The organism is Megasphaera coli (genome assembly GCF_900095855.1).
Classification (GTDB): domain Bacteria; phylum Bacillota; class Negativicutes; order Veillonellales; family Megasphaeraceae; genus Megasphaera; species Megasphaera massiliensis_A.
On record NZ_FMIY01000002.1, the window covers coordinates 1,264,789 to 1,380,131 of the forward strand.

Consider the following 115,343-nt stretch of genomic DNA (forward strand, 5'->3'; position numbering starts at 1 on the left):
GTCCGATAAATTCCTGAAGGTCGTCGAAAGGGTAGATTTGACGGCACTCTTAGGGCAAATTCCGTTCTGCCGCCATATTTGCACGACCGGCGGTAAAGCGACGGAAATCATCCTGTCCCTCATAGAAAATGCGCCGAAGGCTCCGAAGACAAATGAAGTCGTAACGTTTACGTGTGCAGGCAGGCAGATTTCCCTGACTCGACTCCCGTCCACATCCCGTGCCTACCCGCTCGGCTTAGAACGCAAGGCGGCGGCATATAAGAACTTTTTCGTATCTGTCGGCTTACTGTAAGTTTAGATACATCAATTGCGAATACAACGAAATTAGTATATGATAACAAACAAAAAGCGACGATGAATTCGTCGCTTTTTTCACACGGAGGTGTATACTATGTTGGCTGTAAAGGAATTGGCACTTCAGGAAAAGGAAACGATTATCGCCTTGCGCCGTCATTTCCATGAATATCCCGAATTATCTCAACAGGAATTTGCCACGATGGACTATATTGAAGAACAACTTCACGCATGGAATATTCCGACTGTTCGCGTGCCCAAAGGCGGCGTTGTCGCCACTGTCGACAGCGGCAAGCCGGGTTGGACGGTTCTAGTCCGCGCCGACATCGACGCCTTGGCAATTGACGAAAAGGAAACCAACTTGACGACAAAGAAGGTCGTCCTCTCCAAAGCAAAGGGCGTCATGCACGCCTGCGGTCATGACGGCCACATGGCCATGGCCCTGACGGAAGCGAAGATTCTCGCCGCCCGTAAAAATGCCTGGGACGGCAAGGTCATCTTCATTTTTGAAGAAGCGGAAGAATTCGGCGAACGAGGCGTTTCGCCGCTGCTTCAATATTTGCACGATGAAAAAATTCATATTGACATGTGCTACGGCACACATGTCATGTGGCGACTGCCTGCAGGCAAGGTCGGCATCGTCTACGGCACGGCCATGGCGGGCGCTTTCTTTTTTAACGTCACCATTCACGGCTGCGGCGGCCACGGTTCCCGTCCGGACATGGCATCAAGCCCGATTGAAGCCTTTGTTTCCATAGCCAATGAAGTTCGTGCCTTTCGCATGCGTGCCGTTGCCCCCGAAGAAAGCCTTACGTACTCCTTCGGCAGCGTAAACGCCGGTTCGAAACCGAACATCATTCCGTCGGAACTTTCCTTCTCCGGAACCATGCGCTGCACGCGCAACGAAGACGGCCTGGCGTTCCGTACCTTCATGAAGACCACGCTCCCCCGTATTGCCGAAGAATACGGCTGCACTGTCGAATTTACGGAGGATCAATATATGCCGGCCGCGGTCAATACGAAAGAATGTGTTGATCTCGCCCGCCGAGCCGTCGTCACAGCCCTCGGAAAAGATGTGCTCGATGAAGATTGCCCCATGTGGATGGCTTCGGAAACGTTCGCTCTCATTGAAAGCACCTACCCCGGTGTCCTCGTTTTCACGGGCATTCAGGACGAACATGTCGGCAGCGGCGCGCCCCATCACACACCGGAATTCGATCTGGCCGAAGACGGTCTTGTCTCCGGCGTAGGCACTGCTCTCGCTTATATTTTGACGGTACTTGAAGAAAAACCGGCCACGCCGTCTTTCAAGGCTGCCGACTTAAAGACCATGATCGACATGCTCGACCCGACAAAATCATAGTTCGTCCTTATTTTTCCATATAAAAAGGCAGTCTCCTTTGCAGAGACCGCCTTTTTTGATGCACGCTCAATTTTGCTTTATTCCGCTTGTTTCAATCCTTTCGGATACATACCTTTTCTGGCACCTTTGCCGTAAACGGCGGCGGCATTCATGACAGCGACGAGGTTTTCCTTCGACGTGCCTACCGGCGTCGTACAGCCCGGGCTGATTACAAAGCCGCGAGGATTGTCGCCGGCATCGCGGAGGCAGCGGACAACTTCATTTTTCATATCTTCCGGCGTACCGTTGCGCAACAAGTCGACAGGGTCGATATTGCCGATAATGCCGATTTTGTCACCGTATCGGTCTTTCAAATCCTTCATGCTTTCAATGTTGTCGACGGAAAAAGCGGAAATACCGAAGTCGACGATTTCTTCCCACCGGTCATGAGTCGTGCCGCAAATATGAATGCCCGGCTTGGAACCGTAAATCTTTTCCAGTCGTTCACAAGTCTGCTTCATGAAAGGAACTGCATATTTTTTAAACATGCGCGGCGAAAGAAGATTGCGTGCAATAATCGGCTCCGCCAGGGATGCTTTAATGCCCGCATGCTTGTACAAGCCTTCCGCACAGGCAACGACGTTGTCCGTTGCGTACTGCAGGAGCTTGTTGACTTCATCGGGCTTTTTCACCATATCCTTCAAGAATTTTTCCGTACCGATGAGGAAGGCCGCCACGGTAAAGGGCGCACCCATACCGGTACCGATGATATGTGTCTTGCCGTATTTTTCCTGCAAGCGGTTAAAGGCTTCCAGCATAATGGGGAAACGGCCGTCCTTAGTAACGTCCATAATCTTTCTGCCGTCCAGCTCGGCATAATCCGTAATGGCCATGCCTTCTACATGAGAAACATTGTTTTCCGGCGTCACAACAGGCACGCCCAAGGCTTCCGCCACGCCGCGCAAACCGACGCCCATACCCATGTTATCGGCACCGAAATCCTCGGCAATATGCGATTCCACCTCGACCATAAGATCGGCGGAAAAGTAGTAATCCCTGTTCTGAATGCCGTAACGTAAAGGACTCGTTTCCGCCGCCGTCAGGACCGTCGGTATACGGTCCACTTCTTCGCCTGCCGCATACGCGGTCAGTCGTTCTCGCGGCGTCATTTCGGTCTTAATCAATTCCATGTCCGTCACTCCTTAGTTATATAGAATAGTAAATTCCCTTTATGCAGTTGAAAAAACATACATGTTCACCGTCCCAATATAAACCGCTTTGCACATATATGCACCCGTTCAATTATACCATCCGCAATTAACAGCCTGCCAATAAAATAATCTTCGCAATAAGGCTGTATTTATTTTCATTCAAAATAAATACAGGGCATACCGTCTCCATAAAAGATATTCCTTGTACAACGTATAATTACTTCACTGTCGTCAATTCGCAATGTTTGAACGCATAGTCGCTCCATTCATTACCGATACCCGGAACTTCGGGTATCGTAAAATATCCATTTTCCGGTTGATAGTCATGCACGCATAATTGCCGGTTGTACTCGTGCAGATAATATACATGGTGCTCATGAATCGTGAAATTCGGCAATACCGCCTCCAGGTGGAGTGCCGCCGGTACCAGCAAGGGACTGCAACATACATGGATTTGCACCCCTATGTCATAGGCATGTGCCATGTCGCAAACTTTCTTCGTTTCCGTAATGCCGCCGCAGGTTCCCAGGTCGGGCTGAATCATTTGAATAGAGCCGTCTTTAAAATACTGCTTATACTGCCAGCGCGTGTAAATGCGTTCGCCTTGAGAAATGGGAATACGCACATGATCATGAACGAATTTATTTACGTCCGGCGACGGCGTGCACGGTTCTTCAAACATAAAGATATTGTATTTTTCCATTATCCGCGCCAGTTGCACCGCCCCTTGCGCATCAATATTGGAATGGTTCTCCATGATAAGATCCGTATCGTGCCCGATAGCATCACGCACGGCGGCAACACGTTCTTCTATCATGTTCGCATACTTTGCCGGCAATAACCGCGTCGTCATTTCATGGCCGAGACGATTACCGTCTTTGTCGAAGTTGAAAAAGTCCACCTTAACGGCCGTATACCCTTCGGCAACGGCTTTTTTCGCCGCGTCAGCGTATTCCTGCGCCGATTTCAGCCCCAATCGAACAGGTCCCCAGCCGAACTGCAACTGACTTGCGTAGGCACGTAATGTATTGCGCATCTTGCCGCCGAGCAGTTTATAGAGCGGCACGTTAAAATACTTGGCCTTTATATCCCACAAAGCGATGTCAATGGCCGAAATGGCGCCGAATATAACGGGGCCGCCGTTTTGTGCCCAAAAGGTGGATTTATACAAATCTTCCCAAATGACTTCCGTATCCAGCGGATCTTTGCCGATAACTTTTTCGGAAAAATCCAAAAGCGCGCCGTACGCACCGTGTGAAGCAGCGCCATATGCCAATGCCGTTTCACCGTCGCCGTAAAGTCCCTCGTCCGTATATACACGAATACCTACCGGCGTCCAAGGTTTATTGTCTTCCGCATGGGGATTAATCAACATGACATCAACCTTTGTTATTTTCATTGGTCTCCTCCCGTCTTATGAAATGAGCAGGACCGATGCGGCCTGCACCGTATGCTATCCTTACTTATCAAGCGTCACATAACTGCCTTGGAACAGTTTGGCAATTAAAACAACAGGCACTTGGCAAAAAGCCGTTCGTAGCCTTCACTGTTGCTGAGCTCAATATAATTTATGTACGCAGCCAGATGTTCCACGTCCTGCTTTGCCCGTTCCGATAACAACGTTGCCATGGCACCGGTTTTTGCGGAGTTACCGGCATACACCAGTTTTTCCGGTGCAACCGGCGGCAATAAGCCGATTTCCAGCAGAGACTCGGCAGGCAAATGGGCACCGAATTGCCCTGCAATCAATATGCGGTTCAAGTCCTCCGCGCAAAGGCCGGCTTGCTTCATGAGCACTTCAATGCCGGAACGAATGGCGCCTTTCGCCAGTTGTACCTGCCGAATATCTCCTTGCGTGACGACAAGCTCTTTGCCGTCTTTTCCTTCACCGAGCACGACTTCCCGTTTGGTTCCGCAGTACCGAAGTATGGTACGCCTGTAATCGCCTGCCGCAAAGTCTTCGGGCTTGGCAAAAACTCCCCGCTTTGTGACCATACCCGTACGCACGAGCTCACGAACTACGGCGAGAATGCCGCTGCCGCACAAACCGGCAGGCTTTCCGCCGCCGATGACGGCCGCAGAAATCCCTTTTTTATCAATATGCACATCCTCTACGGCGCCTGCGGCCGCGCGCATACCGGATGTAATATTCATTCCTTCCAGTGCCGGCCCGGCCGCACAGGAGCAGGAGTACATGCGGTGCTTTGTTGCCAAGACAAGTTCTCCGTTTGTGCCGATATCGATAAAAAGGACGTTGTCCGCCGCATTTTTTAAATCGCAAATATGTACGCCCGCCACAATATCGGCACCGATATAGGCCGAAACGGACGGCAATAAATACACAAGAGCATCATCTTTACAATGAAGCCCCAAGTCACAAGCTTTATATCGCCGCGCTTCCACAAAAACAGGCTTGTACGGAGCCTTGCCGATGGGCCGCGCGTCCACGGCGGCGAGCATATGGAGCATCGTACAGTTGGCAGCTATGTCAATTTCGATAATGTCCGGCGCCGAAATACCGGCCTGCCTGCAAACATCGGCCATAAGCTCATTCAGGCCACCTATAATCGCCCTCTGCAGATTGGCAATACCGGCATCGCCACTTTCCGTCTCGTACGTAATGCGCGTCAGCACATCGAGGCCGTAGCGCTTCTGCGGATTGATCATGGCCGCCGTCGCTGCTTCCGCACCGCTTCGTAAATCGGTCAGAGACATGACTACCGTCGTCGTGCCGATATCTACGGCCAAACCGTATCCGTCCCGCCGTATTTCGGGCACAAGCTTCGGCATGAAGCCGTCCGTTGTAAAGACATGCTCCGTTTCTTCTTCTCCCGTCTCTACAACAAGTTCTTCGCCCTGTCCGTAAGTCATGCAGGCCAGGCGTATGCCCTTTTGCAGCTCTTCCTCCGTCAGCAGATGTCGTTCCGGTGCGGTCATCTCGTTTACAGCACCGTCTACGACCCGAATCTTACATTTACCGCACGTCCCCTTGCCGTTGCAACTGTTCGCAAGCGGTACATTTTCGACAAGGAGCCGCTCCATAACGGAACGGCTCCTGTCTCCTTTCACGGTTATTTTCATGCCTTAACCGATTCCCAACAAACGATCCGCCTGTTTGACCGCATCCACGGCGTTGGGCGAAAATGTATCGGCGCCGATTTTATCGGCAAAAACCTGGGTAATCGGCGCGCCGCCTATCATGACCTTCACGTTATCACGTAAGCCCCGTTCTTTCAGCATGTCAATGACCGTACCCATGCCTTCCATGGTGGTCGTCATGAGCGTGGACATGCACAGTACGTCGGCATGTTCCTTTTCCACCGTATCGACAAAATTTTGCAGCGGCACATCTTTACCGAGGTCAATAACCCGATACCCGCCCGTTTCCATCATCGTCTTGACGAGGTTCTTGCCGATATCGTGCGTATCTCCTTCAATAACGCCGATAACGGCCGTCCGCACTTCCGATTCCGCTTTTTGTTCCAAATGAGGCTTCAGCAAATCAAGCCCGGCATACATGGCATCGGCACACAAAAGGATGTCGGACACAAAGTATTCTTCCTCCTCGTACAGTCTGCCGGCCCGGCTCATGCCGTCGACGAGACCTTCCATAATGCCGTCCAGCGCTTCGTAACCGTCGTTAATATATTCTTCACAGGCGGGAATAATATCTTCGTCATCCATTTCAAATACATCGTCCGACATGCGCTGCAATAACTCTGTTTTTTCACTCATCTTTTATTCCCCTTCCTCTTTTAAACGGATTTCATATATCTTATCTGCCGCAACAACGGATTTTGCATTCTTAATACACATCTGCCCCATAAAGCCGACCTTGCCGACGCCGTACAGCCAGCCGTCTTCGTATGTGAGCCCGGGCCTATCGTCAAGACCCAAGGGAACGTATTTGCCGGTTCCCGTACCGTCCAGAGCGTAAGCCGTCTTCGGACAAAGGAGGATCAGTGCCTTGCGGCCGATCATATCGTCAAGGGAACGAAGAAACGGTGCTACCCGTGAAACCGTGTAGTCCTGCAGCACTTTCGGTCCCATGATATTGAGTCCCGCAACGGAATCGGCGTAACTGATAATCTTAACTCCTGCCGCCACTGCCGCTTCTATGTATGTAAACAAGTTTTTTTCTATCTTGCCGAATACCTGTGCCATCAGCTCCGGCTTACGCCGCAGCCCTTTGAACACGTATTTCAGATCGACGAGTCCGTTTAAAAGCGTAATGGGACCACACACTTCCAGAATAACCGTTTCTCCCTCGTCGGCCAGGCGCTTGCAGGCCTTGAGCACTTCCGCCACACGCCCTTGGGCGACATCCATGTCGGGCAGGCTCAGTACATCTTCCAAGGAAGTGCAAACGTATTCACCCGTCCGCGGTCCGGCCTGGACACTGCCGTAATTGACAACGGCTCCTAAGGCCTCCGCTTCGACAACATGATCAAAGGGAAGATACACGACCTGATCGTGCAGGCCTTCTTTTACGGTACGGGCCAATTTCACCATGGAGTCAGCCCGTTGATACACGTCCGGTACGGCAAGGCCGCATTTTTCTAAAAGGCCTGCGACGGAATCCTCCTTTGAACCGTAGGTGCAAGGGTAATCTTTTATTTCTCCCACATTGCCATCTCCTAAAGCATTTCAATGAACGCCGCCAAGCGCGTGTTAAGCTGTCCCACATCCGTCTTGGAATAATCCGTTTCAATATAAATATAAGGAATGCCTTTCGTTTCCGTTACAAAGCGGTGAATCGATTTGGATTCCACGCTGTACGTATGACAAGCCTGGAGTACCATTTCAACAACACCGTCTACGTGATATTCGTCGATCATTGAGCCGAGGAGCTCGAAGCGGTTGTCGTTCGGCGTCATGACGGAGCAGCCGATACCGAGATACCGTTCGGCAACGGCTTTACAAATATCGTCCGTATCTTCGTCGACGAGCCGTTCAATAGCCTTGGCGCCCGAACAATTTTCATAGGAAACGACAACGCCGCCGTTATCTTCAACGGCCTGAATAACCTTTTCCGTCGCGCCGCCCATGGGACAGCCTGTAATCAAGATGCGCGGCCGCTTGTCCAGGCGCTTGCCTGCAGCATATTCGGCTTCGATCTTTTCCGTCAGCCCGTTCAATTCGGCGGCGAGTACCGTACGGTCCAGTTTAAATGTACTGCCGTAAAGAACCTTAAATAAGTCGTGGCCCGAAATAGGTGCCGGATCGTGCTTCATAATGTGATAGAGTCCTTGCAGGGCACGGCGAACGCCGTTTTCCGTGTGAACTGCCCGGCGTATGTCTTGGTCCGTAATGGTAACCCCGAATTTTTCTTCAAGGCGCTCTTTCAGTCGCCGCACGGAATCGGTCCAAAAGGCGAGTCCCCGTTCGCCCTGCGACTGCGGCAGTTCCATGACATACACATCTTTAAACTGTCCCATCAATTCGTACATCTTCTTTTTTCCGTCACACGTCGTTTCACTGATGATGAGATCGGAAAAGTAAAAATAAGGACACTTGTCCGTTTTTGCAAAGCCGTAGCTGGCCTTGATCAGAGGACAGAGGTTTTTCGGTAAATCCCTTTCGGCCACTTCAATCGTTTCGTCCGACATGGAGCAGAGGCTGACAGTCGCCGCCCCCATGGCCATAGGCAATTCCTTCGGGAAGTACGTACAGTACGAGCCGATAACGGGAATGCCCTTGTCTTTTGCTTCTTTCACGGCGAGAAAGGAGTTTTTCCTCTGTTCCGCAAATTCATCAAATACTTGCGGCAATTTTTTTATAAGTTCCATGTCATGTTCCCCCAATTTCAAGCGGCATTGCTCTAAAGAATACGTCATACCGTCAATATGTCGGCTTTTTTAAGTATAACAATAGTAATAATGCCCCATCAAAAAGAGTATTGATTTGCAATAAAAGTGTCTGCATTTATCAATACTCTTTATGAAAACTCCTTATTCAATTTATCTGTTTTCTCCCGCGTCCACAGCAAGAGCCGCCGCTCCGATGGCACCGGCAAAGCGTGCCAAGTGATGAGAGTGTACGAGCCGGCCGAAAGACTCGCTCAAAAGCTCCAGGAAGTACTCGTCATCGCAGAGGCCGCCGGTCAGGAAAATCGGTTTCTCCCCGTCCGTCAGCTTGGCGTATTCTTGGCGCACCTTTTTTACGACCGACTGCAATACACCCCAGGCGATATTCGGCTTTGACGTTCCCCTGCCGATAAGAGAGACGATCTCCGATTCGGCAAAGACCGTACACATAGCACTGATCTGCAGCTTCTCCGTATGTTCGCGCGCAATATTATCCAGCTCCGTCAGAGATACGTTGAGGCGATTGGCCATAATTTCCAAAAACTTGCCCGTCCCGGCGGAGCACTTATCATTCATGTAAAACTCCATGACCTTGCCGTTGCGACAGGCAATAACCTTCGTATCCTGACCGCCGATATCGACGATGTTAAAGACAGTCTCGTCATAAAGCATGGAAGCTCCCTTGGCGTGACACGTAATTTCAGTTACCTTTTTCCGAGCACCTTCGACGGCTTGCCGGCCGTAACCGGTAGAAATACAATACATATCGTCAAAGTTATAGCCCTTACCGGCCAATTTTTTCTTAATATCCTTTAATGCTTCCAAGCTGCTCCAGCCCGTAGGAATAACAAAGGTGTCCAAAATCTCTTTATCGGCGTTCATGAGAGCCGTCTTGCTGCACGTTGAACCGATGTCAATGCCTATATATTCCATGCTGTTTCTCCTTATAATAAATAACCCCTGTTCTTCTCTTCATAACAATTATACATGATGAGTAAAGTATTCGAATTTTGCAAGTTATATCGGTAAGTTTATTATTATTGATATTTGTTCTATTTGTTTTTCTTATGAATGTATGCTATGATGACTTCGTCTCAATTATCAGAAGGAGTATATTCATGGAATTAAAGCAACTCGAATCATTTGTCGCCGTCATCAAGTACGGCAGTTTTACTAAGGCCGCTCACGTCCTCTATATGTCGCAGCCTTCTATCAGTACGCACATACGGGCCTTGGAAAAACGACTCGATACTCCCCTTATTATTCGCACGACCAAGCAGATTCGCATTACCCCGCGCGGCCGGGAACTTTACGACATGGCAACGGCAATGCTGAAATTGCGGGATGACTTATTCAGCAAGTGGCAGCACGAAGATTCTCACGAAATAATCATCAGTGCTTCAACAATTCCGTCTATTTATTTGTTGCCCCAAATATTGCGCGGCTTCCGAAAAATTTATCCGGACATCCCCTTTACAATTACGCAGGATGTAAGCGGCAATGTCATTACCTCTCTTCTCAAAGGTCAGACACAAGTAGGTTTTACGGGCATGAAAATCGACGAAGACTCATTAGAGTTTTTACCTGTCGCCTTCGACAAAATGGTTGTCATTACGCCGAACACCCCTGCCTTTCGGGCATGGCGGTCCCGAGAAAACGCAGCCGTCCAAATTATTTCCAAGTGCCCCCTTATTTTACGCGATAAAGGCAGCGGCAGTAAGTCTCATATTGACACTATTTTCGAAAAACTCCGCCTGACACCGGAAAATCTGCATATTACGGCACGGCTTAACGAACCGGAAGGCATTAAAAATCTCGTCATCAACCAGGTCGGCGTTTCCGTCATTTCTGAAGCGGCCGTAACGGCCGCCGTCAAAGACGGTACGCTCCTCAAATTCGAATTGCCGAAAGAATTGGCCCTGCGCCGACTTTACATGATATATCTCAAACACGGCACGCAGTCCAGTCATGTTAAACAATTTATTCATTATGTCAAATCACTGGCATGGGAAAAGAAGGACCAATAGAAAAGAGCTTCCGGCCGGAAGCTCTTTTCTATTGCAGGCCTGACGGATTAACGGATGTGACCTGACCCTTGCAAAGGCCGACACGAATAAACGAACCGTCGGCGTTGCTCCATTCATATTCTCTATGTATGTGCCCCATGGTTGTGCTTTCGAGCACCAAAGTCCCGTCATAGGCCATGACGTCTTTCACTTCGTCGTAGGTCATACCTACATGGATGGCGCTGAGCGTATCCTTGGATACTACATGCCGCTCTTTGTCGTAACGATGATAGCCCGTAATTTCCTTCCACACGGCTTTGTCATTTTTAAGCTTCACGGCAATTTGTGCGCCTTCCGGCCCATCCCAGTCATACATCACAACTTTTTCATCGTCGTATACTTTTTCTTCTTTTACTGTACCGTCTCTTCCGAAAGCCGTCTTGAGGGCGGCGTAATCCTCATCCATAGCGATGTCCGTAAATTTTTCATAAAAGGCCGTTACTTCCGGCGAAGCTTCCGCCACGGGCGCATCACTGCAGCCGGCGGCAAAAAGAGCAAAACACAAGAGCATAAGAACGGATAATACAGATTTTCCCAATCGCAACATAGCGGTTCTCCTTACATAACAATATAGACTTTAATGTATTTTCCAGTTTATTTTATACTAAACGGATGACATATAAAAGGAAAATATATTACCGCTTCTCAATCTTCTGCCGAAAAAACCGTTCTCGGCTCATCCTGCGGTTCTTCAATGGTTTTAACGAAATATATATGATCGGCAAATTTGTCCTTGTACCGCCACTTACAATAGGCACCGAATGCCGCACCCAGCACACTCCAGCCCAAAACCATGGTCCATTCCTGCAAAACAAGGTCCGATCCCGAACCAGGAATGATGTACATAAGAAGCATAAATCCCGACAGAAGAATGGCCATTATCCCGACAACCCTGTACGGCCCGACCTTATAAGGCCGTTCCATATCCGGTTCTTTCATGCGCAGGACAAGAAATGAAACGGAGACGATAAAATAAGCCAGAACACAACCGAAATTGCCGGCATTGACAACCCAAAGAAGCATCTTTTTACCGAAGAAAACGGCGAGCATCGTTACAATCCCCATGAGTACCAGAGCATTGACAGGCGTCTTATAGACCGGATGCAGCCTGGCAAAGGCCGGCGGAATCATATGGGCGCAGGCCATGGAGTACATAGCGCGGCTGCCGCCTATAAGGAAAGAATTCCAGCTCGTAACGATACCGCAGATGCCACCTACAATGAGAACCTTTGCCATCATGTCGCTGTTAAATGCAATAGCCATCGCATCGGCCGTAACCAGACCGCCGACACTGTTCATGGACGAAAAGATAGCCCTGCTGTCCATTAAATACCCTACGGCCCCGATGACGAAAGAGTAAAAGGCAACGGCAAGGACGATGGAGAGAACGAGAATTCGGCCGATATTTTTCAGCGAGGCCGCTATCTCCTCGGCCGCTTGGGGGATAACGTTGAAACCGATGAAAAAGAACGGCGTCATGACGGCAACGGCAAGTGTATTTTTTACCGTTTCCGCCGGCGTCGAACCGAGAAAAAGATGCCCTTCCAAGTTAGCTGCGCTGCCGGTAAGAGCCGAAGCGACAATGAGAAGAATACCTATGGCACCGATGATTAAGGTGAGAACGGTCTGCAGGACAGCCGCCGTTTTGGTCCCGACTATATTGATATACGTAATAGCCGCAACGAAAACAAGGGCCAGGATCAGCCATGTCGCATAGATATCGAAACCGCCGACGGAATAGAGATAATACTGCAAAAAGTCGGGATATAAATATGCAAAAATCGTCGGCAGCGCACAAGCTTCAAAACAAACAACGCCCGTATAGCCGAAGATAATAGCCCATGTACAAATAAAGGAACCGAGCTTTCCGAAAGCCCTGTAACTGAAGACGTGCTCGCCGCCGCTTTGGGGCATTGCCGTCGTCAATTCCGCGTAAGTAAGGCCGACAAAGAAAATCGTAATGCCGCCGATAACAAAACCGAGCATGGCGCCGACTACCCCTCCCTGCATGATCCAGTCGCCTGTCGAGACAACCCAGGCCCACCCGATCATGGCGCCGAAAGCCAATACCAATATATCCCATAAATTAAGTACTTTATTAAACTCCGAAGTTTTTCGTGCCATAACAAAATACCTCTCATTCATAGTTCATCAAGCCGTACAAATGTATTCATTCGACATTCTAATGCTTGTGGATGTAAGCACGACAGTAAGGCAGCTTGTTCAGTCCGATCGTATTGCTCACATGTATATTTTACCGTATCGGCATGTATTTTGTATACTTTTAATATTTGCTCCAATAATAAAAGGAACAGCTCCCAAAGGCAGAAACCCCTTGAAGCTGTTCCCTTTATTGTATTTCTTATTTTGCCGTTTCCGTCAGGGAATCCACTATGGCCTGTGCCATAGCATTCAGTTCCGTTTCTTTGTCGGCATGAAGTGCAGATGCCATGGTAACGCGTTCATTTAAAACGAGCATATTCTTCAAACTATTATCGACAAATTGCTGTATCAAGTCTCCGGACTTCACGGCCCATGAGCCGTTTTCCATGATGGCGACCGTACGGTTTTGTACATGCAGCGCTTTCATATGTTCAAGGAAATCCAGCATAACCGGATAGATCCCCAAATTATATGTCACCGATGCCAGGACCAGGTGTGAGTATTTGAAGGTCAGCGAAATCAGCTCGGACACGTGCGTCGTCGATACGTCGCAAACGCGGACGTTCGTCATTCCCGTTTCACAGAGGCGGCTTGCCAACTTCTGCGCAGCCCCTTCCGTATTACCGTACATGGATGCATAGACGATGAGAACGCCCTTTTCTTCCGGCTCGTACGTGCTCCAATGCTGGTATTTGTCAAGAAGATAGGCGAAGTCGGAGCGCCAGACCGGGCCGTGCAAGGGACAAATAAACTTGATCTTGTCCAGGACGGCTGCAGCCTTGCCGAGGAGGAATTGGACATGGGGTCCGTATTTGCCGACAATATTTGTATAGTACCGCCGTGCTTCATCAATCCAGTCGCGGTCAAAGTTTACTTCATCCGCAAAAAGTTTTCCGTCCAAGGCGATGAATGAACCGAAAGCATCGGCTGAAAAGAGAGCCCCGTTCGTGAGATCAAGTGTAACCATCGCTTCGGGCCAGTGTACCATCGGCGCGGCGACAAAGGTCACTTTGTGCTTGCCGAAAGATTGCACGTCCCCTTCCTTAACTTCGATGAGTTCCTGTTTGTCGACAGAGAAGCCGAACTGCCGCATGAACATGAAGGATTTTTCCGTACTGATAATCTTTACCTTCGGATAGCGGAGCAAAATTTCTTCAATGCTCGCACCGTGATCGGGTTCCATATGATTGATGACGAGATAATCAAGATCTCTGCCGTTTAATACGTATTCAATATTTTCAAGCAGTTGCCGGCATGCGCCCCAATCGACCGTGTCAAAAAGAACCGTGCTTTTATCGAGCAATAAGTAGGCGTTATATGAAACACCTAAGGGGATGGGATGAATATTTTCAAACAGATGGGTCCGATGATCGTTGGCCCCGACCCAGTAAAGGTCTTCCGTTATGTTACGTACGCAATACATAGGAAAAGCTCCTTTCTCTATAATATATTTGTATTATTCTCTAATAAAAGCGGCCTTTTCTTCGGCACATTCCGGGCAGACCCAATCTTCCGGCAAGGCACTGAACAAGGTTCCCGGTGCAACATCCGCCTCCTCATCGCCGCGTTCGGGAATATACTCATAACCACAGCCGCTGCAGACATATACGGGACCGATGGGCTCCGCTTTCGGCGGCAGGGGCCGTTTCATCTTGACCATAGGCGGTGCCGCTTTCTTTTCACCTCTGCCGAGAGCGTCCGCCAGAAGCGGCAGTATTTCTCCGACATCGCCGACAATACCGTAGTCGCAGTTCTTAAAAATCGGCGCATTTCTATTCTTGTTGACGGCCACAATTGTAGAGGCATCCTTAATGCCTTTCAAATGCTGCTTGGCGCCGGAAATACCACAGGCAATATAAAGGTTACCCGTAAACTTTTGTCCCGACATGCCCACATACCGTTCCAAAGGAATATACTTGAGCGTTTCCGCAACGGGGCGTGACGAGCCGATGGCGGCGCCGGCGGCGGCTGCGAGGTCTTCAACGAGTTTCATATTTTCTTTATCACCGATGCCCTTGCCGGCGGAGACGACGCGTTCAGCCTGCGCAATAGGCGTATCTGCAGGAATACCGACGGAAAAATCATAGCCGTCTTTGACGAGGGCCGCGACCAGTTCGGCCACCTTGGCTTTACTGTCGCCTTCCGTAATGATTTTGCCCTTGCGGATGCCCGTAACGGGAGCCGCCTTTTTAGCGGCGCCCGGCCGTGCTTCATGACCGGAATTGCCGAGCTTGCCCAGAAGATGAGCCGCAATGACGAGGCGCTGAATTTCGTTGGTTCCTTCGTAAATCGTCGTAATCTTCGCATCTCTGTAAGCCCGTTCCACATCCATTCCTTTGAGGAAGCCGGAACCGCCGAAAATCTGCAGCGCATCGTTCGTGATTTCCATAGCCGAATCGGAAGCGTACATTTTTGCCATAGCGGCCTCCATGCCGTAGGCCGCATGTTGCTCCTTCAGTTCGGCCGCCGAGTAAACGAGATAGCGCGAAGCACGCAGCTTCGTAGCCATGTCGGCGAGCTTAAAAGACACGCCCTGATGTACGCCGATGGGAGCGCCGAACTGGTGCCGTTCTTTAGCGTAATCCAAAGCGCTTTCATAAGCGCCCTGAGCAATGCCCAAGGCTTGAGACGCAATGCCGATGCGGCCGCCGTCCAAGGTCGCCATGGCGATTTTAAAGCCTTGTCCTTCTTTGCCGAGAAGGTTTTCCTTCGGTACTTTCACGTCATTAAAAATGAGTTCCGCCGTCGACGACGAGCGAATGCCCAATTTATCGTAATGGTCACCGAATTCAAAACCCTGCCGCTCTTTTTCCACAATGAAGGCCGATATGCCCTTTGTGCCGATGTCAGGTGTCGTAACGGCAAAGACAACGTAGATATCCGCCTTCGGTGCATTCGTAATAAAGATTTTGCCGCCGTTCAGGAGATAATAGTCGCCCTTATCGACAGCCGTCGTTTCCGTACCGCCCGCATCGGATCCGGCGTTTTCTTCGGTCAAACCGAAGGCACCCAATTTCTCGCCCTTCGCCAAAGGCACCAAGTATTTTTTCTTCTGCTCTTCCGTCCCGAAGGCCGCAATAGGATACGATCCGAGGGATACGTGAGCCGACAGGATGACGCCTATGCCGCCGTCGACGCGGGACAATTCTTCGACGGCAATAGCATAGCTGAGTATGTCCCTGCCGGCGCCGCCATATTTCTCTTCATAAGGCAGGCCGAGCCAGCCGTTGGCGGCCATTTTCTTCACCACGTCATCGGGAAACTCATTGTTTTGATCCAGGCTGAAAGCAATGGGCCGTATTTCCTTTTCCGCAAAAGTCCGAATTTCTTTGCGAAGCGCTTCATGCGCTTCCGTCGTTTGAAATAACATATGTCAAACCTCCTCACACTGATGTATGTAACTGCCGTTTATAATGGTCATCAGGCTCGTAGCACGCAGTTTTTCTTCAATTTCCCGCTGAATGGCGCGCAAGTTTCCGTGAATTCGACACAGACCATGCACTCTCTGCCACTCACAGTCGTAGTCGTTGCGCATACAGCCTGTAACATGTACAGCCTCTTCCATGGTGATGATGAGGTCATAGAGAGAGACCTCTTTTAAATCTACAAGGAGACAACAGCCGCCTTTCGGTCCCCGTTCCAAACCGACAATACCGGCCTTGGACAACTGCTTCAGTATTTTATACACAAAGGCCAGGGGAATTTGTTCATCTGCCGCCAATACGGGTGCAATACGTACCTTCCCGTCCTGCAGCGACCGAAGAATCCGTAAGGCATAATCTGATTTTCTATTCATTAACACGATATCGCTTCCTATTCAATAACAGTTATTGTCTACATTTTATTATTCTGGACAGGCAAGGTCAAGAATATGAGTGTTTCTCATAAAGTTCTTGGCTGTGTTTTTATACATCCCATATTTTTTTCTTCTCCTTTTTCTTTCAATTAAAAGATTTTGCCAATGCCCTTTATACTTATATAATTCTTCTAATCGGTCGCCCGTTTTCTATTCTTTGCAAAAACGACCACTTTCGCATAAATATGGCCGAATGGCCCGAAAAAAAATATTATTTCAATTCTTTTTACAAAAACATAAAATCATCTTATGCAATTACGGCATTGGAGAATTTTTTGCCTGTTGCTTTTACAACCGTCAAAGGCGCCGGACTGCGCTATACTGGTCTCAGAAATGAAGAGCCCCGCATTACGGGAATAGCTAAAGGAGGAACTCACTATGTTAAAAACAGTTTTGAAAAAATTTGAAGATATGAACGATACGGTTACGGAAGATATGCTCGTCGGCGACATTGTCCGCCTTCATCCGGAAGTCATAGACACCTTGCTTTCTCAGGGCATGCACTGTCTCGGCTGCCCGTCATCACAGCAGGAAAGCCTCGCCAATGCCTGCATGGTACACGGCCTTGACCCCGCTAAAATCACGACGGCCGTAAACGTTGCCATTCAGGCAAATAAGCAGTAGGAGGATTTTCTAATGAGCGCATTTTTAGGCCCCGTCCACTTTTGGTTATATAAAAAGATTCAACTGCAAGAAGGGCTGATTGACGCCATCGGCACCTACGCCGTAAAAAACGGCTGGCTCACGGCGGATGAAGTGAAAGCATACGAAACGGCGGAACGGCGCGACCTGGCCGAAGCCGTTGACGGCAGCAACATTCACGGCTGGCTTCAAAACCGTATCCATGACAGTGAAGGCCGCCTGGCCGACTTGGTGACAACGCTTACGGCAACCGACACTGTCCGCTTTGCCGATCTGAAAGAAGTCGCCTGCAACTTCGGCAAAGCGGCCGTTACGGAAGTTCCCGTAACGGCACCGGAAGCCTTTCATCTCTTGGACGACACCTTACTCAACGGTATGCCTTGCGACCAAGTTATGAAAGTCGTCGAAAGTACACCGGACACCGTTATCTGGGAAGAGACGCAGGATTTGCACGGCGAATTTTGGAACGGTAAGGGCGATTGCTACTATAAACTGCGCAGCGCTTTGATTAAAGGTCTTCTCTCGGGCAGTACCTTTAAGCTTAAGAGCCTCGGCGGGCGGCAGTATGAAATCAGCAAGTAAATTTTACGAAAAGAGGTATTGTTATGTACGCTACGGATGTTATGATTGAGGAACATGCCAATATTTCCCGCATGCTTCGGGTCATTAAAAATATGTGCTGTTCCATTCTGGACGGAGCGGCAATCAATCAACGGGATTTCGCGGACATCATTGATTTTATCCGTAATTATGCCGACGCCAACCATCATCAAAAAGAAGAACACGTGCTCTTCCCGGAAATGGTTGAACACATGGGGCCCGTTGCCAACACGATTATTACGCACGGCATGCTCGTCGAACACGATTTGGCACGTAGTTATGTGCGCAGCCTTGACGAAGCGCTGAAATTATACGACAAGGATCCGCGCACGGAATATAAGCTTGATATTTTAACGGAAATCATGGCCTACGCCAACCGCCTGCAAGTCCATGTGGAAAAAGAAAACAACGTCGTCTATCCCTTTGCAAACCGTGAATTATCCGAAGAAATCAAGACAAAAATAAATGACGAAGTTCGCCGTATTGCCGACGAAAACGAAAAAACCGGCTTCGTCGTCAAATACGTGGACATGCTCGCACGACTGGAAGAAAAATACAACCCCCTCGCCTATGTAGCGGCGCCGGAGGCATCTTAATAAAACGCACAGCACACGGCTGCTGCAGACAAAAAAACGAGGCGGTAAGGAAATGAACACGAGGTCCATTTCCTTACCGCCTCTATTGTATGTATATTTTATTTTCTATACTTATTCACGAATCGGCCCATGCGCACCAAGCTTTCTTTTATGTTTTCCATACTGGACGCATAGGAAATCCGCACAAACCCTTCGCCGCAGTCGCCGAAAGCCGAACCGGGGACGACGGCGACCTTTTCTTCCTGTACGAGTTTTTCGCAAAAATCGGAAGACGTCATGCCCGTGCAGCGAATATCGGGGAAGATATAAAAAGCGCCCTTCGGCTCAAATACGGGCAAGCCCATATCCTTCAAGCCCTGATAGATGACCTTACGCCGTTCGTCATAGGATCGACGCATTTCCTCCACCTCTGCGGCACATTCCTTGAGCGCCGTAATACCGCCGTATTGGGCTTGCGTATTCGCGCTCATGATCGCGTACTGATGAAGCTTTAAAACAGGATCAATCGCTTCTTTCGGCGCGCACACATAACCGAGCCGCATCCCCGTCATAGCCCATGCCTTGGAGAATCCGTTGAAGACGACCGTCCGCTCTCTCATGCCCGGCAATTTCGCAAAGGTCGTAAACTGCGTGCCTCCGTAAACCAACTCGCAGTAAATTTCATCGGCCAGAACGACAAGATTATGCTTCCGAGCAAATTCTGCAATGGGCAACAATTCTTCCGCCGTCATAACCGTACCGGTCGGATTATTGGGATAGCCGATAACAAGGGCTTTCGTCTTCGGCGTAACGACCTTTTCCAGTGCTTCCGCCGACAGTTTAAAATCGTCTTCCGGATATGTCGGTACCATAACGGGAACGCCGCCTGCAAGCTGTACGCTGGCAGGGTAAGCGACATATGCCGGATCGGGAATAAGCACTTCGTCTCCCGGTTCCACAAGGGCCAGAAGTGCCATGGCCAAACCTTCCGATACGCCGACTGTAACGATGATTTCACTGACCGGGTCATATTTTACACCGTAATGGGCCTCAAAATATTCCGCAATGGCGGCACGCAATTCGGGCAGGCCCGAATTCCCCGTATAGCCCGTTTTCTTTTCCTTCAGGCTGGTTATCATCGCATCGATGATTTTATCAGGTGCTGCAAAATCCGGTTCCCCGATGCTCAGTGACAATACGCCTTCTATTTGGTTGGCAATATCAAAGAACTTACGAATACCTGACGGTTTGATTGCTTTTACATTATTTGAAATAAATTCATCCCATTTCATTTTGATCACCTCTTTCTAACGAACGTCGGCATTCCTTATTTTTCTTCTTCATATCGGGAGAATTCTACCTTTTCCTGTTTATTAAGACCTGCAATATAGTATACGCATACGAGAAATACCAGCCAGATAACCGTTGCGATGATGCCGATACGGGTATTCGCATTAAAGAGGGCCGACACGAGAACGACGGCAAAAAAGATCAGTGTGAGATAGTTGGAATACGGTGTAAACGGCATTTTATAGCGAATTTTTTCAATTCCCTCACTGCCGACTTTTTTGCGGAAACTCATCTGGCAGAAGAGAATCATTATCCACGTCACCATGCAGGCAAAGGCGCTGACGGATGTGACAATTTCAAAAACATCTTTAGGCAGGTAGTAATTTAAGGCAACGCCGATGAGCATAAATACAACGGAAATCCCTAATGCTTTATAAGGAACTTTGTTGGCGCTGACCGTGGCAAAAGCTTTCGGCGCCTTGCCCTGGAGGGACAGGTTGTACAGCATGCGGCCCGTACTGTAAATACCGGAATTGCACGAAGACAAGGCTGCCGTGATGACGACGAAATTAATAACATGCGCGGCACCGCTGATGCCGAGCTTTTCAAAAACCATGACGAAGGGACTTCCCGCATGTCCCAATTGATCCCAAGGATAAATAGACATAATGACCAGTAACGCTAAGACATAAAATAAGAGGATTCGATAAAGGACCTTATCGATTGCCGCAGACAGTGTCTTTTCCGGGTTAGCCGCTTCACCGGCCGTGACACCGATAACTTCAATGCCTACATAGGCGAAGAGAACCATCAGCAGCGTATCGAATACACCGCCGAAGCCATGGGGAAGAAATCCGCCGTGTGCAGTCAAATTGGAAATCCCGACTGCGACGCCGTCATTGCCGAGGCCGAAGAAGATCATACCTGCACCGGTTATAATGAGGAAGATGATTGTAACGATCTTGATCAGCGCAAACCAAAATTCAAACTCACCGTAGGCCTTAACGGAAATCAAGTTGGCGCATGTCATCAGGGCCAACGCGCAAAGGCACGATATCCATTGCGGCAAATCGGGCAGCCAAAGATGGACATATACGCCGACGGCCGTTATTTCGGCCATGCACGTGACGACCCATACATACCAGTAGTTCCAGCCGGAAACATACCCTGCCAACGGATTCAGGAACTGGTAAGCATGCGCGCTGAACGAGCCGGATACGGGATATTCTATCGTAATTTCACCCATTGCGCGCATAACGAAAAAGATGGCAATTCCGGCAATGATATAGGCAAGAACAACACCGGGACCGGCCTTTTCAATCGCCGACGCGGATCCCAGAAACAGTCCGACACCGATAGCCCCGCCAAGCGCTATCAGCTGAATATGCCGTTCCTGAAGGCCGCGATTCAGGTCTTCATGCACAATTTGCCTTTTTTCTTCACTCACGATACTTCAACTCCTTTACATAAAAATTAAATACACCCCATAACAGCAATCCGGCTATTAAATAAATGCATGTTCGCTATTATGGTTTCAGATATATTGATTATAGTATGTTTTTATAAACTCGTCCACATTGCCACATCAAGCTTATATGTGGTTTTTATACTTTTTCTTTCACATTAAAATTCTTCTCCGTTTTCTCTCTAATATATTTAGATTTACAGCATTTATGCAGTAAATTTGCAAATCCCGCCCGGCCCGAATCAATTCATTTTTATGCAAATAATATGCCGATTTCTCTGTTCATTTTTCTATAAACGCATGAATATCTTTTTTTATTGCATTATTGATAAGCTGCATTTTCCTCTTTTCGACAATATGTATTTTTTTGTGCTAAGATAGAACTATACTTTATAAGTCAGGAGAACCATATGAACACAAGTAAGCGAAGGCTTCGTATCATGGAGCTTCTCTCTCGGGCAAACACGCCCCTCACCGGGTCGTCACTGGCCGATATCTGCCATGTTACGCGGCAGATCATCGTCAGTGATATCGCACGGCTCCGCGCGGAAGGTACACCTGTCATTTCCACGCCGCAGGGCTATCAACTCCTGCGCCGTCACGTGAGCGGCATCAAACGGACGATCGTCTGTAAACACGGTCAGGAAGAAACGGAGCGGGAGCTGCTCACGATTATAAAAAACGGCGGCACCGTCCACAATGTAACAGTTGAACACGGAGTATACGGCAATCTCGAGGGCAGTCTCCATTTGACCTCGGAAAACGATGTCAGTCAATATATGAAGCGTATGAGAAATACGAATGCCGCCGTCCTCAGCAGCATCAGCGGCGGTATCCATACACATCTCATTGAGGCCCCGACGGCGGAAATAATGGAGAGAATACTAAAAGCACTGGAAAAAGAAGGATTTCTCTACTCATAAAAAAGCAACGGAAATATTTCCGTTGCTTTTTTATCTTCTCATGTGTATACTCTATGTATACAAAAAACTTTACACATGTTAATTGCATGAGGGAAGGAGAAATTAACTATGTTGGATCGCTTGAACATGCTGCCGGTCAGCTCTTTTCATTACAAGTTGCTCGTCGTCGCCGGTATCGGCTGGGTTTTTGACTCAATGGATACAGGGCTTATCGCTTTCGTCCTGCCGCTTTTGATCAAAGAATGGGGACTGACCGGAGCACAGGCGGGAATGCTCGGCAGCATCGGCCTCATCGGCATGGCCTTAGGCGCGGTCATTGCAGGCACGATAGCTGATCGCATAGGCCGAAAAAAAGTATTTTCCCTGACGATTTTGCTCTACAGTATCTCCACCGGTATCTGTGCCGTCGTGCCGAATTATGAAAGCTTACTCGTTTTTCGTTTTCTCGTCGGTCTCGGCCTGGGCGGAGAACTTCCCGTAGCGGCAACATTAGTAACGGAATATGTTCCCGGCCGCGTACGTGGCCGCTTCATGGTCATGCTCGAAAGCTTCTGGGCCATCGGTTGGCTCCTGGCAGCACTTATCGCCTACTGCATCATTCCCGTTACGGGATGGCGCGCCGCATTTATTATCGGCGCCGTTCCCGCCTTATATACCGTTATCATCCGTTCGCATTTGCCCGAATCGGTCCGTTACCTTTTGAAAGAAGGGCGAGCACAGGAAGCATGCCGTATCGTTGCGGACCTGGAAGAAAAATCGGGCGTGCCGTTCAAGCCGTTTACGGCGACAGACCTGACAGCACATGAGCGGAATATTTCTCCGTCCTTTATAACCTTGTGGTCGGACCGTTTTATCAAGCGGACCGTTATGCTTTGGGCGGTCTGGTTCGGCATCGTATTCAGCTACTACGGGATCTTTATGTGGCTGCCGTCTCTCGTCTTTAAACAAGGATTTGCCGTCGTCAAGACCTTCGAATACGTGCTTATTATGACACTGTCCCAGCTGCCGGGATATTACTCTGCCGCGTGGCTCGTCGATCGCCTCGGCAGACGGTATACCCTATCATTATTCCTTTTATGCAGCGGTATTTCCAGTTACTTTTTCGGCCATGCCGGCTCGGTCACGGCACTGCTGTTCTGGGGCGGCTCCATGTCCTTTTTCAACCTCGGTGCCTGGGGCGTTGTCTATACGTATACACCGGAGCTCTATCCTACGTCTATCCGCGGTCTCGGCTGCGGCTGGGCAGCCGGTTTCGGGCGAATCGGCGGTATGGCGGCTCCTTTCCTGGTCGGCGCACTTCTCAGCGCATCATGGGATATAAGCGGCATTTTCTATATCTTCGCTTCTGTCTTCGTCATCATCTCAATCATCGTTATTTCTTTGGGAACGGAAAGCAAGAAAAAAGAATTGGAAAGTCTTTCATAGCTGAAGAGCTATAAAAGGCATAGACGCAACGAGTCGCTGCGTCTATGCCTTTTTCGGTTAATTCGGGAATAAAGCGGTCAACAATATTTAGCCACGCCGCTGCGAATAGCCGTCAGTTCACTATAGAGATTGCGGCCCGGGCAGAGTGTATCACAAAGATCGCGGTGACCGACGATCGTCTTGGTCCCCGGCGTAAGGCCGTAAGTCTTGCAGATATATGCCAGAAGGATCTGTCCTGAAGCGATGGCCGCTTCCGTCGGCACGGCCCGTTCATAATCACCGACAAAGCAGACCCCCACCGTATTGTGATTATGGTTATAACAATGGGCACCGACGGCATTCATAGGCCGCCCCCGTTCAACGGTACCGTTTTTATGAATAATGTAATGATAGCCTATGCCTGCCCATTTATTGGCCAAGTGCCATTGATGAATCTTGGCGGCCGACACGTCCTGATCCGTCCCGCCTACGTGGTGAACGATAACGGCCTCGGTTTTAGCCCTTCTCACCAGCGGCTCCTGAAATTTAAAGTGATTTTCTTTGACAGTCAATTTAGCCTGTTTACCGGCAGCCATGGCGGGAACGGCAATACCCGACGACAAAACGGTCACGACGCCGGTAAAAAAGGTTCGCCGTAAAAATTCTCTTCTATTCATATTTTATACGTCTCTCTTCCAAACGATAAATTTTATTAAAATCTCTATGGGATGGTTATTATACACCTATTACAAAGGTCGCGGCAACCCCAAAAGCAAAGTCTTCGCCATCTTTGGAAGATATAGTATGAAAAAAAATTCATTCTACATTATAGAGAAGAATTATTTTCTGTAAAAATACTTTATTCAGATTTTTCGAGCGCCTTCATTTCATAGACAAAATCGTTCCTTAACGCTCCCGTCAACGGAAAAATATCGCCCGCATACATATCGGCCACATAAAGAATATCACTGCATACGACCCCCGGTGCTTCTCCGTAAGATGTTGACAGCATGCCTCTGCTGCCGTTCCATACCAGAGCCGTATCGACAGCGTCGGCAATAACCTGTGCCGGCAAATAGACAATCCCGTCCCTGCCGAGAGCGCGGCGGGAAAGCTTCTTGCCGTCCACGACCAGATCGTAGGCTTTGGCCACATAGGCAGGATTACCGTCGGAAGCTATAATCTTTTCATACACGGCTCCGTCTTCGGCAAACGTGTCGACGCCGTATCCCGCCAACGCCTGTTTGACGGCCGCCACCGTCAAGGGCTGCCGCTCATAGCCGTCAGGGTATATATAATACGATACGGTATGATCCGGTGACGCCTCAATAACGATACGATTATAATATACTTCCACGTCTGTACCGACGCGAACGCGTTCATACAGGTCTTCCACATCGCATTCCCGCATACGCACGCAGCCGTTGGAAGCATAATGTCCCACCGTGTCGGGGCGGTTCGTACCGTGAATACCGTAATTTCCGGAAAAGCCGATCCATCGATAGCCCAAGGGATTGGCGCCACCAGCCGGAATGCTCACATCCGTATCGTCCGGATCAATCCACGTAGGGTTGATTTCTTTATTTTCTACGGTATAATACCCGACCGGTGTCGGTGTAGAATATTTTCCTACGCCGACAGGATAACTCCTCTCCCGCACGTTGCCCCGATACAAAGTAAGAATCCTGCTGGCCAGGTTAATACTTATTTTTTCTTTCGTCGCCGTCGTTACAGGCGCCGGTTCTATGGCTGCTTTTGCCGGCGGATTTTCCTTGGAAACCGTAACCGTACCGGTCTTCACAATACTGACGAGCGGCGTTTCTCCCTTTTCGTCCCTGTTCGCCTTTTCCGCTGCTGCGGCAAAACTGCCGCAGGGCAGGGACAACACAAGCATCGCGGCTAAAACGGCGCATATCGTGCGCATGCTATTATACCCGTTCATACGTTTTCTTTTCCGTCCTTTATGCGTTACCTTGCCGTAATCAATAACTGCTTCTATTATAGCGGAAAAAAGAATTTTTTCTATGAATTTTTCTATTATGTTATAAATACAACGGCTCATTCTCAATTTATGAATTATACTTGAGTCCGTAATGAGAAATAGTCAGTTCTGTTCATCCGTATTTCTTTAGGAGGTGCCCATTATGGCATATATCAAAAATATAGCGCATGAAGAAGTATTGGCCCTTGCCGACCAGGTACAGGTCGCTCCGGGGCAGGTCGTCAGCCGCACATTGGCACAAAACGACGCTGTAAGCATTACGGTTTTCGCCTTCGCCGCAGGGGAAGAAATCGGTACACACGATTCTGCAGGCGACGCTCTGGTCACGGTTCTCGAAGGAACGGGCCGCTTCATCGTTGACGGCAAGGAATATATCGTTAAAAGCGGCGAATCCCTCGTCATGCCGGCAACGAAGCCTCATTCCGTACATGCGCCGGAAGATTTCAAAATGCTCTTAACCGTAGTTTTCCCCAGATAAATCGCAATCAGTCACACGTACAGGAGGTTTTTGACATGGAACGGAAAATGTTTTGCTTTCAATGTGAACAAACGGCAGGCGGTACCGGGTGCACCGGCTGCGCCGGCGTATGCGGCAAGTCTTCGACAGTCGCAAATCTTCAGGATGAATTGACGGGTGCCTTAATCGGTCTGGCCCGTGTCTGTCTTACGGCCGCTCCGACGGCCTACACGCATCGTATCGTCCTGGAAGGCCTGTTCACAACCATAACGAACGTCAACTTTAACGAAGAAACGATGCACGTCATAATCGATAAGGTAAACGCGGAAAAAGCGGCTCTTTTGAGCGGTAAATCCGTGAACGGCAGTCTTCCGTCCTCTACGGAAACGGATCGTGCCGCCGCCAATTATGAAGTACAAAAAATTTGGCACGCCGATGAAGACATTCGTTCTTTGAAATCCCTTATTCTCTTCGGCATGCGCGGCATGGCCGCCTATGCATACCACGCCCTCATGCTCGGCCGGTCCGATCAAAGCGTGGACGACTTCTTCCTCAAGGGCCTGCGCACGCTCGGCGAAGATTTGACCATGGAAGATCTCCTGCCGGTCGTCTTGGAAACGGGCACGGTCAACTTAACCTGCATGGAAATGCTCGACCGCGCCAATACGACGGCCTACGGCACGCCTGTACCGACAACGGTTCCCCTGACCATTGAAAAGGGCCCGTTCATCGTCGTAACGGGGCACGATTTGAAAGACTTGGAGCTTCTTTTAAAGCAGACGGAAGGCAAAGGAGTTAACATATATACGCACGGTGAAATGTTGCCGGCTCACGGTTATCCGGAACTGAAGAAATACAAACACCTGAAGGGCAACTTCGGCACGGCTTGGCAGAATCAGCAGAAAGAATTCGCCAACGTTCCCGGTGCCTTCCTCTTCACGACGAACTGCCTCATGCCCGTTCGTCCCTCTTATGCGGATCGCGTCTTCACTACGGAAGTCGTGTCCTACCCCGAGCTCGTCCATATCGACGACAACAAGGACTTCACGCCGGTTATCGAAAAAGCATTGGAGCTCGGCGGTTATACGGAAGACCATGTTATGACCGGCATCAACGGCGGTAATACGGTCATGACCGGCTTCGCTCACGGCACCGTTCTCGGCGTGGCCGACAAGGTCATTGACGCAGTCAAAGCCGGCGCCATTAAACACTTCTTCTTAGTCGGCGGCTGTGACGGTGCCCGCCCGGGCCGCAACTACTATACGGAATTTGTTAAGCAGTCCCCGGCGGACACGGTTATCTTGACCCTCGCTTGCGGCAAATACCGTTTTAACGACCTTGATATCGGTTCTATCGGCGGTCTGCCCCGCATCATGGATATGGGCCAATGCAACGATGCATACAGCGCCATTAAAGTTGCCGTTGCCCTTTCTGAAGCCTTCGGCTGCGGCGTAAACGATTTGCCCTTGACGCTTGTTCTCTCATGGTACGAACAAAAGGCTGTCTGTATCCTCCTGACGCTGCTTGCACTGGGCCTCAAGAATTTCTATCTCGGACCTACGCTGCCGGCCTTCGTATCACCGAACGTCCTCAACTACCTTGTAGAAAACTTCAATATCCACCCGACAAGCACGCCGGAAGCGGATTTGAAAGCCATCCTGGGCTAAAAATAATTTTAACATCTCAATTACTCCCTAAAGACAGGCGCAAACATATTTCGCCTGTCTTTTTTATACAACCTTTCAGATCAGATTGTCTGCAAAAAACCGAATTCAAACACTGTTCCTATAAGAAAGCCTCTGTTATACTTATAGAAAATTTATTTTTAACTTCCCCTGTCCCGTATTCTTGAAAAGAGGTAATACGCATGCAATTAAACGAAGAGGCGGCAATGCGTAATAAAGGCATCACCGTTGCCAGCCTGAAAGGCATAGGCAGCAATATGCTGCTCGTTATCTTCAAGGTGATCATCGGGCTGTCTTCCCATTCTATCGCTATCATCCTCGATGCCGTAAACAACTTGACGGATATTCTTTCTTCCGTCCTGACCGTCGCAGGTACCAGGCTGGCCGGCAAGAGAGCCGATAAAGAACATCCCTTCGGCCACGGCCGCATCGAATATATAACGACCATGGCCATCGCGTTCATCATTCTCAGTGCAGGTCTTATTTCTTTGAAGGAATCGGTCGAGCATATCCTTCATCCCGTTACATCGACCTTTGCTTTAACGGATCTTCTCATTATTTCCGCAGCTGTTATCGTAAAAATCTTCATGGGATTCTATTTCCGCAAGGAAGGAAAACGCTGGCAGTCCGACGCACTCTCCGCCTCCGCTGTTGACGCACTCTACGACGCTTTTTTAACAGGTGCCACACTCGTCTCGTCCCTTCTCGTATATCTCTTCCGCTTCGATATCCAAGGTTACGTCGGTGCCGTTATCGGTATTTGTATCATCAGAGCGGCCATCGGCATCGTCCACGATATGTATAATCATCTTATCGGTATTCGCGCCGATGATACGCTGGTCCGCAAGCTGAAAGAAACAATTGCTTCTTACCCGCACGTAGGCGGCGTATACGATCTTATTTTAAACAGTTACGGCCCGGGAGAAACGATCGGCTCCGTTCATATCTCCCTTCCGGATACGCTGACCATTGCCGACGTACATCCTTTAAACAAGCGCATTGCTTCCGATATTTACGACAAATTCGGCATCGTCATGACTATCGGCGTGTATGCGGAAAATCAAAATGACCTGAAAGCGCTGCAGATCAAAAAAGAACTGGATGATATTTTAAGTCTGTATCCTCACGTACTCCAAATCCATGCCTTCTATGTACAGGAATGCGAGAAAACGATTTATTACGACCTCATCTTCGACTTTGACGAGCCGGATCCCCGCGGCGCGCTGGAAAGCATCGAAAAAGAACTGCAAAAGCGCATTCCCGAATACAGGCAGTTTGCCATTTTGGATACGGATTTCAGTAATTAAAAAAGGCCTGCCGGGCCTTTTTATATCTAAAAAATACGTGTGCCCCTCTTGCTGCAGGAGAGTTGTACATATAGTTATTCTCCGCCTCTCGTGCTATAATACTGGCAATGAATTAAACGTATAATCTCAGATGCAGGGAGACTCTATGGATAATGTAAATTATTTGGAAATGGTAAAGCGCAACCCGTATACCCTGGAACATATTGAAAATCCGACGGAAGAAATCATGCTCGCCGCCGTTAAACAAAACGGTATGGTTCTGCAATATATTAAAAATCCGTCTCTCGCCGTCCAGGAAGCGGCTATTGAAAACGAAGCAAGAGCCGTTCAGTTCATCCCGGATCCGCCGGAGCACCTGGCGGAAAAAGCCGTAAAAAAGAGCTGGGCCAATCTGGAATATATCAAGCATCCGTCGGGCCGGCTTATACGCCTGGCCCTGTCTTACTCGGGCTGGGCTTTAAAGTATATTAAAGACGCCGACGAAGAACTGCAGCTCACGGCAATCCGCAAAAATTACGACGCCGTAAAATATATTGATTCTCCATCCGTTGCCGTTCAGGAAGCGGCGGCGGCACAAAACTACGCTGCCCTGCGCTACATCGATAAGCCCGCCTTCAGTACGGAATGCATTGCCGTAAAAAATGATGAACAGGCCCTGCGTTTTATAAAAAATCTGACTGCGGAAAAATTTCTCGCTCTCATGAAAGTAAACACGCTTATCGTAAAATACATGCCCACGGGCTTTGCCGTCGCCGTCGACGCCGTGGAAAACGCATTGCAGGAGGCCGTGGCGAATCCGGACGTGGACGAAAAGTACATCCGCGATTTCATCAACTGCCGCAGTATCGGCAGAACCGTTTCGACCATGCCCATTGACAAAATTGCGCTCATCGACGAATACGGCAGCAAAAAGGCGCGCCGCATTGCGGTCGACGAAAAACTGAAATTCTCTTAGAGGTACAGTATGAACTTTACAGACACCTTAAAAAGCGTGGAACTCGTTTTGGCCGCCGGTCAGGTACCGCTCCTCGTCGGCAAGACGGGCATCGGCAAAACCGCCCTGGCTGTCGAAACGGCACGGCAAAACGGCTATAAACTGGTAACGATCGACGGCAACCTGCTGAAAGAAGGGGAAATCGGCGGCTTGCCCCTGATTGAAGACTTTTTCCGACAAACGGACACGTCCGCCGCAACGCGCGAAAAAACGACCGTATATGCAGTGCACCACAAACTGAAAGAAATTGACGATCTGCTGTCGGCCGGTCATCAGGTTCTGCTTTTTATCGACGAAATAAACCGCTGTGAGCATGCAGTGCAGCAGGAACTGATGAACCTTATCTTGAACCGTGAAATCAACGGTTACCGGCTTCGCCGGGACGTACATATCGTCGCCGCCATGAACCCGTCCGACACGTACGAGTATGAAGCCGTCGACATGGATGACGCTCAAAAGAACCGCTTCGTCTGGCTCTACATGGAAGCCGATCCGATTCAATGGCTCAGCTGGGCTGCCGACAATCACATTGAAGAACGGGTATGTCAATTTATCTCCACTTACCCGGAATACCTCAACAGCCTTAACGAAGACGATATCAACGCGACACCGCGCAGCTATGAACGTATTTCCAAACTCTATTCCTTATATAAAGAAAATACGGACACTATTCCCCGTTCCGTTTTTTATAACGTCATTCGCGGTAATATCGGTAAAATGATTGCGGAAGAATTTCTCAATTTTATTGAAAGCACCTACAAGCCTCTCCTCACGTACGAAGACGTATTCTCCGGTGCCGAATTGTCCGGAAATATTGCAGCGGCCGTTGCCGATGAAACCCATACGCGCCTCTACATCAGCGCAAAAAATATTTTAAACGAACTGCGCCGCCATCTGGATGAGGGCTCCGTCGACAGCACAAAAGCCTTAAACAGACTGGTTCTCTTTTTGCAAACCTACCCGGTCGATCTGATGGTCGCCATCATGAAGGATATTCGCAACAACATGCCTCTCATTTATAAATATGCCGCAGAAAATGATGCCTTTATTGACGCCTATTTTGCGGCCTTTCGCAGAAAACGGCAAAGACTATGAAACGGACCGTCTCTCCGGAAAGTGAATCGATTCTCCTTTATCAGGAGCTTTGTACCCTCGTCGACATGAGTGACGGCAAGGCGCAGGCAAGCTTCATCGTGCCGCCGCACTTTCGCCGGCGCTTCTTCGCCCTCATCAACGCCGTAAATCTCCGCCTCATGGAAGACTCGGACAACTTCTTCGGCTACTTTCTCTTTCATATGGGCCGCGATATTCGCTGCGACATGGAAAGTCCGACGGGGACAAACTTCAAACAAGCCAAGTATATCATATACTTTAATCCCTTCCTCTTTCTGCCGCTCGCACCGGAACAGATGGAAAGCACGATTAAGCATGAAATACTGCATATCGTATCTCTCCACCTGCTGCGGGCAAAACAGCTGCGCAACGAATATTCCCCCTTGGCGCTGAACATGGCCATGGACATCGTCGTCAATACCTACCTTTCTCCCCTGCCGGCAGATGCCGTTACGCTGCCCCTCGTCAACCTGCAGTATAACCTTACCATGCCGCTCTTCGAGACCTTCGAGTATTACGCGGAAGAAATTCAGCTCGCCCTGAACCGGCGCAAAAAAGGCCGCAACGCACCTGACGAGGGAAGCATGTCCGAAGACGCCGTGCCCATGCGCTTCAATCCGGAAACAACCCACGACATTTGGGAAGAATCGGATAAAGTCGACGAGGCGACACTCATTCGGTTTACAAAAAAGGCCGCCGACGGAGCACGGAAGGAAAAGCTTTCGTCCTACTTGGACAATCTCCTGACGGAACTTTCCAAGCAGCGGAACGAGCGCCCCTGGTACGAGTACTTAAAAAAAATCGTCCGCTCCGTGGCGGCGGAAAAGAAAAAGACGACGACGCGCCGAAACAGGCGCCAGCCGGAACGCCTCGACCTGCGCGGGGATCTGCGCAGCAGAAAGGCCAGGCTCTTTATTGCCCTCGATATCAGCGGCAGTATCAGCGACAGCGAATTCACACAGGCTATGGAACAGGTCCTGCAAATCATCCGGGCCTATAACCACGACATTACGGTCATTGAATGCGACAATGAAATTCGCCGCATCTATCCGGTCACCGAGCTGCGCGACCTGGAGGAACGCTATCCCAAGCGGGGCGGCACGGCTTTTACACCGGTCATCGCCTATGCCAATAAAGAAAAACCGGACGCCCTCGTCTACTTTACGGACGGCAAGGGAGAAGAAAAAATGACCCTCGCACCGGCAGGATATAAAATCCTCTGGCTCCTCTCCGGCAAGGACCGTACCTTATCCCTGCAAAAGCCCTACGGCATAGTAAAAAAACTGACTCCGCCGGATACCAAAGATACCGTACTTGACTTTGACAGCATCGAAAAGGGCGGTTTCTCCATGGCAAACCAGGAACGTACCCGGGACCTGTCCGAATACATTCGCGGCTGAAAAACGAAAACAGACGGCATGCACCATTGCGTGTCGTCTGTTTTGCATATTTACCACCTCCGGCTGAGCGTAAAACCGAAGGCTCTGCCCGTTCGGTGCCCTTGCGGTTTGTATAGCGGCGTCCCTGCAAAAACGTCATACGAAAAGCCGGGCGAAATATCTCCCCGCATGCCCACGACAGCACCGGCAAGGGTTCTGCCTGTCCCCATCCGTGCCGAAGGTCCGTATACGGCACCTGCATCGATACCGGCGTATGCGGAGCTGTGCAGTGCCGGGATATAGGAAGAAACTTCACTTTGCACGTACCAGCCGCTTTCTCCCATGAGCGTATATTCCCCGTCAAACCCCCGCACCGTGTACCGGTTCCCTATGCTGATCATATCCACGCCGTACAGTCTGTCGCCGCCGGTCGTCCACTGCCCGTGTAAAGAGGAGGAAAAGACAGCCGGCCGGTGTCCCATCGTAAAGGGATGTGTATATTCGGCATCGATGAGCCACATGTGATACCGGCTTTTCGGGGCGTCCGTATCCTTCGATTCCGCCTGCGCTCCGAAAAGACCTATACCCCGCCGATACCCTAAGCGTGTATAGACCGTATCCTTGCCCGTGTAAAGGCGGCGGGATATCCCTACCTCCAAGGCCGTCGTATGCAGAGCCTGTACGGGAATCTCCATGTCGTTAATGTAGTAATGCGAATGCCGTTTCGTAAGGCTTACGTCCATGCTCGTCTTTTGCCGCCGCGTCCGGCTCAGGACATGGTCCCACGTAATGCCGCTCCGCTTCGTCTTGCCCGTACTGATAAAGGAATAAGGCCGTTGCCGCACGTGCTGCCGATAATCATAATAGCTGTAAAAGAAGGAGAATGTATCGTTGCCATGAGGAATGCGGTAGTACAGGTTATGTCCCCGTGTGCCGCGCAGGTAGCCGTCACGCATGCCGTCTCCGTTTATACCGATAGACAGTATATCATTGGCGTATAAAGGCTGATCTATGGAAACAGAGGCGCTCCACTGTACTTTCCCCGTATCGGACAGTCCGGAGTTATCGAGGGATAAGAGTCCGTGAACCGGACGAGTACGCTTGACCGTAAGCTCTATATCCGTAAGCTCCGGGTCTTGTGTAGGCACGAGTTTCACGGCCACATCCTGGGAAGACAGCCGCTTCATCTGTTCCAGCCCCTGCTCTATGAGGCGAAGGTTAAGAATATCCCCTTCCCGTATAGGAAAGGCCGAGCGCCACGGCACACGGGCACTGTCTTCACTGTAACGGACCGTGCGCAGCCGTCCTGCAAGAAGATACAGGCGCAGCACACCGTCCTGCAAATTTTGTTCCCGCAGGAGTACGCGGCAGGTGGCATAGCCTTTTTCGAGGAGCACCGTATTCAGCTCATCTACAAGCTGTTGAATGGCAGTGCTGTCCATTTGCCTCCCGGCCTGCGCCTGTGCCCTATATGCCAAAAAGGAAAACTCCTTGTCCGCATGTTCCACCTCTATGGAGCGGATATAAAAGGAAGTTCCCCCCGGCAAAGCCGTCGAACTCGGATGCTCAACTGCGGCAGTACCGATTACCGCCTGCGGCGCCAGCCTCCGTTCCGAACGAATAAGCGCCTCCTGCCGCGTCTGCTCGAGCTGTTCCTGCCGTACCGGCATGGAAGGTGAAGCGGCTTGTATCCATGTACAGCAGGTTGCAAAGAAAATGGCGATGCAGATTGAGCGATATTGCATTATGACTCGTCCTCCGTCTCTAAAAAATAGTAAATCCTTTCTCTTTCTAATTTGCCAGTAAAATATAAATTCCTAAAATAATCGATATGCCATATACAATATTTAATTCTCTAAGACAGGATTTCGTTGTTACTGCCAAGTGATGCCACGAAGCAGCTTTTTCTGAGTCGTTGTTGTCTCTAGTGTTACCCACTTATCTCGTCCCCTGTTTCTATTAAACGGCTGATTTCAAGATGGCTATTAATTCTTTTTTCTTTTCCATCTAAGAATAATTGCAATCGCGCTTTCATAGCGAATTTCGCTGTGGAATGTACTTTTCTCTTTACTCCCGGCTATAGAGAATCTAATCCTCTCTCCTTCTCCAAATACCCATCTATCTTGTCCGGGAAATGAATACATTTTCTTCTGAAATAAGCCTCTTTACGTGGATTTCCGGTCTGCTTTAATTCCATATAAATAGCTCTGTCTATTTCCGACACATCTTGCAACGAGTCCCTTAAAATCAGTTGCTCCCCGAATTTATCCTTAAACCGCTGTAATGTAGTCTCAAATGGCCCCATAAATTCGTCGGGCACATAGTTATAGTAAGCCGAATTATATACTTTCTCCACGCTTCCGCCGGGAAGTACATCGGTCTTGGTATATCCCGATACGCCATAGGTATATAAGTATGGGGGACTGTAGGTATATCTAAACACCCATGGCTCTACCGCAACGTTTGCCTCATCATGAATGAGCCTAATATCGGAAATAAATTCATACCGCAGCAGGCCAAAATATTTTATGGAATCCAATTCTACAAAGCCGATAGCAAGCCAACCCAGAATAACCAAGAGGATATATATCGTTACCTTTACCGCCTTCACCGGCCTTCGCTCAATATTCATTTAACTTTTCCTCCACATAATAGCCTTGAAATATGGGTCGGGAATTAAGGCGCGCCGTATCGCCTACGTTTACGGCAAAGCCGCCGTCTCCCGCATAGATACCGGCCTGTTCGGTCACTCCTATGTAGTCGCTTTCTATCTTCCTCTTGCTGATAGTGACCGTAATCTCCATGTTTCCTTTTTTAGTTTTGTAAAGGTCGATACATATATAAAACTACTTTCAGTGGCATTGTTCTGATAAGGATACACCCTGAGTTTTTTATAATTCCTCCAAACAAGTCTTCATAGCAGAGATATCCTCTTGTTTTTCTAATCCACGACGAAGGATCTCGTCAAAATACCAGATCTTTTCAGATTCTCCTTTGATTCTTAAGGTTTGGTATATCTGCCGATCGCCTTCTGACACGTCCTGTAAAGAATCCTTCAAAATCAACTGGCCCCCGAATTTATCCTTAAACCGCTGCAATGTAGTTTCGAACGGTCCCGTAAATTCTTCTGACACGGTTTGATAATAGCTCCGGTTATAAACCTTCTCGACTTTTCCAAAGGGGATTACATTGGTCTTGGTGTATCCCGATATTCCATAGGTATATAAGTACGGTGACTCGAAATAGTACGCAAATATCCATGGTTCTATAGCAACATAGACGTTATGCTGAATAAGGTTTCTATCGGATTCCATCTCATACCGCATCATCCCAAAGTATTTTACCTTATCTACCTGTATAACATTCACGGTAGACCAGTACATACCATATAAAATAATAAATGCCATTACCGTCAACAAACTCCATGCTCTCATCCTAATTGTCATCTCTATTTCACCCTATATAATTCTGCCAACGAAAAGGTAACATCATAAGATCAGCAGCTTCCTTTGTCGTTGCAATCGTTTCCGGGGCGATAGACGATTTGACCGAGACGCGTCTATCTTGCTGACACCCCCTCATATAGTAAATATAAAAGAAAGTGCCCTTCGGCAAAGCCGTCAAGCTCGGCTGATCTGCTCTCATTTTTTCAAAACAATAAACTATTATTCTTTACTTCCGGCTATAGAGAATCTAATCCTCTCTCCTTCTCCAAATACTCATCTATCTTGTCCGGGAAATGAATACATTTCCTTCTGAAATAAGACGTTCTACGCTCTTGCCCAGCTTCTTTTAACCCTAAGTAAATATGTCTATCCATCTCCGACACATCTTGCAACGAGTCCCTTAAAATCAGTTGTTTCCCGAATTTATCCTTAAACCGCTGTAATGTAGTTTCAAATGGCCCCATAAATTCATCGGGTACATAGTTATAGTAAACCGAATTATATACTTTCTCTACGCTTCCGCCGGGAAGTACATCGGTCTTGGTATATCCCGATACGCCATAGGTATATAAATACGGGGGACTGTAGGTATATGCAAATACCCATGGCTCTACCGCAACGTTTGCCTCATCATGAATGAGCGTAATATTGGAAATAAATTTATATCGCAGCAGGCCAAAATATTTTATGGAATCCAATTCTACAAAGCCGATAGCAAGCCAACCCAGAATAACCAAGAGGGTATATACCGTTACCTTTACCGCCTTCACCGGCCTTCGCTCAATATTCATTTAACTTTTCCTCCACTTCCTTCAATGAAAGGATAACATCATACGTGGTCTTAAATGCATAGGTCTTCCTCAGTCCGGACTGCTGTACCAGATATGCCGCTCCAAAGAGATCTCTAAGATGCGCATCAATTGGGCTATGATTCCAATTATCTGTTATTGTTATTTTCGCCGCAATTAAATCCGGACTTATTTTATATATTGTTACGATTGAGGTAGCCGACCCTAATCCAAGCGCAAGATCTCTTCCATACGAATAAAAGCTGTTTGACGTCATAAACGTAGGCATTTTCACACCCTTATTTCCTACATTCCTTATAGTCTGACTAACAAGAAAGATGCTTAAAGGTACATTTTCCCGCAATACCCTGTTGACATTAGATTCCTTCCCGAATTCAAATATGGGATAGCCATTTTTTGTATGTTCGACATTCGTAATGCCATACTTTTTGTAATCAAGCTGCATCACACCGTCTTTCTCGTAATGATCCAAAAACACATTAAGCAAATCTCTGGCTAATGGCATATCGTATTTTTTAGAAAGCTCAGCACGCGCTTCTAACAGTTCAAGGGCAGCCTTGTTTCTTTTGGCGGAATCGTATATTTTTACATTCTTTTGTTTATCAAATTCATCATTATATTCGTTTACCATACTTTCATACGCTTCTTTCCGCATCTTTTTAGCATGGTCATCCAAATTCAAGCCGCTAACCGTAGCCTCTATCCCTTCACCACCATAAATGGGATGCAGTTCAATTGGCGCGGAAGGCCGTTCTTCTTCATCCAGGAGTCGGCATTTCTCCAATACGGCATCCCGCTCTTCCTCCGTTTTACATGCATAATATTCTGCATTAAGTGCAAAAAATTCTTCATGCGTTAAATAGTTCCATTTCGTGCCGCTCAATGCCGCGGCACTTCCTATACTGCGGGTTTCCCCGATAAGCACATTTGTCGCGCCGCCGATGAGGAAAGCAGTCCACTGCCGCACGGCCGGGTCTTTTATACTACGCAATTCTTTTTGCACCAATTCATTTACTCCGGCGCCGAAGCTTCCCGCCTTAAAGGAGCCGCCGCCGATTTTGCTCATAACTCCCCCGACAAGGGCATGGAGCATGACTTTATTGGCCCCGCCATCCTGCCATGCCTTCCACTCTTCATAGCTTTTGGCATGGCGCTGCCGATAGGCTGCATAGTCGCCAATGGCTTTAAATGTTATTTCACCGAATTCTTTAGCTAACAACTGCCTCTCTTCGAGCTTCTTCTTGTCGAAGATTTTCCCCAGCTGATTCAGAGCGTTGGCCGTATCCCTGTTTATCCCGGTAAGGTCAACGTCTTCCTTAGTCGTTGTAATCGTTCCCCATGCGATGGCGGATTTCGTCGCGGTATGTACGTCCTTCTGTACACCAGGCAAGACATCCGGCGTAAGGCCCGTCTTGTTGTAGTTTGCATCCCGTTCTTCTTTACCGGCGTACTTGTTATACGCTATGCCCTTGTTGTCCAGCTTGTACGACGCGCTGTTTTGTATATCCTCCATGACAAGATGCCCCGTAGTCAGGCTGTTCTTTTCCGCACTTGCCGTGCTGCCGATAACGGCCCCTTTAAGCTGCGTCGTATCGCCCACGTTTACGGCAAAGCCGCCGTCTCCCGCATAGATGCCGGCCTGTTCGGTCACTCCTATGTAGTCGCTTTCTATCTTCCCCTTGTTAATAGCGGCAGCGGCACCCGCTCTTCCCGGTGTATAGGGTGCCGCATACTTGCTCAGGTGACTGTATTTGAGCCATTCCGGCGCCTTTTGTCCCGCTGCGAAGGCATACGATATTCCGCCCCCTATAGACGAGCTGTTGCCCCGGTAGGTATCTCTATCCTGCAGGCTCTCTACCGTAAGGTTCCGTCCTGCCCGTACCTCCGCCCTATTGCCCCCTATCTGCGAGCCGATGAGGACCGTATCGGTTCCGGATGTTGTTTTCAGCGTACCGGCTGCAAGAACCGTGGTGCCCGTATAGGTCCGTTGTTCAGTTACGCCCGTTTCCTTTGCTTTCGAAAACGACGCGTCCGCGCCCGTCACCGTCCCGCCTGTAAAGGTCACACCGACAGACGCCCCCTTGCTCGTATAGTCCGTCGTTTCACGGCGCACGTTCTCGCCGGCATCCAAGCGGATGTCGCGTGACGCATGCAAGGTGACGTCTTTCCCCCGTAGGCTTTCGCCGGTGGCGTGAATGGTTCCTTTTGCCTCTGCCGCGCTGTCTGCAGCAATATGGATATGTGCACCACTAATAGTCCCGCCGACGTAGGTCTTTCTCTCTTCCCCGTAGGCCTGCTTATATGACGACGAGCCGAGGCCCACATGAATGCCCGGCCTTCCCGTACCGTTCCTGCCGATGTCCTTGACGGTCTTACGCAGGTCCTTGATCCCTTCGCCCAGTTCCAGCAGCTTCAAGGTCCCGTTGTCCCTTGATGTTGCCGTTCTGTACGTACTGCGCGCACCTTCCGCGGCACTCACGACGGGACTGCTCACGCTCACCGTAAGCCCCGACCGCGATTCTTCGTGTGTCCGCTTCTCGTCGGCGATGTCCTGCACGCCGTCGAGGGTAATGTCTTGTGCCGTAAGGGAAACACCCGTCTTGCCGCTGACATCGGTTCCGGTCAACCGAGCCGTATCGCCGGCATGCAAAGAAACGGCGCCGTCTGCAGAAATAATCGCCGTGCCCGCGTGCGTCGTAAATTCGCCGTCATACGTGTCCCTTGTCTTCTTCGTGCCGATGAAAAGTCCCAATCCCGCACCCATGATGCCCGATTCCTTTACATGGTGATACGTATCTTCCCTATCGTACCGGGCCGCTGCACCGGTCGTGAGGCGGCGGCCTGCGTCTATGGCTGCCCCGTCTTTGCCGGCAACTGTCGCCGCCGTCATGGCGATGTCCCGTTCTCCCTGAAGGGTTACGGTCTTTCCCGCCACGACCGTACCCAACACGCGTTCATGGTCGTCATGGGTCCTGGTCGTTGTCGCAGACGAGGACATAAGGCCGTGTTCCTTGTGCGTCAGGCCGTAATCGTCGACGGAGCGTTCTTTTCCTGCCGTAAGGCCTATATCCCGTCCTGCCGACAGGGTAACCGCCCCGTCTTTGCTGTACACCGCCGCCGCACGGGCCTTTATATCCCGGCCCGCTTCCACCGTAACCCCGCCCTTGCCGGCAAGCGTTGTGCCCAGCTCACTTTGCCGCTTCATACGCAGGTAGTTGTCGCCGTCCGCGGTCATGTCCTTCTGCATGGAAAGCGTCTTCGCCGCAAGGGTTACGTCCTGCCCGGCATTCAGGACAACGGCTCCCTTCTCGCCAAGGGCCTGTAAGGCGGCACCTGCCAGCCGTATATCCTTTCCGGCACTTACGATGAGGACGCCGTCCGGTCCCGTAACGGCAATACCTGCCGTACGGGTTGCCGTGTCTTCATTGGCCAGGTGCGCTACGCCGGTGTCCATGGTGACGTTGCGACCCGCCGTTAGGGTTACCTTGCCGTTGCCCGTAATACGCCCGTCCTGCCGAATGTCTTCGCTGCTGTGAAGGGCGATATCACTCCCGGCCAGATTCCCCGTATTGGTTATCTTTCCGGCCCGAACGGACAGGCTGTCTCCCTGTATCAAGCCTGCATTCTTTACAGCCTCTTTCGTGTCGATGACCAGTTTCCCGGCGCTGATAAGGCTCCCGTCGGGCAGAAGCCGGATGACCGTATTCGGCTGCAGGTATACGCGCGGATACAGGACGGTCCGTGTTTTCCCGTCTACAGTAACCGTTTTCGTCTCCAGCCACACCATATCCGCCGTAAGGGCCGCCGCCCGCTCTTTCGACAAGGACACGCCGGGGGATAGGCCCACGTCCTCGGCATAGGCGATTCCTGCCTGCATCAAGGCCCTTGTACATGGCCTCATCATCCGTATAGCCGTCCAGGTATCTTTTTCCCGTCCGGTTTAAGATCTGGTCGCGTATAAGCCCCTGTTCATAAAAGCCGTCACCCAGCCGCTTCGGCAGCTTATCCAGGTCCCAACGCATCTGCCCGTACATATAATCCGACGAGAGAAACCGCTGCCCGTTCGTAAAGGCCGGATCCGTTTCGATGACATATGCGGCCGTACTCTCCGGATGAACGGTATATATGGCGGGAACGGGCACTTCCGCCCCCGCTTCCAGGGGTACATGGTCTTTATAGGCGGCGACACCGAGAGCTTCCGGGGAGGAATAGGAAATATCCGGCGTCAGGAAGACTTCCGCCTTATACCCTCTGCGCCGTGATTTATGCGGCCACCGCCGCTTATACGTATAGCTTGCCTGCGCCGTACCGACCGTAACCGTTTGCCTGTACTTCTCCGCCGCCCTGTTGTCTACGGCTCCCGTTACATGCAGGGTCTTGCCGGAGATCATACGGCTGTTGTCGTTTATAAGGCTTCCCTCAATCGCCATGTCGTCACCGCTGCGAATGAGGCCGCCGTTCGTCGTTTGTACGACCTTTTCCGACGACTGTGATTCGGTGCGCATAACGGTGTAGTCGTGGATCGGGGCATCGGCCGTCTCTCCCAGTGCCGCGTTATGCCGCACGGCTTCCGTATTATGAGCCGTAATCTTTGCCTGCAGTTCTTCCAATATTGCCGCAAACTTCGTATCCCAGGCCGTCTGCGGCGCCCCTTCTTCCGCCGGGCGGGCGCTTTCCATCGGCGTTACGCCCAGGGTGGTAAAGATAGGGTCATTCCATTCGTAGTTGGCTATCTTTTTCCCGACTTCTTCTTCCGGGACAGGCTGTGCGCCGGCCGCTATCTCTTCCGCCGTCGGCTGCGTAATTCTGTCATAGGCCGGCGCGTACTGTTCCATGGCACTGCCGTGATGATGCGCGCCGTAGCCGCTGCCCAAGCTCGAAAACTCGTCTTTGGCGAATATCCGTCCCCGCTCGGGGTGGTCGTATTGGTCGATACGAATTGTATCGGGATTGGTTGTCCACGCCCCGCCTATGCGTTTTGCCGAAAAGGCGCCGTTTGTATTCTCCACGGCCGGTGCCGCAAGTGTCATGGCGCCGAGGCTTTCTATGACGGCTCCCTTGTTGGTAATCGTATTGCCGGCACGAAGATGCATGGCCCTGCCGCTGTACAGCATGGCTCCGGCGGCATTTACCACCTTGTCGGCGGCGTTGACGGTCAGCGTCTTTCGCGCGGCCATGACGGGAGACGGCATTTCGTTCATGCGCGCCGTTACGGCTTTTACGGCCTGCAGCTTTGCATCATAGGCTCGGGACGCCGTTTCGATACGTTCATTATACGCCGCCAGGTCTTCCTTCGCCGTAAATTTCGTAACGTCCGCACCGTACGCCTCGTCCAGTTCCCGTTCCGCCTGTCCCAAGGCGGCAACCGCCCTTTCCAGTTCTTTCTCCAAGGCCTCGTCTTTGCGGTTTGTAACGACTGTTCCCTGCAGCGCAATGTCCCCGCCGTACAGTTTTCCCGTGCCGCGGTTTACGATAGTTGCCGCCTGAATGCTTACCTTCTTGTCCGCCGCAATGAGGCCCTCATTATCCGCCGCACCGGCTTTGATCGTGACGTTCTCCCCGCTTATGCGGCCGTCCTTGCGCGCATGCAGGCTCCCGTCCGCTTCCAGCACGATATCCCCGGCGGCTATAAGTGTTCCGGCCGTACGTACGCCCAGCCCCTTCTCCGTGCCGATGAGATAAATTCGGTTCACATACATGCCGCCGATGGCCGCCACGTCAAGGGCCACCTCCGGCTTACCGTCTTTGCCTCTCGTAACCGTCAAGGCGCCCGTGTCATAGTCTATGTCGTTGGCTCCCGTAACGATGCCTGCCTCCTTTGCCCAGATGCCCGCGTTGATTTCGGCCGCACGTGTCAGGACGGTCAGGCTGTCCGCCCCTCTTGCGTCCAATCCCTTGCCGTCTACGCGCACCGTCCCCTGCGCCACCTGCAGTGTCCTCAGGCTCCCGTCACTGCCGTACTGCGGCCTTCCCGTCGTCAAGACGGCGCGACTCGTATTGATGAATCCGCCGCCGTTTACACGGATGCCGTCGGGATTGGCCACAACGACAGAAGCCGCCCTGCCGGCCACTTCCATAAATCCGTTGAGGGCCGTAGGGCGGCCGGAGGTCACTTCGTTTACGATGACCTTGGCGGTGCCGCGATTCATATGGGGGTTACCTTGCACGTACCCGGCAAGCTGCGTTTGCGTCGGCGTGTACGAGTTGTTGAGGACGGCGCCTCGTTCGGGGACGTTGAAGTCCGCGTACCGGTTGCGCGACACGCCGCCTGCCGTAGGCGCCGTAATCTGCCGTCCCAACCTCTGCCGTCTCATTTGCCTCCGCCTCCTGTATAATTCAAAATATTACAATTTATGTATTCAGTATAACACAAATTTATTTCATTTGGCATATATCCGTTAAATTTAGAATACACCGCATCAGCCGCTACGATCTTGCAAAAAGAGGATGCAACATTTCGGCTAAGCGCTCCAAAGTGCTGCATCCTCTCAAAGTTATCCTTTACCTATACAAAAGCAGTATATCCTCAGATGCCACGCCCAGTCGTTCCGGCAAGGCCGCCGGCCGCCGGTCTTTGGCGAAACGCCACCAAATATGCTGCGTGCCTTCCTGCTGGTCGGCATAGCGGAATTTCAAAACCCACTCAAAGGGCTGCTCTATCTCTTCGACTATGCGCAAATTGAAGGCGTTGCGCTCTTCGTCGATCTTAAACGCGTGAGCGCGCACGCCTACGGCACAAAGGTCGTCACCGACCGCTTCCTCCGTCGTAAAGGTCACGCCCCAGCCGGGAACGTTCACCTCATGCTCGCCCGCTTTCGCGGCGGCAATAATGTTCTTGCAACCCGTCAAGGCGGCTGCCGCCTTTGTCCGCGGCGCTGCAAAAACATCTTTTGTCCTGCCGAACACTTCCAGCCGTCCCGCCGAGAGAATCGCCAGGGAATCACAAAGCTGGTAGGCTTCATCGCGGCTGTGCGTGACGAGGACGACGTCCTTTCGGAAACGTGCCAACGTCTCGCTGAGTTCAATCATCACCTTTTCCTTCAAATAGCTGTCCAGCGCACTGAAAGGCTCATCAAGGAGCAAAACGTCCGGCTCGTTCACGAGAATGCGCGCCAAGGCGACGCGCTGTTGCTGTCCGCCCGAAAGCTGTCCCGGTTTCTGCCGTTCCAACCCGGTCAGACGCAGACGTTTTACCATGGAGTCGACGATTTTCCTCTTTTCCGCCTTATTGCAGTTCTCCCGAATACTGTGGAAAATATTTTCTTCTACGGTCATATTCGGAAAGAGGGCATAATCCTGAAACAAATAGCCTACGCGCCGCTCCTGCACAGGTACGTCTATCTTTTTTTCGCTGTCGAAGAGAACCTTACCGTCCACGCCGACAAGTCCCCTGTCCGGCGTCTCAATACCGGCAATGCATTGCAGTGTCTTGCTCTTCCCGCAGCCCGACGCACCCAAGAGCCCGACGACGCCGCCGGCGGAGGAAAAGGAGAGATCGAGGAAAAAATTTCCCAGCGTTTTTTGCACGTTCACATCTATTGCCATGCGCCGACCCTCCTCTGCCGCGCCCGTTTTTCCATCATGTTGACCGTAAGCAGGACAACGGCACTGATGACGATGTTGATAACAACCCATATAAAGGCGCTGTATTCGTCATTGGTCCGCCACAGCTGATAGACTGTCGTCGAAATGGTCGCCGTATTGCGGGGAATGTAGCCGATGAGCATGCTCGTTGCGCCGTATTCACCGAGAGCTCTCGCAAAGGCGAGGACGACGCCGGCAATAATCCCCTGCTTGCACGCCGGCAGACGAATACGCCAAAAGATGAACCGTTCCGACAGCCCCAAGGTGCGCGCGCTCCAAGCCAGATTTTCATTGAAGCTTTCAAATGCACCCCGTGCAGTGCGGTACATGAGCGGAAAGGCGACGACCGCCGAGGCGATAACGCCGCCGTACCAGGTCATGACGAACTGTATACCCATATCCTTCAGAAATATTCCCACAGGATGGGTAAGCCCGAAAACGAGGAGCAACAGCCAGCCGCAGACCGTCGGCGGTAAAACCATCGGTAACGTAAGAAGGACGTCCAGGACGCCCTTCAACAACGGCGGCAGCTTCGCGATGCGGTGTGCCGCGAATATACCCAGAAAAAATACAATTATGCAGGATATGCCCGCAATACGCAGACTGTTCCATAGAGGGTACCAATCCATAAGCCCGCTCCTATACGCGGCTGAACCCGACGCTTTCAAATACCTTCATAGCCGCGTCGCTCTGTAAGAATGTAAGGAATTCTTTAGCCGCATCCTGATTTTTGGAGTTCTTCAAGATAGCTGCGGGATAAATAATTTGACCGCACATTTCCTTCGTAGCCTGATCAATCGGTTTTAATTTGGCACTGAACGCATCCGTAGCATAGACAACGCCGCAATCCGCACTGCCTTCCAACACTTGTGTCGTTACTTCCTTGACGTTTGAGCCGTACGTAATGTTGCCGGCAGCGGCAATCGCCTTTTCGTCAAGATTATAGAACTTGAGGATTTTTTCCGTATACTGACCGACAGGAACGTCATTGTTGCCCATGACGAGACGAATGGAACCGTCTTTTAACTTGGTTGCCATGTCGTTAAAGCTTTCCACATGCTTCGGATTGCCTTCGGGCGCTACGAGGACAACCTTGTTTTCCAAGAGGTCAATACGCGAATCGGATTTGATGAAATCCAATTTATCGGGATTTGCCTTTTCATCCTTCGCCGCGTCAAGCTGATTCATCTGTTTCTGTGCCGCCGAAATGAAGATATCGCATTCCGCGCCGTTTTGAATCTGTTTCTTCAGCGTTCCCGAAGAATCGAAGTTGAACGTAATTTCCACGTTCGGATGGTCTTTTTGATACTCTGCCGCCAGCTTGTTCAACGTTTCCGTCATGCTTGCAGCCGCAAATACTGTAAGATGCACTTTATCCTTCCCCCCGCTTTGTTCCGCCTGTTTCTCCTGTCCGCAGCCGACAAGACCGACGGCCATCGTCGCTGCCAGTGCCAATCCGACAAACTTTTTCCATGTTTTCATGTTTTCTCCGCCTCCTGTTAAGGGTTTCATTTATTGTTCGGCACAGTCTCTTGCCCCGTAACGAAGCAGTTCCAACGGATGAAAGACTGTATCCATAAAAACATCCATACACTCCCGGCACGCCTTGGGGCTGCCCGGAAGATTGACGATCAGCGTTTTCTTGCGCAGGACGCTGACGGCGCGGGAGTACATGGCGCGCTTCGTCTTTTTCAGCGATTCGGCCCGAATCGCTTCCGCCACACCCGGGACCTGTCTGTCCGCTACGGCAAGAGTAGCTTCCGGCGTAATATCGGACGGAGCGAATCCCGTACCGCCGGTCGTTATTATTATATCTACTTGCCGCTGATCCGACAAGCGACAAAGCTGTACTTTTATCTGTTCTTCATCATCCGGCAGAAGCAGCTTTTCCACTACTTCAAAACCGCGTTTTTCCAACTCCGACGCAATGAGCGGTCCGCTTTCATCCCTGCGCTGTCCCCGGCACCCTTTGTCGGACAAGGTAACCACCGCCGCCCGATAGGGGCGCGGCTCCTTTCGTTCTTCCATCACAAGTTCATCTCCCGTCTGTAAAATACCTCCCTGCAATACGCGCGCAAACACACCTTCCCGCGGCATGATGCAGTCGCCGACGGAGTGGTAAATGGCACAGTGTGTATGGCATTCCTTGCCGATTTGCGTCATCTCCAAAAGAACTTCACCCGAGCGCAGCAACGTACCGACAGGCATTTTCGCGAAGTCAAACCCCGAGACGACCATGTTTTCACCGAAAGCGCCGAAACCAACGTGAGCACCGCACTTGCGAAAATTTGCTATCTTGTCGGCCGACAAAAGACTTACCTGACGGTGCCAGTCGCCGCCATGCGCATCGCCTTCAATGCCCCAGCCGACAATAAACCGTGCTGCCGGAACGGCTTCTTTTTGAATGCCCCGCCTTGTACTGATACACAGAGCCTCTATTTTCCCCATCCTTATCCCCCGATTTGATTCATTGTCTTTCCTTCCGTAATTTCTTCCCTTTCACCGAAGCAGTGGCCCTGCGGTTTCTTGCCGATCGCCGCGGCGATGGCCTCTTCCAAAGTTCCGCCGGCCTTACCGCGAAGGACGGCCTTCAAATCAACGCCCACGTAGCAGAGGCAGGACTTCAAAAAGCCCGTACTCGTCAGGCGCAGGCGATTGCATGCATCACAGAATTTATGTGTGTTGGCCGCAATAAAGCCGATAGAACCGCGCATATCCTCACTTTTCCAATAGGTTGCCGGCCCGTTGCCATGCGTGCCGCCGTCAGGCCGCAGGTCCGTATATTTTTGCTGCAGCACGGCCAAAGCGTCCGCTTCGGTCAAGCCTCTTTCAAAGCGGCCGATACCGATAGGCATGACTTCAATGAAGCGCACGTCGACAGGCATAGCTTTCGCTAAAGCTGCAAGCGGCAAAATCTGACTCCTCGTCTGTCCGAGCATGACGGCATTGACCTTCGTGCGAATACCGCTTTCCGCCGCGGCCGTCAGCGCGGCAACAACCCGTGTCAGGCCGTCGGTCCCGGTAATATCCGCAAATTGCTCTCTGTCCAGCGTGTCCAGACTGATATTGATACCGTCAATGCCGATGCGCACGAGTTCGGGCAAATGCTCTTCCAGATATATGCCGTTTGTCGTGAGCGTCACGGCGCGCACGCCGTCCATGGCCTTGAGCTCCGCCATAAAAGGAATGATGCCGCGCCGAATGAGCGGCTCGCCGCCTGTAATCTTGAAGGCATTAATACCCAAACGAACGGCAGTGCCGCAAACGGCCAGAAACTCTTCATACCGCAGTATTTCTTCATGACACACGTCGGACACGCCCGCGGGCATACAATACTTACAGCGAAGGTTGCATTTGTCCGTGACGGAAATACGCAGATAGTTTATATTTCTTCCCAGCTTATCCTTCACTTTTTTGTCCTGTCTTTCTGTAAACAAAGTGACCGCTTTTGCCGCCGATTTTTTCGGCTAAATGTATATTCGACAAAACCATCTCCCTGTCGACAGCCTTGCACATGTCGTAAATAGTGAGAAGCGCCGCTGAAACGCCTGTAAGCGCTTCCATTTCAACACCCGTCCCGCCTTGGCACTTGACGGTACACGTCACCTCAATGCGGCACGCCTCGTCATGCAAAGTAAAATCGACGGCACACTTCGACAAAAGCAGAAGATGGCAAAGCGGAATAAGCTCGCTCGTCCGCTTGGCGCCCATAATGCCGGCAACACGTGCCGCCCCCAGGACATCACCCTTAGTCATGCCGCCGTTCCTAACGAGGTCATAGCACTCTTCGCTCATCGTAATAAAGCCCCTCGCCACAGCCGTGCGTGACGTAATGTTTTTCTCACTCACGTCGACCATGCGGGCGTTTCCTTTTTCATCTATATGTGTAAGTTCTGCCATAAAGCCTCCTACTTGCCGAAGCCGCAATTGGGAAAAGTACAGACGGGACAGTCCAGGCAGAGGCCGCCTTCACCCATGCGGGCCAGGTCGGCCGCGCTTACGGGCACGCCTGCCATAAGATAGGGCAGGACGAGGTCGAAAATCGTCCGCTTCGCGTACATGACGCAGCCCGGCAGGCCTGCGACGGGGCGGTTGTCATCCGTATAAGACAGGAGAAACATAGCGCCGGGCAGGACGGGCGCGCCGTAGGAGACGATGCGATTACCCGTGTTTTTGATGGCCAAGGGCGTCTTGTCGTCCGGATCGACGCTCATACCGCCCGTACAGAGAACCATATCCATGCCGGCAGCGAGCATATCAGTAATGACCGCCGTAATCCTTGACGGCTCGTCGCCGAGAACGACGCGCATTTCCACAGCTGCGCCGAACTCGCCCACCTTATACCGGATAACGGGCGTAAATGTATCGTCAATACGGCCGTAAAAGACCTCATTTCCCGTAACGACGAGGCCGACCCGTTTTTTTGTAAAAGGCCGGACCTGAAAAACGGGTCCGCCTGCAGCGGCCGCCTTCGCCTCTTCCATCTTCTTCTTCGCGATGACCAGCGGGATAACCCGCATACCGGCCAGCTTATCCCCCTTCTTCACGGCAAAGCCGCCGTGACGGGACGCAATCATCATTTCACCCAAGGAGTTGACGGCGACAAGACGCCTTCTGTCGACGGTAAGCAGGCCGTCGCAGTCGGCAATAAGCTCGATTTTTCCTTCCTTCGGAGCCGTGGCGTGCATACAGGTACCCATGGAGATATCGCGCAATATGGCGGCACCGTCGTCTTCGTGCAGCATCGTTTCATCGTTTTCCCACACGAAGATATTCTCCTTGCCTACGGACAAAAGAACGGGAATGTCTTCCCTGACGATTATATGGCCCTTGCGAAAGACGGGCCCCTTTGTAACGCCGCGAATAATCTGCGTTATATCATGACACAGTACTTGACCGACCGCGTCTTCCGTTTTAATGCATTTCATTGATAAATACCTTCCCGGTTATAATAAATTCGCCTATATATGACAACCGGCTCGCGACAAAATGCCGGAACCGGTATCTGGTGTTCATTATAGAATATTTTCATGTAAATATCCAATCATTTTACTAAAACGCTCCGCCCGTACAGCTGTCGAATTAAAGCTTTTACCGTTCCGTTTTATGATAGCACTTCCAATAGACGGTGCCGACCATGAAACTGCCGCCGATAATATTGCCGATTGTAACGGGAAGGAGGTTGCCGATAAAGAAATTGCCCCATGTAAGCATGGATAAATCCACGCCCTTTGCAGCGGCTGCAGCGGCATAGGCCGGATCCATGGATGCGAATATACCTGCCGGAATATAATACATATTGGCAACACTGTGTTCAAATCCGCAGAGAACGAAAAGGAATATCGGCAAATATACACCGGCCAATTTTTCCGTTATTGTCGTTCCCGCAGTAGCGATCCAAACGGCAACACAGACGAGGGAGTTGCAGAATATACCCAGAATGACGGCGCTGATAGGAGATAAGGACACTTTTGCTATAGCCGTCTTCATGGTAACCATGGCAACACCGTTGCCGAAGAGAGAAAATTGATGGGCCTGAGTCATTAAAAAGGCGACCACCAAAGAACCTATGAGGTTGCCCACATATACGAGAATCCAGCAGCGGAGCATCTTACCGACCGTGATTTTCCTGTCCAGATTGGAAATGAGCATCAAACAGTCACCTGTAAACAGTTCCGATCCCGCCAGGACAACCATGGCCAAACCGGCCGGAAAAATGAGAGAACTGATGATTTTTGCAATACCCGGGTTTTCCATCATACTGCCGCCCGTGTTGGCCCCGACGGCTGCCAAGGCAATGTACATGCCGGCAAGAATTCCCAGCAGAATTGCCTTGGAAACGCATAAATTTGCTTTCCCCAGACCGATACCGTCAAACTTCTCCGCAACTTCTTGTGGTGATAACATAACGATTCCTCCTTGTCTCACGCAATAATCATTTGTTTGCATATATTGCATGACTTTCGGTTATTAGTATACTATTCCCGTTTCATTCGTCAAGTATTTCGTTGTGTATACATTTTTCTTGCAATCTTAAAATTCTGTGGTACGCTTTTCTTAAAAACGATAGGACAATCTTAATATGAGCTCACACAACGCAGCGAACCTCCTTTCTCTCCTCGTTCTTGCAGGCGGCGAAAGCAGTCGTATGGGATACAATAAAGCATACCTGCCTTGGCGCGGTAAAACCTTGTTGACAGATTTACTCTGCCGCAGTCTTGTCGTGCCCTTTTCTTCCATAATCGTTTCGGCAAATGCCCCCATCGACTTGACGAACTTGCCGGGACAACTAGAGGTTATCGCCGATAAATCATCCGAGAAGATAAAAGAATATTTTTGGACGTCGCCCAAAGGAGAATCGCGTACCCTTGCCGTCATTGGCGATACCTTCCCTCACTGCGGCCCCTTGAGCGGCATGGAGGCGGCCATGCGCGCCTATCCTGCACCGAGGCGTCTCGTCCTCTCCGTCGATCTGCCGTTCTACGACTTTTCCGCCCTGTCCCGTTTCCTCACATCGACAGGTGCCGGTAGCTACGAAGCCATTGTCCCTGTCGTTAACGGCAAAGAAAATCCTCTTGCCGCCGTCTACACGGACAGTGTCTATAAAAAAATCCGTGCCGCCCTGCAAAGCGGTGATTACCGGGTCAGGCAGATTTATAAAGACGCGGCCCGCTTTGTCGACGAAAGTGCTTATGCGCACCAGTACGTCAACACGAATACGCCCGTTGCTTACAAAGATGCCTTAGCCTACGAAACGAACCGGCAGCGTACCGTGCCCGTCATCTCCGTTACGGCCGACAAATCCGGTACCGGCAAAACACGGCTTTGCGTCGCCCTTATCCGCCGGCTGACCGCGCAAGGCTATGCCGTCGGCTACGTCAAGAGTACCCATCACAACGTGAGCGGGGAAAAGCCGGGCAGCGATACGTGGCGGGCAAAAGCGGCCGGTGCCGTATCCGCCTATATTGCCGCACGTGCCGACGCAGACGGGCCGGATAAATCCCGTGCCCTTTTGCTGCACGCCGAAGCGATGCCGGCCGATGTCGTCTTTATCGAGACGAGGAGCCGCACCGTTTTTCCGGCCATAAAAGTCCTCGCTCCCGGCGAAGCGCCGCCTCCGGCGGATGACGGCGAAAAGATTACGGCCGTTGTTTCGCCCGAACCGCCGCCGGCAACGAACGACTACCGCTGTTTTACGCCTGCAAATATACGGGAAATAAGCGAGTATATCATTTCCCTTCTCCCTGCTGAATGAAGACGGCGAAAAATCTCATTTATACATTTTTTTGTTTTCATTTGCATATTGAGAATATTAGGTATACAATAGGGTTATCCGTAAGATATATATGTGAAGCCTGTCACAGCCTTACATATTCTTATTCCTTAGTGAAATAATATACAAACACCTGCGTATTTGTTATCAACCATAAAGAGGTGAATTTATAATGGCTTATGAAAAGGTTACCACCGTTTGTCCTTACTGCGGTACAGGCTGTCTTATCGACTGTATTGTAGATAAAGAGAACAATCGCGTCATCGAAGCCAAGGGCTGTCCCGACGGCGTGAACAACGACGGACGCCTTTGTCTTAAAGGGTTGTACGGTTGGGACTTTCTGAACGATCCCAAAATCCTTACGAAGCGTATTCGCACGCCCTTAATGCGCAAAGGCGGTAAAGGAAGTCCCCTTGAACCGGTTTCTTGGGAAGAAGCGATTCAATATACGGCAGACCGACTTAAAGCCATCATCAAGGAATACGGTCCCGATACGGTTATGGGTGCCGGCTCCGCCAGAGGTCCGGGAAACGAAGTCGGTTATTTGACACAGAAGTTTATGCGCGCAGTCGTCGGCACGAATAACGTCGACCACTGCGCACGTATCTGACACGCGCCTTCAGTCGCCGGGCTCGGCGAATCGGTTGGTGAAGGCGCTATGTCTTATAGTGTTCCCGAACTGGAAGATGCGGAAGTCATCTTCAACATGGGGTATAATGCGGCTACGTCCCATCCCCTCGTAGCTCGTCGGATTGTACGGGCTAAGAAAAAAGGCGCAAAGATTATTTGCGTCGATCCCCGCAAGACCGAAACCGCCCGTATTGCGGACATTTTCCTGCAAATCAAGGGCGGCACGAACATGCTTTTCCTCTGCGCAATGGCGCATGTCATCGTAACGGAAGACCTGGTCGATCATGAATTTGTCAATGCCCATACGGCCGGTTTTGAAGAGTACGCCAAAAAAATTGCCGATCCGAAATATGCACCCGAAGCGATTGCGGAACAGACTCACCTCAATCCGGAAGACATTCGCGCGGCGGCACGGCTCTTTGCGTCATCGAAACATACCATGACCACGTGGGGCATGGGCATTACCCAGTTCTCCCAAGGGGTGGAATGCGTTATTGCCTGCTCGAACCTCTGCCTCATGACCGGCAACTACGGACATTACGCTACAGGCGTCGGTCCCGTCCGCGGCCAGAACAACGTACAGGGGACATGCGACATGGGTGTTTTGCCCAACGTCTATCCGGGCTATCAGAAGGTTACGGACCCGCAGATCCGTGAAAAATTCGAACAAGCCTGGGGCGTCAAACTCTCCGAAAAGAACGGCATGCCCTTAACTCACGTTCCGGACAGGGTACTCCGCGAAACGGATCCGAAAAAGCAGATTCACGCCTACTATATCATCGGCGAAGACCCGGCCCAGTCGGATCCCGATTTGCCGGAAATTCGCGCAACCCTGGAAAAAATCGACTTTGTCGTAATCCAGGATATCTTCTTCAACAAGACCAGCGAATACGCCGACGTCATCCTGCCGGCAACGTGCTGGGGCGAACACGAGGCGGTATATTCCTCTTGCGACCGCCGTTTCCAGCGAGTCCACAAGCTGGTCGAACCGGATCCGAATCTCAAAACGGATTGGGAAATCCTCTGTGAAGTTGCGACTGCCATGGGCTATCCCATGCACTATAACAATACGGAAGAAATTTGGAACGAAATGATTTCACTTGCTCCGAAATTTTTCGGCGCGACCTACGAAAAACTGGAAGCCAACCACGGCATCCAGTGGCCTTGCTGGTCGCAGGATCCGGAAGACAAGGGCACCCAATACCTCCATGCCGGTGCCGAATTCGCTACGGCCGACAAAAAAGGGCATTTCTACTTCTTCCCGTTCACGCCGGTCAAGGAAAAGGAAACGGAAGAATTCCCCCTCTCCTTGTCGACGGTACGCGAAGTCGGCCACTACTCCGTCCGCACTATGACGGGCAACTGCCGGCTCCTGCGCTCTCTGGCGGACGAACCGGGCTTCATCACGATGAACCCGGAAGACTGCGAAGCTCTCGGCATCAAGGAAGGCGAACTGGTTCGCGTCATTTCACCGCGCGGCAGGACCGTTACGCGCTGCCTGCCGACGGAACGCGTTTCCAAGGGCGCAACGTACATGACCTATCAGTGGTGGATCGGTGCCTGCAACGAATTGACGAATGCCAAGCTCGATCCGAAGAGCAATACGCCTGAATTTAAGTATTGCGCGTGCCGTGTAGAAAAAATCGAAGATCAGAAAGCGGCGGAACAGTTCATTATTGAGCAATACGGCAAAATCCGTCAACAAATGGGCATTATAAACGAAACGGAGGCGGCTTCCAATGAATAAATTCATAAAGCCGGACCCTATGCTCTGCATCGGCTGCCGTACCTGTATGATTGCGTGTGTCGTAAATCATACGGGAAAAAATATATTCACGATGGATCCGGACAGCTACGACTTCACGCCGCGCGTCCAGATTCAAATTACGAAAGACATGACCCGGCCTGTACAGTGCCGTCAGTGCCCCAAACCGAAATGTTTGGAAGCTTGTCCTTTCAAGGCCATCTCTATGGGCGAGGATATGGTTATCCTTGACCAGGATATTTGCAAAGGCTGCGGCAAATGTGCAAAAGCTTGTCCCTTTGGCGCTATCACCATGGCCCGTATTTACCACGGCGACACGAAAGGCCGTCCTTTCCGTCAACTAGCCTTTAAGTGCGATCTTTGCCGTGACACGGAATCGGGCGTTCCCGCCTGCATTGAAGCATGCCCGACTGAAGTCTTTACGCTCTTTGATCCGGCCGCTTTGGCTGCCAAGGCAAAAGCAGCCAAAGCGGCATTGGAAGCGAAAAAAGCGGCTGAAGCGGCAACAACGCAGTCATAAAGAGGAGCATATGACACCTGTATCAGTAGAAAAAGCCAAACAAATTTGGCAAGACACCCTGCAAAACATAACAATCGGGACGGAATACATCCGTCCCGATGCTGCGTCAGGCCGCATATTGTCAAAAAATATCCATGCCGCCTATGCCTATCCGCCATATAGAAAGTCGCCCTTTGACGGCTATGCACTCCGCTATGCGGACGGTACCGCAAAATACCGTGTTTTGGCGACCATCGGCGCCGGCGAAACGTACGATAATGCTGTCGCCCCGGGCGAAGCGGTACGTCTCATGACGGGCTGCGCCCTGCCCGACGACTGCGATACCATTGTCATGCAGGAGCAGACGACACGTGACGGCGACGTAATTGTCCTGCACGGCACGGTCCGTAAGGGAGACTATGTCATTCCCGTCGGCGAAGAATGTGACAAGGGACCCCGCCTCTTTACGGCAGGCACGCACCTTACGGGCGGAGCGATTTCTGCGGCTGTCGGCATGGGCAACGAAGAACTGTCCGTTTATAAAATGCCGCGGGCAGTCCTCGTCACATCAGGACAGGAATTGGTTATGCCCGGCGCAAAGCGCAGCAAAGGGCAAATTTATAACTCCAACGCTTACCTTTTCACAAGCCTTTTGCGTGAATATGGCTTTACGCAAGTCACGCACATGCATGTAACCGATAAAGCGGAGACACTGAAAACGGAAACAGAACGAATCGGCGCAGCGTTAAAAAACGCAGACATCCTCATCAGCACGGGCGGCGTCTCCGTCGGTCTCTTCGATACGATGCCGCAAATCTACGAAGCTCTCGGCGCGCGTAAGCTTTATGACCGCATCACCATGCGCCCCGGTTCGGCCGCCTTCGGCGGCGTTATTGAACAGGACGGCCGGACAATTCCCGTCTTGGGTTTATCCGGCAATCCGGCCGCCGCCTTCAACGCCTTCCACCTCATCGCCCTGCCGGTCCTGCGCAGACTGCAAGGTGAGACCGTGACGGATCTGCCCGTACTGGCCTGTACCATGGTCGGCGGCGTGAACAAAGACAATCCGGTCGATCGCTTTGTCCAGGGCATGATCTCCTTCTCTGACGGACGGCCCTTTTTTACGCCCAATACGGTAGCTACATCAAGTTCTCTTTTAGGCCTTGCTCATACAAACGGCTTGGCCATAATTCAGAAGGGCACGCCGCCATGCAGAGACGGGGAAACGGCAGACGTACTTCTTTTAAAATTTATATAAAAATTCTATATATGAAAAGACACTCGACATTATTTTAGCCGAGTGTCTTTTTTTACGCTTACTGTTCAAAAGAAATACGTTCTTTATGTGTGTACAGCCTGAACGAATCGGGACGCAGGCCGCAAATAACGGTAATTCCGAGCTTATCCGCCAATTCAAGCCCCAAGGCGGACGACAGGGCCCGTGACGCAATGAGATGAAGGCCCATGCCGTGTACCTTTGTAATGACCGACTGCGGCACGCGTCCGCTAAAGATGAGCATGACATCCGATACGTCTATACCCTTTTCTTCCACAATGCCGCGCAGCCGATCGAGAACATTGTGGCGTCCGATATCTTCGGCATAGGCCAGCATTTCACCGCCCTTACGCACGAGCGCCCCTTCATGAACGCCGTGTGAGCTGTGATGAGCTGCCGAGAGAGAATCCAAGAGGCTGCCGTAGCTGCAAATCTCCTCGGCCGCGACAGGCCCCAGACGGTCGACCGGGCAGGAAGGCTTCTCATGCCCCTCCTTCGTCAGCGTGACAAGGGCCCTGCCGTCTGTAATAACGACAGATTCAATATCCGCATAGGTCCTCACCAAGCCTTCTGCCAAAACATACCCGATTGTAAGATGGTACAAATCCTGCGGTGATGCGATTAAGGCGCCCCGCTCTTCGCCGTCGATAATGACGGGCATGGTCACTTCTTCGGAAATAAGGGCCCGTTCTTCCGTTTTTTCTTTATTACGATAATTTGTATATACAATTTCCCTGCACGGGGAAAAACGCAGGACGTCGCTTTCTTCTACATGTCTCATTTTCACACTAATCACTCCCATACATGGCTCTGCATGTATTATGCCTGCTGCGGCAAAATTAGTCAAACGCCGTACACACCAAGGCATTTTTGCCGCCTCTTCGGAAGAACGAAAGATGTCCCGGCGAACAGGCAAGCAGCCTGTACACAAAGAAACGGGACATGCAAATGCATATCCCGTTTCTTAGTAATCAGCGGCTTCCTATGCTCCCGGGGCGTCTCCGCCCAAGTACTGTCGGCGTATGCAGGCTTAACGGCTGTGTTCGGTATGGGAACAGGTGGATCCCTGCAGCTGTCACCACTGAATCGCCTCCCCCGTACCCTCACAACTACAGAAAACGTAAGCCTCCCCTCTTCGTAAGTTAAGCTCTCGGCCTATTAGTACCGGTCCGCTCCATGCATCGCTGCACTTCCACTCCCGGCCTATCTACCATCTCGTCTCCATGGGGCCTTACTTACTTTCGTACTCAGAAACCTCATCTTTAGGCCGGTTTCACGCTTAGATGCTTTCAGCGTTTATCCCTCCCCGACGTAGCTACCCGGCTGCACGGCTGGCGCCATGACCGGTACACCATCGGTCGGTCCACTCCGGTCCTCTCGTACTGGGAGCAGCCCCTTTCAAGTTTCTTACGCCCGCGATGGATAGGGACCGAACTGTCTCACGACGTTCTGAACCCAGCTCGCGTACCACTTTATTGGGCGAACAGCCCAACCCTTGGGACCTACTTCAGCCCCAGGATGTGATGAGCCGACATCGAGGTGCCAAACCTCCCCGTCGATATGGACTCTTGGGAGAGATAAGCCTGTTATCCCCAGGGTAGCTTTTATCCGTTGTGCGATGGCAATTCCACTCTCTACCACCGGATCACTAAGCCCGACTTTCGTCCCTGCTCGACCTGTCCGTCTCGCAGTCAAGCTCCCTTCTGCCTTTGCACTCTGCGCGCGGTTTCCGTCCGCGCTGAGGGAACCTTTGGGCGCCTCCGTTGCTCTTTCGGAGGCGACCGCCCCAGTCAAACTGCCCGCCTGAGACTGTCCGAAGCCTCGTTACGGCTCTCGTTAGAATTTCAATAAAACAAGGTTGGTATCCCACCGCCGACTCCGCGCAAACTGGCGTTCACGCCTCTACGTCTCCCAACTATCCTGTACGTCTTCTACCGAAACTCCATCTCAGGTTACAGTAAAGCTCCATGGGGTCTTTCTGTCCAGTCGCGGGTAACCTGCATCTTCACAGGTACTTCAATTTCACCGGGTCCCTCGTTGAGACAGTGCCCAAATCGTTACACCTTTCGTGCGGGTCGGAACTTACCCGACAAGGAATTTCGCTACCTTAGGACCGTTATAGTTACGGCCGCCGTTTACCGGGGCTTCAATTCTCTGCTTCGCCTTTCGGCTTACACGTCCTCTTAACCTTCCGGCACCGGGCAGGTGTCAGCATCTATACGTCAGCTTTCGCTTTTGCAGACGCCTGTGTTTGTGCTAAACAGTCGCTTGGGCCTCTCTTGTGCCACCCCTTTCAGCTCCTACCGCTTCCGGTCCTCACCTACTCGGGGTTATCCTTTTCCCGAAGTTACGGATACATTTTGCCGAGTTCCTTAACGAGGGTTTTCCCGCGCACCTTAGAATTCTCTTCCCGCCTACCTGTGTCGGTTTTGGTACGGGCGCCGCAGCCCTCGCTAGAAGCTTTTCTTGACAATCGAGTCCCCGTTCCTTCGCCTGTATCTCTACAGCCTCCCCATCACATCTCGGGCTTTTTGTGTGCCGGATTTGCCTACCACACTCCCTACCTGCTTGGACATGCTCTTCCATTCGCATGCGAACGTTCCTTCTTGTGTCACTCCCTCGCTCTATCGGTCTGCGCCGGTGCAGGAATTTCAACCTGCTCTCCATCTCCTATGCTTCTTCGCCTCGGATTAGGTCCCGACTTACCCCGGGTCGACGATCGTTGCCCGGGAACCCTTCGGCTTTCGGTGGAAAGGATTCTCACCTTTCTTTTCGCTACTCATACCGGCATTCTCACTTCCTATCGGTCCACCTGTCCTTCCGGTCAGGCTTCTCCCCCATAGGAACGCTCCCCTACCCATGTATGTCTCCCATACATGCCATCGCTTCGGTTCCGTGCTTGAGCCCCGGTCATCTTCGGCGCGACGTCTCTCGACCGGTGAGCTATTACGCACTCTTTTAATGATGGCTGCTTCTGAGCCAACATCCCGGTTGTTTTCGAAACGTCACCTCCTTTTCCACTTAGCACGGCATTGGGGACCTTAGCGGTTGGTCCGGGCTGTTTCCCTCTTGACTGCGGGTCTTATCACTCGCAGTCTGACTCCCATGTATAAGTACTGCCATTCGTAGTTTGATTAGGTTCGGTAACCTTCTGGCCCCTTCCCTGTTCAGTGCTCTACCGCCACTACTCTCTCCATGAGGCTAGCCCTAAAGCTATTTCGGGGAGAACCAGCTATCTCCACGTTCGATTGGCATTTCACCCCTATCCACACCTCATCCAAAAGCTTTTCAACGCTCACTGGTTCGGTCCTCCACACATTGTTACCTGTGCTTCAACCTGGGCATGGATAGATCACTGTGGTTTCGGGTCTACTATATCCGACTTATCGCCCTCTTCAGACTCGCTTTCGCTTCGGCTCCGCGTCTTCCGCTTAACCTTGCCGCATATACCAACTCGCCGGTTCATTCTTCAATAGGCACGCCGTCACACCCTTATCGTGCTCCGACTGCTTGTAGGCATACGGTTTCAGGTTCTCTTTCATTCCCCTCCCGGGGTTCTTTTCACCGTTCCCTCTCGGTACTCTTCGCTATCGGTCCATATCAGTATTTCGCCTTGGAGGGTGGTCCCCCCTGCTTCCCACAAGGTTCCTCGTGCCCCGTGGTACTCCGGATTCTACCCCACTCGCTTCGTTGCGCCTACCGGGCTCTCACCGTCTTCGGCTCAGGTTCCCACCTGCTTCGGCTTCCTCCGCTCATGTCTTAGTAGTCCTCTACCCCGTCTCGGTTTCCCGCTTCGGTTTGGGCTCCGCCCTCTTCGCTCGCCGCTACTACGGGCATCTCTGTTGATTCTTCTTCCTCCGGCTACTTAGATGTTTCAGTTCACCGGGTGCCCCCCTCCATTACCGGAGGTGACAGTACTTCTACTGCCGGGTTGCCCCATTCGGATATCTGCGGCTCTCCGGTTACTTGCACCTTACCGCAGCTTTTCGCAGCTTATCGCGTCCTTCTTCGGCTGATATGGCCTAGGCATCCGCCGTACGCCCTTTCTTTCTTAACTTTCCTTCTAAGGTTTTTCTCTTTCTTTCAGAGGTCTTTCTTACGTTTTCATGTAGTTGTCAAGGTACAGGGCTGAAAGGTCCGTGACCTCTCAAAACTAAACAATACAATCCCCTTCGCCAGCATTGCGTCCCTAGAAAGGAGGTGATCCAGCCGCACCTTCCGATACGGCTACCTTGTTACGACTTCACCCCAATCATCGCCCCCACCTTCGACGGCTGGCTCCTTGCGGTTACCTCACCGGCTTCGGGTGTGAATGACTTTCGTGGTGTGACGGGCGGTGTGTACAAGGCCCGGGAACGTATTCACCGCAGTATGCTGACCTGCGATTACTAGCGATTCCTCCTTCATGCAGGCGAGTTGCAGCCTGCAATCCGAACTGGGACTCTGTTTTTGGGGTTTGCTCCGGATCGCTCCCTTGCTTCCCTCTATTTAGAGCCATTGTAGTACGTGTGTAGCCCAAGCCATTAGGGGCATGATGACTTGACGTCATCCCCGCCTTCCTCCGCATTGTCTGCGGCAGTCTCTCCTGAGTCCCCACCTCTACGTGCTGGTAACTGAAGATAAGGGTTGCGCTCGTTGCGGGACTTAACCCAACATCTCACGACACGAGCTGACGACAGCCGTGCACCACCTGTTTTCGTGTCTTCCGAAGAAGAACGGCATATCTCTACGCCCTTCACTCAATGTCAAGGCTTGGTAAGGTTCTTCGCGTTGCGTCGAATTAAACCACATACTCCACCGCTTGTGCGGGCCCCCGTCAATTCCTTTGAGTTTCAACCTTGCGGCCGTACTCCCCAGGCGGGGTACTTATTGCGTTAACTCCGGCACGGAAGGGGTCGATACCTCCCACACCTAGTACCCATCGTTTACGGCCAGGACTACCGGGGTATCTAATCCCGTTTGCTCCCCTGGCTTTCGCGCCTCAGCGTCAGTTGTCGTCCAGAAAGCCGCTTTCGCCACCGGTGTTCCTCCTAATATCTACGCATTTCACCGCTACACTAGGAATTCCGCTTTCCTCTCCGACACTCTCAGCCGGCCAGTTTCTCTCCCCTCACGGGGTTAAGCCCCGCACTTTTTAGACAGACTTGGCCGGCCGCCTGCGCGCCCTTTACGCCCAATCATTCCGGACAACGCTTGCCACCTACGTATTACCGCGGCTGCTGGCACGTAGTTAGCCGTGGCTTTCTTCTACGGTACCGTCACGGTCTTATGCTGTTCGCACAAAACCCGTTCGTCCCGTGTAACAGAGCTTTACAACCCGAAGGCCGTCTTCACTCACGCGGCGTTGCTCCGTCAGGCTTTCGCCCATTGCGGAAGATTCCCCACTGCTGCCTCCCGTAGGAGTCTGGACCGTCTCTCAGTTCCAATGTGGCCGTTCATCCTCTCAGACCGGCTACTGATCGTCGCCTTGGTGAGCCCTTACCTCACCAACCAGCTAATCAGACGCAAACCCCTCCCTCGGCGGTAGCTTGTTCCAGAGGCCACCCTTTCCTCCACCTGCCATGCGGCATGTGGAGCTCATTCGGTATTAGCAGCCGTTTCCAGCTGTTGTCCCCATCCCAGGGGCAGGTTGTTTACGCGTTACTCACCCGTTTGCCACTCGATTCGATTAAAAGCAAGCTTTTCACCGTCTCTCGTTCGACTTGCATGTGTTAAGCACGCCGCCAGCGTTCGTCCTGAGCCAGGATCAAACTCTCCATCATAGAAAGTGTCTCCCACTCATGTATTTCTTTGTTGCCGTTTTTTGCCTTACTTTCGTAAGACCTCGCACTCTGGCGTTTTTTTGGTATTGTATTGTTCAGTTTTCAAAGGTCTTTTCGCCTTGCGGCGACTTGCTTATCTTACCAAATTTCTTCCCCTTATGTCAAGGCCGGGGTTGCGAAAATATGCGAATGGGTCCGTTTTCGCAAAAAGCGGCGGCACACCGGCTCTGTAAGGCCGGTGTGCCGCTGCAAGCCGTTTTACTCTTCTTCCAAATTAACAATCTTTGCGGGATTCATGATGTCATTCGGATCGAGAGCCCGTTTGATGGCCCGAATAATGCGCTGTTCTCCTTCCGGTGTATGGCGCTTAAACTCCTTCATTTTCTTGTAACCGATACCGTGCTCACCGGACATTTTGCCGCCCAGGGCATAGACTTCACGAAACAGATCTTCATGGAATTTTTCCATCTTCAACATCCACGCTTCCGGTGAAAGACCGTCTTTATTTAGGGGAAGCACATGAATGTTGCCGTCACCGATATGGGCTACCGTCACGGCATAAAGGCCATGTTTTTCTTTAAGTGCCGGCAGTTTTCCCGTAATCGCCGCAATCTTGTCGAGAGGAACGACAAAGTCTTCGGCCACGTACATAATGTCAATGTCACGAGCCGCTTCGGCAAACTGACGCCGGCAGCTCCAAACCCGATCATCAGCCTGAATGACATCAACAGCACCGCAAGCTTCACTTATCTCGCTTGCTTTTTCCATCTTTCTGTCCAATTCGTCTTCATCAAAAGTCTCCACTGTGACGATGACATAGCAGACGCCGCTGTCCACGTGTGGCAAGGTAATTTTACAAAAAGCGGAGCAAACACGTAACGCCTCATTATCCATGTATTCAACACTTGTCGGCTCAATGCCCGCCTTTAAAAGCTTATTAGGCAAGGTAAAGGCCTGTTCGTCTTTGTTAAAAATCGCCACGAGATCAAACTTATACGGCGGCAGGGGACGCAGTTTAAGTGTGATTTCCGTAATAACTCCCAAGGTTCCTTCAGAACCGCAGAACAGTTGCTCCAAACAGTAGCCTGTCGAGCACTTCTGCAAACGCGCCCCGACGTCGACAATGTCCCCCGTCGGTGTAACGACCTTCATACCGTAAATCTGATTGCGCGTCGTTCCGTATTTAACAGCTTTGTTTCCTCCCGCATTAGTTGCCACGTTGCCGCCGATCTGACAACTTTCGGCGCTGCACGGATCGCCGGCATAGAGGAGGCCGCGCCGACGGCACTGTTCCTGTACTTCACTGGTACGAACGCCCGTCTGGACAACGGCATACAAATTATCCTCGTCGAGCTCAAGAATTTTATTCATCCGGTCAAGCTCCATAACAATGCCATGGTAAACGGGGATGGCTCCGCAGGCAACACCGGAACCGGCAGCACGCGGCGTAATGGGGACGAGATGCTCGTTTGCCAACTTGACGACTGCCGCTACCTGTTCCGTCGTTTCGGGAAAGACTACAACTTCAGGTGTGCGGAACCAATAGGGATTACCTTCCTCGTCAGTCTGATACGTAAGGAGCTTTTCCGGATCGACGGTAAATCCCTTGTCACCTAAAATACTGCGCAGTTTCTCAATGAATTCGGGCGTTACTTTATTAAATCTAGCCATGTTGTTTTTCCTCCTTTGTTTATATTTATACCGGTTCAATTTTTTCCGGTTTTTCAATTTCATCTTCCGCTGTTTTACTTCCCCAAAGGGACGCAATAAAAGAACAGCAAACAGTCGTCCAAACGACACCGACGGCAGCAGGTAATGCCGCAACGGGGTCAAAATATTTTACGGCAAGCGCAACGGCAAGCGCCGTATTCTGCACACCTACGACGAAGGTCATGGCTTTGCCTTTTTCTTTCGGCATGCGCAGGACCTTTGATACAAGAAAGCCGATAGCAAGGCCCATAAAAGTATACAGGACCATAGCCAGGGCCGCCGAAGGCGCAATGGCCTGCAGCCGTTCCGCATTAAGTGAAACGACGACAAGCACAATGAGAATAATGGCTATAATCGTCGTTAAGGGAACGAGCGCCAAAATAGTCGGTATTTGTTTGGCAAATATTTTGTGCATGACTAAACCCAAGAGTACGGGTATAATAACGATTTTAATAATACTGATAAACAGTGCCGTCCCGTCAACGGCAAGATACGTACCCGCATAAAGAAGGAGCAGCAGCGGCATAATAACCGGCGCCAGCATAGTGCTGATGCTGGAAACCGTAACAGACAACGCTTTATCGCCCTTTGCCAAAAAGGTCATGACATTGGACGTCGTCCCCGTAGGCGAACAACCGAGCAAAATAAGCCCGACAACGAGCATCGGTGCAAGTCCCAAGAGTTTACCGACACCCATGCCGACCAGGGGCATACAGATGTATACCGTAAGAACACCTATAATAACATCCTTAGGCCGCGTAAAAATCAACTTGAAATCATTCGGCGTCATAGACAGGCCCATGCCTAACATGATAAGGCTCAAACACGGCGAAATAATGCTGCCGTACGAGCGGAACGAATCAGGTGTCATGTAGGCGACAATTGCCGAGATGATAACCCAAAGGGGTACATATTTTGCCAAAAAAGCTATTCCCGCTTTCCAGTTTGCCATACTATCCCTCCTTTTCGAAAGATTATAAATTGTAATTCCGTTTATGAGTTAATTTAATTATACTATATGTACATATTAAAGGTAAATATAATATATAAATATATAAAAATTTTTACTCTTGCAAATCGCAATAGCAATTAGGACAGCGGTGCATATGTTTGAAAGCGGGCATCAACACAGTCGTAATCCGGAATTTTGCGAGGTAATTCGTTGACTCACCGTTTAATATGAGTAATAGTATCCGGGGATAGAAGGTTTAATAATGAGTACAAGACATGGGCAGGGCCTCCGGCTCCTGCCGCCGTTATTATATGCTCAATCTTGACAAAGTATAACTATCAAGTTAAGATAACAGTAATTTCAAGAAATAAGCAATAAATGTGATGAGCAAAACAAGTACGCATATGAAAGTCATACAGAGAGCGCCGGTCACCGGCTGAAAGCCGACGCAGCAGCCGTAATATGCCGAATGCCTTTGTGAACAGGAAGGTTGAACTTTAGTAGACTTTCTCGCAAAACCTGCGTTACAGGTGTCATGAGAGATAATCATCCTTTTGATTATAATCAGAGTGGAACCGCGGATCCCCGTCTCTGTAAAGGGGGATCTTTTTTTGTACCCATTTATACCTTAGGAGGTAATGTTTCCGTGTTTAATCGATTAAAACAAGATATTCAAGTAATACGGGATCGGGATCCCGCTGCAAAGAATACATTGGAAATACTTCTTTGCTATGCCGGATTACACGCTATTTGGGCACATCGACTCTCGCATTTTCTCTATCTTCACAAATGGTTCGTTACGGCTCGCCTTATTTCCAGCATTACCCGCTTCTTTACAGGAATTGAAATTCATCCGGGCGCACAAATTGGTGCCGGATTGTTCATCGACCACGGTACGGGTATCGTCATCGGTGAAACGACGATTATCGGCAACAACGTTTCCCTCTACCAGGGCGTGACGCTCGGCGGTACGGGAAAGGAAAAAGGCAAACGCCATCCGACCATAAAAGATTGCGTCGTCATAGCCAGCGGCGCTAAGGTGCTCGGCTCTTTCACTGTCGGCGAAGGCGCCAAAATCGGCGCCGGATCCGTTGTCCTTCATGAAGTACCGCCGTACTCGACGGTTATCGGTATTCCCGGACACGTAGTCATGCAGCACGGTAAACGCGTCGGCAGAACCTATACGGAACAGGACATCGACTTGGAACACAATCAGCTGCCCGATCCGATTGAAGACGAAATCAGAGAATTAAAGCAACAAATTGCATTCTTGCAACAACGCCTTAATGACATGAATACAACCGAACACACGCATATAAAAAAACTGGTACAGCACAAATAATCCCGCACGGATTTATCAGGAGAGGAGACTACGCAGCTATGCCCGACACAAAAACATATATCCCCGAGGGCACGCGATGTTGTCGTCATAGGTAAATTACTCTCATATTACAACGAACTGTTTTCACACCAAAGGAGAAATTACTTATGAAAACGATTTATACATCCGCACTGGAATTCATCGGCAATACGCCCTTACTTGAACCGGTTCACTATAACAAAAAAAGCGGCATAGACGCAAAAATATTGGTAAAATTGGAGGCCTTCAATCTTTCGGGCTCCGTAAAAGATCGTATTGCCAAAGCCATGCTGGAAGCAGCCGAGAAATCGGGCCAATTGCAAAAAAACTCCGTCATTATTGAACCGACAAGCGGTAACACGGGTATCGGCTTAGCTGCAGTTGCCGCGGCAAAAGGCTATCGCGCCATTTTAGTTATGCCTGAAACCATGTCCGTCGAGCGGCGCAACCTTATGTCCGCTTACGGAGCTGAAATCGTTCTCACACCGGGTAAAGAAGGTATGCAAGGTACGGTAGATAAGGCAAACGAGTTGCTCAAGGAAATTCCCGGCGCTTTCATTCCCGGCCAATTTACAAATCCCGTTAACCCGCAAATTCATTTTGAAACGACAGGTCCCGAAATTTATGAAGCTACGGACGGTGCTGTTGATATATTCATCGCCGGCGTAGGCACAGGCGGCACACTCTCCGGCGCAGGTAAGTATCTAAAGAGTCGGAAAAAGAATATTTCCGTTGTCGCCGTCGAACCGACGAACTCACCTCTTCTCTCGGAAGGGCATGCAGGTCCGCATAAAATCCAAGGCATCGGCGCAAACTTTATTCCCGGCACGTTGGACACAAAAATCTATGATGAAGTCTTCCCCGTAACGGACGAGGATGCCTTCAAGGCGGCACGGGTATTCACCAAATCGGAAGGACTGCTTATCGGCATCTCCGGTGGCGCAGCCTTGCATGCAGCTACAGAAATTGCCAAACGTCCGGAAAACAAGGGTAAGACACTTGTAGTCCTGCTCCCGGACAACGGCGATCGCTACTTGACAACACCCGGCTTTATTGCCCAATAAGACAGAATCATAACCACCAGTAGAACTGGTGGTTTGCTCTGACCCTATAAGGGTCTATCTCTTGTGGTAGCACCAAATGGTGCACTGAATAAAATCCGGCAATCACATCGCTGTTACTGGCAGCCCCCTCCTCGGGGGCTCTTTCTTTGCCTACTTAGGTACCCTTCTTACCCGTAAACGGGTCTACATACTCTTTGAAATCCAACCTGTCCTGTGCTATATCTTCCTGCAGTTGTTGTCGGATATATGTTTTTATCGCACCTTCGTATTTTCCTACCGTGTCTACATAGTACCCCCGGCACCAGAAATGTCTATTGCCATACTTATATTTTAAGTTTGCATGTTTATCAAATATCATTAAACTGCTCTTACTTTTTAGATACCCCATGAAACCGGATACACTTAGATGTGGCGGTATCGTCACCAGCATATGGATATGATCCGGGCAACATTCTGCTTCCAGTATTTCTACGTGCTTCCGGTTGCACAACTCCCGCAATATTTTTCCTATATCTGCCTTTATGGTCCTATATATAACTTGCCTTCTATATTTGGGCGCAAATACGATATGGTATTTGCATCTCCATTTACTGTGTGATAAGCTGTGTACGTCATTCATTGACAGTGAACCTCCTATCCGTTATGTGATGTGGTTGCCAGACCATCATCATTCTAACACAGGAGGTTCCTTCTTTTTCTATAAGTATTTTTTATGTTCCCCCAGTAAACTGGGGGTTTAGTCATGCCTATTCGGCGCCAATAAAAATAACCGCTTCCGATTGGAAGCGGTTATTTTTATTTACACTGAATCCACGTCTTTCATACCGCTCCATGCCTCAGGCGGCACTTCCAATATATTCGGCCATGCCCGGTTAATGGCGTCACCTATCATCTTTTTTCCCGGCGGATCGAGGTGCAGTCCGTCCAGAGCCAACTCATTCCGCAAGTTGCCGTCCGAATCGGCCATTCCGTCAGTAATGTCAATATGCACGTGCCCGCGAATATACTCGTTTACCAAGGCCGTCTGATACTGCCAATCGGCAACCGTGTCATACTTAAAAGCCCTGTATATATTACCCGGATTAACGGGCGGTATCGTTAAAAATACGGGCCGTATACCGTACTGCAAGCATTTTAGACGCACTGTTTCCATGTCGCGAATCACATTTTCCGCCGCTACGCCGCCGCGCAAACTGTTGGACCCCATAAGAATGAGTACGTACTGCGGCTTAAACGGCAACACGTCGGCTTCAAAACGCTCCGCCGTCATACGGCTCGTATCACCGCTTCTGGCCGCATTCAGCGAAGGAAAGGCCAAATAATACTGGTAGTCAAATTCCCAATCTGTCGGCGAATAGGAAATGCTGCCTCCACCGTGACTGATGCTGTCGCCCAAGGTCACCACCGTATAATTATCGTCGGGATTTACAGTAAATTGCCGCGCATCCGAATATACGCCTATAGGCCGGTCTTCTTCATCAAGGGCTAATACTCGCCAATAAAAAGGTCTGGCTCCATAGCGAGGTTCAGTATCATACACTTCCGCAGTCTCCGTATGCAGTACGTCAATGCGATGGCATGACGCGGTGACCCCGTTCGGATTTTCCGGGGGCCCGTCGAGAATCTCCACTTCATAACGAGCGGCACCGGGAACGTTAACCCAATCATATACCGGATAGAGGAGAACCGTACCGTTGCCGCAATTATACTGCGATAACAAAATCGGTTTCTCCATATACGACTGACCGAAGTTATACGGCGTTTCTTTCAATTCCGACCAATCGCTTACGGGGCCGTCAAGGCCTACACCGCGAACACGCCAATAAAATATGTCTTCCCAAAAATCTTTCGGCAAAACCGCCTCATATGCCGTCGCATACGAACGAAGGAGCGGCATGATTTCTCTATAATACACGTTCCCTTCACCGTCTGTCTCCTGACGTACAATTTGGACATCATACATAACAGCTCCGTCAACGCGCGACCACTGCAGTATGGCGTGTGATGGCGCCGGATTTTCCTGCGTATACGGAGAAAAAACGACCGGTTTGATACTACCATATAAGGCCCCCTGCCACACAGCTGTCGCCCCGTGCCCTTCGAGAAAAGAAACTACGGGCAAACGCACACCGTCCCGATAAGAAGTCCGCATCAAGCCGACAGCTGCGAGAAATACTATGAGAGTTGCCGTAAATATCACTTTTTTACGCTCCATAACACTGCCCCTATATCGCTCTCTTTCGTATATAACCGCAGGCGCACCTCTCCGGAGGTGCGCCTGCTACACTTCATACATATCCATCTGTCTTTCCATTTCAATCCGCCGCTCGTGAAGCAATCTTTCCTTTTTTCCTCTCGGCCACCGCTTTATTTGCCATTCCCAGTGCATGGCCGAGTGCTTATCGGTAAAGGCCTTGCTCCAAACGAGTTCGACAGGCCGCCTCGTACGCGTATATTTTGCGCCCTTGCCGCTGTTATGCAGACAAAGTCGCTGCTCCAAATCCGTCGTCCACCCCGTATACAAGCTGCCGTCCCGGCAGCGCAGTATATACGTATAGTACAACATTACCGCTCTTCCGTAATCTCGAGCGATTCCAACACGACATCCTGCACGGGTTTATCGGCACCGTTTGTTTTTGCTTTACTGATTTTCTCCACAACATCATAATTTTTAACAACCTTGCCGAAAATAGAATGATGATTTTGCAGCCACGGCGTCGGGACAACAGTAATAAAGAACTGCGAGCTGCCCGTATTGGGACCCGCATTGGCCATAGCCAATACACCCGGTTCCGCAAAGGTGAGCGATGCTTCAAATTCATCGGGAATCATTTCATCGGAACCGCCGAAGCCCGTGCCTTCCGGATCGCCACCTTGAATCATGAAGTCCTTAATAATGCGGTGAAAAATAGTTCCGTCATAAAAATTACTGTCAGCCAGCTTTTTAAAGTTGGCAACTGTAATGGGTGCTTTATCAGAGAAAAGCTCAACTGTAAATTCACCTTCATTAGTTTTAAAATGAGCATACAATGTATTCGCCACTGGAATTCCTCCTTTTTATTATCTCAAGTTTCCGCCCTTACGGCAGAAACATAATCGGGTTGTTGGGAATCCCGTTTAAACGCACTTCATAATGCACATGAGGTCCCGTACTTCTACCCGTACTGCCTGCAAGAGCAATAATATCTCCAGTCTTTACGGACTGCCCTTCTACGACGAGAAGCATTGAATTATGGCCGTAACGCGTAACGATGCCGTTGTCGTGATCAATTTCTACAAGGTTGCCGTATCCGTCTACCCAACCGGCCATAGTCACTTCTCCCGACGCCGTCGCGCGCACGGGCGTACCGTAGTCCACACCGATGTCGACGCCTTCGTGGAAGGTGCTTGCACCCGCCGTCGGACTGGAACGATAACCGAATTGCGATGTAATCGTCCCCTTTACCGGCCAAATGGACGGATAGTTGGAGACATTATATTTTGATGCCGACTGCTGCATACGCACGACCTGCTGTCCGGCCGTGTCGCTGAGGACGGTTTTCAGCGTAATGAAGCTGATAATTCTGGCATTGCTCTTTGTTTCCAACCGTGACGCGGCGTGCAGCAACTCATTATACCCGGCTTGAAATAAATCTTCACTGTATTTTTTTTTGCCCGCCACACTGCCTTCTCCCTTCGGGCTTTCACCCGTACCGGCACCTTTAACCATCTGTCGCAGTTCCTGGTCGAGGGAGTCCATCTTGTCCATTTTTTCCTGAAGCGTCGTCGTCTTGCTCCGCAACAGCTCCAATTGCTGCTCATGCAGCTCTTCCTGTTGCCGCATGGCATTATACGAAACAATACCGTATATGCCGCCTGCAATACCGATTACGCCTATAAGCGCACCGACCAGGAGAATTATTTTATATCGTTTATATTGCTCCGGAGAAACCGTAATAGGCTTATCCGGAACATCCATGTACATTGTGAAGAAAGTTTTTACAAAAGCCAGCTTTGCTTCCGCCGCTTCTCTCCACAAGAGAATCCGATCTCGTACGTTCAAATAATCGCCTTCTTATCCTTTCTGAACGGGACTGATGGTCCCGCCGTACTGCAGTGCGCTTTCCAAGCTTTCTTTTTCTTCTTCGCTCATACTGTAAAGGCACTTTCCGTCCATAATAGGTTTGGCAAAAATGCGTGATTCATTTCTTCCATACACGCTGGATAAACAGAACCCGTTATTCTTGCCGTCCAGAAGCGTAAAGGCAAAACTCAAATTATTGCCTATATTATCAAAAGCATTATACTTTACGAAGCCGATTTTACGAAAACACTGATTTTGCATAGATACGATGTCATTCTGCGTAGTATGCAGTCGTTCCAACGAACCTTGCAGTTCCTGCAGATTTGCCACATCCGCGTGAAGCTTGGCCTCAAAACTCTGCCCGATTTCATCCTGCATAAAAAAAGCATATTTCTTACGCAGTTTGTTTACGCGATAATTAAGCAAAATAATATATATCAGTAAGAGTAACAGCAAAACGCCTGCAGCCCCGGCTGCCCCCAAATAAAAAAGCTGCAGATCCAATTCGCCAATCATAATATCCTCCTGCTTGCTTTATAGAGAAAAAGGAATCCCCTTTTCCGCCCTATTTTCCTCTTCTGTCAACAATGATATAAGCCGTTCAAATTCGTCTGCCGACGAAAAAGCTATTTCAATTTTACCTTTATTCTTATTTTTTACGCGAATGGATACATTCGTTCCCAAACAAATTTTCAAGCGATCCTGCAGCGCCTCAAGATGTGCGTCCCGAACAACCGGGTTCTTTTCCTTAGGCCGTTCCGTCAACTGCTTCACAAGCAGTTCCGCCTGTCTTGCCGAAAGTCCTTGGGCTATGATTTTTTCGGCAGCCTGCACTTGCAGCTCGGCAGTCTTCAATTGCAACAACGGCCTCGCCTGTCCCATAGACAAACTGTTGTTTTCAATAAGCATCCGCACCGGCGGAGCCAGGGCGAGAAGGCGCATCATATTGGCCACGTGCGACCGGCTCTTGCCGACTTTAAATGCCAATTGTTCCTGCGTCAAATCGCTCATGTCGGCAAGAAGCTTATAGGCGGCCCCTTCTTCAATAGCGTTCAGATTTTCACGCTGAATATTTTCAATAAGTGAGACTTCTGCCGCCACCCCCGTTTCATAAGAGCGAACAAGGGCCGGAATTTCCGTAAGTCCCGCCAGCTTCGATGCGCGCCAACGCCGCTCTCCCGCAATGAGCTCATAACGGCCGTTTTCAAAAGGACGCACGACAACGGGCTGTACGACACCGTACTGCCGGATCGAGTCGGCCAAGGCCTGCAATGCATCTTCATCAAAGACCTGTCGTGCCTGACGGGGACTGGCAACAATATCCGCAAGAGGCAAAATAGTAATGCCTTCACTCGCCATGACGCGCTTCGCATTATCAAAGCCGAAAGCACCCAACCCTCTTCCTAATCCAGCTTTTTTAGCCGACACGCTTCATCACCTCTCTCGCCAATTTCTTATATACGGCAGCCCCCTTGGAATGGGGATCATACGTCGTAATCGGCTCACCGTAACTGGGCGCTTCGCCGAGGCGAACATTGCGGGGAATAATCGTCTTAAAAACTTGATTACCGAAATATTTCTTAACCTCTTCCGCGACTTGCAAGGAAAGGTTTGTTCTGCCGTCATACATCGTAAGCAAGAGTCCCAATACGGATAAGTTCGGATTCATGCCGGATGCAACATAACGAACGGTCTCCGTCAACTGAGTCAATCCTTCAAGAGCATAAAACTCGCACTGCACCGGAATCAGTACAGTGTGCGCCGCAACGAGCGCATTTACCGTAAGGAGGCCCAAGGAAGGAGGGCAGTCAATAAGGATATACTCAAAAGGTTTTCCCTTCCCCGTAACGGCATTCGTCAAAACGTCACGCAACACGGCATCCCGATTATCCACACTGACGAGCTCCACCGTCGCACCGGCCAAATCCATCGTCGCCGGTGCGATAAACAGCTTTTTTACGGCCGTTTCTACAATGATCTCGTTTATGTCGCGCCCGTCAATGAGACAGTCATATATGCCGCCGAAAAGTCGAGTTTTATCAATACCGAGGCCGCTTGTCGCATTCCCTTGCGGGTCAAGGTCCACTAAAAGCGTCCGTTTCCCCGTTTCCGCCAGGCAGGCGCTTAAATTAACGGCTGTAGTCGTTTTTCCTACGCCGCCCTTTTGATTGGTCACGGTAATAACATGCGCCATCGGTTTCACTCCATTCGCTAAATAATATCTTATGTTTTTCTGTAGTCTAACGTATAGTATAGCATAAAGACAACCTTTATACGATACAATTTATTCCGTTTTTTCGCTCTGTCATCTGCCTGCCCGCCGGTGTTATAATCTAAATAAAACTCTTCACGCCTTTACGAAAGGAATGAATCCGCATGCCCAAAACAGCCCTGCACATAAGCGAAATTAAAAAAGACAAAATCTCTTTTTACGCAGCACAGCGAAATATGCAAAGCCTGCAGGATGCCGCCGTAGACCAAATAATTGACACCGTTTTAGCTGCCGCTAAACCGCAAGGTATATTTGAGCATATTCCTTACGATATTCCGTCGCGCACCTTTTTCGGCAATGTACCCTTCACGGTGGCGGGAGAGCAAATTCTGCCCTTTTTGGAACAGACCGAAACGGTTGTCGCCATGGCCGCCACCTTGGGCGCCGACGTAGACCGACAAATCGATGCCTTCTTTGTAGATCAACACTTTACCGAAGGCATGCTCTTCGACTGTGTCGCCAATGCGGCCCTGGACGAACTCCTCAATAGGCTGACAAAAATCATCGACATTACGTACGCCGCCGACCGATACAAAACGGCCTGGCGTGTTTGCCCGGGAGAAGGCGACTTCCCCTTGAGCCAACAGGAGCCCATCTTACACATACTGAACGCTCCCGCAATCGGTATTACCGTATCACCCAGTCACATGATTACACCGCGAAAGACCGCAACCGCTTTATCGGGTCTGCGTTCACTGCAGAGCTCGGGCTGCAGCGGCTGTGCCATGCATGGCCACTGCGGCGAAGAAGCGGAATAAAAAAACCGACATATCAATTTTTGATATGTCGAATTTTTTATCACTTAAAATATACGCCGCAAAACAATCGTCTGTTCCCGATCCGGCCCAACTGAAATAATTCCCAAGGGAACACCTACAAGCTCACTAATTCGTTCTACATATTTACGCGCATTTTCCGGCAAATCCGCATACGTCCTGCACGCGGAAATTCCAGTCTTCCAGCCCGGCAATTCTTCATAAATCGGTTCAACCTGCTCCAATACAGTCAAGCTTTCCGGATATTCTTCCAGAACTTCGCCCTTACAGCGATAGCCCGTGCAGATGTTGATTTTTTCCAGACCGTCCAGAATATCAAGGCGTGTAACGGCAAGATAATCAAGACTGTTCAACATGGCCGCATAGCGAACGACGGCAGCGTCAAACCAGCCGCAACGGCGGGAGCGCCCCGTGACGGTGCCGAATTCATGGCCCGTTTGACGCAAATACTCGCCAACTTCATTATCCTGCTCCGCCGGAAATGGTCCTGCCCCGACCCGCGTCGTATACGCCTTGACGACACCGACGATATTTTCCATTCTCCTCGGTCCTACTCCGGCTCCTACGCAGGCGCCGCCTGCCGTCGGATTGGAACTCGTCACAAAGGGATACGTGCCGTGATCCAAGTCAAGCATCGTCGCCTGTGCCCCTTCAAAAAGTACCTTCTTCCCTTGATTTATATAAAGGTTGGCCGAGTAAGTCGTGTCCTTTACATATTGGCGCAACCGTTCGGCATAGGACATATACGTATGCAATACTTCATTGTAATCAAAGCCTTCGCATTCATAATAGGTTTTGAAAAGGCGATTTTTTAATGCCAAGTTTGTCTTCAGTTTTTCCCGGAAAATTTCTTCGTTCATTAAATCCCCGACACGGATACCGATGCGGTTAACCTTGTCCGCATAACAAGGACCGATACCGTTTTTAGTCGTGCCGATCTTATTTGTGCCCCGCTGTTTTTCATCTTCTTCATCAATGCGTATATGATAGGGCATAACGATATGCGCCCGCGTGGATATTTCAAGCTTACTGATCTGTACGCCCTTTGCCGCCATACCGTCTATTTCTTCCAAAAGGACCTTGGGATTTACAACAACACCGCTTCCGATGATGCACGTTTTATCAGAAAACAGGATGCCTGACGGTAAAAGACGAAGCGCAAACGATTGATTATTCGCAACAACCGTATGTCCTGCATTATTGCCTCCTTGCGAACGAATGACCACATCCGCCTGCTGTGCCAAATAATCAACAATCTTTCCTTTTCCCTCATCACCCCATTGGGTTCCGATTACCATTGCCGTTGCCATATATTCACCATCCCTTCAAACGTATAAATAAGTCAGCAAACACTTATATTATACATGAAACTACGCTTTGTGCCTACCTCATGCGGTAAATTCATCCATCCCGTCCTCCTTACGGCCGCCGTTCACGAAAGGTGGTCCGTCAAATTAGCATTTTAGCCGTATTTACGCTATAATGAAAAAATATCTTAGAAAATTAAGGTCGAAGGAGGGAACATGTATGTTGTTTGATAAAGCTCAAATCGGCGGCATTGTCGCAAAATGCCGTATCGTTCGTTCCGCGACCTTTGAAGGCTTGGCCGATGCAAAAGGGTATCCCACAGAACACTTGCTGCAAAATTACGAAAAATTGGCGGACGGCGGTAGCGGTATCATTATTACAGGCATGATGGCTGTCAGCCCCTTCGAACCGCACCAGCATAATCAGCTCCGCATCAGCTCCGATGACTGCATTGCGCCGCTTCGGGAACTAACGCGTCGGGTTCATGCCCACGGCGGTAAAATAATTGCACAGCTGGTTATAATGGGCTCCGCTATAGCCGTTCCGGAAGGGCCCGGAAATATTATCAGCCCCAGCGGTGTCCCTGAAAAAATTGTCACGGCCGAAGCGCCCTTACATATCTTAACGGCCAATGAAATAAAAGAACTCACACGCCATTTGGCAGATGCCGCCGGACGCGCCGTCAAAGCGGGCTTTGACGGCATACAAATTCACGGCGCCCACGGTTATTTAATAAGTAAGTTTCTTACGCCTTATTTTAACAAACGAACAGACGAATACGGCGGTTCACTACAGAACCGTGCCCGTTTTCTTATGAACTGCATTCATGCGGTCCGTACCGCTGTCGGCCCGGCGTACCCATTTTGGCTCAAACTCAACAGTGCCGATTATATGGCTGAAGGCGGTATGACCTTTGAAGAGAGCAAGGTGGTCATGACCGCTGCCGCCGACGCCGGCATAAACGCCGTCGAAGTAAGCGGCGGCAACACGGCGTCCTTACCGCGCCAAGGCCCGATTCGAGCCATTCGCCGCACAAAAGAACCCATGTATTTCGCCTCTTGCGCGGCCGAAGCGGCCAGGCTCTTAAAAGATAAAGCCGATGTCGGTGTCGTAGGCGGCTTCCGTGATGTAGACGCCATGGAAACCTGTCTTGCAACAACGGATATAGCTTTCATCTCCCTCAGCCGTCCGTTGCTGCGCGAACCGGACTTACCTCTTCGCTGGCAGCACGGAAGTAAAGAACCGGCCCTTTGTATTTCCTGTTCACGCTGCTTTAAGGCGGATAACGTAAGCTGTATTTTTAACGAAGAAACCGAAGCCTAATCCCTTACGCATCTTTATATAAATGTTATAATTAAGAAGAAGTATGGAAATCGGCGGAAAGAAGGAAATCTCATTGGCATTTATCCTGACTGGTATTGTACTGCTCTTAATGATCGCTTTTATTGCCGTTTCCATCCCTTCTACATATTCTCTACACGCTTATATAGGGGACTCGCCATCCGTAAAGATAACCTTTTCCTGGCTGAACAATTTCGTTTATTTTTCTTACACCTTTGCATACGGGCAAAAACCGAAAAAGGAATACCGAATCAGTCGCTTCGCGCACCATACAAAAGAGGAAAAAACGGTGCCGAAATCCGGCTTTCCATTTGAGGAAGCAGCCATCCCTGATCGGAATGCAAACGGCCCCGATATAGATGAAGCCATAGCTGATGCGGCAGTGACAAACAATACATTTGCCGGAAAAGGGACACGTTCGCAGTCTAAGCCACCGCGTGAGTGGCGGAAATTTGTCTTGAACACGAATTTCCTTTTCGCTTTCCTTCGTTACATCCATCGGATCCTATGTCATTCAAAAATTCGTAACTGCGAAATAAGCGGTTCCGTCGGGCTTAATAAGCCGCACGAAACGGGAATGCTCGCCGGACTCCTTTATGCTCTCATGATAACGTATATAAGCGGCCTGAACTTCAATTATTCGGAAGAGGATCTCCGTGTATGTCTTGTCTTGAGCGGGCGGATTGTGCCCGCCGTCTGTATACTCTATACGTTCTCTTTCTTCTTTTCCGAACCGGTCCGGCCCTTGTTCAAATACTTATACTCTCACCGAAAGGGGTAACATTCATGGACGACAATTATATTAAGAATAACTTGGAGACCATTTTTAAACGCTTCCAAGATATGATCAAAGTGGAAACGGTCGTAGGAGAGGCCGTTCACATCGGCGATGCCATTCTCGTTCCCTTTGTCGACATCTCCTTCGGTTTCGGCTCCGGCAGCACGGACGGAAAAGGCGATGCATCCCGCCAAAGTGTAGGCGGCGGTGGCGGGGCCAAACTGGAACCGACGGCTATTCTCGTCATAAAAGGCGATCGTGTAGAAATGTTCTCCATCAAAAAAGACGGCTATCATGCATCCGGTTTTGAAAAGCTTTTGACTATGGCACCGGAGATCATTGAAAAGCTGAAACGCGATAAATATATATACATAAAAGATACTGACAATCCTACGTCTGAATCGAAAAATAACGATGTCTGAACACACAATACGGACTATCGTGTTACAAAATAAGGCATTACGTTGTCTTTTGTGCATGCCTTTGCTATAATAAGACAATGTAACGACAATCTTTGGGTTTTAGGAGGTATATGAATATGAATTTGAAAAAACAGCTCGCGTCTTTTGCCGTAGTCGGCATGCTCGGTGTTGCAGCGGCAACTTCCGCATTCGCATCCGGTGTCGGTTACGTGAATTTTGATGCGTTAATACAGGCACACAAAAATTATCCGAAAGCGTCGGCTCAAATGCAGGCTGCCGTAAAGAAAGCACAGGATGAGTACAAGAGCAAGAGCGAAAAAATGCAGTCCGACAAGGAACGCCAGGAACTCGGCAATAAACTCAGCCAAGACTTGAACAAACTGGAATTTGAGCTTCTCGATCCCATTCAGAAAGACATTGTTGCTAAAGTTGAACAGGATCGTCAGGCGAAGGGTCTTGACGCTATCGTCATTCAGGGTTCCGTTATTGCCGGTGCCGACAAAGCCGTTGATGAAACACAGGCCGTTGCCGCTTTATTAAAATAATAACTCAACAAGCAAGAAGACATGATGGAAAATTTCTCTGTCATGTCTTTTTGTTTATTCTTGACGTATACCCATAAGGGGTATATCATAAAGGTGTTCAATCTATATTCAGTAAGGAGGATAACATGGTCAAAGAGCAAAAAGAATGTTGCCATACGAATATAAAATTTAAAGAGCGTGACAAAGAAACAACCGAATATAAACGACTTGTTTGCCGTTTAAACCGTATTGAAGGCCAAATACGGGGCATAAAAAAAATGCTTGACGACGATCGCTACTGCGTTGATATTCTAACACAGGTCAGTGCCGTTCAATCGGCATTGAATGCCTTTAACAAGGAACTATTGGGACAACATATTAAAAGCTGTGTCGTCAACGATATTCGACAAGGCAAAGACGAGGTCGTCGATGAACTCGTCTCGTTATTGCAAAAAATGATGAAATAATCCGAGGGGGAAATGCAATGAAGCACGAAAAATACACCGTTACGGGCATGACCTGCTCTTCCTGCTCCAGTCGTGTGGAAAAAACGGTCTCTCAATTGCCCGGTGTAATAACGGTTTCCGTTAACTTGCTGACAAACAGTATGCAGGTCGATTATGATGAAGCGAGATTGTCCGACACAGAAATAATCGCAGCCGTTACCCATGCAGGCTACGGCGCATCCCTTGCAGGTGCGCCGGACCGTACTGCCGAAAAAAGCACACTTTCTTCCGCCGCTGTAAATGCCATGACAGAAATGAAATTCCGTCTCATAAGCTCGCTCATCTTCTTAATTCCGACGATGTACATCGCATCGCATCGCATATTCAACAGGCTCTTCGGCCTGCCTGTACCGAGTATTATTACGGCAGTATTTGATGGCCCGCAAAATGCTATTGCCTATGCATTCTCTCAATTTCTTTTAATTTTGCCGATTATGTATTTTAACCGTCACTACTATATTAACGGTTTTCGCAATCTCTTCCGCGGCGCGCCGAATATGGACAGCCTCGTCGGTCTGGGCTCGGCGGCTGCGGCCGCCTTCGGTATTTTTGCGCTCTTTCGCATCGGCTGGGGCCTCGGTTACGGTGACATGGAACTTGTACGGTCATATAGCTCCAACCTCTATTTTGAATCGGCCGGTATGATTGTCACTTTGATCACGGTCGGCAAGTATTTAGAAGCCCGCGCAAAGAGCAAGACAAGTGAAGCCCTGGAAAAATTGATGGACTTGGCACCGAAAGAGGCAACGGTTATCCGTAACGGCGCAGCGTCCGTCATTCCGGTCAGTGACCTTGTCGTAGGTGACGAAATTTTTGTCCGTCCCGGCGAAAGTATTCCTTCAGACGGCGTGATTATAGAAGGCACGACGAGTATTGACGAATCTGCCCTCACAGGTGAAAGCATTCCCGTCGACAAAGAACCCGGAGACACTGTTACAGCGGCAACCTTGAATAAATCGGGAGCCATTCGCATGACGGCTCAACGAATCGGGGAAGATACAACGATCAGCCAAATTATCCGCCTCGTCGATGAAGCGAGCAGCAGTAAAGCACCTATCGCTAAAATTGCCGATAAGATTTCGGGTATTTTCGTTCCTGCAGTTATTGCCATCGCCCTTATTACTATCGGCGTTTGGTACCTTCTCTTGGGAGCAACCTTGGAATTTTCTTTTTCTGCCGGCATTTCGGTCCTCGTCATCTCCTGCCCCTGCGCACTCGGCCTGGCTACGCCCGTAGCCATTATGGTCGGCACCGGTAAAGGCGCGGAAAACGGGATTCTTATTAAGTCCGGTGAAGCGCTGGAACGGGCACACTCCATCGACACGGTCGTCATGGATAAGACTGGTACCATTACGGAAGGAAAACCTGTCGTAACGGATATCATCCCCATCGGCACTACAAAAAAAGATCTGTTGCCTCTTGCCGTCGGATTGGAAGGCAAGAGTGAACATCCCTTGGCTCAGGCTATCGTCACCTATGGTGAAGCACGGGATGTTTCCCCGGCAAAGGTCGACGATTTTTCCGCCCTCTTCGGAAGAGGTGTGCGAGGCACCATAGACGGTACGCTTTACTATGCCGGAAACTTACGCCTCATGAAGGAAAACGGCATTCCCACGGATGACGTGAACGAACGTTTGAACAACTTGGCCGACGAAGGTAAAACGCCCATCCTCTTTGCGACAAACGCCGGCATTCAGGGAATCATTGCCGTTGCCGATATGGAGAAACAAACAAGTGCCGCTGCAATTGACTGCTTCCGTCGCATGGGTATTGACGTTGTCATGCTTACAGGCGATAATAAACGGACGGCACGGGCCGTTCAAAAGCGGCTCCGTATTCCTAAGGTCATTGCGGAAGTATTGCCGCAAGATAAAGAAAAACACATTGCCGAACTGCAGGACCAAAACCATCGGGTTGCCATGATTGGCGACGGTATCAATGACGCTCCGGCTTTAATGAAAGCCGATCTGGGTATTGCCATCGGCGCCGGCACGGACGTTGCGATTGAAAGCGCGGATGCCGTCCTGATGAAGAACGATCTCCTCGATGCCGTTACGGTTGTTCGTCTCAGCAAGGCCGTAATCAAAAACGTCAAGGAAAATCTCTTCTGGGCCTTTATTTACAACGTCATAGGTATCCCGTTGGCGGCAGGCCTGTTCTATCCGGCATTCGGACTCAAGCTCAATCCCATGATTGGAGCCGCAGCAATGAGCCTCAGCAGCTTCTGCGTTGTCATGAATGCGCTGCGTCTCCGTTTCTTTAAGGTAACGTACCCGAATGTTTCACGTGAAACAATTTTAAACACCACTCATACTTTCACCACTTCCAAGGAGGTCCCCGCTATGAAAACAACATTGCACATTGACGGCATGATGTGCGACCATTGCAAAAAGCACGTAACGGAAGCGCTTTCCGCAATGGACGGCATCACTGATGTAATCGTAAATTTGGAAAACAAGTCTGCCGACGTGACGGCAAATCGTGAGATTTCGACTGACGAGTTTGACAAGGTCATTGCCGACGCAGGCTACACATTGGTAAAGTAAGCGAAAGCAATAGGATAATATTTATAGGCACTATATGAAGAGAGGCCCGGCGGAATCCGCCGGGCCTCTCTTCATGTTTCCAGTTGTTGTAACACATGTCCGCGAATCGAATATATGTGCAATCCAATTTATTTGCTCAAATTTAAGGAGCATATTTTCTCGCGAAGCGGCAAAATAGCTGCCGGAGCCACGGAAAGTTCGTCTACACCCATGCGCAGAAATGTCTCGGTCAGGGTCAAGTCAGCTCCCAAATCCCCGCAGATACCGACAGGAATGCCCGCCTTATGGCCGTTTTCCACGGTCATTTGAATAAGCCGCAATACTGCCGGGTGCCGAGGGTTGAAAAGGGCATCCAACTCTGTCTGCTGCCGATCGACTGCCAAAGTGTATTGTACTAAATCATTCGTGCCGATACTGAAGAAATCTGCTTCTTCTGCCAATACATCACTTATGAGAGCCGCCGCCGGCGTTTCAATCATAATGCCGACTTGCATAAATTCATCATAAGTAAGGTGCTGCGCCTTTAATTCCGCCTGCACCGCCTGCAGCAAGGCCTTACACTGCAAGACTTCCTCGAGGGAAACGATTAATGGAAACATGACCGATATTTTGCCGAAAGCCGATGCGCGGCATAAGGCGCGCAACTGTGTTTTAAACAAATCCGGGCGAGCCAGAGAAATTCGCACGGCCCGCATACCCAAAGCCGGATTAATTTCTTTTTTCAGCTTAAAATATGCAGCCTGCTTATCCGCCCCCATATCCAAAGTACGAATAATAACCGGCCTGGCTCCCATCTTTTCGGCAACTTCCTTATATGCGGCAAACTGCTCTTCTTCCGTTGGGTAGTCCTCTTTATCCAAATATAAAAATTCGCTGCGGAAAAGGCCGATACCTTCTGCACCGTTTTCTTCCACTTGCAGTAAATTGTCAGGGCTGCCGATATTGGCAAAAACGGGTAATTTTCTCCCGTCTGCCGTACGGGAAACGCTGTCACGCAAACGGCTTAATTGCAATTTCCGTTTGTCATATGCATTTTTTTTTGTTTCCATATCTTTTTGTATTGCTTCCGACGGATCAATATACACGGTTCCCGTAAAGCCGTCAATAAGGACCGTTTTATGTGCTCCCGCCTCAGTAAAGGGCATGCCGGTCCTGACGATCATGGGAATACTCAATGTCTGCGCTAAAATAGCGGTATGAGAATTCACACTGCCGCCGGAAAGAACAATACCTGCAAGCGTTCCTATATGAAGCTGCAGCATGTCACTGGCATATAAATCTTCAGCACATAAAACGGCCCCGTCGTATGCGGAAAAATCTCTCGTTTCGCCGCTGCCGAGCAGGCGCTTCACCCTGTTTGATATATCAAATACGTCGGCAGCTCTTTCCCGCATATATGCGTTATCCATGGCGCGAAACGCGGCGGAAATCCGCTTAGCAGCCGCATCCACGGCCATTTCGGCGCGGATATCCCCGTCTTTAATTCGTGTTTCAACTGCATCAATGTAATCATCATCGCAAAGCATCATTTCATGAGCCTCAAAAAGGTCGGCACCGCTTTGACCGACCTTCTCAACAGCGCTTTTATACAGCTCCGCCAATTCTGCAAGCGCCGCAGTTCGAGCCGACCGAAAGCGTTCTATTTCCTCTGCCGGCGTCCCGGCTTTTCCCCTTTCTTCGAACTCGGAGTTTCCGCAAAATACGGCAAACCGGCCTGTAGCGATGTCTGAAAAAACGGGAGTTCCCTTAAGAATCAGCATAGATTTCTCCCTTATAAATGTTTGTGCAGAAAAGCTTCCATGGCCTGTGCTGCCGCTTCTTCATCAGGACCTTCAAGGACAACTGTAAGTAAGTCGCCCTGCTTTGCTCCCAAGGTCATAACATTAAAAATCTTTTTCGCGTCTCCCTTCTTTTCACCTTTTTCAAGGGATATTCGCGCGTCAAACCGCTTGGCCTCTTTTACCAATAATCCGGCCGGGCGCGCGTGAATACCTTGCAAGTCCGTAATTGTATATGTAAAGCTTTTCATGCCGTACTACCTCACCTTTACTGTATTATTTCTATACATATAAGCATGCACGATTACTGCACCGCCGCCTGCTGCTCCCTTACGAGATCCCGCAGTGTCTGTCCTGCCGAGGCATCGCGCACGATATAGGCTTCTCCGTCATCGGGCGCTGCACTCTTGCGCATAACCGATTCCTGTTTTTGCGCGAACGCATAATCCATCAGCCGTGTCGCATCGCCGGCCCGATCGTCGGAGTTTAAGACAACGGCTATAATCGTCTTACCGTCCCTTGTTGCGGAGGCAACCAAATCGGCTCCGCCGTAGTCCGTTGCACCCGTCTTAATTCCGTTCGCTCCCTTGTAGTCAGAACGTAAAAACTCATTCAGTGTATAGACTGTCTTTTCCCCTCCCGTCGCATAGGGCATAGTGAAAAATGTTTTACCTGTAAACGATTTAAATGTACCGTTTTGCATGGCGTAAGCACTGATTTTTGCAAGATCCCGCGCTGTCGAATAATGATTTTTATCAGGCAGCCCGTGAGGATTTACAAATTTCGTATTCACCGTGCCTATGACCGCCGCTTTTTCATTCATGCAGTCGACAAAAGCGGACACCGTCGGCGCGACGGTTACGGCCGCATCCAGGGCCGCATCACAGCCCGAATAGGTCATCATGGCCGTTACGGCATTACGCAGCGTAACAGGTTTATCCGCGCTGAGCCCCAGAACGGCGGCATCCGCTTCAAGGGTATTTACTTCAGGCGCATGCGTAACGTGCCGGTCCAGGACCGCATCACCCGCTTCAGCACACAAGAGCGCCGTCATAATCATGGTCGTGCCGCCGGGATACATCTTTTCGTCCGCATTCTTAGCGTAAATTTCCGCACCCGTATCCCCGTCCATGACATAGGCTGCCCGGGCATGAATATCGCTTGGCGGCTCGGTTGCCGTTACCGTTAAGGATAAGCAGCAAAGAAAAGCACTGCAGGCAAATTTCTTCAACATAATTACATACCTCCCGCCTTTACAAATTATAAGGGATTCTTAATCGCTATCCCGGGTCTTCGCGGATACTTACAGGGACTCTTGCTTATTTTTTTAATATAGATGACCGCTCGTGTATCCGTCAAGCCCGGCAATTGTTTCATTCGTACGTCAACGACGGTCCCGCCCAGTATTTGCAAGGCTTTTTGCGACTCGGCCAATTCCGCCTTATATGCCGCTCCTTTAAGAGCCACAAAAATACCGTCTTCTTTAACATACGGCAAGGCCCATTCGGCAAGAACCGGCAGCCTTGCGACGGCACGTGTCGTCACGACGTCAAATACTTCTCTGTACTCTCCCTTGTGTGCTTCTTCTTCGGCACGGCCGTGTAAAAAAACGGCTTTTTCATACCCTATAGCGGCAGTAAGCTCCTGTAAGAACTGCAACCTCTTTCGCAGGCTGTCAAAAAAAGTTATTTCCAGATCGCCGTGCATGACGGCAAGAGGAATCCCCGGAAAGCCGGCACCCGTTCCTAAATCGAGCAATCTGGCGCCCTGCGGAAAATAGGCCTCATCATAACATGTAAGACTGTCGATAAAATGCTTTACTACGATTTCATCGGCTTCCGTAATGGCGGTCAAGTTCATGACCTTATTTGTCTCCACCAGCCGCTTAGCAACAGTCTCAAAACGCCTCAGCTCTTCTTCCGTAAGAGAAAATCCCGCTGCGGCAAACAGTTTTTCACCATTACATAGAAACATTGCCTTTTTTCTCCCGTTCGTATTGCTCCATGAAAATTAAAAGGGCCGTAATATCCGCCGGCGATACGCCGGAAATGCGGCTGGCCTGCCCCAGGGAACGCGGTCGTATGTGGGCCAGCTTTTGCCTTCCTTCCATCGACACGGTTTCAATTTTCATATAATCGATATCCGCCGGGAAGAGTTTCCGTTCCAACCGATTGAGCTTCTCGACCTGCTCCTTTTGGCGATTAATATATCCGTCATACTTGATCATGATTTCCACTTCTTCAGCCACATCTTCGGAGCGCACCGACAGTCCCGGGAAAATACCGCGCAAAACAGCGTACGTCATTTCCTGGCGGCGCAGTAAATCGGCAACTTTTATGCCCGTCCGCAGCGGAGCGGAACCTGCCGCTTCAAGTTTTGTATTTGTCTCCGCCGTCGGCGTCGCCATGGTTCCTTCCAACTCGGCAATCATCGCTTCTATGTCCGCCTTCTTTTGACAAAATGCCTCATAGCGCTCATCCGAAACCAATCCGATACGGCGCCCCTTTTCCGTAAGACGCAGATCCGCATTGTCCTGACGCAGAATGAGACGATATTCGGAACGACTGGTCATCATGCGATAGGGCTCTTCCGTCCCCTTAGTAACCAAATCATCAATCAACACGCCTATATACGCTTCGGCACGAGTCAAGACAAACGGTTCCTTGCCTTGCAGTCTCAAGGCCGCATTAATGCCGGCCATCAATCCTTGAGCCGCCGCTTCTTCATAACCGCTCGTCCCGTTCGCCTGGCCGGCGGAATAGAGGTTGGCAACGTGCTTCACTTCCAGCGTCGGCAAGAGCTGCAGCGGATCCAGACAGTCGTACTCGATGGCATAGCCGGGCCGCATAATTTCCACCTCTTCCAAACCGGGAATGGTCTGTAAAAATTCCTTTTGCACATCCATGGGCAAGCTCGTACTCATACCCTGCACGTACATTTCTGTCGTGTACAGGCCTTCCGGCTCAACAAAGAGTTGATGCCGCTTTTTATCGGCAAAGCGCAAAATCTTGGACTCTATGGACGGGCAGTAACGCGGCCCGATACCGGTGATGGTGCCGTTGCACATGGGCGCTCTCTCCAAGTTGCGGCGAATAATGTCATGTGTGTTTTCATTCGTATACGTAAGCCAACAGCATACCTTATTACGATTTTCCCGCTTGGACAGGAAAGAAAAGGCATGGTCTTCCTTATCACCATCCTGAAGAGTCATTTTCTCTCGCCGTAAGCTCCGCCCGTCTACACGGGCAGGCGTACCGGTCTTAAAACGCAGCAAAGAAATTCCCGCCTTGCGCAACGAATCGGACAAGGCTTCCGCCGACCGTTGGCCGATAGGGCCGGCGGCACAGGTCGTTTCACCGATAATCACGCGGCCCTTCAAATACGTCCCTGTTGCCAAAATGACCGCCCGGCTCATAAACGCTTCGCCTAATTCCGTACAAATGCCCTTAACTACGCCGTTCTCTATAATGAGCTCCGTAACCATAAGCTGTTTCACGTCCAAACCGGACTGCGTCTCCAAGACGTGCGTCATGACGGCCTGATACTGCTTCTTGTCCGACTGTGCCCGCAAAGAATACACGGCCGGACCCTTGCCCGTATTGAGCATTCTCATTTGAATCGCCGTCTTGTCGGCAATAAGGCCCATCTGCCCGCCGAGGGCATCGATTTCCCGAACAAGATGGCTCTTGCCGGGACCTCCTACAGCAGGGTTACAGGGCATGAGCGCAATATTATCCAAGTTCAATGTTATGAGCAAGGTCCTCACGCCGAGCCGGGCGGCCGCCAACGCGGCTTCACAGCCGGCATGCCCGGCGCCGACGACGATGACATCATACATACCTGCAATAAACAAAAAACTCCTCCTACTTTCCCAAACAAAAGCGGCTGAAAATTTCGCCGACTATATCGCTCTGCGCCGTGTCACCTGTAATGGCGCCCAGTAATTCCCATGCTTCCCGTATATCGACAATGGCAAAGTCCGCAGGCATACCGGCTCGAACCGACTCCGATGCCCGCTCGAGAGCCGCCAAGCTTTGCCGAACGAGTTCTGTGTGTCGCGCATTGGCAAGGAGCACTTCATTACCGGTAAAACTATTTTGAGCAGCCGCTTCCGTAAGAAAATGCTCCAATTCATCCATTCCTTCTCCCGTTGCGGCGGATATGGCAATAATCGGCAACGAATATTCCATCAACTGTTCTGTCGTAACAGCAGCGGGCAAATCCGTTTTGTTAAGCACGATTGCCGCCCGTTTTCCGGCAAGAGAGGAAAGAATATCCTTTATTTCCTGCATAAGTGTCTGCGACCGATCGACGACAACTAAAACCATATCCGCCGTTTCTAAATAAGCCCTCGCCTTCGACACACCTATTTTTTCAACTGTATCCGCCGTTTCTCGAATACCGGCCGTATCGACGAGGCGAAAAGGAATTCCCTTTATAGATACCCATTCTTCCAAAGCGTCTCGCGTCGTACCGGGAATATTCGTGACAATGGCCCGTTCTTCGGCGAGAAGTCGATTTAAAAGACTTGATTTCCCCGCATTCGGAGCGCCTGCTATGGCGACCATGACTCCGTCCCGTATGATGCGCCCTTTAGTCGACTCGGCAAGCATACCTCGAAATTGCCCTTTCATGTCTTCCAAGGCGGCACTCAGGTCGGTAACGACAATATCCTCCAAATCTTCTTCCGGATAATCCACAGTCACTTCAAGCCGCGTAATAAAGTCGGTCAAATCCCTTCTCATAGCGCCGACGATTCGGGAGAGGCGACCTTCCAGTTGATTTACGGCTGCACTTAATCCCTGAGCGCTCTTGGCCTGAATAACGTCCATTACCGCTTCGGCCTGGGCCAAATCAATGCGGCCGTTTAAAAAAGCGCGCATTGTAAATTCCCCCGGCTCGGCCAATCTGGCACCGCTTTGCAGAACAAGAGCCAATATTGCCGCAAGAGACTGTCTGCCGCCGTGACATTGTATTTCCAGGACGTCTTCGGCCGTATATGAATGAGGCCCCTTCATGATTAAGACCAGTACTTCATCTATGACAGCACCTTCCGTATCGACAATCGTGCCGAAATGAACGGTCCTGTCCGTATATTCGCTGACTCTTTTTTTTCCCTTGCCGTGAAAAATTTTCTCGCCCACACCATAGGCCCCTGAGCCGCTAATACGAATAACACCTATACCGCTCTCGCCGACAGGGGTGGCAATGGCAGCAATCGTATCGGTCGTATCATACATACACTGTTCCTCTCCTTATATAGGAAAAAGCCCGGTGCACAGCACCGGACCTCATTTATTTGTAATAAATCACAACATGGCGATATGGATCCTGTCCTTCACTTTCCGTGCGAATGTGCTCCATATCTTGAAGAGCAAGATGAATAATTTTTCGTTCATACCCGTTCATCGGTTCAAGAATAACTTTATTATGACTGTGCTTTACGCGGCTTGCCAGGCGATGTGCCAACGCTTTCAGCGTTTCTTCCCGCCGCGCACGATAATTTTCCACGTCGAGCATAATAAAGAAGCGGCTTTCTTTTCCCTTATTCGCTTTCAAATTGACTAAATATTGAAGTGCATCCAAGGTCTGTCCGTGCTTACCGATGAGAACACCCAAATCATTACCTCGTAAATGAAAAATGATTCGTTCTTCCTTAATCATCTTTTCAATCATTACGGGAATGCCCATCTTGTCAAGAACTTCCTGCAAAAAAGCCTTTCCGTCAGCCGCGACTTCTTCAGCAGACAAACGATTTTCCTCTTTATCCGCCTTCGTTTCAACCGAATCATCCGCTTTCTCCGCCTCTGTCATCTCTTCTGTTGCTGCAGGAGTGACAACAGCTTCGACCGGTTCTTTAACAGTAAGTCTGATCTTCGCTTCTTTTTTACCGAACCCGAAAATACCGCTGCTCGGCTCAGTAATAACTTCCATTACTACTTCTTTTTCTTCTTTTTGCAGTTGTTCCAGTCCGGATTTAAGAGCTTCTTCAATAGTTTTCCCCGTAGCCTCAATAGTGATCATTTGCTTTCTCCTTTTTTAAGGCGACCCATAATAAGCTGTTGAGCCATTTGGAAAATGTTTGAAACAATCCAATAAATTACCAAGCCGCTGGGAAAGGTTAAGCTGATCCAGCCGATAAACAGAGGCATGGCAACCTGCATTACTTTCTGTTGCGTCGCCTGCGGCCCCTCTCCGGAAGGCTGCGCACCGGTCATCTGCTTTTGGATAAAGAAGGTCGATACCGCCGATAAGACGGGCAGTATATACGTTCCGTCAGCTTCTCCGAGGCTGGGAAGCCAAAGAAAGCTTTGATACGCCGGATCATAAGGATATGAGCGAAGAGCATAGAAAATGGCCACAAGAAAGGGCATTTGAATCAGGATAGGCAGACACCCGGATAAAGGATTGATGCCCGTTTCTCTGTAAAGCTTGCTCATTTCTTCCTGCAGTTTTTTTTGATTACCCTTATATTTTTTCTGTAATTCTTTAATCTTCGGCTGTAAAACCTGCATACCTTCCATTGAGCGAATTTGTTTCGCCGTCAACGGGCTGAGTATGAGCTTTATAATAACCGTAAGCATAATAATAGCGAGTCCGTAGCTCGGATACCCCAGTGATTGCGTCAAAGCATAGCAATAATCAAGGCAGGTCGACATAAACCCGCCCAGTCCATCCATAATCCCGCTGAAAAAGCCCAAAAACCTCAACTCCTCAAGTCATAATCATTACATACGACGGCCTTTATTTCATCCGTCGTCTTACGTTACGGTACCGGGTCATAGCCGCCCTTATGAAAAGGGTGACACTTCAAAATACGTTTAACCGATAAAGTGATTCCTTTTATTACACCGTACTTTTGCAAGGCTTCTACAGCGTAAGCGGAACAGGTAGGATAAAAACGGCACCGCGGCAAGCTTAACGGAGATATACACATTTGATACAGTCGGATAAAAAAAATAAAAATATGCCTCATAGCCTACTTCTTTCGCAACACTCCTGCTTGCTTGAAAAGTCGCATAATCGTACGTTCCGCATCGGCAAATCCGCCGTTTTTCAAACGGACTCTGCCGATCAGCACCAGATCATAGCCGTCACACAATTCCGTCCTATGCAGGCGATATACTTCTTTCATGAGACGACGACAATAATTTCGTTCCACGGCACAACCGATTTTTTTACCCGTTACGAATCCCATTCGCACGGGCCGTTCCGAAGAGCGACGCATAACATACAACACAACCGCCCTGTCGACAAAAGACTTGCCGTATCTGTATACGAGTTGATACTCGCGATTTTTACACAAACGATCTTCTTTTCTCAACTCATACATACATCAAATTCCTAAACAGCAGCACCGGATAAACAGAAAAATCCCGTACGGACTTTTCTGTTCATCGTTTGCAGTTATTAAGCGGAAAGCTTCTTTCTGCCTTTCATGCGGCGTTTTTTTAAAACCATACGACCGCCTTTTGTCTTCATTCTTTCACGGAATCCGTGTGTTCTCTTTCTCCATAAATTATTAGGCTGAAAAGTCTGTTTCAAGTGAAACACCTCCTTTTGTGCAGAATATAATTAGCCCACACTATAACAGTGTAATTATACTCAATGCGTTCACTGCTGTCAAACAAAAAACCGTTATATTCCGTTGTTTTAACAACGTATTTATATATTTACTGCCTATTCCATTTACACCTGTTTTAGTGTAAACTGTGGATATGTAAAAAAGACTTATTAACAGGTTATCAACAATTGTTGATAACTTTGTTTTTTTCATGAATTTCGCCAAGTATCTTTTTGTCCCGATTTTTTTCATCGAGTTATAAACATTACGCCTGTAAAGGTATTTTGTCTTAAAAAGAAAGGAATGTTATGGAAACGGTAGATATAACGAATTTATGGATAGAAATGTTGGATCGTCTGAAACAAACCTTACCAATACAAATCTACAATACATGGATCGAAACATCTCTCATTCCCTATTCTTTTGAAGATGACGTATTTACCCTTGATACAACAAATCATTTTATATGTTCTTTTATATCAAAAAAGTATACGAATCTGTTGGAAAATACGGCTTCTTCTGTCATTAACCGTCCCATCACGGTGCGTCTTATTCACAGTTCCGACAACCTTTCCGAAGAAAAATCTCCCAAGCCTGTCGTTTCCCATGACGATTCGGACAACACGTACTATCTGCCCGAACCGGATCATACACCTGTCGTTGACGCCGCTTCGTATAGATCCTCTCCTGACCCGGCGGATTCCTTAATACCGGCTGTTTCCGTTTCAATAACGCCTGCTTCCCGCTTTGCCAAAACGGGCGCTTACACCTTAAACAGCGCTTATACCTTTGATACCTTTGTCATCGGCAACAGCAATCGCCTCGCCCATGCGGCAGCTTTAGCCATTGCTGAAGCGCCGGCGAAAAAATATAATCCCTTCTTTATTTACGGCGGCAGCGGCCTCGGCAAAACTCACTTAATGCATGCCATCGGACACTATATATTAGAACATTTTCCTCATATGCGCCTTCGCTGTATTACAAGTGAAGATTTTGCAAACGAATTGATTCAATCCATCCAGGATAAAAGTTCCGAAAGCTTCCGTCAGCGTTATAGAAACATAGATATTCTCCTCGTCGATGATATTCAATTTCTGGAAAGCAAAGAACATACGCAAGAAGAATTTTTTCACACTTTCAACAAACTTTTAAAAGACCATAAACAAATGGTTTTTACGAGCGATCGCCCGCCGCAGGACATAAAGAAAATAGAGGATCGCCTCCGTTCCCGCTTTAAGGGCGGCACCGTCGTCAGTATAGAGCCTCCCGACTTGGAAACGCGAACGGCTATTCTTCGCAATCGCGCAAAAATGGAAAATATTCGGATTCAAAAGGAAGCTATTGACTACATTGCTTCCAATGTAAGCGAAAATATCCGCGAACTGGAAGGTGCTTTTATACGGGCACAAATGCAGGCTTCCGTAGAAAAATCACCTATTACGTTGGAACTGACACAGCGGGCGCTGAAAGAACTTGTTTCCGTAAAGAAAGAAAAAAAATATATTACCATCGACGAAATAACAAAAGTCGTCTGTACCTTCTATAAAGTAAAATACGAAGACCTGATGAGCAAGACAAAGACAAAAAATATTGCCTATCCGCGCCAAATAGCCATGTATTTATGCCGGGAACTGACGGACAATACATATCCTCATATCGGTACGGCTTTTAACGGCAGAGATCACACGACTGTCATGCACGCATGTACAAAAATATCAAATAATATAAAAAAAGATGAATCTTTTTTTCAGACAATAGAACAATTAAAGAATATGATCTTAAAGGTGGATAACTAAGAGAATAGGCTGTATACATACTGTTCTTACTTTTTTATCTTTTTCCATATTGTCAGTTTGTGGATATCCAAATTTCGAATACCCACAGTTTATACACATCTATAAATCAGGCCTCTTTAATGAAAATCTCACTTTTTCACAAATTCACAATGCCTATTACTATTATTACTACTTAATTGAATTCCCAACTAATTTTATCATCATCTATAAAGGAGAATTTCCAATGAAACTAAAATTTCAAAAATCCGATTTTAACCAAGGCTTACAGGCAGTACAAAAAGTAGCTCAAAACAAGAGCAATAATCTTTCCGGCGAAAACGGTCTTTTAATAAAAGCCATGAACAATGTTATTGAGTTTCAAGCCAATGATTATGATATGGGGATTAAAATAATCGTTCCCGGCTTTATTGAAGAGGAAGGAGAAGTATTTCTTTGGGATCCGTATCTCTTTGAGCTGGCAAGACGTCTTGACGGTGACGAAGTAATATTGACAAAAGGTGATTCCGATTCACAAATGACTATACAAGGCGGTAAACTGACGTATAAGTATATGACCATGAATGTAGAAGATTTCATGGAAGTGGAAGTAGTGGAACAAGGATATGCACAGTTTATTACAGACAGCATTACCTTAAAAGAACTAATCGACAACACATCATATGCATGCGCTACTGAAACGTCCCGTCCCGTTTTTACAGGTACTTTTATGGATGTTACGGATAAAACCTTCTCCATGGTCGCTACAGATACACATCGGCTGGCATTAAAGACGGTTCTTTTGGAACAACCCGTATCCGATACGGTTCAGGCCATTGTTCCCGGACGTCTGCTTGCAGAAGTGTCGCGTCAGCTGCCTGTAGATATTCCCGTTGCCGTAAAAGTTATGGTCGTTCGCAACTACCTGGCTGTTCAATTCGGAGATGTCTATATGAAAACGCGTCTTCTGGAAGGAACTTTTCCCGATTATAAACGCGTTATTCCGACGGAATTTCAAAACAGCATAAGTGTAAACAGAAATATATTTACACAAACTGTTGAACGCATTTCCATTGTTGCTAAAAATGCGCAATATAATGTTATTACTTTTGATATTAGAGACGGCCAAATAAAGATGACCAGTCAGGATCCGGATCATGGTGTCGTAGAAGATTCTGTGGACTGCGACTTGTTTGGTGAGGCTTTGAGCATTTCTTTCAACGGTAAATTTATTCTCGATTTATTGAAACACTGCCACAGTGACGAAATTATTCTTAAATGTAAAGAAAACAGTCCTATGCTGGTACAGGATAAAGGTGTGGACAACTGTGTCTTTGTCGTAACCCCTATGCGGACTCGGTAAGGAGTAACTATGAAAGATATTGGTATCAAAACGGAAAAAATACAATTGAATCAATTTTTTAAATGGGCCGCTCTTGTGGAAATGCAAAGAGAAAACGGCTTTATCCCGGTGACGTTGTTACTCTCAAGGGGAACGGCACATATCGTGTTGTCGGAGAGGTATAAATGATAATTACCCGTCTTCGCCTGCAGGGGTTTAGAAACTATGAACATGCCGATATAACCTTTCCGCCGGCCATCGTCGTACTTTACGGAAATAACGGAGAAGGGAAGACAAATTTACTTGAATCCTTATACACGGGCTGCATGGGCAGGTCCTATAGGGGTGCTGCCGATACGGATATGCTGCGGCAATGTGATGAGAAAGGCAGCGTTATCATTAATTTTTTCAGAAATAATGTGGAGCAGCAGGTCAAAATTATTTTATCCCGTTCCGAAAAGAAGAGCACGTATATTAACGAGACGAAGGTAAAGATTCGTGAGCTTTTCGGTACCTTGCAGGAAGTCCTGTTTTCACCGGATGATATTCAGCTCATTAAGGGAAATCCGTCCTTGCGGCGCCGTTTTATGGATATGGAAATAAGCCAGGTCAGTCCGTCTTATTATAAAACTCTCCTTCAGTATAACAGGGTTGTAACGCAACGGAACTTATTGCTTAAGAAAATGAAGTACGAAGGTTCTTTATCTCTGGAAGAATGGGATAGACAAATTGCTTTTTTTGCGGCGGAAATTGTAAAGAAACGATTGGAGTCATTACAAAAAATAAATTTTATGGCTCATGTCATTTATAAGAGGCTTACAGGAGGGAAAGACAGTCTTTCTTTGGCATATGTACAGCCTTATGAAAAAAAAGGAGAAGACTTTGATGATAAAATAAATCCTGATCGCTATTATCAGCTCTTACAGAATAATCTGAAAAACGACATTTATAGGGCGTCCACATCTATCGGGCCTCATCGGGACGATTTATTTTTCAATTCTTCCATAGGTTCGCTGAAACGATTCGGCTCACAAGGACAACAGCGGACGGCCGTCCTGGCCTTGAAAATGGCCGAACTGGAGTTTGTAAAATCCGAGCAGGGAGAATACCCGGTTCTCTTGTTGGACGATGTCATGAGCGAGCTCGATGAAGAGAGAAGAAATGCCTTGCTCGACTTCGTACATGCACGCATACAAACTTTTATTACAACCACCGACGCGTACCTTTTTCAAAATGAAAAAGAATGTTCCCTGTTTAAGGTCATGGACGGAACTTTGACTTATGAATAATAAAGAATCTCTGCAAAAAGCAGGTACCTTTGTACAGGATGTACTGAAAAAGAATAATCTCTTACAGCCTTATAATCTCTACACGTTAAAGATTAAATGGCCCTGTCTTATGGGAGAAAAAATAGGCCGGTATTCATATATAAAGGAGATCCGTGACGGCATTATTACCATAGGCGTTTTAAATTCCGTATGGCTTAGTCAGCTTTTTATGTATAAGCGGCAAATCGAAGAAAGGCTTAATTCCTACTTAGGCGAAGCTTATGTTAAGGATATACGTTTTGTCAGTATCGGAAAAAAGCCTGTTAGGCAAAAAGCGTTTCTGTATGAAAGGGAAGAAAATATATTCGTTAACCTGTCCGCGGTTGCTCTTGATAAAAAAACTGTTGATGCTGTGAAAGAGAAGATAAAGGATTTTCCTGAATCATTGAGGGAAAAATTGTTTAAACTGCATATAGCACGAGAGCGCAAAAAAATAATTTTAACGGGACACGGGTTTCGGCCGTGTCCCCGTTGCGGCAGATGGCTGAAAAAAACGGAAAAATGTTTATTTTGTCAGCTTGAGCGGGACCATGGAAAGAAAATAAAATTGACTGCCTTATTACAGGAAATGCCCTGGCTTACGTGGGAAGATATAATAAAAGAGTACGGTCGGGACGAATGGACGGAAGAAATATATAATGACGTGCGGCGGAATTATATTTACAGACTTATTGAAAAGGTATATCACCAAGCGGATACAGCGGAAGATGACCTTTTTTTGGCCGTCTTGATTACGCAGAAAAAACCGACGGATTTGACGGATTCTTTTATTATTAATATAGTCAATAAGTATAGGAGAAAGACATAATGTATCTTCATATAGGAGAAAATGAGGTCGTGCCGCTGGTTTCTTTAGTGGCTATGGTAAGACAGCATCCGACGCGGCTGTGCAAGGCTAATCCGCCTGAACACTATGATAAGCCTTTTATTCCCGTCGGCGGAACAGATGAGAAAAAAATAAGGTCTTACATTATAACGGAAGATTACATATACGGTTCGCCCATTACACTCGAAACACTCGTCAAACGGTATAAGGAATTATTTTCCCGGTGTAATCAAATACTGTGGGATAAAAGGAGCTGCAATAATTGGTAAGTTTGCAGTAATGATGTATAATAAATTGATTATGAAACAGGAGGCTCACAGGTTTATGACTGAAAAAAAGAAAGGTTCTTACGGAGCGGAGCAAATACAGGTTTTGGAAGGGTTGGAAGCCGTTCGCAAACGACCGGGCATGTATATTGGCAGTACATCCTTGAAGGGACTGCATCATCTCGTTTATGAAGTCGTCGACAACAGCATAGATGAAGCATTGGCAGGCTTTGCCACGCATATTGAAGTTACTGTTGAAGAAGATAACAGTATTACTGTCATCGACAACGGTCGCGGTATTCCCGTCGCCATGCATAAAATCGGTAAACCTGCCGTGGAAGTCGTCTTAACGGTCCTTCATGCCGGAGGCAAATTCGGCGGTGACGGCTATCCCATTTCCGGCGGCCTCCACGGTGTCGGTCTTTCCGTTGTCAACGCTCTTTCGGAATACACGGAAGTCGAAGTGAAACGGGACGGCTTTTTGTGGGACATTTCCTTTATCCGCGGTTTGACGAAAGAGCCGTTGAAAAAAATTCGGCCTCTTGAAGTAGGGGAAGAAACGGGCACGAAAGTATATTTTAAACCGGACAATGAAATTTTCCCCGATACCGCTTATGATTTTGACGTCTTGAAGATCAGACTTCGCGAATTGGCCTTTTTGAATAAGGGTCTCACCATTACCTTGAGAGATAAGCGAAATGATAAAAAAGAAATATATCATTATGAAGGCGGTTTAAAATCGTTTGTCGAGTTTTTAAACGAAAATCGTACGGCCGTACACGGGACGGTTATCAACCTGGAAGGCATTAAGAATGATGTTATCGTCGATATTGCCCTGCAGTATAATGACGGGTATAGTGAAAATATACTTACCTTTGTCAACAATATTTTTACCGAAGAAGGGGGAACTCATTTAAGCGGCTTCCGTTCGGGCCTGACCCGTACCATTAATGATTACGGCAGGTCGGCAGGCATTATTAAGGAAGGTGAGGAAAACCTTTCCGGTGAAGATGTGCGCGAAGGGTTAACAGCCATTATCAGCGTCAAGGTTCGGGAACCGCAGTTTGAAGGACAGACGAAGACAAAGCTGGGCAACAGTGAAGTAAAGGGTATTGTAGACAATATTATTTCCGACGGGTTAAAAGAATTCTTTGAAGAAAACCCGACAGAAGCGCGCAACATCGTCAACAAGAATATCAACGCCGCTCGTGCTCGGCAGGCTGCCCGCAAAGCCAGAGAATTGACGCGCCGCAAAAATGCGCTGGAAATCAGCAGCCTCCCGGGCAAGTTGGCGGATTGCTCCGAAAAGAATCCGGACATGACGGAAATTTATCTCGTAGAAGGCGATTCGGCCGGCGGATCGGCAAAACAAGGCCGCGACCGGAAATTTCAGGCTATTTTGCCCTTGCGCGGCAAGATTATAAATGTCGAAAAGGCCCGCCTTGACAAAATTTTGGCAAACGAAGAAATTCGCGCCATGATCACGGCCTTCGGTACGGGCATCGGCGAAGAATTCGATATTATGAAGCGCCGTTATGATAAAATCATTATCATGACCGATGCGGATGTCGACGGTGCACATATTCGCACACTCTTATTGACCTTCTTCTACCGTTTCATGAAACCGCTTATTACGGAAGGGCATGTGTACATTGCCCAGCCGCCGCTTTATCAGGTGCGCAAGGGCCGTTCCGTCTGGTATTTGTACACGGATGAAGAGTTGAAGAACAAGTTTATCGAAATCGGTACGGACAACGCTGTTGTACAACGTTATAAAGGTCTTGGCGAAATGAATCCGGAACAGCTTTGGGAAACGACGATGGATCCCCAGTTCCGAACGATGCTTAAAGTAGAGTTGGAAGATGCCGTTGAAGCGGATCGAATCTTTTCCGTCCTTATGGGTGACAAGGTGGAACCGCGCCGTAAATTCATTCAGGAAAATGCCAAGAAAGTACGCAATCTCGACTTATAGTCGTAAGGAGTGGTACTATGCCAGCATTAGCTGAACGCACGAAAATTTTTAAAGATCCCGTCATTGCTCATATGTCGGTTCTTTCCGATAAATACGGTGCCGTTAATTTGTCCGCCGGTTTTCCCGATTTCCCGCCGCCCCGGCAAATTACGGAACGCCTGAAAACAGTTGCCGACAAGGGACCTCATCAATACAGTCTGGATGCAGGCGCAGAAAATTTCAGACAGGCTTTGGCGGAATACCGTTTTAAATTTACAGGCCGCAAGCCGGATATAGATAAGGAAATCATTGCTACCTGCGGCGGAACGGAAGCCCTTTTTTCAGCTATTTTTACCATTATTAACCCGGGCGACGGAGTCATTATCTTTTCACCCTATTACGACGCTTATGAGACGGATGTTCTTCTGGCCGGCGGTGAACCCGTCTTCGTTTCCCTCCGCGGCGACGAGTTTACCTTTGATCCGGACGAATTGGAAGAGGCCTTTAAGCAAAGGCCCAAGGCCGTCCTTCTCTGCGATCCGTCCAACCCGTGCGGTAAAGTATTTTCCCTCGAAGAGTTGTCGTATATTGCCGAACTGATGCGTAAATACGATACCTTCGCCATTGTGGACGAGGTGTATGCCCATATTATTTATAAGCCCTTTACGTACACGTATTTTTCCGAATTGCCCGGTATGCATGAGCGCACCGTTTGCGTCGGGTCCCTGTCCAAGACTTTTTCCATTACAGGCTGGCGTGTCGGCTATATTATAGGTGCGGCACATATTGTGGGAGAAATAAAAAAACTTCATGCTTATTTGACCGTCAGCACGGCAAGCCCTTTGCAGGAAGCGGCCGTTGCAGGACTTCGCTTTGATCGTCAGTACTACGAAGAGCTGACGGAGCTTTATGCGAAAAAAAGAGACATTCTCATGGGCGGTCTTGATGATCTCCGTATTGCTCATACCATTCCGCAGGGTGCCTTTTACCTTCTTCTTGACATTTCCGAATACGGGTATACAAGTGATAAGGTTTTTTGCGAGGATCTTGTTTGCAAAGTGGGTGTCGGTGCCGTTCCGGGCTCCGTATTTTTTGCCGAAGACGTGCAAAAATATATTCGCCTTCACTTTGCCGTCAATGATGAAACGCTGTATAATGCCCTGAACCGGCTGGAGTCAATGAGAGAAAAAATGACACGGACGTAATTTCAATAAGGAGAAGTGATTATTCTTGGATGTTTCCTTAGCGAAGCAGTTTCTCGTAATTTTGCTGCTCACCGTAGGCAACGGTATTTTTTCCATGCTTGAAATGTCTATCGTCAGCAGTCATCAATCCCGTTTGGAAGCGATGGCCGAAGAGGGAAACAAGTCTGCTGCCGTCGTCTTGAAACTGCGCGAGAATCCGAATAAAATGTTTTCCACCGTCCAATTCGGTATGACGCTGGTCAGCTTGCTGACCGGTGTTTACGGCGGTACGGAAATGGCCGGCCCTATGTCCGAATATGTGGCCCTCATTCCGGAACTCAAGCCGTATGCGTACACCGTCAGTTTGACAGCCATTGTAGTCGCCATTACGTATTTGACGCTCGTTCTCGGCGAGTTGGTTCCCAAGCGCATTGCGATCGACAGCCCGGAGAAAATCGCCTGCTTTCTGGCCGGCCCTATGCTTCTCTTTTCCAAGCTCTGTACGCCCCTTGTCGGGATTCTTTCCGCGTCGACGGCTTTCGTAACCAAACTCATCGGCGCCAATAACCCCGAAGTTCAGCCCGTTACGGCCGATGAAATTCGGCTTCTTTTGGAGCAGGGCGCCGAATTGGGTGCCTTCGGCAAGGAAGAACCGAAGCTGGTGGAGCGCGTGTTTCGTCTTTCCGATATGGATGCCGGTGATATTATGACGAACCGCACGCAAATAGACTGGATTGATTTGGAAGACGACGAAAGTCGTATCATGAAGGCTCTCGTTTCTTTTCATCACGTCAATATTCCCGTCTGCCGCGGTTCCATTGACGAATTCGTCGGTATTGTATCCCTCAACAAGGTATTCACGCAGTATTATAAGGCCGTAACCTCGGGCCGCCATGTTTCCATTCGCTCACTCCTGGAACATTCCTGTCGTCGTCCCGAATACATTCCCGAATCCATGGACATTATGAAAGTAGTCCATATCTTTCAGGAAAAAGGCATACATGAGGCCGCTGTCCTTGATGAGTACGGCAATTTAAGCGGGATCCTGTCGGTACATGATATTTTGGAAAAATTGGTCGGTATCATGCCTGTCGGTGAAGAAGAAAAGGCGGAGGAAGCTAATAAAATCGTACAGCGCGGCCTGAATGAATGGCTTGTAGACGGTCTCGTGTCCATAGAAGAATTTAAGGATTTCTTTCAGATTGACGACGATTTGCCGGAAGAAGATGAAGACCTCTATAAGACTCTCGGCGGTCTTGTAACCTACGGTGTCGGTCGTATTCCGCGAGAGCTGGATATCTATAAGTGGAAAAATTTTACCTTTGAAGTCATCGATATGGATAATCTCCGTGTCGATAAAATCCTTATAAAAAGAGGAGAAGAAAAAGAGACGCAAGAAGAGTGAAAACCCGGTACGGATTCAACCTGTACCGGGTTTTACATATCCTTATTCATCTTTTACGGAACGGAGGAAGAGAGTTTCCAAGCATTTCCTCGGATCCTTGTGGTCGTGCGTTATGTCATAGACAGTACGGCTGATGGGAAGCTCAACGCCGTATTTTCGGGAAAGCGCAATAAGGGCTTCGGCCGTATAAACGCCTTCGGCCAGCTTGGAGAACGGTGCATGCGTAATGAAATTTTCGCCGAAACGGCGGTTATTGCTGTATGCCGAGAAGAGCGTCGCTTCGTAATCGCCCAAATGAGAGAGGCCATAGACCGTCATCTTACAGCCGCCCATGGCTTCGATAAGGCGGGACAGCTCGCTGGTTCCCCGTGCCATGAGTGCCCCTTTCAGGCTGCCGTAGCCGAGGCCGTCAAGCATGCCTGCAGCAATACCCATAACATTTTTTGCGGCCGCGCCGATTTCCGTGCCCAAGAGGTCACGGCCGTAGTAGAAACGGATGAGCGGGCTCGTCAATTGCTTTACGAGTAACCTCGTCAGTTCTATGTTATCCGACGCTATGACCATACAGTTGGGCAGACCCCGAATAAAATCCTGCACGTGGCCCGGTCCGACCCAGACGGCGAGAGGAACGTCACTGCCGAGCTCTTCCCGTCCTACGGCGGTCAGTGTTTGGCCTGTGCCTATTTCGAGCCCTTTCATGCAGAGGAGAAGGGGCTTTTTTCTTATGGCTTTATAACTGTTCAGTTGCCTTGCCAGACTGCGAAATTCCTGAGCCTTAATGGAAATGACGCACATATCTGCCGTTTTTACGGCCCGAGCCAGGTCGCTTGTGAGCGTAACTTCAGGCGGCAGCGTCAGGTAATCGTTTTGCCGTGTTTTTTTGAGGCGTTTTAAATTAGCCGACGACTCACGACCCCACAAGGTGACGACATGACCGATATGATTGGCGTACCAGCTGTGAAAACTCCCCCAGCGGCCGCAGCCTAAAACGGAAATATTCATATCCTTTAATTCCTCTCATCCAACATATAGTAGTTTTATTATAACATAAGGGGCAGGCCCGCAAAAAAACGCCCGATGAAAGGGCGTTTTCAGTGATCCTGTACTTATAACGCGGCAATAACGGCCTGTGCGTATTCTTCCGTTTTGGCACTGCCGCCGAGATCGGGCGTAAGTGTTATTCCCGCCGCAAGGACAGTATCGACGGCACGGCGAATATTGCCGGCAATCGTTTTTTCGCCTATATATTCGAGGAGCATACATGCCGACCAAAGGAGAGCCGTCGGATTGGCAATGTGTTTGCCGGCAATGTCCGGGGCACTGCCGTGGACTGCTTCAAACATGGCATAGTTTTCGCCTATATTCATGGAAGGCAAGAGACCGAGGCCGCCGATGAGGCCGCTCGTCAAATCGGAAATAATATCGCCGTACAGATTGGGTGTGACGATGATATCGAATGTTTCCGGCCGCATTACGAGCTGCATGCATACATTGTCGACGATTTTGTCGTCGCTCTTAATGTCCGGAAACTCCGCTGCGATTTCCTTGAAAACAGATAGGAAAAGACCGTCGCTCAACTTCAAAATATTCGCCTTATGGACGCACGTCACCTTGTGCCGCTTCCGCTCCCTTGCGTAACGGAAAGCGTCGCGAATAATCTTTTCGCTTGCCTTGCGCGTAATAATTTTGGTTGCGTGTACCGTGTCCGCGTCGATTTGCTCCTCTATCCCGACATAGAGATCTTCCGTGTTTTCGCGGAAGGTTACGATGTCGACGTTCGGGAAAGGCGTCGGCACGGCACTGTTCGATTTTGCCGGTCTGATATTGGCGTATAAGTTGTATGTATTGCGCAGCGTCACGTTGAGCGAGCGAAAGCCTTTGCCGACAGGTGTCGTAACGGGCGATTTTAAGAGAATATGAGTTTTTTCAAAGGACGAGAAGGCCCTGTCCGGAATGAGGGCGCCATGTTGTTCATATTCGGCCGCGCCGACATTGAAGAACTCATAGTCCAGCGGTGCCTTGGCGGCCTGCAAAACGGAGATAACCGCCTCCGTAATTTCCGGGCCGATACCGTCTCCTTTGAATACCGTGATCGTTTTCATCCTTACCTGTCCTCTCTGCGTATATACGAGACCAGATCACCGACATATTTCGTTGCCGGACGCATGATTCGCCCGTCGTACAGTTTGTTTTCAATATTGTGGGCCAGCCAACCGACGAGACGGCTGACGACGAAGAGGGGCGTATACAAATCGCGGGGAATGCCGAGCATATGATAACAAAATCCGCTGTAATAGTCGACATTGCTGCAAATATCCATGCCCGTATCTTTGCCGATTTCCTCTTTCGCAATGCATTCAAAGCGGCGATAGAAGTCAAAGTCCTTCGCAAGGCCCTTCTTGGTAGCCACTTCACCGCAGTATTCACGCATGATTTCGGCGCGCGGATCCGACAGTGTATAGACGGCGTGGCCGAAGCCGTAGACGAGGCCGTTCGATTCGGGGAAGGATTTATTGAGGATGCGCTTGATTGTTTCCCGGATTTGTTTGTCCGTCGCGTCCAGACCGATGGCGGCAATAATCCGTTCCATCATTTGCGACGTTCGCACGTTGGCCCCGCCGTGTCGTGCCCCTTTCAGAGCGCCGATGGAGCTGGCCATGGTCGAGTAAATGTCCGTATCCGTCGACGCGACGACGACATTTGTAAAGGTTGAATTTGTACCGCCGCCGTGATCGGCGTGGAGGAAGAGGAGTAAATCGAGAAGGTGTGCTTCCGCTTCCGTAAAGGAACTGTCCGGCCGCAACATGGAAAGAATGTTTTCCGCCGTCGAGTAATCTTTGCGCGGATAGTGTATAATCAAGCTGTGTCTATTATAGTAGTGTACTTTAGACATATAAGCATAGCAGGCGATGGACGGGAGCTTGCCCATAATGTTCAGGCCCTTGCGCAGCGTTTGGTAGACGTCCGTGTTGTCCGGGTCCTCGTCGTAGTTATAGAGCGTCAGTAAAGCGTGCTGCAGCTTGTTCATCAGGTTTTTTCCGGGCATACGGAGCAGGTTCATTTCTAAAAAATCGTCGGGCAGCTCATACGACTCCTGAATGATTTTACAAAAATCATCCAGTTCTCTCCGGTTCGGCAGGTAGCCGAAGAGGAGGAGGAAACAGGCTTCCTCGTAGAGATAACCCGTATAGGCGTCGTTTTTGACGAGATCGAGGATATCGATGCCCCTGTAGTACAGGGTGCCGTCACAGTTGACCTTAACGCCCTCCGCATCGCGACGATAGCCGACGACATCGGCAATGCGCGTCAGTCCGACGAGTACGCCCGTGTGGTCCTCGTTCCGCAGACCGCGTTTTACGCCGTGCTTTACATACAAGTCTCTGGGTATTTGCGTGTAGTTTTGTGATTTGCCGTAAAATTGGGCTAATTGAATATTTCGGTCCATGCCGAAGACTCCTTTTTTATAAATATTTTTCACTAATTATAAATATACAACCGGAAAAAGATTGGAAAACCGTGCTGTTATATATGAGCTATTATAGCATAAAAATAGTATCTGTAAAAAGAATGCCTCATTGTAAAATATATGGCCGCATGTTTTTTGTGTAGCCCTGAATATGGTATAATATAACTCATATTCTCAGTAAATTTTACAATGTAAAAACGAATTGCGCAATTACTAAAATAAAGTATGACCAACACGCCCGTGAAGGAGGAAGTGCTATGATTAAATTGTATGACGGCGGCGCCTATGTCATCAACGGTTCGCGTATTGTGCCCGAACTGGAAATGACTGCGGAACGGGCCCCGGCCGGCACGGATATAGAGAAGGATGAAGCCCGTAAGGGAACCATTGCTCATGCTATTTTGATGGGCCACAATACGTCCGACTCGACAGAACGGCTGAAAATAAAATTTGATGCTATGGCCTCACACGATATTACCTTTGTCGGCATCATCCAGACGGCCCGTGCGTCCGGCATGGAGCGCTTTCCTCTGCCCTATGTCCTCACAAACTGTCATAACTCCCTCTGTGCCGTAGGCGGCACGATTAACGAGGACGACCACGTCTTCGGTCTTTCGGCGGCCAAGAAATATGGCGGCATCTTTGTCCCGCCCCACCTTGCCGTCATTCACCAGTTCATGCGGGAGAAGTTCGCCGCCTGCGGTAAAATGATCCTCGGCTCCGACAGCCATACGCGCTATGGTGCTCTCGGCACGATGGCTATGGGTGAAGGCGGCGGTGAGTTGGTCAAACAGCTCCTCTGCGACACGTACGACATTTCCTATCCCGGAGTCGTCGGCGTCTACCTCGACGGCGAGCCCAATCCTGCCGTCGGTCCTCACGATATAGCTATCGCCCTCGTCGGCGCCGTCTTTAAGAACGGCTATGTCAAAAACAAGGTCATGGAATTTATCGGTCCCGGCGTAGCGGCCATGTCTACGGATTTTCGCAACGGCGTCGACGTCATGACGACGGAAACGACCTGTCTCTCGTCGGTCTGGCGTACGGATGCCGACACGAAGGCCTACTTGGAGCTTCACGGCCGCGGCGACGAGTATCGCGAGCTGAACCCTGCGGATCTTGCTTATTATGACGGCATGATTTATGTTGACTTGAGCAGGATTAAACCTATGATCGCCATGCCCATGCATCCGAGCAATGCTTTCACCGTTGACGAGTTGAACGCTGATACGGCCGATATTTTGCATGATATAGAAGAAAATATAAAAAGGCGTTTTGATGACAAAGTAGTACATATCAGCCTGAGCGATAAGGTTAAGAACGGCAGGCTGCACGTGCAACAGGGCGTCATTGCCGGTTGTGCCGGCGGTAACTATACGAATATCATGGCTGCCGCTCACGTTCTCAAGCATGCAGGCCTTACGAATGACGTCTTTACACTCGACCTCTACCCGTCATCTCAGCCGGTCTGCCTTGACCTGCTTCGTAAGGGTACCGTTGCGGATCTTGTCGCAGCCGGGGCCGTCATGAAGACTGCCTTCTGCGGCCCCTGTTTCGGTGCCGGCGATACGCCGGCGAACAACGCCATCAGCATTCGTCACACGACGCGCAACTTTCCGAACAGAGAAGGCAGTAAACCCGGCAGCGGACAGTTTTCCGCCGTTGCCCTCATGGATGCCCGCTCCATCGCCGCAACAGCCGCAAACGGCGGTGTTTTGACGTCGGCAGAAGGCTATTTCGATGATTATAAGGAGCCCGTATACGATTACGACGATTCGCCCTATGCCAATCGCGTTTACTACGGGTATAATAAGGGAGACGACCGAATACCCCTCGTTTACGGCCCGAATATTAAAGACTGGCCGGAACAGGAAGTCCTGGCCGACTCGATTTTACTTAAAGTATGTTCCAAAATTTTAGACCCCGTCACAACGACGGATGAGCTCATTCCCTCGGGAGAAACGTCATCGTACCGCTCCAACCCGCTTGCCTTGGCGGAATTTACCCTTTCCCGCCGCGATCCGGACTACGTCGGCCGCGCCAAGGCCGTTCGTGAGTTGGAAGATAAGCGCAGAGCCGGTGATCTGGATGATGAACTGGCGGCTGTCTATGATATCCTGGAAAAGAAAGTCGGCAGGCTTGACCGCGCAACCGTTGAAGTGGGCAGCATGATTTACTGTATCAAGCCCGGCGACGGCTCGGCGCGGGAGCAGGCTGCCAGCTGTCAGCGCGTACTCGGCGGCTTGGCCAATATTTGCAGGGAATACGCCACCAAACGGTACCGCTCTAACGTCATCAACTGGGGTATGTTACCCTTCCAAATGAAAGAGGACGCGAACTTTTCCGTAGGCGATTACATTTACGTACCTCATGTGCGTTCAATTCTGAACGGCAATACGGACGATATTGCGGCTTATGTTGTAAGCGGCGGTGACGTGTCGAAAATTTCACTCTATATTACGGCTCTCACTGCCGAAGAGCGGCAGATTATTCAGGCCGGCTGCCTGATTAACTTTAATCGCAGCCGATAAATGAGATTTTCATGCCGTGGAGGGGGAAAAGTATGAAATTCGTAAAAATGCACGGTCTCGGCAATGATTTCGTATTCATTGAAGAGAAGAATAATAAAGACAAGAACTATGCCGACGCAGCGCGGCGTCTCTGCGACCGCCATACGGGTGTCGGCGCCGACGGCCTCATCGTCGTTGACGACAGTGACGTGGCCGATGTGGCCATGCGTATTATCAATGCCGACGGCAGCGAGGCGGAAATGTGCGGCAACGGCATTCGGTGCTTTGCCAAGTACGTCTACGATACGGGGATCATGCAAACGGATACGTTTACCGTAGAGACGGGTGCCGGCATTATGCGGCCGAAAATCGCCGCGCTCACGGACGGCAAGGCCGAGCTCATCACGATTAATATGGGCAGGCCCGTTCTTGAGCGCAATGCTATCCCCATGACGGGAAAAGACGGGACCGTCATTAATGAAACTCTCGTCGTAGACGGCAAGACCTATAAGATTACCGCCCTTCTTCTCGGCGTGCCCCATACGGTAACGTACGTCGGCGATCTTGCGTCCGTAGACGTGACCGGTCTGGGTCCGCTTTTCGAGCATCATCCGGACTTTCCCAAGAAAACGAACGTCAACTTTACACAGGTCATAGACGATAAGACTGTTGCCGTACGTACGTGGGAACGCGGTGCCGGCGCAACTCTGGCCTGCGGCACGGGCTCGTGCTCGGCAGCGGTGGCGTCCTACCTGAACGGCTATACGGGCCGCAGCGTTGACGTGTGCCTCGCCTTGGGTACCTTGCACATCGATTACGATGAAAACGACGGCAGCGTCTACATGACGGGGCCGGCTTCCGTATCCTTTACCGGCGAAATAGAGGGTTGACATGATACGTCATGACAAACTGTACAGGGCGACGTTCGTCGAGCGGCCGAACCGATTTATCGTGCGTGCCGACCTGGACGGAGCAATCGTCACCTGCCATATGCCCAACCCGGGCCGCCTGTGGGAGCTCCTCTTTCCGGGGACGTCTCTTATGCTGCGCAAGGCGCCGGCCGATTCGGGCCGAAAGACATCTTATGACGTTATCGGCGTCTTTCGCGACGACGTGCCCGTCCTCATGGACACGCAGTACAATAACGACGTGGCATCCGCGCTCATTGCGCGCAAGCTCATTCCGGGCTGGGAATCGTGGTCCGTTCTGCGCCGGGAGGTGGCCGTTGAAGGAAGCCGCTTCGATTTGCTCCTGCACAGAGACGATGAGCTCTTCTTCGTTGAAGTGAAGTCGTGTACACTCTTCGGCAGGACGGGTGCCATGTTTCCCGATGCCGTCACGGAACGGGGGGAAAAGCACTTGCTTCACCTTGCCGCCTTGCAGGAACGGGGGTATCGGACGGGACTCCTCTTTCTCGTTCAGTGGGATCGGGCGGACTGGTTTCTGCCGGACTACCACACGGATCCGGCTTTTGCCGACACCTTTGCGGCCGTACAGGACAAGCTTGACTGGAAGGCTTTTTCCGTTGCCTGGGACGAAGAATTTTCCTTGCCTCGGCCGGGGCGGGAGCTTATCTATCCCGGCCATATTCTCAAGCGGGAAAATCACGACGGCGGCGACTACATGGCCGTCCTGCATGTGAAGCGGGAAACGGCTTGTGAAGTCGGTTCCTTGGGACGTCTGATCTTTTTGCCCGGCTACTACGTGTACGTCGGATCGGCAAAAAAGAATTTGGCTGCCCGACTGGCGCGGCACAGCCGCGTGCGCAAAAAGATGCACTGGCATCTCGATTACTTGCGCCGAATTGCCGACATTACGGCGACTGTTCCCGTCCGCACGGCTGATGATTTGGAGCATGACTTGGCGCGGCGCTTGGAGAAAATCGCCGTCTCGTCGGTGGAGCGCTTCGGCTGCACCGACTGCGGCTGCGCGTCGCACCTTTTTTATTTTCACGAAAATCCCGTTCACTACCGGCCATTTATGAATGTTGTTGAAGACTTTCGCATTAATCGGCTGCAACAGTTTATATAACAGCTTTCGGGAAGGAGAACAGACATGGATAGAACGGCAGCTTTAAGCCTTTTACAGAAGTATAATCAAGAACCTTTTCACATTCTGCATGCACTCACGGTGGAAGGCGTCATGAAGTGGTACGCCTGCGAACTCGGTTACGGCGGCGATGCCGACTGGTGGGGCCTCGTCGGTCTTTTGCATGACGTGGATTTTGAAAAATACCCGGAAGAACATTGCAAAAAGGCGCCGGCTCTCCTGGCGGAAGTCGACGCATCGCCCGGGTTTGTCCATGCCGTTTGTTGTCACGGTTACGGTATTTGCGTTGACATCGAACCGGAGCACTTGATGGAAAAAATCCTTTTTGCCGCCGACGAACTGACGGGCCTTATCGGCGCGGCCGCGAAGATGCGTCCCTCGCAGAGCACGCAGGACATGGAAGTGAAAAGCTTGAAGAAAAAATTTAAAGATAAAAAATTTGCCGCCGGCTGCTCCCGTGACATTATTACGCAAGGAGCGCAGCGCCTCGGCTGGGATTTGACGGAGCTTATGGAAAAGACCATTCTCGCCATGCGCGCCTGCGAAGACGACGTGCGCAAAGAATATACGGCCCTTACGGGAGCGGAAGCGTAACTGTTATTTGAAGGAAAAGTCATATGGAAGAAATTTCTCTCTTTACAACAAATGCGGTGCAGCAGCCCTTGGCGGCGCGTTTGCGGCCGCAGACTCTGGACGACTTTATCGGCCAACGTCACTTGCTCGGCGAAGGAAAAATTCTGCGGCGCCTTATCGAAAACGACACGATTGCGTCCATGATCTTTTGGGGGCCGCCCGGCGTCGGCAAGACGACGTTGGCCCGGATTATCGCGCAGCGCACGAAGGCGGCGTTCATCGACTTTTCCGCTGTCACCGGCGGCATTAAGGAAATTCGTCAGGTTATGCGGCAGGCCGATGAAAACCTGCGCTTCGGCGACAGGACGATTCTCTTCGTCGACGAAATTCATCGTTTCAATAAGGCACAGCAGGATGCTTTTCTTCCCTTCGTGGAAAAAGGCAGTATCACGCTCATCGGTGCGACGACGGAAAACCCTTCCTTTGAAATAAACGGCGCGCTTCTCTCGCGCTGTAAGGTCTTTGTTTTGCAAGCCCTGTCTGCAGACGACCTCGTCGTACTCCTGCGCCGCGCTTTGCAGGAGCCGGCAGGCTTCGGCATGCGGGAAATTAACATTGCGGACGACCTGCTCGGGGTGATTGCGGGCTTTGCCGACGGCGATGCCCGTGCGGCGCTGTCAACTTTGGAAATGGCCGTCCTCAACGGTGAACTCGAGGGCGATACGCTGAAGGTGACTGAAGAATCGTTGGAGCAGTGCATTTCCAAGAAATTCCTCTTGTACGATAAAAAGGGGGAAGAGCATTACAATCTTATTTCGGCCCTGCACAAGTCCATGCGTAATTCCGACCCGGATGCAGCCATTTACTGGCTGGCCCGCATGCTTGAGGCCGGTGAAGATCCGCTTTACGTGGCTCGCCGCGTTGTCCGCTTTGCCGCCGAGGACGTGGGTCTTGCGGATCCGCGTGCCTTGGAATTGGCCGTTGCGGCATATCAGTCCTGTCATTTTCTCGGCATGCCCGAATGCAACGTTCACTTGACGGAAATTGTCGTGTATCTTTCGTTGGCGCCCAAGTCGAATGCTATGGAAACGGCCTATTTGGCGGCGCGTAAAGATGCGCTTGAGCAGATTGCCGAACCCGTACCGCTGCAGATTCGCAATGCGCCGACAAAACTGATGAAAGACTTGAATTACGGTAAAGACTATGAATATGCTCACGATAACCCGGCCGGTCTGACAACCATGCAGTGCCTGCCCGATTCCCTGGCCGGAAAAGCATATTACGTGCCGACCGGACGAGGCCTGGAAGAGCGGTATAAGGACCGTTTGGAAGAAATTAAGGCATGGAAGAAGGCGCACGGAGCGAAGAAGTAATGAAGCGGAAAACACTCTTCGGCAAAGATTATACGGACAAAGAATATATAAAAGTTTTCTTTTATCTTCTCATCGGCGGTTCGGCAGCCGTTTTGGAATGGATTTTATTTTATTTCCTTTACCGTGCTTACGGAGCTCTGCTTCAGGATGTCGGCCCTACGGAGCCCATTTTGGCGGCAACGGCTACGGCTTTTTCCATCTCGACGGTCTATCACTATGTATTGGGCAACATCTTCGTCTTTGAAAGCGGTCGGCGCTACGGCAGGCGGGCCGAAATATCCCTCGTCTTTCTCGTCAGCGGCATGGGGCTTTTGTGGAATCTCCTCCTCATGTGGCTCTTTACCTCGCAGCAGGTATTTGCTTTGGCGCCGGTGCCGGCCAAAATGTTGGCAAGCGCCGTCGTGACCGTGTGGAACTATTTATCCCGTAAAAAGTGGATTTTTTAAGCGTTATAAGACGGAACCGTAAGATTGGCATGCAAGCACAAGGCCCCACGGCAAGATAACTCTCGCCGTGGGGCCTTGTTTCTCTAACAGAGTATGTTTGCAATGTTTATTCCGTTTGTTTATCCTTCGGCCGGAATATGGGAACCGTACACATCGCGATAGTCATTATTTTCCTTATCGTCGTCATTGTTGACACGTACGCGCTCTACCTTGCTTCTGTCATTGTCTTTTCCGGAAATACGGTCTACACGGATTCGGTCTGCGCGAATCCGGCGCAATTCCGGTTCGAACTCATTCATTGCCTTGTCCATCGTGTCGTCAACAGGAGCTCCGTTCTTCAATGCCCTGTAAAGGAGCGTCGCAAATTCATACCGTGTCATAGAACGGTCGCCTCCGAAGGTACCGTCAGGATACCCTTGGATAAGGCCGTTGCCGGCAAGGACGCGAATATACTCATAAGCCCAATGGTTTTCCGGCACATCGGGAAAATCCTTGGTCTTGCTTGTATCCAACAGGCCGAGGACGGCATTCAGCCGATCGTTCATATCCTCTATCTGTTTGCGAAGCTCTTTGTTGTCGGCCTTCAGATCGACAATTTCCTTGGCCATAGCCACCTTGGAGGTGGATACATGATTGCCCTGACCCAGCTTCAGGCTGATACCGGCGTTGACCATGTTTTCACCGCCGCCGAAGCTGCCGCCGACGGACAGCATCGTGTCTTCATTGGGACGGTAGAAAGCGCCTACCGACACGGCGTTGGCGCCGCGGTAATTGCCGTAACCCGCTGCAAAATCCCACTTGTCGTCCGGATCGAAATCCAGCGGATGGAGAGCCGCCAATGCCGCCGCTCCCGCGCCGACGCGGTCAAGACGGTTGTCCAGCTTGTTCACTTTGCCGCTGATATTCGTCACATTGTTCGTGATGTTCTGTACGTCATTCTTTACGGCGTGGAGCTGGCTGCCGTTTACGGCATCCGTCGAAGTGCTGCTGACTTCTCCGGCCGCCACACTCGTGATCTTCTTGCCGCCCGCATCGATTCCTGTCGTCGTCATGGACGGGCCGCCGGCGATCGTCACGCCCGTATTGCTGACCTTCGTATTGCCGGTCTTGACGCTGCCGTCACTGCCCAGGTCGATGTTCTTGGCAAGCTTCAGGTTCAGCTTGCCGTCCTTGGCAATAACGCCGATATTGTTCGCCGAAGCCGTATCCGCTTCACTGACACCGCCGGTGATATTGAGCGTTTCGCCCGAATTCTTGGTGACGGGACTGCCCGAATCTCCCGCAAAGGTCAGATTACCGCTTCCGCCGGCACCTACGAGACCGCTTACGTCAACTTCATAATTCTTGGACGGATCATTCTGCGTGAATTTGAGCTTCTTCGTTGCCGCATCATACGTGCCGCCTGTCGTATACGTGTCCTTGGAATTAACCGTATAGACTGTATGGTTATCGGGGCCGGCAGTCGTCTTATCGACAGTCACATTATCTCCGCCTTTTACTTCCATATTCGCGGCCGTCGTCGCCGTTGACTGAACCTGCTTCAGCTGCGCCACATTGACGGCGTCCGTATCCTGCGCACCTGCCGCCACGCCCGTAATCTGACGGGTCACATTGTTTGCCGCATCACCGACGGAAACGGCCGCCTGTGTGGCCTTCCATGTCGCAGACGCGTCGGACGAAGCCCCGCCGGTCTTGGGATCATAGCCTGCGGCACCGGCTGCGGTAGAAGCTATGGAGCCGAAGCCGAGAGCTACACCGCCGGCCGCGGTCACATTGGCATTATGGCCGATGGCTACGGCGTTTGCCACGCTCGTCGTAATGGTGCTGTCTCCGGAGCCCAGAACGATGCTGTTGTCGGCGTGGTTTGAAAGTTTCCGCTTGTTGCCCATCACGAGAGCATCATCCGTGTCTTCCACCGTGTTTTCGGAGCCGATGACGGATACATGATTGACATTAGTCGCCGTATTTTTATAACCGTCGATCATATTGTACTTGCTGACAGCCCCGCTGGTCCCTTTCAGAACGTTGCCCACGCCGATGATCTGGGAAGCTTGCGTCCAGTCGGCCGTATTGCCGCCGCCCATAGCCAATGTTGAACCGCCGCCGTCAGAATTCTTCACGGCAGTGCGGAGCTTGTCGGCCAGATCTTTTGCCGAAGAACCGCCGTCAGACGGCGCGGAAATATTGGTAATGGAGTTGGTAATCTCATTGCCGGCGCCGAAAATCAGGGAACCGTTGGAGTTGAATGTCCGGTTCGCCGTGCCGACGATGCTGTTGGCAACACCAGAATAGCTGTTTGAAGACGTTGCAGATTCAACACTGTTCAAGGATCCCATGACCGTCGCGCCGAAGTTCTGCCCTGCATAGAAAGACCAGTTGCTGCCGTTATATTTTCCGGAAATGATGGAGTACGCACCGTTCACTGTCGAGAAAGCCCCCTGATTATAGCTGTTCGTTCCCAACGTTGTTGCGTTGACATTGATACCGGTCGCTCTTGTATTGGCGCTATCAATATCTACATCTCCCATCTTACCTTTGTAGTTGTGAGTCCCTACCATCAAACTGCCTGTACGGGCAAAGGTATTTTCACCGATGGCAATACCGCCGGCTTCCTTCGACGGATCAGCCGGAATGGCAGGATAGCCGCTGAAGGTCGTCTGCCCGAGAGCAAACAGCTTTTCCTGATTGCCGGCCATATTTTCCACGCGGGCATTCTGCCCGATAGCGATGCTGCCGCCCTGATCAACGTAGTTGTCGATATAAGACTTATTGCCGATAGCAATGTCACCGCTGCCACGGTGACCGTTGCTGTCCTTGATCAGTGCTTCCGTACCGATGGCCACGCTGTTATGGCTCATGGTAGATGCCTTGACGCCGGCAGCCAGTGAATTATCTCCCTTGGCTCCGTCATTATTATAGTTGCTTCCGCTGCCCGTTTCTGTAGACTTGACACTGTAGTAATGTGTCTTCGCAGCATCAGCGGCAGTCTTTACATTTTTCAGCTGTGCCACGTTGACGGCATCCGTATCCTGCGTGCCTGCCGCTACGCCCGTAATCTGACGGGTCACATTGTTCGCCGCATCACCGACGGAAACGGCTGCCTGTGTGGCTTTCCATGTGGAAGTAGTCACAGTGGAGTTGGCTCCCGTTACCGGATCATAGCCTGCAATTCCCTTGTCCACAGAAGCGACGGAACCGCTTCCCAATGCCACACCGCCGGCTTTTTCCACCTTGGCGTTGTGGCCGACGGACACGGCTTCGGATACGGTCTGTTCCGTTTCATTGTCGGCGGAGCCGATGACCACGCTGTTCGATACGCCGGTCAGTTTATGATTGCTGCCGATAACCGTATTTCCCTTGCTGACGGCACCGCCGGTTCCTGTTACCGTATTTTTCGTACCGATAATCTGCGAAGCCTGTGCATAATCCGCCGTATTCCCGGAGCCCAAAACGGTCAGAGCACCGCCGCCGTTGGCGTTCTTAATAGCCTCGCGGAATTTGTCCGCAACGTCTTTTGCCGAACCCATCGATTTATCCGGCATAAACGAGAGCGTGTCGAAGGAATTGGTGATTTCGTTGCCTGCACCCAGCACTACCGTTCCGTTCGTATTGGCCGTGCGGTTGGCCGTGCCGAGGATACTGTTGGCGACACCGGCATTGGCGCCGGTCGAGCTCTTGGATTCAATCGTGTTCAGCGAGCCGGTTACGGTAGCCCCGAAATTGGCCCATTTATCTTTTGTATAATCTCCAGTAACCGCCGTATAAGCGCCGGTCACGGTGGAGAAAGCGCCGAAATTGAAGCTGTTTGTTCCCAGCGTCGTGGAATTCATCTGCAGGTTGGCGTTGTATATACTGCCGGCTGCAGTGTCCGCCGCGCCCGTATCGATCATCGTGTCGCCGATGGCGCCGCGGTAATTATGGGTCCCTATCATCAGGCTGCCCGTACGGGCAAAGGCATTTTCCCCGATAGCCACTCCGCCGGCGACCTTCGAGGGATCATCAGGTACACTGGTTCCGTTGGCATCGGCGGTCCAGCTGACCTGTCCCATCCCCAGTGCCACTTCCGTGGATCCGGTCATATTTCGAACATGAGCCTTCTGCCCCAAAGCGACACTGCCGCCCTGGTTCACGTAGTTCTCAATGAGAGTGCCGTTGCCGACGGCGACATCGCCGCCGCCGGACTGGTTACCGCCATGGTCCCGTACGTTGGCGTTGCGGCCGATTACGACCATGTTGGGGGCTACGTTATACGTATCGCCGCTGACATCG

101 protein-coding genes, 3 rRNA genes and 1 other annotated feature (2 of these 105 only partly in view) are annotated in these 115,343 nt (G+C 50.0%); of the genes, 43 read left to right on the plus strand and 61 right to left on the minus strand.

Annotated features, from left to right (window positions below):
* Window positions 1-292 carry the 3' end of a DNA glycosylase gene (locus tag BQ2674_RS06675; RefSeq protein WP_075573022.1) on the plus strand. The gene continues 296 nt to the left of window position 1, outside the view, so only the last 292 of its 588 coding nucleotides appear in the window; the start codon falls outside the window, past its left edge; its stop codon occupies window positions 290-292.
* Window positions 293-391: 99 nt separating this feature from the next.
* On the plus strand, window positions 392-1,657 hold the full coding sequence (locus BQ2674_RS06680) for a M20 metallopeptidase family protein (RefSeq protein WP_075573023.1): 1,266 nt from the start codon (window positions 392-394) through the stop codon (window positions 1,655-1,657).
* 77 nt (window positions 1,658-1,734) lie between these two features.
* Here BQ2674_RS06680 and BQ2674_RS06685 read toward each other — a convergent pair whose 3' ends face one another.
* The 7 genes from BQ2674_RS06685 to BQ2674_RS06715 form a co-directional block, all read right to left on the minus strand.
* Complete coding sequence (locus BQ2674_RS06685; RefSeq protein WP_075573024.1) at window positions 1,735-2,826, minus strand: uroporphyrinogen decarboxylase family protein; 1,092 nt, start codon at window positions 2,824-2,826, stop codon at window positions 1,735-1,737.
* A gap of 238 nt (window positions 2,827-3,064) precedes the next feature.
* The gene (locus BQ2674_RS06690; RefSeq protein WP_075573025.1) at window positions 3,065-4,246 is read right to left on the minus strand and encodes a mandelate racemase/muconate lactonizing enzyme family protein; all 1,182 of its coding nucleotides are present in this window, start codon (window positions 4,244-4,246) and stop codon (window positions 3,065-3,067) included.
* Between the two features lie 104 nt (window positions 4,247-4,350).
* Window positions 4,351-5,928 carry an ASKHA domain-containing protein gene (locus BQ2674_RS06695; protein ID WP_075573026.1) on the minus strand — a complete coding sequence of 526 codons (1,578 nt, stop codon included), beginning with the start codon at window positions 5,926-5,928 and terminating at the stop codon, window positions 4,351-4,353.
* 3 nt (window positions 5,929-5,931) lie between these two features.
* Window positions 5,932-6,582 (minus strand): corrinoid protein, encoded by a 651-nt coding sequence (locus BQ2674_RS06700; protein WP_075573027.1) that lies wholly within the window; start codon window positions 6,580-6,582, stop codon window positions 5,932-5,934.
* Window positions 6,583-6,585: 3 nt separating this feature from the next.
* On the minus strand, window positions 6,586-7,473 hold the full coding sequence (locus tag BQ2674_RS06705) for a uroporphyrinogen decarboxylase family protein (RefSeq protein ID WP_075573028.1): 888 nt from the start codon (window positions 7,471-7,473) through the stop codon (window positions 6,586-6,588).
* An 11-nt stretch (window positions 7,474-7,484) separates the two neighbouring features.
* Entirely contained in the window at window positions 7,485-8,636 is a 1,152-nt protein-coding gene (locus BQ2674_RS06710; protein WP_075573029.1) for a double-cubane-cluster-containing anaerobic reductase, read from the minus strand.
* Window positions 8,637-8,807: 171 nt separating this feature from the next.
* Window positions 8,808-9,587: an acyl-CoA dehydratase activase gene (locus tag BQ2674_RS06715; protein WP_075573030.1), complete on the minus strand. Its 780-nt coding sequence runs from the start codon at window positions 9,585-9,587 to the stop codon at window positions 8,808-8,810.
* 185 nt (window positions 9,588-9,772) lie between these two features.
* Between BQ2674_RS06715 and BQ2674_RS06720 the strand changes: the two genes are divergently transcribed.
* A complete protein-coding gene (locus tag BQ2674_RS06720) occupies window positions 9,773-10,681 on the plus strand; it encodes a selenium metabolism-associated LysR family transcriptional regulator (RefSeq protein ID WP_075573031.1) in 909 nt (302 codons plus the stop codon).
* Window positions 10,682-10,709: 28 nt separating this feature from the next.
* Here the strand turns inward: BQ2674_RS06720 and BQ2674_RS06725 are convergent, their stop codons facing one another.
* The 5 genes from BQ2674_RS06725 to BQ2674_RS06745 all read right to left on the minus strand — a co-directional run bounded on the left by BQ2674_RS06725 (window position 10,710) and on the right by BQ2674_RS06745 (window position 16,679).
* Window positions 10,710-11,267 carry a DUF3862 domain-containing protein gene (locus BQ2674_RS06725; RefSeq protein ID WP_075573032.1) on the minus strand — a complete coding sequence of 186 codons (558 nt, stop codon included), beginning with the start codon at window positions 11,265-11,267 and terminating at the stop codon, window positions 10,710-10,712.
* Window positions 11,268-11,365: 98 nt separating this feature from the next.
* Window positions 11,366-12,844 carry an APC family permease gene (locus BQ2674_RS06730; protein WP_075573033.1) on the minus strand — a complete coding sequence of 493 codons (1,479 nt, stop codon included), beginning with the start codon at window positions 12,842-12,844 and terminating at the stop codon, window positions 11,366-11,368.
* A gap of 238 nt (window positions 12,845-13,082) precedes the next feature.
* A complete protein-coding gene (locus BQ2674_RS06735; protein ID WP_075573034.1) occupies window positions 13,083-14,306 on the minus strand; it encodes an FprA family A-type flavoprotein in 1,224 nt (407 codons plus the stop codon).
* A 33-nt stretch (window positions 14,307-14,339) separates the two neighbouring features.
* The gene (locus BQ2674_RS08780; protein WP_075573035.1) at window positions 14,340-16,253 is read right to left on the minus strand and encodes an acyl-CoA dehydrogenase family protein; all 1,914 of its coding nucleotides are present in this window, start codon (window positions 16,251-16,253) and stop codon (window positions 14,340-14,342) included.
* A gap of 3 nt (window positions 16,254-16,256) precedes the next feature.
* Complete coding sequence (locus BQ2674_RS06745) at window positions 16,257-16,679, minus strand: RrF2 family transcriptional regulator (RefSeq protein WP_143696405.1); 423 nt, start codon at window positions 16,677-16,679, stop codon at window positions 16,257-16,259.
* 245 nt (window positions 16,680-16,924) lie between these two features.
* On the opposite strand from BQ2674_RS06745, the gene BQ2674_RS06750 reads away from it, so the two are divergent.
* Genes BQ2674_RS06750 through BQ2674_RS06765 form a run of 4 tightly spaced genes read left to right on the plus strand, consistent with a single transcriptional unit; the run spans window position 16,925 to window position 18,577 of the window.
* The gene (locus BQ2674_RS06750; RefSeq protein WP_075573037.1) at window positions 16,925-17,146 is read left to right on the plus strand and encodes a hypothetical protein; all 222 of its coding nucleotides are present in this window, start codon (window positions 16,925-16,927) and stop codon (window positions 17,144-17,146) included.
* A complete protein-coding gene (locus BQ2674_RS06755; RefSeq protein ID WP_075573038.1) occupies window positions 17,118-17,363 on the plus strand; it encodes a DUF1858 domain-containing protein in 246 nt (81 codons plus the stop codon). The genes BQ2674_RS06750 and BQ2674_RS06755 overlap by 29 nt, the downstream gene beginning before the upstream one ends.
* A gap of 12 nt (window positions 17,364-17,375) precedes the next feature.
* A complete protein-coding gene (locus BQ2674_RS06760) occupies window positions 17,376-17,963 on the plus strand; it encodes a hypothetical protein (protein WP_075573039.1) in 588 nt (195 codons plus the stop codon).
* Between the two features lie 23 nt (window positions 17,964-17,986).
* A complete protein-coding gene (locus BQ2674_RS06765; RefSeq protein ID WP_075573040.1) occupies window positions 17,987-18,577 on the plus strand; it encodes a hemerythrin domain-containing protein in 591 nt (196 codons plus the stop codon).
* Window positions 18,578-18,675: 98 nt separating this feature from the next.
* On the opposite strand, the gene BQ2674_RS06770 is transcribed toward BQ2674_RS06765, so the two are convergent.
* The gene (locus tag BQ2674_RS06770) at window positions 18,676-19,848 is read right to left on the minus strand and encodes a pyridoxal phosphate-dependent aminotransferase (RefSeq protein ID WP_075573041.1); all 1,173 of its coding nucleotides are present in this window, start codon (window positions 19,846-19,848) and stop codon (window positions 18,676-18,678) included.
* Window positions 19,849-19,883: 35 nt separating this feature from the next.
* Window positions 19,884-21,293, minus strand: coding sequence for an amino acid permease (locus BQ2674_RS06775; protein ID WP_075573042.1), 1,410 nt, complete (start codon window positions 21,291-21,293; stop codon window positions 19,884-19,886).
* Window positions 21,294-21,721: 428 nt separating this feature from the next.
* Between BQ2674_RS06775 and BQ2674_RS06780 the strand changes: the two genes are divergently transcribed.
* Both BQ2674_RS06780 and BQ2674_RS06785 read left to right on the plus strand, forming a co-directional pair.
* Entirely contained in the window at window positions 21,722-22,234 is a 513-nt protein-coding gene (locus tag BQ2674_RS06780) for a transcription repressor NadR (RefSeq protein WP_075573043.1), read from the plus strand.
* 108 nt (window positions 22,235-22,342) lie between these two features.
* Window positions 22,343-23,659, plus strand: a complete 1,317-nt coding sequence (locus tag BQ2674_RS06785; protein ID WP_075573044.1) for an MFS transporter — start codon at window positions 22,343-22,345, stop codon at window positions 23,657-23,659.
* A gap of 77 nt (window positions 23,660-23,736) precedes the next feature.
* Here the strand turns inward: BQ2674_RS06785 and BQ2674_RS06790 are convergent, their stop codons facing one another.
* Window positions 23,737-24,315, minus strand: coding sequence for an N-acetylmuramoyl-L-alanine amidase (locus tag BQ2674_RS06790; RefSeq protein ID WP_075573045.1), 579 nt, complete (start codon window positions 24,313-24,315; stop codon window positions 23,737-23,739).
* A 182-nt stretch (window positions 24,316-24,497) separates the two neighbouring features.
* Window positions 24,498-25,562, minus strand: a complete 1,065-nt coding sequence (locus BQ2674_RS06795; RefSeq protein ID WP_075573381.1) for a L,D-transpeptidase — start codon at window positions 25,560-25,562, stop codon at window positions 24,498-24,500.
* 220 nt (window positions 25,563-25,782) lie between these two features.
* On the opposite strand from BQ2674_RS06795, the gene BQ2674_RS06800 reads away from it, so the two are divergent.
* The 6 genes from BQ2674_RS06800 to BQ2674_RS06825 all read left to right on the plus strand — a co-directional run bounded on the left by BQ2674_RS06800 (window position 25,783) and on the right by BQ2674_RS06825 (window position 32,596).
* Complete coding sequence (locus BQ2674_RS06800) at window positions 25,783-26,118, plus strand: cupin domain-containing protein (protein WP_075573046.1); 336 nt, start codon at window positions 25,783-25,785, stop codon at window positions 26,116-26,118.
* Window positions 26,119-26,153: 35 nt separating this feature from the next.
* Complete coding sequence (gene hcp, locus BQ2674_RS06805) at window positions 26,154-27,764, plus strand: hydroxylamine reductase (RefSeq protein ID WP_187364813.1); 1,611 nt, start codon at window positions 26,154-26,156, stop codon at window positions 27,762-27,764.
* A gap of 200 nt (window positions 27,765-27,964) precedes the next feature.
* Window positions 27,965-29,089, plus strand: coding sequence for a cation diffusion facilitator family transporter (locus BQ2674_RS06810; RefSeq protein WP_075573047.1), 1,125 nt, complete (start codon window positions 27,965-27,967; stop codon window positions 29,087-29,089).
* A 145-nt stretch (window positions 29,090-29,234) separates the two neighbouring features.
* Window positions 29,235-30,044 (plus strand): DUF4116 domain-containing protein, encoded by an 810-nt coding sequence (locus BQ2674_RS06815; protein WP_075573048.1) that lies wholly within the window; start codon window positions 29,235-29,237, stop codon window positions 30,042-30,044.
* Window positions 30,045-30,053: 9 nt separating this feature from the next.
* Complete coding sequence (locus BQ2674_RS06820) at window positions 30,054-31,178, plus strand: AAA family ATPase (RefSeq protein ID WP_075573049.1); 1,125 nt, start codon at window positions 30,054-30,056, stop codon at window positions 31,176-31,178.
* Window positions 31,175-32,596, plus strand: coding sequence for a vWA domain-containing protein (locus tag BQ2674_RS06825; RefSeq protein WP_075573050.1), 1,422 nt, complete (start codon window positions 31,175-31,177; stop codon window positions 32,594-32,596). Before BQ2674_RS06820 ends, BQ2674_RS06825 begins: the two co-directional genes overlap by 4 nt.
* Window positions 32,597-32,646: 50 nt before the next feature.
* On the opposite strand, the gene BQ2674_RS06830 is transcribed toward BQ2674_RS06825, so the two are convergent.
* The 15 genes from BQ2674_RS06830 to BQ2674_RS06900 form a co-directional block, all read right to left on the minus strand.
* Window positions 32,647-34,320 (minus strand): ShlB/FhaC/HecB family hemolysin secretion/activation protein, encoded by a 1,674-nt coding sequence (locus BQ2674_RS06830; protein ID WP_075573051.1) that lies wholly within the window; start codon window positions 34,318-34,320, stop codon window positions 32,647-32,649.
* 332 nt (window positions 34,321-34,652) lie between these two features.
* On the minus strand, window positions 34,653-35,207 hold the full coding sequence (locus BQ2674_RS06835; RefSeq protein WP_075573052.1) for a hypothetical protein: 555 nt from the start codon (window positions 35,205-35,207) through the stop codon (window positions 34,653-34,655).
* Window positions 35,197-35,379, minus strand: coding sequence for a hypothetical protein (locus BQ2674_RS06840; protein WP_075573053.1), 183 nt, complete (start codon window positions 35,377-35,379; stop codon window positions 35,197-35,199). The genes BQ2674_RS06835 and BQ2674_RS06840 overlap by 11 nt, the downstream gene beginning before the upstream one ends.
* 87 nt (window positions 35,380-35,466) lie before the next feature.
* Entirely contained in the window at window positions 35,467-35,982 is a 516-nt protein-coding gene (locus tag BQ2674_RS06845; protein WP_235828831.1) for a hypothetical protein, read from the minus strand.
* Window positions 35,983-36,257: 275 nt separating this feature from the next.
* Window positions 36,258-36,812, minus strand: a complete 555-nt coding sequence (locus tag BQ2674_RS06850) for a hypothetical protein (protein WP_075573055.1) — start codon at window positions 36,810-36,812, stop codon at window positions 36,258-36,260.
* Complete coding sequence (locus tag BQ2674_RS06855; protein WP_316244730.1) at window positions 36,802-40,284, minus strand: hemagglutinin repeat-containing protein; 3,483 nt, start codon at window positions 40,282-40,284, stop codon at window positions 36,802-36,804. The genes BQ2674_RS06850 and BQ2674_RS06855 overlap by 11 nt, the downstream gene beginning before the upstream one ends.
* Window positions 40,285-40,375: 91 nt before the next feature.
* Window positions 40,376-43,144, minus strand: a complete 2,769-nt coding sequence (locus BQ2674_RS08605) for a filamentous hemagglutinin N-terminal domain-containing protein (protein ID WP_075573057.1) — start codon at window positions 43,142-43,144, stop codon at window positions 40,376-40,378.
* Between the two features lie 187 nt (window positions 43,145-43,331).
* A complete protein-coding gene (locus tag BQ2674_RS06865) occupies window positions 43,332-44,375 on the minus strand; it encodes a sulfate/molybdate ABC transporter ATP-binding protein (RefSeq protein ID WP_075573058.1) in 1,044 nt (347 codons plus the stop codon).
* Complete coding sequence (gene modB, locus BQ2674_RS06870; protein WP_075573059.1) at window positions 44,366-45,043, minus strand: molybdate ABC transporter permease subunit; 678 nt, start codon at window positions 45,041-45,043, stop codon at window positions 44,366-44,368. The genes BQ2674_RS06865 and modB overlap by 10 nt, the downstream gene beginning before the upstream one ends.
* Before the next feature lie 10 nt (window positions 45,044-45,053).
* The gene (gene modA / locus BQ2674_RS06875) at window positions 45,054-45,896 is read right to left on the minus strand and encodes a molybdate ABC transporter substrate-binding protein (RefSeq protein ID WP_075573060.1); all 843 of its coding nucleotides are present in this window, start codon (window positions 45,894-45,896) and stop codon (window positions 45,054-45,056) included.
* Window positions 45,897-45,926: 30 nt separating this feature from the next.
* Window positions 45,927-46,862, minus strand: a complete 936-nt coding sequence (locus tag BQ2674_RS06880; RefSeq protein WP_075573061.1) for an MOSC domain-containing protein — start codon at window positions 46,860-46,862, stop codon at window positions 45,927-45,929.
* A 2-nt stretch (window positions 46,863-46,864) separates the two neighbouring features.
* On the minus strand, window positions 46,865-47,851 hold the full coding sequence (gene moaA / locus BQ2674_RS06885) for a GTP 3',8-cyclase MoaA (RefSeq protein ID WP_235828832.1): 987 nt from the start codon (window positions 47,849-47,851) through the stop codon (window positions 46,865-46,867).
* Window positions 47,814-48,314: a cyclic pyranopterin monophosphate synthase MoaC gene (moaC, locus tag BQ2674_RS06890; protein ID WP_075573063.1), complete on the minus strand. Its 501-nt coding sequence runs from the start codon at window positions 48,312-48,314 to the stop codon at window positions 47,814-47,816. The genes moaA and moaC overlap by 38 nt, the downstream gene beginning before the upstream one ends.
* An 8-nt stretch (window positions 48,315-48,322) precedes the next feature.
* The gene (locus BQ2674_RS06895) at window positions 48,323-49,342 is read right to left on the minus strand and encodes a molybdopterin-binding protein (protein WP_075573064.1); all 1,020 of its coding nucleotides are present in this window, start codon (window positions 49,340-49,342) and stop codon (window positions 48,323-48,325) included.
* Between the two features lie 163 nt (window positions 49,343-49,505).
* Window positions 49,506-50,321 (minus strand): formate/nitrite transporter family protein, encoded by an 816-nt coding sequence (locus BQ2674_RS06900; RefSeq protein ID WP_075573065.1) that lies wholly within the window; start codon window positions 50,319-50,321, stop codon window positions 49,506-49,508.
* A 175-nt stretch (window positions 50,322-50,496) separates the two neighbouring features.
* On the opposite strand from BQ2674_RS06900, the gene BQ2674_RS06905 reads away from it, so the two are divergent.
* From BQ2674_RS06905 to BQ2674_RS06925, 4 genes are all read left to right on the plus strand, one after another.
* Window positions 50,497-51,669, plus strand: coding sequence for a molybdopterin-guanine dinucleotide biosynthesis protein MobB (locus BQ2674_RS06905; RefSeq protein ID WP_075573066.1), 1,173 nt, complete (start codon window positions 50,497-50,499; stop codon window positions 51,667-51,669).
* Between the two features lie 190 nt (window positions 51,670-51,859).
* Window positions 51,860-54,064, plus strand: a complete 2,205-nt coding sequence (gene fdhF, locus BQ2674_RS08610) for a formate dehydrogenase subunit alpha (RefSeq protein ID WP_083222318.1) — start codon at window positions 51,860-51,862, stop codon at window positions 54,062-54,064.
* Window positions 54,057-54,602: a 4Fe-4S dicluster domain-containing protein gene (locus tag BQ2674_RS06920; RefSeq protein ID WP_075573069.1), complete on the plus strand. Its 546-nt coding sequence runs from the start codon at window positions 54,057-54,059 to the stop codon at window positions 54,600-54,602. The genes fdhF and BQ2674_RS06920 overlap by 8 nt, the downstream gene beginning before the upstream one ends.
* A gap of 10 nt (window positions 54,603-54,612) precedes the next feature.
* The gene (locus tag BQ2674_RS06925; protein ID WP_075573070.1) at window positions 54,613-55,839 is read left to right on the plus strand and encodes a molybdopterin molybdotransferase MoeA; all 1,227 of its coding nucleotides are present in this window, start codon (window positions 54,613-54,615) and stop codon (window positions 55,837-55,839) included.
* Window positions 55,840-55,897: 58 nt separating this feature from the next.
* On the opposite strand, the gene BQ2674_RS06930 is transcribed toward BQ2674_RS06925, so the two are convergent.
* From BQ2674_RS06930 to BQ2674_RS06955, 6 genes are all read right to left on the minus strand, one after another.
* Window positions 55,898-56,638: a formate dehydrogenase accessory sulfurtransferase FdhD gene (locus tag BQ2674_RS06930; RefSeq protein ID WP_075573383.1), complete on the minus strand. Its 741-nt coding sequence runs from the start codon at window positions 56,636-56,638 to the stop codon at window positions 55,898-55,900.
* A 188-nt stretch (window positions 56,639-56,826) separates the two neighbouring features.
* Window positions 56,827-56,943: ribosomal RNA gene (rrf, locus tag BQ2674_RS06935) — 5S ribosomal RNA — on the minus strand.
* A gap of 52 nt (window positions 56,944-56,995) precedes the next feature.
* Window positions 56,996-59,914, minus strand: a 23S ribosomal RNA gene (locus BQ2674_RS06940).
* 136 nt (window positions 59,915-60,050) lie between these two features.
* Window positions 60,051-61,619 (minus strand): 16S ribosomal RNA (locus BQ2674_RS06945).
* The 16S, 23S and 5S rRNA genes sit together here, the layout of an rRNA operon.
* 258 nt (window positions 61,620-61,877) lie before the next feature.
* A complete protein-coding gene (locus tag BQ2674_RS06950) occupies window positions 61,878-63,290 on the minus strand; it encodes an FAD-binding oxidoreductase (protein WP_075573071.1) in 1,413 nt (470 codons plus the stop codon).
* 25 nt (window positions 63,291-63,315) lie between these two features.
* Entirely contained in the window at window positions 63,316-64,281 is a 966-nt protein-coding gene (locus BQ2674_RS06955; RefSeq protein WP_075573072.1) for a bile acid:sodium symporter family protein, read from the minus strand.
* A gap of 374 nt (window positions 64,282-64,655) precedes the next feature.
* Window positions 64,656-64,877 (plus strand) — a binding site (T-box leader).
* 50 nt (window positions 64,878-64,927) lie between these two features.
* Between BQ2674_RS06955 and cysE the strand changes: the two genes are divergently transcribed.
* Entirely contained in the window at window positions 64,928-65,623 is a 696-nt protein-coding gene (gene cysE / locus BQ2674_RS06960) for a serine O-acetyltransferase (protein ID WP_075573073.1), read from the plus strand.
* 146 nt (window positions 65,624-65,769) lie between these two features.
* Window positions 65,770-66,705 (plus strand): cysteine synthase A, encoded by a 936-nt coding sequence (cysK, locus tag BQ2674_RS06965; protein WP_075573074.1) that lies wholly within the window; start codon window positions 65,770-65,772, stop codon window positions 66,703-66,705.
* 154 nt (window positions 66,706-66,859) lie between these two features.
* Here the strand turns inward: cysK and tnpA are convergent, their stop codons facing one another.
* The 8 genes from tnpA to BQ2674_RS07005 form a co-directional block, all read right to left on the minus strand.
* On the minus strand, window positions 66,860-67,324 hold the full coding sequence (gene tnpA, locus BQ2674_RS06970; RefSeq protein WP_075573075.1) for an IS200/IS605 family transposase: 465 nt from the start codon (window positions 67,322-67,324) through the stop codon (window positions 66,860-66,862).
* A gap of 180 nt (window positions 67,325-67,504) precedes the next feature.
* On the minus strand, window positions 67,505-68,920 hold the full coding sequence (locus BQ2674_RS06975; RefSeq protein WP_075573076.1) for an SGNH/GDSL hydrolase family protein: 1,416 nt from the start codon (window positions 68,918-68,920) through the stop codon (window positions 67,505-67,507).
* Window positions 68,921-68,986: 66 nt separating this feature from the next.
* Window positions 68,987-69,271 carry a GIY-YIG nuclease family protein gene (locus BQ2674_RS06980; protein WP_075573077.1) on the minus strand — a complete coding sequence of 95 codons (285 nt, stop codon included), beginning with the start codon at window positions 69,269-69,271 and terminating at the stop codon, window positions 68,987-68,989.
* The gene (locus tag BQ2674_RS06985; RefSeq protein ID WP_075573078.1) at window positions 69,271-69,747 is read right to left on the minus strand and encodes a peptidylprolyl isomerase; all 477 of its coding nucleotides are present in this window, start codon (window positions 69,745-69,747) and stop codon (window positions 69,271-69,273) included. Before BQ2674_RS06985 ends, BQ2674_RS06980 begins: the two co-directional genes overlap by 1 nt.
* A gap of 37 nt (window positions 69,748-69,784) precedes the next feature.
* Window positions 69,785-70,747, minus strand: coding sequence for a M23 family metallopeptidase (locus tag BQ2674_RS06990; RefSeq protein ID WP_075573079.1), 963 nt, complete (start codon window positions 70,745-70,747; stop codon window positions 69,785-69,787).
* Window positions 70,748-70,759: 12 nt separating this feature from the next.
* Window positions 70,760-71,284: a DUF4446 family protein gene (locus tag BQ2674_RS06995; protein ID WP_075573080.1), complete on the minus strand. Its 525-nt coding sequence runs from the start codon at window positions 71,282-71,284 to the stop codon at window positions 70,760-70,762.
* Window positions 71,285-71,302: 18 nt separating this feature from the next.
* On the minus strand, window positions 71,303-72,196 hold the full coding sequence (locus BQ2674_RS07000; RefSeq protein WP_075573081.1) for a ParB/RepB/Spo0J family partition protein: 894 nt from the start codon (window positions 72,194-72,196) through the stop codon (window positions 71,303-71,305).
* On the minus strand, window positions 72,186-72,962 hold the full coding sequence (locus BQ2674_RS07005) for a ParA family protein (protein ID WP_075573082.1): 777 nt from the start codon (window positions 72,960-72,962) through the stop codon (window positions 72,186-72,188). The genes BQ2674_RS07000 and BQ2674_RS07005 overlap by 11 nt, the downstream gene beginning before the upstream one ends.
* 182 nt (window positions 72,963-73,144) lie before the next feature.
* On the opposite strand from BQ2674_RS07005, the gene BQ2674_RS07010 reads away from it, so the two are divergent.
* Entirely contained in the window at window positions 73,145-73,798 is a 654-nt protein-coding gene (locus BQ2674_RS07010) for a methionine synthase (protein WP_075573083.1), read from the plus strand.
* Between the two features lie 44 nt (window positions 73,799-73,842).
* Here BQ2674_RS07010 and BQ2674_RS07015 read toward each other — a convergent pair whose 3' ends face one another.
* On the minus strand, window positions 73,843-75,126 hold the full coding sequence (locus tag BQ2674_RS07015) for an adenylosuccinate synthase (protein ID WP_075573084.1): 1,284 nt from the start codon (window positions 75,124-75,126) through the stop codon (window positions 73,843-73,845).
* Between the two features lie 217 nt (window positions 75,127-75,343).
* Here BQ2674_RS07015 and BQ2674_RS07020 point away from each other — a divergent pair, with 217 nt between their 5' ends.
* From BQ2674_RS07020 to BQ2674_RS07045, 6 genes are all read left to right on the plus strand, one after another.
* A complete protein-coding gene (locus BQ2674_RS07020; RefSeq protein WP_075573085.1) occupies window positions 75,344-76,447 on the plus strand; it encodes an NADH:flavin oxidoreductase in 1,104 nt (367 codons plus the stop codon).
* A gap of 43 nt (window positions 76,448-76,490) precedes the next feature.
* Complete coding sequence (locus BQ2674_RS07025; RefSeq protein WP_075573086.1) at window positions 76,491-77,246, plus strand: hypothetical protein; 756 nt, start codon at window positions 76,491-76,493, stop codon at window positions 77,244-77,246.
* A gap of 5 nt (window positions 77,247-77,251) precedes the next feature.
* Entirely contained in the window at window positions 77,252-77,665 is a 414-nt protein-coding gene (locus BQ2674_RS07030; RefSeq protein ID WP_075573087.1) for a GerW family sporulation protein, read from the plus strand.
* A 116-nt stretch (window positions 77,666-77,781) separates the two neighbouring features.
* Window positions 77,782-78,210 (plus strand): OmpH family outer membrane protein, encoded by a 429-nt coding sequence (locus BQ2674_RS07035; RefSeq protein ID WP_075573088.1) that lies wholly within the window; start codon window positions 77,782-77,784, stop codon window positions 78,208-78,210.
* A gap of 125 nt (window positions 78,211-78,335) precedes the next feature.
* Window positions 78,336-78,656: a metal-sensing transcriptional repressor gene (locus BQ2674_RS07040; RefSeq protein WP_075573089.1), complete on the plus strand. Its 321-nt coding sequence runs from the start codon at window positions 78,336-78,338 to the stop codon at window positions 78,654-78,656.
* Window positions 78,657-78,673: 17 nt separating this feature from the next.
* Entirely contained in the window at window positions 78,674-81,241 is a 2,568-nt protein-coding gene (locus BQ2674_RS07045; protein WP_075573090.1) for a heavy metal translocating P-type ATPase, read from the plus strand.
* Between the two features lie 128 nt (window positions 81,242-81,369).
* On the opposite strand, the gene ptsP is transcribed toward BQ2674_RS07045, so the two are convergent.
* The 11 genes from ptsP to rpmH all read right to left on the minus strand — a co-directional run bounded on the left by ptsP (window position 81,370) and on the right by rpmH (window position 90,564).
* On the minus strand, window positions 81,370-83,001 hold the full coding sequence (ptsP, locus tag BQ2674_RS07050) for a phosphoenolpyruvate--protein phosphotransferase (protein WP_075573091.1): 1,632 nt from the start codon (window positions 82,999-83,001) through the stop codon (window positions 81,370-81,372).
* 11 nt (window positions 83,002-83,012) lie between these two features.
* A complete protein-coding gene (locus BQ2674_RS07055) occupies window positions 83,013-83,270 on the minus strand; it encodes an HPr family phosphocarrier protein (RefSeq protein WP_075573092.1) in 258 nt (85 codons plus the stop codon).
* A gap of 53 nt (window positions 83,271-83,323) precedes the next feature.
* Complete coding sequence (locus tag BQ2674_RS07060; protein WP_075573093.1) at window positions 83,324-84,253, minus strand: D-alanyl-D-alanine carboxypeptidase family protein; 930 nt, start codon at window positions 84,251-84,253, stop codon at window positions 83,324-83,326.
* A gap of 26 nt (window positions 84,254-84,279) precedes the next feature.
* Window positions 84,280-84,993: a 16S rRNA (guanine(527)-N(7))-methyltransferase RsmG gene (rsmG, locus tag BQ2674_RS07065; RefSeq protein ID WP_075573094.1), complete on the minus strand. Its 714-nt coding sequence runs from the start codon at window positions 84,991-84,993 to the stop codon at window positions 84,280-84,282.
* Window positions 84,980-86,872, minus strand: a complete 1,893-nt coding sequence (gene mnmG, locus BQ2674_RS07070) for a tRNA uridine-5-carboxymethylaminomethyl(34) synthesis enzyme MnmG (RefSeq protein ID WP_075573095.1) — start codon at window positions 86,870-86,872, stop codon at window positions 84,980-84,982. Before mnmG ends, rsmG begins: the two co-directional genes overlap by 14 nt.
* A 10-nt stretch (window positions 86,873-86,882) precedes the next feature.
* A complete protein-coding gene (mnmE, locus tag BQ2674_RS07075; protein ID WP_075573096.1) occupies window positions 86,883-88,259 on the minus strand; it encodes a tRNA uridine-5-carboxymethylaminomethyl(34) synthesis GTPase MnmE in 1,377 nt (458 codons plus the stop codon).
* Between the two features lie 55 nt (window positions 88,260-88,314).
* Window positions 88,315-89,043, minus strand: a complete 729-nt coding sequence (gene jag / locus BQ2674_RS07080; protein WP_075573097.1) for an RNA-binding cell elongation regulator Jag/EloR — start codon at window positions 89,041-89,043, stop codon at window positions 88,315-88,317.
* Window positions 89,040-89,699: a YidC/Oxa1 family membrane protein insertase gene (locus BQ2674_RS07085; RefSeq protein ID WP_075573384.1), complete on the minus strand. Its 660-nt coding sequence runs from the start codon at window positions 89,697-89,699 to the stop codon at window positions 89,040-89,042. The genes jag and BQ2674_RS07085 overlap by 4 nt, the downstream gene beginning before the upstream one ends.
* A gap of 86 nt (window positions 89,700-89,785) precedes the next feature.
* Window positions 89,786-89,995, minus strand: a complete 210-nt coding sequence (yidD, locus tag BQ2674_RS07090) for a membrane protein insertion efficiency factor YidD (protein ID WP_075573098.1) — start codon at window positions 89,993-89,995, stop codon at window positions 89,786-89,788.
* 3 nt (window positions 89,996-89,998) lie between these two features.
* Window positions 89,999-90,352: a ribonuclease P protein component gene (gene rnpA / locus BQ2674_RS07095; protein ID WP_075573099.1), complete on the minus strand. Its 354-nt coding sequence runs from the start codon at window positions 90,350-90,352 to the stop codon at window positions 89,999-90,001.
* 77 nt (window positions 90,353-90,429) lie between these two features.
* The gene (gene rpmH, locus BQ2674_RS07100) at window positions 90,430-90,564 is read right to left on the minus strand and encodes a 50S ribosomal protein L34 (protein WP_075573100.1); all 135 of its coding nucleotides are present in this window, start codon (window positions 90,562-90,564) and stop codon (window positions 90,430-90,432) included.
* A gap of 327 nt (window positions 90,565-90,891) precedes the next feature.
* Here rpmH and dnaA point away from each other — a divergent pair, with 327 nt between their 5' ends.
* From dnaA to BQ2674_RS07140, 9 genes are all read left to right on the plus strand, one after another.
* Window positions 90,892-92,379, plus strand: a complete 1,488-nt coding sequence (gene dnaA / locus BQ2674_RS07105) for a chromosomal replication initiator protein DnaA (RefSeq protein WP_075573101.1) — start codon at window positions 90,892-90,894, stop codon at window positions 92,377-92,379.
* Between the two features lie 223 nt (window positions 92,380-92,602).
* Window positions 92,603-93,718, plus strand: a complete 1,116-nt coding sequence (gene dnaN, locus BQ2674_RS07110) for a DNA polymerase III subunit beta (protein WP_075573102.1) — start codon at window positions 92,603-92,605, stop codon at window positions 93,716-93,718.
* A 9-nt stretch (window positions 93,719-93,727) separates the two neighbouring features.
* Window positions 93,728-93,886: a hypothetical protein gene (locus BQ2674_RS08425; protein ID WP_187364839.1), complete on the plus strand. Its 159-nt coding sequence runs from the start codon at window positions 93,728-93,730 to the stop codon at window positions 93,884-93,886.
* Window positions 93,883-94,986, plus strand: a complete 1,104-nt coding sequence (gene recF / locus BQ2674_RS07115; RefSeq protein ID WP_075573103.1) for a DNA replication/repair protein RecF — start codon at window positions 93,883-93,885, stop codon at window positions 94,984-94,986. Before BQ2674_RS08425 ends, recF begins: the two co-directional genes overlap by 4 nt.
* The gene (locus tag BQ2674_RS07120; protein WP_075573104.1) at window positions 94,979-95,833 is read left to right on the plus strand and encodes a DUF721 domain-containing protein; all 855 of its coding nucleotides are present in this window, start codon (window positions 94,979-94,981) and stop codon (window positions 95,831-95,833) included. Before recF ends, BQ2674_RS07120 begins: the two co-directional genes overlap by 8 nt.
* Window positions 95,833-96,120: a hypothetical protein gene (locus BQ2674_RS07125; RefSeq protein ID WP_075573105.1), complete on the plus strand. Its 288-nt coding sequence runs from the start codon at window positions 95,833-95,835 to the stop codon at window positions 96,118-96,120. Before BQ2674_RS07120 ends, BQ2674_RS07125 begins: the two co-directional genes overlap by 1 nt.
* A gap of 55 nt (window positions 96,121-96,175) precedes the next feature.
* Window positions 96,176-98,089 carry a DNA topoisomerase (ATP-hydrolyzing) subunit B gene (gyrB, locus tag BQ2674_RS07130; RefSeq protein WP_075573106.1) on the plus strand — a complete coding sequence of 638 codons (1,914 nt, stop codon included), beginning with the start codon at window positions 96,176-96,178 and terminating at the stop codon, window positions 98,087-98,089.
* 17 nt (window positions 98,090-98,106) lie between these two features.
* The gene (locus BQ2674_RS07135; protein WP_075573107.1) at window positions 98,107-99,273 is read left to right on the plus strand and encodes a pyridoxal phosphate-dependent aminotransferase; all 1,167 of its coding nucleotides are present in this window, start codon (window positions 98,107-98,109) and stop codon (window positions 99,271-99,273) included.
* 25 nt (window positions 99,274-99,298) lie between these two features.
* On the plus strand, window positions 99,299-100,657 hold the full coding sequence (locus BQ2674_RS07140) for a hemolysin family protein (protein WP_075573108.1): 1,359 nt from the start codon (window positions 99,299-99,301) through the stop codon (window positions 100,655-100,657).
* A gap of 42 nt (window positions 100,658-100,699) precedes the next feature.
* Here the strand turns inward: BQ2674_RS07140 and BQ2674_RS07145 are convergent, their stop codons facing one another.
* The 3 genes from BQ2674_RS07145 to BQ2674_RS07155 form a co-directional block, all read right to left on the minus strand.
* Window positions 100,700-101,659: an NAD(P)H-dependent glycerol-3-phosphate dehydrogenase gene (locus BQ2674_RS07145; protein ID WP_075573109.1), complete on the minus strand. Its 960-nt coding sequence runs from the start codon at window positions 101,657-101,659 to the stop codon at window positions 100,700-100,702.
* A 104-nt stretch (window positions 101,660-101,763) separates the two neighbouring features.
* On the minus strand, window positions 101,764-102,759 hold the full coding sequence (locus BQ2674_RS07150) for an isocitrate/isopropylmalate dehydrogenase family protein (RefSeq protein ID WP_075573110.1): 996 nt from the start codon (window positions 102,757-102,759) through the stop codon (window positions 101,764-101,766).
* Between the two features lie 2 nt (window positions 102,760-102,761).
* A complete protein-coding gene (locus BQ2674_RS07155) occupies window positions 102,762-104,102 on the minus strand; it encodes a citrate synthase (protein ID WP_075573111.1) in 1,341 nt (446 codons plus the stop codon).
* Between the two features lie 278 nt (window positions 104,103-104,380).
* Between BQ2674_RS07155 and BQ2674_RS07160 the strand changes: the two genes are divergently transcribed.
* Genes BQ2674_RS07160 through BQ2674_RS07185 form a run of 6 tightly spaced genes read left to right on the plus strand, consistent with a single transcriptional unit; the run spans window position 104,381 to window position 111,074 of the window.
* A complete protein-coding gene (locus BQ2674_RS07160; RefSeq protein ID WP_075573112.1) occupies window positions 104,381-106,654 on the plus strand; it encodes a hydratase in 2,274 nt (757 codons plus the stop codon).
* A gap of 32 nt (window positions 106,655-106,686) precedes the next feature.
* A complete protein-coding gene (gene dapF / locus BQ2674_RS07165) occupies window positions 106,687-107,523 on the plus strand; it encodes a diaminopimelate epimerase (RefSeq protein ID WP_075573113.1) in 837 nt (278 codons plus the stop codon).
* A 1-nt stretch (window position 107,524) separates the two neighbouring features.
* Window positions 107,525-108,664: a DNA/RNA nuclease SfsA gene (sfsA, locus tag BQ2674_RS07170; RefSeq protein WP_075573114.1), complete on the plus strand. Its 1,140-nt coding sequence runs from the start codon at window positions 107,525-107,527 to the stop codon at window positions 108,662-108,664.
* Window positions 108,665-108,688: 24 nt separating this feature from the next.
* Window positions 108,689-109,276, plus strand: a complete 588-nt coding sequence (locus BQ2674_RS07175) for a hydrolase (RefSeq protein ID WP_075573115.1) — start codon at window positions 108,689-108,691, stop codon at window positions 109,274-109,276.
* Window positions 109,277-109,299: 23 nt separating this feature from the next.
* Complete coding sequence (locus BQ2674_RS07180) at window positions 109,300-110,628, plus strand: replication-associated recombination protein A (protein ID WP_075573116.1); 1,329 nt, start codon at window positions 109,300-109,302, stop codon at window positions 110,626-110,628.
* Window positions 110,598-111,074 (plus strand): GtrA family protein, encoded by a 477-nt coding sequence (locus BQ2674_RS07185; protein ID WP_235828833.1) that lies wholly within the window; start codon window positions 110,598-110,600, stop codon window positions 111,072-111,074. The genes BQ2674_RS07180 and BQ2674_RS07185 overlap by 31 nt, the downstream gene beginning before the upstream one ends.
* Before the next feature lie 119 nt (window positions 111,075-111,193).
* On the opposite strand, the gene BQ2674_RS08345 is transcribed toward BQ2674_RS07185, so the two are convergent.
* Window positions 111,194-115,343, minus strand: the 3' portion of a protein-coding gene (locus tag BQ2674_RS08345; RefSeq protein WP_083222320.1) for an S-layer homology domain-containing protein. Its footprint extends 1,280 nt past the window's final position; only the last 4,150 of its 5,430 coding nucleotides appear in the window; its start codon lies beyond the right edge, outside the window; its stop codon occupies window positions 111,194-111,196.

Excerpts from the sequence above, each read along its gene's own strand:
- BQ2674_RS06735 (WP_075573034.1), bottom strand. The coding sequence starts at position 14,306 with ATGTATTGCGTACGTAACATAACGGAAGACCTTTACTGGGTCGGGGCC.
- BQ2674_RS07060 (WP_075573093.1), bottom strand. The coding sequence starts at position 84,253 with ATGTTGAAGAAATTTGCCTGCAGTGCTTTTCTTTGCTGCTTATCCTTA.
- BQ2674_RS07045 (WP_075573090.1), top strand. The coding sequence starts at position 78,674 with ATGAAGCACGAAAAATACACCGTTACGGGCATGACCTGCTCTTCCTGC.
- BQ2674_RS06995 (WP_075573080.1), bottom strand. The coding sequence starts at position 71,284 with ATGATTGGCGAATTGGATCTGCAGCTTTTTTATTTGGGGGCAGCCGGG.
- BQ2674_RS07145 (WP_075573109.1), bottom strand. The coding sequence starts at position 101,659 with ATGAATATTTCCGTTTTAGGCTGCGGCCGCTGGGGGAGTTTTCACAGC.
- mnmE (WP_075573096.1), bottom strand. The coding sequence starts at position 88,259 with ATGTATGATACGACCGATACGATTGCTGCCATTGCCACCCCTGTCGGC.
- BQ2674_RS06695 (WP_075573026.1), bottom strand. The coding sequence starts at position 5,928 with ATGAAAATAACCGTGAAAGGAGACAGGAGCCGTTCCGTTATGGAGCGG.
- BQ2674_RS07005 (WP_075573082.1), bottom strand. The coding sequence starts at position 72,962 with ATGGCGCATGTTATTACCGTGACCAATCAAAAGGGCGGCGTAGGAAAA.
- modA (WP_075573060.1), bottom strand. The coding sequence starts at position 45,896 with ATGAAAACATGGAAAAAGTTTGTCGGATTGGCACTGGCAGCGACGATG.
- BQ2674_RS06815 (WP_075573048.1), top strand. The coding sequence starts at position 29,235 with ATGGATAATGTAAATTATTTGGAAATGGTAAAGCGCAACCCGTATACC.
- rsmG (WP_075573094.1), bottom strand. The coding sequence starts at position 84,993 with ATGTTTCTATGTAATGGTGAAAAACTGTTTGCCGCAGCGGGATTTTCT.
- BQ2674_RS06895 (WP_075573064.1), bottom strand. The coding sequence starts at position 49,342 with ATGAAATGCATTAAAACGGAAGACGCGGTCGGTCAAGTACTGTGTCAT.
- sfsA (WP_075573114.1), top strand. The coding sequence starts at position 107,525 with ATGATACGTCATGACAAACTGTACAGGGCGACGTTCGTCGAGCGGCCG.
- BQ2674_RS06730 (WP_075573033.1), bottom strand. The coding sequence starts at position 12,844 with ATGGCACGAAAAACTTCGGAGTTTAATAAAGTACTTAATTTATGGGAT.
- BQ2674_RS06745 (WP_143696405.1), bottom strand. The coding sequence starts at position 16,679 with ATGAATAGAAAATCAGATTATGCCTTACGGATTCTTCGGTCGCTGCAG.
- BQ2674_RS06720 (WP_075573031.1), top strand. The coding sequence starts at position 9,773 with ATGGAATTAAAGCAACTCGAATCATTTGTCGCCGTCATCAAGTACGGC.
- BQ2674_RS06710 (WP_075573029.1), bottom strand. The coding sequence starts at position 8,636 with ATGGAACTTATAAAAAAATTGCCGCAAGTATTTGATGAATTTGCGGAA.
- BQ2674_RS07055 (WP_075573092.1), bottom strand. The coding sequence starts at position 83,270 with ATGAAAAGCTTTACATATACAATTACGGACTTGCAAGGTATTCACGCG.
- BQ2674_RS06685 (WP_075573024.1), bottom strand. The coding sequence starts at position 2,826 with ATGGAATTGATTAAGACCGAAATGACGCCGCGAGAACGACTGACCGCG.
- BQ2674_RS08780 (WP_075573035.1), bottom strand. The coding sequence starts at position 16,253 with ATGTTATTTCAAACGACGGAAGCGCATGAAGCGCTTCGCAAAGAAATT.
- BQ2674_RS07010 (WP_075573083.1), top strand. The coding sequence starts at position 73,145 with ATGCCCAAAACAGCCCTGCACATAAGCGAAATTAAAAAAGACAAAATC.
- BQ2674_RS07135 (WP_075573107.1), top strand. The coding sequence starts at position 98,107 with ATGCCAGCATTAGCTGAACGCACGAAAATTTTTAAAGATCCCGTCATT.
- recF (WP_075573103.1), top strand. The coding sequence starts at position 93,883 with ATGATAATTACCCGTCTTCGCCTGCAGGGGTTTAGAAACTATGAACAT.
- BQ2674_RS06760 (WP_075573039.1), top strand. The coding sequence starts at position 17,376 with ATGAGCGCATTTTTAGGCCCCGTCCACTTTTGGTTATATAAAAAGATT.
- modB (WP_075573059.1), bottom strand. The coding sequence starts at position 45,043 with ATGGATTGGTACCCTCTATGGAACAGTCTGCGTATTGCGGGCATATCC.
- BQ2674_RS06690 (WP_075573025.1), bottom strand. The coding sequence starts at position 4,246 with ATGAAAATAACAAAGGTTGATGTCATGTTGATTAATCCCCATGCGGAA.
- BQ2674_RS06855 (WP_316244730.1), bottom strand. The coding sequence starts at position 40,284 with ATGGACACCGGCGTAGCGCACCTGGCCAATGAAGACACGGCAACCCGT.
- BQ2674_RS06680 (WP_075573023.1), top strand. The coding sequence starts at position 392 with ATGTTGGCTGTAAAGGAATTGGCACTTCAGGAAAAGGAAACGATTATC.
- BQ2674_RS07030 (WP_075573087.1), top strand. The coding sequence starts at position 77,252 with ATGGACGACAATTATATTAAGAATAACTTGGAGACCATTTTTAAACGC.
- dapF (WP_075573113.1), top strand. The coding sequence starts at position 106,687 with ATGAAATTCGTAAAAATGCACGGTCTCGGCAATGATTTCGTATTCATT.
- gyrB (WP_075573106.1), top strand. The coding sequence starts at position 96,176 with ATGACTGAAAAAAAGAAAGGTTCTTACGGAGCGGAGCAAATACAGGTT.
- tnpA (WP_075573075.1), bottom strand. The coding sequence starts at position 67,324 with ATGAATGACGTACACAGCTTATCACACAGTAAATGGAGATGCAAATAC.
- moaC (WP_075573063.1), bottom strand. The coding sequence starts at position 48,314 with ATGGCAGAACTTACACATATAGATGAAAAAGGAAACGCCCGCATGGTC.
- BQ2674_RS07040 (WP_075573089.1), top strand. The coding sequence starts at position 78,336 with ATGGTCAAAGAGCAAAAAGAATGTTGCCATACGAATATAAAATTTAAA.
- BQ2674_RS06780 (WP_075573043.1), top strand. The coding sequence starts at position 21,722 with ATGAACACAAGTAAGCGAAGGCTTCGTATCATGGAGCTTCTCTCTCGG.
- BQ2674_RS06765 (WP_075573040.1), top strand. The coding sequence starts at position 17,987 with ATGTACGCTACGGATGTTATGATTGAGGAACATGCCAATATTTCCCGC.
- BQ2674_RS07020 (WP_075573085.1), top strand. The coding sequence starts at position 75,344 with ATGTTGTTTGATAAAGCTCAAATCGGCGGCATTGTCGCAAAATGCCGT.
- BQ2674_RS06790 (WP_075573045.1), bottom strand. The coding sequence starts at position 24,315 with ATGAATAGAAGAGAATTTTTACGGCGAACCTTTTTTACCGGCGTCGTG.
- BQ2674_RS07175 (WP_075573115.1), top strand. The coding sequence starts at position 108,689 with ATGGATAGAACGGCAGCTTTAAGCCTTTTACAGAAGTATAATCAAGAA.
- dnaN (WP_075573102.1), top strand. The coding sequence starts at position 92,603 with ATGAAACTAAAATTTCAAAAATCCGATTTTAACCAAGGCTTACAGGCA.
- BQ2674_RS06850 (WP_075573055.1), bottom strand. The coding sequence starts at position 36,812 with ATGAATATTGAGCGAAGGCCGGTGAAGGCGGTAAAGGTAACGGTATAT.
- BQ2674_RS07015 (WP_075573084.1), bottom strand. The coding sequence starts at position 75,126 with ATGGCAACGGCAATGGTAATCGGAACCCAATGGGGTGATGAGGGAAAA.
- BQ2674_RS06980 (WP_075573077.1), bottom strand. The coding sequence starts at position 69,271 with ATGTTGTACTATACGTATATACTGCGCTGCCGGGACGGCAGCTTGTAT.
- BQ2674_RS07085 (WP_075573384.1), bottom strand. The coding sequence starts at position 89,699 with ATGGATGGACTGGGCGGGTTTATGTCGACCTGCCTTGATTATTGCTAT.
- BQ2674_RS06715 (WP_075573030.1), bottom strand. The coding sequence starts at position 9,587 with ATGGAATATATAGGCATTGACATCGGTTCAACGTGCAGCAAGACGGCT.
- rnpA (WP_075573099.1), bottom strand. The coding sequence starts at position 90,352 with ATGTATGAGTTGAGAAAAGAAGATCGTTTGTGTAAAAATCGCGAGTAT.
- BQ2674_RS06755 (WP_075573038.1), top strand. The coding sequence starts at position 17,118 with ATGTTAAAAACAGTTTTGAAAAAATTTGAAGATATGAACGATACGGTT.
- BQ2674_RS07035 (WP_075573088.1), top strand. The coding sequence starts at position 77,782 with ATGAATTTGAAAAAACAGCTCGCGTCTTTTGCCGTAGTCGGCATGCTC.
- BQ2674_RS06900 (WP_075573065.1), bottom strand. The coding sequence starts at position 50,321 with ATGTTATCACCACAAGAAGTTGCGGAGAAGTTTGACGGTATCGGTCTG.
- BQ2674_RS07120 (WP_075573104.1), top strand. The coding sequence starts at position 94,979 with ATGAATAATAAAGAATCTCTGCAAAAAGCAGGTACCTTTGTACAGGAT.
- BQ2674_RS06905 (WP_075573066.1), top strand. The coding sequence starts at position 50,497 with ATGAGCTCACACAACGCAGCGAACCTCCTTTCTCTCCTCGTTCTTGCA.
- BQ2674_RS06795 (WP_075573381.1), bottom strand. The coding sequence starts at position 25,562 with ATGCGCACGATATGCGCCGTTTTAGCCGCGATGCTTGTGTTGTCCCTG.
- BQ2674_RS06840 (WP_075573053.1), bottom strand. The coding sequence starts at position 35,379 with ATGGAGATTACGGTCACTATCAGCAAGAGGAAGATAGAAAGCGACTAC.
- BQ2674_RS06770 (WP_075573041.1), bottom strand. The coding sequence starts at position 19,848 with ATGAAATGGGATGAATTTATTTCAAATAATGTAAAAGCAATCAAACCG.
- BQ2674_RS07025 (WP_075573086.1), top strand. The coding sequence starts at position 76,491 with ATGGAAATCGGCGGAAAGAAGGAAATCTCATTGGCATTTATCCTGACT.
- BQ2674_RS06825 (WP_075573050.1), top strand. The coding sequence starts at position 31,175 with ATGAAACGGACCGTCTCTCCGGAAAGTGAATCGATTCTCCTTTATCAG.
- BQ2674_RS06920 (WP_075573069.1), top strand. The coding sequence starts at position 54,057 with ATGAATAAATTCATAAAGCCGGACCCTATGCTCTGCATCGGCTGCCGT.
- BQ2674_RS06865 (WP_075573058.1), bottom strand. The coding sequence starts at position 44,375 with ATGGCAATAGATGTGAACGTGCAAAAAACGCTGGGAAATTTTTTCCTC.
- BQ2674_RS06810 (WP_075573047.1), top strand. The coding sequence starts at position 27,965 with ATGCAATTAAACGAAGAGGCGGCAATGCGTAATAAAGGCATCACCGTT.
- BQ2674_RS07180 (WP_075573116.1), top strand. The coding sequence starts at position 109,300 with ATGGAAGAAATTTCTCTCTTTACAACAAATGCGGTGCAGCAGCCCTTG.
- yidD (WP_075573098.1), bottom strand. The coding sequence starts at position 89,995 with ATGAGGCATATTTTTATTTTTTTTATCCGACTGTATCAAATGTGTATA.
- BQ2674_RS06830 (WP_075573051.1), bottom strand. The coding sequence starts at position 34,320 with ATGCAATATCGCTCAATCTGCATCGCCATTTTCTTTGCAACCTGCTGT.
- BQ2674_RS06955 (WP_075573072.1), bottom strand. The coding sequence starts at position 64,281 with ATGGCAAACTGGAAAGCGGGAATAGCTTTTTTGGCAAAATATGTACCC.
- BQ2674_RS06820 (WP_075573049.1), top strand. The coding sequence starts at position 30,054 with ATGAACTTTACAGACACCTTAAAAAGCGTGGAACTCGTTTTGGCCGCC.
- BQ2674_RS06880 (WP_075573061.1), bottom strand. The coding sequence starts at position 46,862 with ATGGGGAAAATAGAGGCTCTGTGTATCAGTACAAGGCGGGGCATTCAA.
- BQ2674_RS07160 (WP_075573112.1), top strand. The coding sequence starts at position 104,381 with ATGATTAAATTGTATGACGGCGGCGCCTATGTCATCAACGGTTCGCGT.
- BQ2674_RS06930 (WP_075573383.1), bottom strand. The coding sequence starts at position 56,638 with ATGAGACATGTAGAAGAAAGCGACGTCCTGCGTTTTTCCCCGTGCAGG.
- hcp (WP_187364813.1), top strand. The coding sequence starts at position 26,154 with ATGGAACGGAAAATGTTTTGCTTTCAATGTGAACAAACGGCAGGCGGT.
- BQ2674_RS07150 (WP_075573110.1), bottom strand. The coding sequence starts at position 102,759 with ATGAAAACGATCACGGTATTCAAAGGAGACGGTATCGGCCCGGAAATT.
- BQ2674_RS08605 (WP_075573057.1), bottom strand. The coding sequence starts at position 43,144 with ATGAGACGGCAGAGGTTGGGACGGCAGATTACGGCGCCTACGGCAGGC.
- BQ2674_RS06925 (WP_075573070.1), top strand. The coding sequence starts at position 54,613 with ATGACACCTGTATCAGTAGAAAAAGCCAAACAAATTTGGCAAGACACC.
- ptsP (WP_075573091.1), bottom strand. The coding sequence starts at position 83,001 with ATGCTGATTCTTAAGGGAACTCCCGTTTTTTCAGACATCGCTACAGGC.
- BQ2674_RS06950 (WP_075573071.1), bottom strand. The coding sequence starts at position 63,290 with ATGGCTAGATTTAATAAAGTAACGCCCGAATTCATTGAGAAACTGCGC.
- BQ2674_RS06700 (WP_075573027.1), bottom strand. The coding sequence starts at position 6,582 with ATGAGTGAAAAAACAGAGTTATTGCAGCGCATGTCGGACGATGTATTT.
- BQ2674_RS06750 (WP_075573037.1), top strand. The coding sequence starts at position 16,925 with ATGGCCGAATGGCCCGAAAAAAAATATTATTTCAATTCTTTTTACAAA.
- BQ2674_RS07185 (WP_235828833.1), top strand. The coding sequence starts at position 110,598 with ATGGAAGAAGGCGCACGGAGCGAAGAAGTAATGAAGCGGAAAACACTC.
- BQ2674_RS06785 (WP_075573044.1), top strand. The coding sequence starts at position 22,343 with ATGTTGGATCGCTTGAACATGCTGCCGGTCAGCTCTTTTCATTACAAG.
- BQ2674_RS07125 (WP_075573105.1), top strand. The coding sequence starts at position 95,833 with ATGTATCTTCATATAGGAGAAAATGAGGTCGTGCCGCTGGTTTCTTTA.
- jag (WP_075573097.1), bottom strand. The coding sequence starts at position 89,043 with ATGATCACTATTGAGGCTACGGGGAAAACTATTGAAGAAGCTCTTAAA.
- BQ2674_RS06835 (WP_075573052.1), bottom strand. The coding sequence starts at position 35,207 with ATGAATATTGAGCGAAGGCCGGTGAAGGCGGTAAAGGTAACGATATAT.
- BQ2674_RS06975 (WP_075573076.1), bottom strand. The coding sequence starts at position 68,920 with ATGGAGCGTAAAAAAGTGATATTTACGGCAACTCTCATAGTATTTCTC.
- BQ2674_RS08425 (WP_187364839.1), top strand. The coding sequence starts at position 93,728 with ATGAAAGATATTGGTATCAAAACGGAAAAAATACAATTGAATCAATTT.
- BQ2674_RS07155 (WP_075573111.1), bottom strand. The coding sequence starts at position 104,102 with ATGGACCGAAATATTCAATTAGCCCAATTTTACGGCAAATCACAAAAC.
- cysK (WP_075573074.1), top strand. The coding sequence starts at position 65,770 with ATGAAAACGATTTATACATCCGCACTGGAATTCATCGGCAATACGCCC.
- dnaA (WP_075573101.1), top strand. The coding sequence starts at position 90,892 with ATGGAAACGGTAGATATAACGAATTTATGGATAGAAATGTTGGATCGT.
- BQ2674_RS06800 (WP_075573046.1), top strand. The coding sequence starts at position 25,783 with ATGGCATATATCAAAAATATAGCGCATGAAGAAGTATTGGCCCTTGCC.
- BQ2674_RS06725 (WP_075573032.1), bottom strand. The coding sequence starts at position 11,267 with ATGTTGCGATTGGGAAAATCTGTATTATCCGTTCTTATGCTCTTGTGT.
- BQ2674_RS06845 (WP_235828831.1), bottom strand. The coding sequence starts at position 35,982 with ATGGCATTTATTATTTTATATGGTATGTACTGGTCTACCGTGAATGTT.